This is a genomic window from Paenibacillus sp. JCM 9796, from assembly GCF_055379675.1.
In genome coordinates, this window is record NZ_AP043723.1 from 687,077 (window position 1) to 802,419 (window position 115,343).

The following is a 115,343-nucleotide window of genomic DNA, read 5'->3' on the forward strand; positions in this document are numbered from 1 at the left end:
CGTTTTTTTTTCCACAGATGATAAATCAAGACAATGAGCCCCAGAAAAACACCATAGATGCCAATCGTGATCACGATATTCCCCGGCTCCGTCATCAAATGATCCCCCACCAGAGCAAACAACAGCATCGCCGGTATTTTGCCCAGGGAGGAAGCAGCGGCATAAGCGGCAAACGAAACGCGGCTTAGGGCCGAATATATATTTACAAGGATAGAAGGAACGAACGGAATCAATCGGGTAAAGAGAATGGCCAAAAACGCATTTTGTTCGAACAACGCCGTGATTTTTCCCAGGCTGTTGTGACGGTGCAATATTCGCACGCCCCATTCTTGATATCCATAACGAATAAATAAAAACATCAGCATCGAAGCCGTTGCGGAGCCTGCCCACGTGATAACCGCTCCTAGGGCAGGGCCATATGCCGCGCCGATCACGCCCCCGACAACAGGATAGGGAATGACCGGAAATAAGGCCATCAACGTTGCGATAATTATGACTACTGCCACCTGATTAGATGGATGGAACCAAGCCAGGATGACATCCCCGTAAATGTAAATGAGATAGGCAATTCCTAAGTAGAGGATCGCCAAACCTAGTTTTTTGTACATGATAGTCTCCCAAACCGTAATAACTGCCAGTTTCGCATATCTGTTGTTATTCTAAAACGCTCCATGGTCAATTCCTTCAATCGTTCCACTCTGATCTCCCTCACTCCCCCTGCTTTTCCGTTTCTTCACGAACAGCGTCAAGATAGCCGATACCGCCAGCCCGCCGACGAACCCGCCGCCATGGGCATAGATGTCGACATTCGGAATCAGGATGGAGTAGACGAACCCGATAATGACAATCGTTCTAACCGTTTGCTTCGACTGGTAGTCGATCAGATCCTTGCGGAAAACCGACAAGTACAAGTACGCGGCATACACGCCGTAGATCGCTCCCGACGCCCCGGCCCCGACATAGGAATCCGTGTGCAGCCACGCACTGGCCAGGTTGCCGATAATCCCGCATATCAAATAGAAAACCGCATACCGCCAGGAGCCAAGCATTCGTTCAAGCGGCGCCGCGAATACGTAAAGCGCAAAACTGTTAAACAGTAAATGCTCGAACCCGATATGCAAGAAGATGGACGATACGTATCGCCACGGTTCCGGCTGCAAACCGGGAAGATCGAACATCGCTCCAAACCGGAGCAAGGTGGCGGTATCCTTCGACGACCCGTACACTTCCATGGCCGCCATGAGGAGCAAATGAATCGCGATCAGCGTCGTGGTGACCGGATACAGCCGAACGTACTGCTTCAAACTTTCTCTTCGAGCAAACAAGCTCCCTCTTCCTTTCCCTTTTAGCCGAATTCACCTGGAATCGCCCCATGCCATACCCGTTATTCACTATGTTTAACGTTGGAACAAAGAACGACTCCGTCGCCATTGTGCGAACAGAGCCGTCCTGTCAGCCTCCGATGTGTGACATTTCGACTTTCTTTTTTTTGAGTCCCGGCGTATTGGAAAGCCTTTCTTCGGAATAACGATCTTTGCGCTGGCTCCAGTAATCCCTGATAAATTCCCGGATCTGCGGATCGCTCCACCCCTCACGCAAGGGGGCGCGAAGATCGGTGCCCGCTGAAGCGAACAAACAGCTGTACAGCTGCCCCTCCGCGGAGAGCCTTGCCCGGGTACATGTAGAACAAAAGGCTTGAGTAACCGAAGAAATCAAGCCGATCTCCCGCTCCTCTCCTACATAGCGGTACCGCGAGGCCACCTCCCCATAATGATTGGGCTTAACCGGCTCGATCGGCATTTCACGATGGATTCGCGCTACAAGCTCATGGCTGGGAAGCACTTGATCGAGTCTCCATCCATTGGAATTGCCGACGTCCATATATTCAATAAAACGCAAGATATGCCCTTTCTCGCGGAAGTATTTAGCCATGGGAACAACATCCTGGTCGTTCGTTCCCTTCTGGACGACCATATTCACTTTCACTTGCAAGCCCGCCGACGCAGCGGCGTCAATTCCTTCCAGAACGCGGGATACTTTAAAACCGCGTCCGTTCATCTGCCCAAACCGATCATCATCCAGGCTATCGAGGCTCACCGTTACCCGGTGTAATCCCGCTTCCTTTAGCGATTTCGCGTGCTTCGCGAGTAAAGAGCCATTGGTCGTCATGGCAATGTCCTTGACTCCGTCGATTTCACGGATCATGCGGATGAGCGCAGGAAGTTCTTTGCGCATGAGCGGCTCCCCGCCGGTGATGCGCACTTTCTCCACACCGAGCGAAACAAATATCCGGGTAATCCGGGTCAGTTCTTCGAAGGTTAGAAGCTTTTCCTTAGGAAGGAATTTGTAATCAGGCCCAAATATTTCTTCCGGCATACAATACCGGCAACGGAAATTGCATTGATCCGTCACAGACATCCGCAGGTCACGAAGAGGGCGTTGTAGCTTGTCAACAATAGGATGTGTTGGTTCCTGCATGTGCTAATCACTCCCTCTACGATCGAAGTTAGTTCTCAAAAACAATCTGTCCGGACTCCCTGCAGCTGTACCCGCCCAAGGCTTCCATCTCCGTCTTGAACGATTCGGATTGAATGACATGCACCAGCATTTGCCCTTCCGGACTGTCGTAAAAGCGCTTGGTCATCAAGAGGTCGTACCGCTCTTCGGCTACCGGGATAAAATCAAGACCCATCGCCTGGGCCGCCGAATAAATGCCGAGACCGACATCCGCCGCTCCTCCCGCCACAGCCGCCGCTATGCTGAGGTGATTGATCGCTTCGCGATCGTATCCGTATACCGCTTCCCGGCTGAGACCTTCTTTTTTTAACAAATAATCAAATAACAGCCTCGTCCCGGCTCCCCGCTGACGATTGATGTAAGTGACGTGAGGCTTTACAAGATCTTCCATACATCTTATTCCTAAAGGATTCCCTTTAGGAAGGATCCAGCCTTGTTCGCGATAAACTAATTGAATCAATACGACATCATGCCCTTTTAAGTGCTTTTCAATATAAGGAACGTTGTAGGTTCCCGATTCCTCGTCGAACAGATGGATACCGGCCGCATGGGCCTCTCCTTTCTGGATGGCGAGAATGCCGCTCATACTTCCAACATGAGAGGATACCAGGAAACGATCCGGATGTTCTTTGCGCAGCAGCGTATGCAGGACGTCGACGGACAGGTCATGGCTACCGGTTATAACCGTCGTACGATCGATCTGCTCTTTGGGCCGATAAAGCTCGAGCTCTACCACTTCGCCTTGCTCATAGCCCATATGCCCCGCAGGAATTCGAAGCATTCCGTCCGCGCGCACCATAGACATGGTGACTCCGGCCGCGCGGGTCAAAGGATTCGCCACATACGCGCCATGAATATAACCGATCGTCATCCGAACGAAATCGTCCGCCCCAACATCGGAGACGACTCGTCTGCCGAGCTTGACGGGCAATTCGGCTCGCTTAGGCTCGATAAGACCATAATAATGGTAAACCAACGGCCGTGCAAACCATTCCAGCGAAAGATAGGCCGACACGGGGTATCCGGGTACTCCAATAACCGGCGTCCCCTCCACCACGCCCGTAATGGAAGGCTTGCCCGGCCTGGTCGCCACTCCATGAGTAAAGACTTGACCTAATTCGCCGATAACGTGAACCGTATAATCTTCCGTTCCCGCGGAAGAGCCTGCATTCAGAATGACAATATCGGCGATCCGAGCCGCTTCAAGCACTTTTTGTTTAATGACAGCGTACTCATCCTTCACGATACCGAAGTAAATCGGCTCCGCTCCCCATTCTTTCAGATACGAAGCAAAGACGGTGCCGTTAAACTCGATGATCTCCCCGTTATGTACGGTCTCGGACGGCTCGATGAGCTCGGTGCCTGTCGGAATGATCGCAACCTTCGGTCTGCGCAGGACAGGCACCTCTAAGTTGCCACCGGCCAGCAGCGCCCCCAGGTCGACCGCGCGCAGCGCATGGTGAGCCGGGACGATCATTTCACCCACGACGACGTCTTCTCCAATAGGACGAATATGCTGCCAAGGGGCTACCGGTTCCAGAATCTCAATCGTATGCTCATCCACTTGATGGATATGCTCGATCATGATGACGGCATCGAACCCGGAAGGAATCGGATCGCCTGTATCGACGATTGCATAATCAACGCCTTGTTGAAGACGGACCGGATTCTTCTCATCCGCCCCATGCGTCTTTACCGCCAGGACGGCGACTCCATCCATTGCCGAGGCATGATAATTCGGCATCGACACCTTGGCATAAACAGGCTCCGCCGTGACTCTGCCAAGGGCGTCGGTTGTCCGGACCCGCTCGATCTTCCGGTCAAACGTGATCTTCTCCACAAATTCACGCTGGGCGTCCTGCAGCGGAGTGTCTTCCAAATAAATTTTACGCATTGCTTACTCCTCCCGACACCATCTGCTTCCATGTCATCCCTATGTATTTGTCCTTAATAGGAGCTCCCGAACAGCATGACCTTCACCTGTTCCCCTTCAACAACGCCTTCTTTGTTCGCTGCGATTTCCACAATGCCGTCGCTTTCGACCATCGTTGTAACGAGTCCTGACTTGCCGAACACGGGCACGGCCCACAGCTCGTCCCCGCGCTCTTCGAGACGAACCCGGATATAGTCGCTTCGCCCCGCGGCCGAAGGAACATTACGGGAAATGCGCGCCCGGCTTCGTTTATCCGGGACCTCGTTTGATTCGCCCTGAAGCCGTCTTAGAATCGACACCACCAATAAATCGAACATGATCAGAGCCGATACAGGGTGTCCCGGCAACCCTACGACCGGTTTGCCCTGTGACTTCCCGATAATCGTCGGTTTGCCCGGCTTCGTGGCGACCCCGTGTACAAGCACCCCCGGTTCGCCTAGCGCCTCGAGCACTTGAACGGTGAAATCTCGCGTCCCGACCGAACTGCCGCCTGACAGAAGAAGAAGATCCACCTGTTCGAACAGGGCTTTAGCACGCGTTAGCAACTCCTCATACTCATCCCGCACGATGCCGCCATACACCGCTTTCGCTCCCAGTTGGGCAAGCCGGGCGCCGATCATGATGCTGTTAATATCGCGAATCTCTCCCGGGGAAAGCTCCGCTTTGTCCGGAGGCACAATCTCATCTCCAGTGGACAGAATACCCACGATCGGGATGGGGTACACCGCTATTTCCGTTACGCCAATCGCGGCCAATACGCCTACATCCTGCGGGCGGAGCCTGCTCCCCCGGGCCAGCACACGATCCCCGACCCGTACGTCATCCCCGGCGCGGATCACATTCTCTCCGGGAGCGACCTGCCGATATACATTAAGCAGGTCGCCCACCTCTTCCACGTGCTCAATCATCACGACGCTATCGGCGCCCTCCGGCAGCATCCCGCCTGTAGGCATGTATTGGGCCTGTCCCTCAACAAGCGGCAGCTCCGCCCTCTTGCCCATATGGATGTTACCCGTAATGTCAAGGAAAGCGGGCAAGGACTCGGAGGCGCCGTAGGTTGTTTTCGCCTGAACCGCATAACCGTCTACCGTAGATCTTGCGAACGGCGGAACCTGTTCCCGGGAAAACACATCCTCCGCAAGTATGCGGCCCACCGCCTCCAGGATCGAAATTCGAACGGGCTCATGAATAGGAGCGAATTGCTCTTCGATCACGGCCATCGTTTCGTCCACGGTTTTTACATTAAAAAATTTCATGCGCCCTCCCGATTCTGAAAATAATAACAAATCCACACAAATATGGTTGAAATCCATTATAATTAAGAGGTACGAAGAAGGGGGCAGAACCTATGAAGGTCAAGCTATTTGCCAATTTCCGTGATATTTGCCTGGACAAAGTCGTCGAAGTGCCTTCCCCTGACGGGAGCTCTGTCGCTCAAGTGCTTGAAGATTTAATCAAGCTTTATCCCGCCATGGAAAAGGAAGTATTCGACGGCGACCGGAAGCTTATGCCCTTCGTTCATGTGTTTATTAACGGAAAAAATATCATTCACGAAGATGGATTGAACACGCTCGTTAGCGGGGAGGACCAGTTCGCTCTATTCCCTCCGGTAGCAGGAGGATAATTCGAAGATGGCGGAACAAACGCTGGAATTCCGTGGTATTCGCTGCGAGCATCTGATGAATTATTTCAAGGAATTGGAGGCGGAACAGCAAACCTTTGCATTTCCTTATGTCTTTCATGGTCCCGGTTGGCGCGCGGACATCCTGAGGGAAGATCAGGTCCGGATTACATCCCGATTTGTTGTCAATGCGGTTTTTGTCCGTTTTGAAGCTTCATCCGAACAGGAGCTCCAGGATGTGATTGCCGCCTATCGCCGTAAAACATTTCGGGCAGGAGGGTAGAAAAAGGTGGAATCTGGATTCCACCTTTTTCCCGTTTGTGCTTTAGTTAAATAATCTCCAGCTCTTTCAGCTTTTCTTCCGGAACGACGCCGTTCACCCAGCCGCGAACCTGATAATATTCATCAAGCATAATATCCATACGGCTTACCGATCCCGCGCTGTTCCCTGTCGCGGGTTCTTCCGTGAAGCGTTTGGGCAGGTAATCGTCCTCGCGCTTATTAAACCCGGCCAGGTTGTTATAGTAACGTTCCAGATTATAGATTCTCTCCCCGATTCTCATCACATCGTCAGCGGTAACCTCCACGCCCGTCATCGTCGAGTACTGCTGCGCATAGTTGTCGGCATTCTCGGAGAAGGAAGAGAATTTACAGACGTTCATCGAATCGGAGAACGAGAGAAGATCCTGGAATACTTTAAGCAGGGCTCCTTTGCCTTCGGCCTTCAGACGGTCCGTAGGCTCGGGAATTCCCGCAATCTCGCTGGCTACGGTATAGCCGCGCAGGTGACAGGCTCCGCGATTGCTTGTCGCATAGCCCAATCCGATCCCTTGAATACCGCGAGGGTCATAAGCGGGAATCGATTGTCCCTTCACCGCCATAGCCAAATTCGGATCCCCGAACTGCGCGGCCGCACGGGTAGGCCCTTCCGCTAAGATATCCCCGATGCCTTGGCGGAAAACCATCTGTTCGATCAATTCAATCATCCGATCGGCGTCGCCCCAGTTGAGATTCTCGGAAATGAGCCCTCTCTCAGCCGCCTCCATCGTAACGGACAGGACATTCCCCAGTTCAATCGTGTCCATCCCATATTCGTTACACATGTTGATCATGAAGGAGATCGCGGCTCCATCGCTTAATCCGCAGTTCGCCCCCAGCGCCCAGCCCGATTCATATTCGAAGCTTTCCACGCGGGTCTTGTACTTGCCTTCCTTAACTTCGACTTCCTTCTTACAGGCGACCGGACAGGCGTGGCACGTATTATCGGCAACCAGCAGCGTAGCGTTGACCGTCTCCCCGCTATGCCCTTCCGCGCCGTCCCAGTTCGTATATTTGGAGTTCATGGTCGGCAAAGCCCCGACTTCATTAATGAGACTGGTGAGCACGTTCGTGCCGTATACGGATAATCCGCCCTTCTTCGGAGCGGTAAGCCCGCCTTCCATAATAGCCTTAAGACCGTTCTGATTCGCTTTCTTATAGGCTTCGTCCCGGGAAGGAACGGGCATGTTTCCTTTTTGCTCAGCCTTGATGACAATCGCCTTCAGATTTTTGTAGCCTGCGACGGCCCCTGTTCCTCCGCGTCCGGCCGCACGGTCGTTCTCGTTCATAAAGCCGGCGTAGCGCACGAGATTTTCTCCGGCCTGTCCGATCGTCATGACGCTAAGATTGTCTTTCCCATAACGGTCTTTCATCGTCTGTATGGTGGCTCGCGTTCCTTGTCCCCACACATCGCCGGCATCGCGAAGCTCGGCCTGCCCGTTCTCGATGTACAGGTAAACGGGCTTGTCGCTCTTGCCTTTGAAGATGATATTGTCTATGCCCGCCCATTTCAGCCTGGCCGCCGTCCATCCTCCCATATGGGAATCGGTTACGGTGCCGGTGAGCGGAGATTTCGTAACCACGCATAAGCGCCCGCTCATCACGGTTCTCGAACCGGACACCGGCCCCGTCATAATACAGAGCATATTGTCATCCGAAAACGCTTCCACATCAGGGCCGTTATCTAATAAATACTTCACCCCAAGACCACGGCCGCCGATAAATTTCCTGGCCAAATCCTCGTTAATCTCTCTGTAAGCAATGGTTCGGGACGTTAGATCGACAACGACTTCTCGATTTTTAAATCCGCCTAACTTCATTCAACTCGCCTCCCAAAAGGTTGTGAAACAAGTAAAAAGTTGACATTCTATTCATATTATTTCGACATATCCCAATAAATTCCTGCTTTTTCACGAGCGCCCCGCCCGTTTTAAAAAAGATTGCTATGTCAGGAACTTCGTAATACATTAATAATTGAAACTACTTCTATCTTTTGGAAACGATCTGCTAGGGAGGATGAGCCATGAGGCCGAACGGAAGGATTCAAGTGATCTCTTATCTTGTAGGTTTCCTGCTGCTGTTTGGCGTAATCGCAGGCTGTAGCAGTCCAGCGCAGGGTACCGTTGCAAGCGCCGGAGACACAAAATCGATTGTACTGGCAACAACGACCAGTACGCAAGACTCGGGTTTACTGGATGTTATTCTTCCAGTCTTTGAGAAGCAATCCGGGATTCAGGTCAAGGTCGTAGCCGTAGGTACCGGACAAGCGATCCAACTGGGGAAAGACGGGAATGCCGACGTTCTTCTCGTTCATGCCAGGAAAGACGAGGACGATTTTGTCGCTTCCGGTTACGGTGTGAACGCTTATGATGTGATGTTTAACCAGTTTCTGCTTGTCGGACCCAAGGAAGATCCTGCCGGGGTGAAGGGGATGACGTCTGCAACGGACGCTGTTAAGGCCATCGCTGCGGCAAAGGCCGCTTTCATCTCGCGCGGGGATGATTCGGGGACCCATAAGAAGGAGCTGTCCATTTGGAAAACCGCAGGGCTCAAGCCCGAAGGCCCGTGGTATTTTTCAGCCGGCCAGGGAATGGGGGCCACGCTCCAAATGGCGGATGAAAAGAACGCCTATACCCTTACGGACGAAGCGACGTACTTATCCAACAAAGGAAGTCTTGTCGTATTGAAGGAGGGCGATCCTACCCTGCTCAATCCATATGGGGTCATTCAAGTGAAATCCAGCAGTAAAGCGGAGTATGGGGAAACGTTCATTCAGTTCCTCGTCGGCCCGGATGGCCAAAAGCTTATCGGAGAGTTCGGCAAGGCCGACTACGGGAAAGGCCTGTTCGTCCCGAATGCCAAAAAAAGATAAAGGTTTAAAAGGGCGTGTCTATGATTTTTAGCTTGCAGGTCATGGAGATTATTGGGTTATCCATACAAGTTTCCACGATAGCCGTTCTATTCGGTATGCTTGTCGGCATCCCCTGCGGCGCTTTTCTAGGCCTGTATTCCTTTCCGGGAAAGCGCTTTATTGTTATTCTGCTCTTTACTTTGATGGGACTGCCTCCCGTTCTCATCGGCGTTATCGTTTATATGGCGCTGTCCAAATATGGTTTGCTCGGTTTTTTCCAGCTGTTGTTCACCCCCGAAGCTATGATTATCGCGCAGACCATCCTCGTGACCCCGATTATTACGGGACTGACGATGTCTGCGGTTCAGGCACGGGAAAGAACGTATTGGGAAACGGCCAAAAGTCTCGGCGCCACTCCCTTGCAGCTTGTATGGACGATTCTTAAGGAAGCCAGAGGCGGAATTTGGTCCGGCATTTCCACTGCATACGGGCGTGCGATATCGGAAGTCGGCGCGGTGATGCTCGTCGGCGGAAATATCGAGCATGAGACTCGCGTCATGACAACCGCTATCATTCTGGAGACCCGCAAAGGCAATTTCGATATCGCCCTGCAAATCGGTGCTGTACTGCTGCTCATCAGCTTTATTTTTAACAGCTTTCTCGTGGCGGGGGCCTTGCAAAACCTGAACGACGGGAGGAGAAAAACCTGATGAAACCGCTAGAAATTCACAATCTAACTGTTGCCTCCGGGGAGCGCGTCCTTTTGTCCATCCCCGCTGCATCTTTCGATGAAGGCGTCATGTATGGAATTGTAGGACCTAGCGGTGCCGGGAAGAGCACCTTTCTACGGGTGTTGAACCTCTTGGAAAAGCCTCGTTCAGGGAGCTTATCGATCTGGGGGCATAAGGTGAATGCAGCGGAGCTATCCCACTCGAAGGGTGTTCATTTACAAAGACAGATGGCGTTTGTCGCGCAGAAGCCCGTGATGTTCCAAACTACGGTTTTTGACAATGTGGCGTTGGGGCTCAGCTATAGAGGAGTTCCCCGAAGCAGGCGGGCACAGCTGGTGAGGAAAGCGCTCGACCTGGTCGGACTTGAGGCAGCCGCGGGCCGTAAAGCGACCTCTCTCTCGGGGGGAGAAGCCCAAAGAATTGCTCTGGCGCGGGCGCTCGTCCTGGAACCGAAGCTCCTCCTGCTGGATGAACCGACCTCGAATCTGGACCCGGCGAATGTAGCTATCATCGAACAGATCATTACTCGAATCCGCAAAGAAAGAGCTATGACGGTCCTGATGGTTACCCACCATTTGCAGCAAGCCCGGCGATTATCCGATCAATGTCTGTTCCTCCATCAAGGACAGATCATCGAACAGAACGATACGGAAGCTTTTTTCGAATCGCCCCGGCATGAAGCCCTGCAAGATTTCATTAGCGGAAAAATGGTCTACTGACGATCAACGGATGACGAACGGGCACCCTACCCCGGCCGCTCATGAAGCAGGGATAAGCATCCATGCATGCTTATCCCTGCTCCATCCCGTTTCATCGCTCATTTACCTTCAACCGGATACTGGACTAACCGGGCCGCGTTATTTAAATGATAAATTTTCATATCGCAGCTCCTTCCCTACTCTCCTCCACATACGGAATGGTTAGCGGACCAAGCGGCAGCACGGCCACCGTCATCTCCTCGCCATATTTGGCCTTCAATTGCTCCAACGTATTTTCAATGTCCCGGGTCGGCTTGAACATGGCCATCCGGACGTCTTCATCGCCCAAGGTCGAATAGACGTAAACATCCGCCCAAACTTGAATAACCGCCTGTTTTTGTACCTGCCACTGATCGAACATTTTAAAGGAACGGTCATTAATCATGTCCAGTATTTCTTGCGGAGTTTTTCTCATTTGCAAAATTTCCGCATAGTTACCGTGATTAGGCAGACCGTCCGAACATTCGGCGGCGCAAATAATCGTACCTCCTTCTTTCACGATTTTGTGGGCCGCGCTCATCCCCTTGACCGCTTGGTACAAATTTTGATCGAGCGGATAACCCGAATTGGAAGTAATCACAACATCAAACCGGCGATCGCACCTGATCATGGCATGCTCTTTCGTAAATGCGCAGCCTGCATCATGAGCTTCAAACAGTTCTCCGGCAAACACTTGCGTTATTTCTTTCCGACTGTTCAAGGTCACATTCAACATGAAGTCCGGCTTGCACATACGATTTATTTCTCTCGTCATGTCCTGCAAGGGATTGTTGACCATATTCCCCCAGGTGGACAAAGGGTCTCCGATCATCCTGGCATTGTGGAAGGTCAGAATCGTTTCAATCCCCGCAATTCCGGGGACGATGCCTTTAGGCCCCCCTGAAAACCCGGCAAAAAAGTGAGGCTCTATAAAACCTGTGACGATACGGAAATCAGCTTCTACATAAGCTTTGTTCAAATAAGCATCGCACCCGAATTCGCTGTGTCCGATCTTCACCAGCTCGTCTTGATGATGGCAGTGATGGTTAATAACGCGGATATGATCCACGACCCATTCACCCAACATCTGAACGAACTCTTCCCTTGTCTGGTCCCGATGCGTGCCTGTTCCGTTGATAATGACATAGTTATCCAGCGGAACATGCGGAAGTTCTTCAATGATCCATGGAATCAGCTTATCGTTCGGAGTCGGTCTGGTAATATCGCTAATGACAATCGCTATTTGATCCGTAGCTTTGACGAGTTCTCTTAACGGCGGTAAGCCGATAGGCTGCCTTAACGCATTCATGACGGCTTGCTTCTCGTCCTTTAAGCCTTCGAGATGGTGCGGTTCAATGATGACCGAATGATCAGGCACGTTGATGTGTAAGCTTTCTTTTCCGTATAAAATCGTCGTTTTCAAGAAAAACCCCCCCGATGCCTTTATCCATTATCACGAACGATGAAAGAGGCGCCCGCCCATTCATAAGGCGGGTCGCCAATCAGATTACAAAGTTGTCGCGCCGGTGCGGGTGATCTTCACCACATTATTGGTTAAAGCTCCGATTCCTTCAATCGTACACTCAATCGTATCCCCGTCCTTGATAAAATCAGCTCCGGCCGGCGTTCCCGACAGGATGACATCTCCAGGCTGCAGGGTCATGACTCTGCTGAGGTAAGCGATCATATGATTGATTCCGACAATCATCAGGTTGCTTCTGCTGTCCTGCAGCACTTTACCGTTAACATGCGTTTGCAGCAGCAAAGATCGGGTGTCCAGTTTCGTTTCAATCCAAGGTCCGAGCGGGGTGAAGGTATCGAACGATTTGCCTACCATCCAATGACCGTCCGGATGGAAATATTCCGGCGAAGCGACATCGTTTGCAACGGTATATCCAAAAATATAACGCTCCACATCATCTTCGGGGATATTCTTGCCTTCCTTCCCTAGGATGACGGCAATTTCCGTTTCGAATTTGACCTGCTCCAGCGTGGACGGAATGATGATTTCCTCTCCCGGACCAATGACGGTGCTGACCGGTTTAAAGAAAAAAACAGGTATGCTGGGCAACGTCTGCGGTCTCTCATGCTCGAATTCCACATAATTTTTGCCGATCCCGATAATATGTCTGGGCTGAAGAGGAGCGACAAGCTGAACGCTTTCCAAAGCATAGCTGTTCCCCGTATAATTCCATGTCTCGAATACATTTCCCACGATTTCTTGGACCGTTCCGTCCACCACTACCCCGGACCGAACGGTTGGATCTCCCGCTGCGGTAAATCGCGCAAATTTCACTGGTTTACACCTTCTTTATTTAGGATGAGGAGCTGTTCGATCAACGATTATCCCGACTAAGCAAGCAGCCGATAACCGGGCAGCGTCAGGAATTCTTCAAAATCAGGAGCGAGGGTCATCTGGCTGAACAGCTCTCTGGCCTGTTCATATTTCCCTTGCGTATATTGTTTTTCACCGACCGCACTTCGAATTTTGGCCAATTCCTCAACGACCATTTGCTCGAACAATTGTTCCGTGATCGGGCCTCCGTCTTGCAAAACCCCTCTGGGATGACGAATCCACTGCCACACTTGAGCCCTCGATATTTCTGCAGTAGCCGCGTCTTCCATCAGATTATGAATCGGAACGGCTCCAGATCCGCGCAGCCAGGCTTCTATATATTGAATGCCTACGCTGATATTGGTTCTAAGCCCCGATTCCGTGATCGGTCCTTGCGGGACCTCCAGCAAATCGGCGGCCGTCACTTCGACGTGCTCCAGCTGCTTGCCCACCTGATTCGGCGCCGGCATGATCCGATCGAACACCTCCATAGCAACCGGCACAAGACCCGGATGCGCCACCCATGTGCCGTCGTGGCCGTCGGTAGCTTCCCGCTCCTTATCGGCCCGCACTTTGTCCATAGCCGCCTGGTTGGCTTCAGGATCGTTCTTGATCGGAATTTGCGCAGCCATCCCGCCAATGCAGTGCGCATTCCGTTTATGGCAAGTTTTGATCGCAAGCAGCGAATAAGCGCGCATGAATGGAGACGTCATCGTCACAAGACTGCGATCCGGCAGGATGACGTCCGGTCTGTTGCGCAATTTTTTGATATAGCTGAAGATGTAGTCCCATCTGCCGCAGTTGAGACCCGCAATATGATCGCGCAATTCATACAGGATTTCGTCCATTTCGAAAGCGGCCAGAATCGTTTCGATCAGCACCGTTACTTTGATCGTTTGTTGAGGAATCCCGAGCCTTTCTTGAGCGAAGACGAACACTTCGTTCCACAGCCTTGCCTCTTCATGCGATTCCAGCTTCGGCAAGTAAAAATAGGGGCCGCTGTTTTTGCCAAGCAGCGTTCGGACGTTGTGAAAGAAGTACAGGCCAAAATCGAACAAACTGGCCGAAACGGGCTCCCCGTCGACGAGAACGTGTTTCTCCTCCATATGCCAGCCGCGCGGACGCGGAATCAAAACAGCCACTTTATCATTCAACCGATAAGACTTTCCTTCCGGGCTTTCATAACTGATCGTATGATTCACGGCATCCCGCATGTTGACTTGCCCCAGCATCGTGTTCTCCCACGTAGGCGAGTTGGCGTCTTCAAAATCGGCCATGAACAATTTCGCACCGGAATTCAGCGCGTTGATCACCATCTTCCGGTCGCCGGCCGGCCCCGTTATTTCAACTCTTCGATCCTGCAAGTCAGCCGGTACCGGGGCAATCGTCCACTTTCCGCTGCGGATATCTGCGGTAGATGGAAGAAAATCCGGCAAATGCCCTTCATCGATTTTTTTCTGCCGCTCGGACCGTTTGGCCAGAAGCTCTTTTCGCGTATTTCCAAACTTCCGCTGCAGCGACACGACAAACTCCAGCGCTTCGGGAGTCAGTATTTCCATAATTTCGGTTGTTTGCTTCCCTTGAATGACTACATGATCCAATTGATAGTTCTCTTTCATGTCGAATCGTCCCTTCGTTATTTGATTTATCCCTGACCGATTGCTATTTCCGAGGCGTAGGATTCCATGCATTTGGGGTATCCCGTACCGCCGTCAGGTCATGATCGTCCGGCCAAAGCGTCCAGAGCCGCCTGCGCACAAATGATATCTTGTTCCGAGGTTCCTCCTGAAACGCCGATACCGCCGATTAAGTGCGAATCGTGATAAATGGGCAAGCCGCCTCCAAGAATAATCATGTTGTCGATATGCGCTATGCCTTGCAGCTCAGGCTTATCTTTGATTTTGGAGTACCACTCGGAAGTCGGAATTCCGAAGCCAACTGCCGTGTAGGCCTTGTTATGAGCAATTTTCTGACCAATCAAAGAAGCTTTGTCCATACGAAGAAACCCTTTCGGGTTCCCTCCGTCGTCCATGACCATAATATTGACGGCTATGCCTAATTCATTCGCTTTATGCACACAAGTTTCTATCATTGTCATCGTCATCTCTTGCGTCAAAACCGGTTTTTGTCCAACAAATGCCACTGCAATTTCCCCTTTGCTATGATCTTGAATCAGGACTTGCCGTAATTTGCGGTTTTCCCCAGGTCATCTCTTCTCCAATTCGATGTCGGGGAGAGATGAATCAGGCCGCTTGTTTCCGCATGGTTCCAGGTCATTTCATAAATCCCGTTTATTTTCGTGATGAACTTTACCGTTATTTCGCTTCCGTAGGCTGGTGGAAACATGAATTTGTCAGGCAGCTTCACTAAACATTTCGGAGCAGGCGAGTCTGCGTCTATTAAACAAGCAGCATTCACTTCGTATTCATCCTGATGCCAAGCGATCTGATAAAGTCCGGAATGAGGGAACATATAATTTTCCGAGGTCTTCACTTTAAAACTAAAAAATTTGGACTGGCTTGGCGATACGCTCCCATGAATCGTATAGTAATCGCCTAAATAGTCCGGCACACGATCGACTTTACCCGATTGTATAAGCTGCCTGATTAGCGTGGAGCCAATTTTCTGACCATGACGCTCAAGCTTCTCAATCGTAACGATGTTTACTTGCCCCATGGTATGGTCCCGGAGGGAATCCATATTGCCGCGTCCATATTTTCCATATGTAAAATCAAATCCCGCAACGATATGTTTGGGGTTTAGCGGAAGAATAAAGTCGGAAACAAACTGAGCCGGAGCAAGCGATGAGAATTCTTTATCAAAACGAATGACGTACAGGGCGTCAACCTTCATTTGTTCGAATATTTTTATTTTTAATGACAACGGCGTCATGCAAGGTCTCTGGATTTCCCGGGGGTCAAGCACTTCTTTGGGATGCGGGAAAAAGGTCATGACGGCCAGCTGCATGTTTTCCTGGATAGCCAATTTTTTAGCGCTGTTTATAATATGCTGATGAGCCAGATGAACCCCGTCAAAAAATCCCAAGACCAGCACACAAGGCTGCTTGGACTGATCGCCATTCGGGTTTACGGGTGAGTCATAACAATTCACGGCCATTCTCCCTTCAAAGAGATATATAGACAAAATAACGCCGGATCGCATCACTTATCGGAAAAATGGTTGAGACAGGCCGGGCCCGAAGTTGAGAGCAGGTCGCAGATCACCCATGCCGCCTGCTCCTGCTCATCTTCGATTTCATCCGCAGCTGCTAAGAGCCTATTCTTGAGGAACTCCCTTGCGTAAATGTGCTCATTCGCTTACGAAACGCAGGTGAGAGATGGACCTGATGAGTTTTAATGCTGTTTACACCCTTAATTTCGGTCAATGCAGGCTCGACAATAGCCAAGTATGTAAAACCAATGGCCGGACATGCACTGCAGGCCCCTATGAATTCGATGGACACTTCACCATCTTCGTCGATGTCATGGATGATGAGATCGCCAGCATGTCCCCGCAGACGCGCTCTGACATCTTTAATCGAATCATTGATTTCCTTAATCGACGGAACGTGGGTAGACATAGTCTCGTTCATAGGCTTTGCTCCTCACCTTATTTGATAAGTCCGATCGCGCGCGCCTTGGCATCCAGGTCGATTCCTAATGCTTTGGCATAGTTCAAGCCAAATATTTTTTTCTTCATTTCTTCTGTGACATCCGGGTAACCGTAGCCTTCCTGAAGGTCCTCAGGCATTTTGAAGTTATCCAAAATATCAATGTAGGACTGGACGTTCGGCCACAGCCATGCGTCCGTTCCGTAACAGATGCGATCCGCGCCAACGTGAAGAAGCGCCTTGCCGAGCAGTTCGGTCATCGCCCGCGGAGCAACGAAGTATTGGTTGAACCACAGAGGCATGATCATATAAATGTTGGAAAACCGCGAAGCAATGTTGATCGCCTCGTCAATGTAAGGGTCTCCAAAATGGTGCATGGCGAAGTTCAGCTGAGGGAAATCGTACGCCGCCTGCTGCAGGTCGTTCGGACGCAGGTGCTCCACCCGCTGGGTAGGTCCGATCGGCAGCCCTTTATGAAACTGCACGGTTTTGATGCCGAGCTCGATAGCTTTCTCAAATAGCGGGTAGGCGATTTTCTCGTCGTCCGCGCTCCACCAGTTCCTGATGGTCTGAGCTTGGTAGAACTTGATACTGACAGCGCCCATTTCTTTCACTTGGCGCTCCATCTCTTCCATCGCACCGTTGAGCCCCTGGTAGAGAGGATCAACCGCGCCACAGAAGAAGTAGCGATCGGGCTTCGTTTGGGCGATTTCGTACGCTATCCGAACAGGCGCCATGCCATCCTTGAAGACTCCGAAGGCCGGAATCGGCTGCACCACCGCGAAGTCCGTATCGGACTCGTCAAACAGCTTCTTATTCGCCCATTCGTACTCCGGCGGATTCTCGATCCCTGCATACGACACCTGCTGGCCGTTGATGCCTGTGAAGTCGAGGAATCCTTTCATGGACGCCTTGCCCATTCGCGAAGCGTCATTGATCATTTGCTGCTCCCGAAAGTCCATTGCATGTACCACAGCATCGAAAACGATTGCACCGTTTCTCATATCTCTTCGCCTCCAAATTTATATGATCTTTCATCGATCAGTTCAGGCTAACAGACTTATAATTGCTTCGATCCAAGGCCATCCAGCGATACTCGGAACAGGTCGTACGTCTCAGCGATATGCTCGCGCATCAGCTTTTCCGCGAGGTCCGGCTCACGATCCCGAATCGCCGCAACGATCCGGATATGCTGATTCGCAAAACGCAGCATCTGAACCGATGAAGTATGCGGAAAGTACAGCCGACGCGAGAGACGCACCTGGTCGGCGATAGATACCGCCATCCGGGCGATGACGGGGTTACCGCACCCGCCGGTGATCTTGTCATGGAAGTCGCTTCCCAGCGAGACCATGAGTTCGGGATCGGGAGCCTCATTTTTGTTCAAAATTTGACGGTATTCATTATCCACCAGCTCCAGCTCGGACGGATCCATGTAAAGCGCAGCGAGGCGCGCCGCCATACCGTCTATCGCCATTCGGGCCACAAAAAGATCTCTGAGATCGGTCGGGCTTAATATCCGGACGTTTGCGCCCCGATTGGGTATGAGCGTGACTAAACCGTCTTGCTCCAGCTGCAACAACGCTGCGCGGACCGGAATTCGGCTTGCGCCCAGCTCCTCGGCAACGACACGCTCGATGATCGGGTCACCCGGCTGGTAATAGCCCTGCAAGATGCGTTCTTGAATCTGACGATATATCGTTTCTTGCTTACTCATGCTCATAGGTAAAACCTCACTTCAATTTCATTTCCATTCCGTATACCGTATGTCGTCCCCCCCAGCCTATATCGTTCAAGACCGTGCCTGAACCGGGTATCATAACCGGGCTCATCGTTGATTAGACGCTCTGACCACCGGCATGACTAGCCCAGCTTGAAAGGGTCGCGGCTCTGACCGGATAGCTCCACCCAAACGGACTTCACTTGCGTGTACTCCTTGATGGACTCGAGCCCGTTCTCTCTCCCGATACCGCTCATTTTGTAGCCGCCGAAAGGCGTATTGAAGGAGATGGTGCGATAGGAGTTAATCCAAATCGTGCCGGCGCGCAGGGCGTGCGCTACCCGGTGTGCCCGCTGAACGTCCTTGGTCCAGATACCGGCTCCCAAGCCGAACGGGCTATCGTTCGCCTGACGTACAATTTCTTCCTCGTCCTTGGCGGCGATCACGCTGAGCACCGGACCGAAGATTTCCTCCCGGGCCACTCTCATCTTGTTGTTTACGCCCGTAAGGATCGTCGGTTCGATGAAGAAGCCGTCTTGAAGTTCCGCTTCCGACGGGGCTTTGCCGCCGTAAACCAGCTCGGCGCCCTCTTCCAGACCGATGTTAATGTAGCTCTGCACTTTGTCGAGCTGCTCCTTGAAGGCGATCGGTCCCATCTCCGTCTCCATCTCCAGCGGGTTACCCAGCTTGATGGAGCGGGCCTTCTCAACAAGCCGCTTGACCAGCTCGTCATGGATGGATTCCTGGACAATGAGTCTCGATCCGGCGATGCACGTCTGACCGGTAGCCGCGAAAATACCGGCGACAACCCCGTTGACCACTGCATCGAGGTCCGCATCATCGAAGACGATATTCGGAGACTTGCCGCCCAGCTCGAGCGTGACCTTGGCGATATGTTCCGCAGCATCCTTCATCACCCGTTTCCCGGTCTCCGTAGAGCCTGTGAAGGCTATTTTGTCCACGCCAGGATTCCGGACAAGAGCGCTCCCCGTAGTGGCGCCGTAACCGGTTACAACATTGAATACGCCATCCGGGAAGCCCGCCTCCTGAATAAGCTTCGCAAACTCCAGCGTGGAGGCTGGCGTTTGCTCGGCGGATTTGACTACGAATGTACAGCCCGAAGCAAGCGCTGGCGCGAGTTTCCAGGTTAACAGAAAGAGCGGCGAGTTCCACGGCATAATGGCGCCGACCACGCCTAGGGGCTCTCTCCTCGTGTAAACGAAGAAATTAGGCTTGTCGGAAGGAATGGTTTCCCCCTGGATCTTATCCGCGGCGCCTGCGAAGTAGTAGAACCACTCCGACATCGCGCTGAGCTGTCCGCGCGTTTCTCTCAGGAGCTTGCCATTGTCCATACTCTCGATGGTAGCGAGCTCTTCCGTATGATCCGCAATCAGCTCGGCCAAGCGACGCATAAGCCGCGCTCTCTCCGTCCCGGTCATCTTCCCCCACGGGCCCTCGTCGAATGCCCGGCGAGCGGCATCAACCGCAGCTTCTACATCCTCTGCGTCAGCTTCAGGTACGGTGGCCCAAACTTTGCCCGTGTAAGGATTAATCGTCTCGAAGGTTTTGCCTGAGCGGGCGTCGACCCACGCTCCTCCGATAAACATCTTGTAGTCACGAACATCGACAGCCTTCGGTGCCTCGATCAGCTTCATTTTCCCCAACTCGTTCACCTCTCTCGGTTTAGTGTAAAGGGTGTGTCTTTACTTTAATTGTATACCAATTGAATACCATAATCAAGGAAATTTTGGCAATATTACCACTCCTCTTCGGGTCAAGTTTGACCGCCCTTTACTGGTCCAAGCACTGCCGCATGAGGATGAACCCGGCACGCCGCAGCATGGCCCGGACCTTCTCATGGACTTTGTGGGTCTTGGGAATAGGGCCATCCATTCATGTTCAGGAATGCCTTCGTGGTGTGACTGCCATCTTGAGTCTCGGCCAGCGACTTGGGCCCCTCGAAGCCGATTACTTTCCACCCGATATGATCTTTGTTGCCTCCGTAGACCGGATCTGAATAAAAGCCTTGTCTCGTATGAAAGACCAGCGTGTGAAAAAAGTCCAGTCCCTCATCCGAAACGGGCTGATTGGATGGAGGTGCGCCGCCTACGGTCGAGTCTTCGTCCCCGGCCTCCGCGTTTATCAGGAACGGCTGTACCGGCGGCTCGCCGGAGAGCGTAAGCAGCACCTCATCCTGCTGCTCTTCGGTCAACGCGATGAACGCTGCGCCGAATTTCTCCCGGCTTACTTCGTCCAGCTCGCGGACGCCCTCCGTGTACTTATCCTGCATGGCCTGCATGCGCGTAATCCAGGCTTCGAAGTCTTTGCCCGCCAGCTGCAGGAATCCGCTGCCGTCGGCGTTAGCATAAATGTAGTCGGTACCGGATATGTAGCGGTCAATATACCGCACCACATTCGCTTCTCGCGCGCCCGGGTCGTGATCGGTGGGAATGATGCGCGCCGTGGCGGCCTCGATGGTCAACCATTGGTGTTCGTCGAAGAACAACCGCTCGTCGGTATTGGCGTCAATCGGGAGCATCTCCCAGTTGCTTTGGCTAGTCATCGCTCCTACACATCCTTTCTTATCGTGCCTGAACGGCTACGTCCAGACCTTTGCCGTGCACCTGGGCGATATATTCCGAGCAGCGCCAAGCGTTAGCCATAATCGTAAGCGTCGGATTGACTCCCAGGTTCGGTAAGAAGCTCCCGTCAAGTACGTACAGGTTGTCGACGTCATGCGCCCGGCACCATTTGTTCAACACGGACTTCGAGGGGTCGTTCCCCATCCGGGCTGTGCCCTGCTCATGGCAGGTGTTGCCGTTAATGCCCTCCATGTACACGGGGATGGTCTTGCTCGCGCCGGCCGCTTTCAATATCTCGATGTTCTTATCGACCTGCCAGTTCCCTTGACGGATGTCATTAGGGTGAGCGGTATGCGTTATTCGTGCGACCGGGAGTCCCCAGGCATCCTTAACCTCCGGATCCAGTTCAACCCTGTTGGTCTCCCGGGGCAGATCGTTAACGAGGACGCCGATCTTCATGCTGTGGTTAAACAGCTCCCGGTCTGTGTCCTTGGCCGCCTTGCCCCAGGTCGGCCGTCCTGGAAAGGTCCAGTTCACCGGAAGGCCCAAGCCGGACGCACAGATCAGCGAACCAAGAATATGTCCCCGGCTTTGATCCGTCTCGTAAAATTCCATGGAAGCTCCATTCACATAAGATCCCGCCCAGCCGTAAAGCGGGTCGTGAATTTCCTTATCGAACAAGCCGATGGCGAAGATGTACTCATGAAAAGTTACGTTTCTCCCCACTTGACCGCTGCTGTTCGCCAGTCCGTCCGGAAATAAATTCGACTTGCTCGCAAGCAGCAAGCGTGCCGATTCAATGGCCCCGCAGGCTAGAATCACGATGCTGGCCTCCTGCTCGACCTCGCGTCCGTTCTCGTCGATATAGATGGCTCCCTTGGCGCGTCCGTCCTTGTGCAGCGTAATTTCGCGTACGTAAGTATCGGGCCGCAGTTCTAGCAGCCCCGTCGAAAGCGCTTCCGGAACAAACGTATGCAAGGTGCTCGACCTGCCACTTGTCGGGTCGCCGAACTGCTGCACGAACCCGGAGTGGTTAGAAGGCTTTCTTCCTTTGTGCTCCTTCGTAATTACCGCTTGAGGCATCGGGAATGAATTATAGCCCAGCTTGGAGCATGCCTCGTGAAACACCTTCCCGTAAGGGGACAACGGCATCGGCGGGCAAGGGTACTCTTTGCTGCGCGGTGCCTCGTACTTATTCAAGCCGCCCTTCCCGGATACGCCGAACTCCCACTCCACCTTGGTGTAATACGGCTCGAGCTCTTCGTAGGTAATAGGCCAATCGGCAAGGCTGGCGCCCGGGACATCTCCGTGCAAGGTATGAAGCATGAAATCCGACTTCGCAGCGCGCGGGAACCACCCGCTCATATGTACAGTTCCTCCGCCCACCAGGTTGGGAGTCGGCGAGAACCTGCGAACCACCGTTTGGGCGTTCTCATCGGGCCGGTAAGTACGCGGTTTTAATTTCTCGTCCGGCCAAATGTAGTTCCGGTTGAGGAATTTCAGTTCATCCCCGGAGAATTGCTCGGGCTTCAACCATGGACCGCGTTCCAACGCTACGACCTTCAGACCGGACTCGGTCAAAACCTTGGCCGCCGTTGCGCCGGTTGCTCCTGTTCCAATGATGAGGACGTCGACTGGATCTGGCTTATGAGCGTAATTCATACTTCGTACCCTCCCTAATTTATGTACAATATAAATTCTCTGGCAGGTTATCCTTTTCCTTCTTCTTTTCTGTAATCGGTTTCATCCGTTCTTGACGAATGCTGCCGAACCGGGATAGTGAATCCTGTGCTCTCGCTTTCGCCTCAACGCCGAAACCATTTAATCAGTTTATTAAGCCGTTTGGGACCTTCCCCGCCGGTAAAGAATACGGCGATGAGAATGACCAATCCCAGCACGATCAGTTGGGGCTCCGGCAGGATGCCGACCAGGTTCATGATGTTGGAAATGATGCCGATGAGGAGACCGCCTATAACGGCGCTGATCGGATTGCCGGTCCCGCCGAAGAGCGACGTCCCTCCGACTACCGCGGAAGCGATGGCATTGAGCTCATATCCCTTGGCGAGCAGCGAGCTGCCCTGCTGAAGCTGGGCGGCCAGGATGAGTCCCGCCAGACCAGAGAACAGTCCGGATATGACATAGGTGGTGATCAGATTGCGATTGACGGGCAGCCCGGAGAGACGGGCGGCTTCGGGGTTGCCGCCGATGGCGTACAGCTGGCGGCCGAAGGTTGTATATTTCATAATAAAGGCAGTGACGAGCATCACCACAATAACCAGAATGACGGAGTTCGGTATTCCCAGGAGACTTCCTGTAAATAGCTTCAGGTAGGTTGGATTGGAGACCTCAATCAGGGTGCCGACTTGAATGAGATACGCAACCCCTCGGGCGATGCTGAGCATCGCGAAGGTGGCAATGAAGGGTGTAATGCCCCCGTAAACGACAGCAATGCCGTTGATCAAACCCGCTGCAGCGCATACGGCCAAGGTTAACGCAATGACGATCGGAATCGGCAGGCCCTGCCGCAGCAGGACAGCGACCATCACCGTTCCCAGAGCGGCAATCGAACCGACCGACAAGTCAATGCCGCGTGTGACAATGACTTTGAACTGACCGATCGCCAGGATCGAAACAACAACTCCAGTCACGATGATGTTCTCGATATTGCGGCCGGTCAAAAAATAGGGCGAGGCGATCGCTCCTGCCACCACAGCCAGACCCAAGAAAATAACGAGGTAGCTTCGCTTGATGAGATCGACGATGCCGGATGAAGCGAACACCGGCCCCCGCGATACCACCGACGTCTCTTCCTTACTGGACTTATTCAGCGTCTGCATGACTGTCCCCACCTTTCACTTGTATTCTTGTATCAGTAGCATTGCGCGATGACCACATCGCCGTGAGGATCCACTTCATCGTGCAAGAACTCGCCAACGATCCGACCTCGGGCGATGACTAGAATACGATCGCACATAAGCGTTTCTGGAAGCTCCGAACTCATGAGCAGCACGGATCCTCCCTCACGCACGAACTCCCCGATCAACTTGTAGATCTCCTCTTTGGCCCCGACATCAATGCCGCGTGTAGGCTCGTCAAAGATCAATATTTTCGTTTGGCTGGCCAACCATTTGGCAAGCACCACTTTCTGCTGGTTACCGCCGCTAAGATTCACGACTTTTTGATCCGGACCCCTCATCTTTATGTTCAGCGATAGGCCCAGTTCCCGAGCGCTCTGCTCCTCCCGGTTGCGGTTAATCACCGAATAGCGGCTCACATCGGATAAACTGGCCATCGTCACATTCTCAGTTACTGACATATTCAACACAAGGCCCTCGGTTTTGCGGCTTTGCGGAAGAAGTCCGATCCCTGCGCGGATGGCCTCGCTTGGACTTCGGAGCTTCGTCGGCCGACCGTTGATCGTGATCTTTCCGCTTATCCGTTCGCGTGCGCCGAACAGGCAAGCGGCCAACTCCGACTGTCCGCTTCCCACCAAACCCGCCACGCCGAGCACCTCGCCACGGTGAAGCTTGAAGCTTATATCGTGGAGAACGGAGCCATCATGGAGGTTCTCGACGGAAAGTGCGACATGCCCGGGATCGCCTCCAAGTCCGTAACGGGGCTTCTCGCCTCCCCCCAACGATTCTCCCAAGAGCGAGCCCCCGAGGTTTCTCCCGATCATCGCCCGGACGATGTCCGCCGGCGTCGTTTGATCAACCTCGTACGTTCCCACCTTGCGGCCGTCGCGCAATACGGTGATCCGCTGACAGATTTCAAAAACCTCATCCATTCGATGAGAAATATAGATGAATGTCACACCCTGTTTCTGAAGGCTTTTCAGCACCTGGAGCAGACGTTTAACGTCCTGCGCAGGCAGGGTGGCTGTCGGTTCATCCAAAAGTATGATTGGAGGGCGACCGTGGAGCGTTTTTGCCACATGCAGCACCTTGGCGAGTTCAACGCCCTGCTGTTGGGCGGTGGTTAACGAGCTGACCGGCTGATTCACATCGATGTTGATGCCGAGCCACTCAAGCGCCTCGCGGGCCCGCTCCCGCATCGTTCGCCAATTCAGGACTCCGCCGGCGCCACGCGGTAAGTCGCTGAGAAAAATGTTTTCAGCGATCGAGAGGCCCGGTACGAGGCTGAGCTCCTGATAAATAGTGAAGATCCCCTCGCGTTGACTGTCGTGCGGATTGTTGAACCGTACAGGTCTGCCCTCCAGCTCAATCGTGCCGCTATCAGGCCTTTCCACTCCGGACACCGCACGGATGATCGTAGATTTTCCGGCGCCGTTTTGGCCGGCCAGACAGTGGATTTCACCCCGGCGAATATCCAGGTTAATACGGTGCAGCACCTGGATACCGGAGTATGACTTACAGAGCCCTCGAAGGGAGAGAGCCAACTCTTCTTGTTCGACCATTTGACGCTGCCTCCTTTCACATCTGTGAGAGTGCTCGCTTCGACGAAGGAAGCCTGACACATGATCGGCAGGCTCACCGTCGTCCAGCGAGCGTCCGGCGTTCGAAGTCATTGATCCTCTGCCTGTCGTCTTATGCCTTCTCGACCTCACCGGTAAACTGCGCTTGTTAACCGTTCGTCATATGGCTTTTCCTGCATCCTGCATGTATGTTCCCGTTCGGGATACTTTTATTGAAGTTTGGTGAGAGATTCTTTGGAATAGTAGTAGCTGATGTTGGGGTCGTAGAACTGTTTGGCGTTTTCTGGGGTGATAAGGACGTTTTCCGTGTATCTGGCTCCGCCCGGACAGCTCGTCTTGTTCCCCTTGACCGCGTCTATCGCCATCTGAACGGCCGTTGCACCTTGCAGGTACGGCGAGTTCGACACAGTCGCTTGGAGAGGACCATTCGGTTCGTCCATCATCTTCTTGGCAAGAGCCATAGCGCCATCGTAGGAGACTATAATCACTTTGTCTAGGACGCCGGCTTCCCGCAAGCCTTGCTCAATGCCGGCGTGCATAACGTCACTCATGCTGAATACCGCTTTCAAATCGGGGTTCGCCGTGGCGATTTGTTGAACCGGTACGCGAGCTTTGTCCGGCAGCCATTCGCCATAGCGGATAGGAAGGATTTCAATTTTGTGGCCCGGGTTCGCTTCGAAGTAGCCATTGAAGCCTTTGAGGAAGCCCTCTTGCCGTAATGCCGTCGTACTTTCGCCGGAGTAGCCGCCAATGACGGCCAGTTTGACCTTCTCGTCTTTACTGTATTTCTGCGCAATTTTTCTCGCTAACTCTTTACCTGCCGAGGCAGCGGTGTCCAGCTGATCTTCCGCTACGAAACAGTACGACTTCTTCTCAAGCTCTGGGCTAAGACGGGTGTTGACCGCAACGAGAGGGATGCCCTCTTTCTCCAGTTCATTGACGGTATTCGCTATACCTCGAGGATCAAGCGCATTCACTACAATGCCCTTAGCACCTCTGCTCATCATGTTCTGAATATCCGAGTTCTGTTGGACTGCATCTCCTCCAGCGTCTGTTACTAAGATCGTCACACCCTGTTTCTCGGCTTGAGCTTTGGCCCCTTCAATCAGCATCTTATACCAATCGCTTCCGGCAATGCGGTGTTGTGAGAAGCCGATGATGAGGTTATCGCCTCCCTTTGTCCCGGACTCACCCGCACTGGACGGTTGGCTGCAACCGTTGAGAGTTAACGCAATAAGCCCTAAGCCTAACACAGTACGACCCATCTTTTTCATTTGGACCACACCCCTTTATTCAGTTTTTTTGTTTCCACATTGACGGCATCGGCCAGCTTCCGTTCGATGGCAATTCTACCTAACCGGCATGTTGAGCTCCTCCATCCCGCCTTATTTTTTTCAAGCATTCTGACTTATGTAAGCGTTGTCACAATAGTATACCAAGTGAATACCATTGTCAAGGCTTAAAAACTATATGTGGAAAGATATATATTTAACTACAAATATCCCAGTTTTTATGCGATATTCTCCATCAACCGACTTCAGCACAACTCATTTCCGCCCATTAAGCAGCCGTATCCAATCGCAATTCGCCTGCAGCCCCCTAACCATTTAGCCACGATGCAACGAATTCCTGCTGATGGCTATTGATTAACTTGAGATTCTGGTTTATAATATATGTATACAAGTATACGACTAGAATTTGAGTAATGAAATTATTATAAAGACCAAAGGAATGAACGAAATGGTTCTACAAGAAGAAATCATGCTGGAAGCGCTTGAAGACTTCCCTGCCTACCTGCCTTTGCGAGAAGTTGTATATCAAACCTTAAAGAAGGCGATACTGAACGGAAATTTAAAGCCCGGACAGCTGCTGAGCGAGAATCTGATTGCTAACAAATTATCGGTGAGCCGTACCCCGGTTCGGGAAGCCCTTCGCAGCTTGGAAAACGAAAATCTGGTTTCCGTACTTTCAGGCCGTAAAGTGATTGTATCGATCCCGACGATTCAGGAAATCGAAGAAATCTATGACATACGCTTGATTGTGGAAGCGGAGGCCCTCCGCAAAATTACAGCAGACGACAGCGCAATTATCCAACAGCTGGAAAATTGCGTTACAATGGCGAAGGTCCACCTTGAAAAGGAAAACTTGCAGGAGCTTCATAAAACCAATTCGGAATTTCATCTCACCATCATTTCCGCCTTGCAAAATAACAAATTAAAGCAGTTTGTCGATTCGCTTCAGGACACCATATCCCGGTACAGCCTGTACTCCAAAACAAACTACAAGCTGGCCCAAGACCTGGAGGATGATCACTCCCAGATTCTGACTCATCTCAAGCAAGGCGATAACGAATTGGCGGTTCAAATTTTACGTCAGCATTTCACAACGACCAAGGAAATATTGAAAGCGATGTTCTAATACAGCGGGCAAATCGTCCGGTTTGAAAAAGACAACAAAGCACCTTCAGCAAGGGATCGTCGAGAAAAACTCGAGGGTCCCTTTTTGATGCGTTCTCAGATGATGAACAAAGCCCCGCCGATCGTTCTCCCCAATAATAAAGAACGGCTGCTGACCTTGGTCAGCAGCCGGATCGAAGATGATCTCCATCATAGGAGATGAACGTGATGAATAAGAGCAGCCGGCATCAAGCTAGTAAAACGCCATTTTGAGTTAGCACCTGTTTTAATTCCTGGACATCGATTGTTTTCGGAGTGAGCCCTCTCGTCGTGGCGAGAGCAGCCGCAGTTCCTGCAGCCTCGCCGATTGCCACGCAGGATGGCATTGCTCGGACGGCAGCAGCCGCTTCATGCGTAGCGGAAATACAACGGCCGGCGACCAGCAAGCCTTCCAGTTCAACAGGCAATAACGCGCGATAGGGTACATCGTAGCTATCGTCTACCTGGATCCAGGTGCTCTTCGAATCTCCGGGATTATGAATATCGATAGCATATCCACCACGCGCCACGACATCATCAAACCTTGTACCCTTCACGACATCCTCCTGCGTGAGTATATATTCGCCGATGATTCTATGGGTTTCCCTAATGCCTGCTTCGTTGGCCGTCTTGATGAGGAATGACTTTTCAAAACCAGGCACTCGTTTTCTTAAGAAATCTACAACCGACATCGTCTGGTATCGCAGCTCCACCTCTGCAGCTGTAACTTCAGACGCATTGGTCCCATCTATGAAATTAACGCGGGTAGCATTAACGGTAACTTCGCCTTCCCTTACGTTTGTAAACAAATTCAAGGTTTCTCTGCCTATGTTATATTCGCCGTTTACTTTAGCCGCAGCTATTTCCTGCCAAAATCCTGAACAAAACAGCTGTTTACGCTGGCTGCCGGCAGGAAGATCTCCTTCCGCACTGCCTATCGCGTACCATCTGAAATTGTCCCGGTTTCTCTTGATTTCTTCTTCGACCCGGTCGACATTCACGTTACCGACTCGGCAGTACACGGTGACGGGCATTTTTTCCCCGTCTTTTTCCCGGCCTTTTACCGTTTTGGCCCCCGCTTTCACAGCGACGTCGGCGTCCCCGGTGCAGTCGACAATGACTTTACTGAATAAAGTATGAGCGCCGGATTTGTTAAACACCGTAATGCCTTTCACTACGCCATCCTCAACCCATACATCCTTCAACAAGGTATGGTATAAAAAGCTCACTCCGGCATCTTTGGCCATCTTCGTTAACACAAATTTCAGGTATTCATCATCGAAAGGCGTAATCACGGGATTTTTCCCCCAGGGCGGGTTCCCTTCCTTGGGGCGGATAGGACCATGGCATGCTCCCATTTCCTTTAAGGAGTCAAGTATTTCTTTAAAAAGACCGGCTATCGTCGGTTCGCCATGAGCGTCATAATGGTTCGCATACGGCGACACTAGTGCAGAAGTTGAAGCCCCGCCCAGGTAACCATTCTTTTCGACCACAAGTACTTTGGCCCCGTTTCTAGCTGCCGCAATAGCTGCCGGCGCCCCCGCCGTTCCCCCGCCAACCACAATGACATCCCATTGATCATGCACTTGCATAACAATCCCTCCTCTGAAAGTTTTACGATATGTAGAAGTGTCGGTTGATTGCTGCTCCTCGCGGAGCACTTGTATACATGTATAACGTCTTGTATACATGTATATTAAAGCGTTATCAATGAATTGTCAATATTTATATTTACACATCTCAGCCCAAAAACATGAAGAAGCCCCATCCGAAGAGGGGCTTCTTCATGTTTTTGCGGCTCGGTCAAGCTTCATGGCGAGGCATTCCGTGATTTCTGCCCTGCCTCTTCGCATGATACATCGCCATATCCGCATTTTTTACCAATGCTTCTATCGTTTCTCCATCAAACGGGAACATGCTGATCCCAATGCTTGTTGAAATATACAGATCATGATCTTGAATACGGAAGGGCGCATTCAATGCCTCCATAATCTTCTGGCAGTAAGCTTCCGTTTCCGCTTTTGACGTATTTGGCAGTAGGATGGTGAATTCGTCACCGCCTTGACGTGAAACAATCCCTTTATCCGATACAAGATCTTGTAAGCGCTGGGACACACGCTGCAGAAGAAGATCGCCGACGGAATGACCCATCGAGTCATTAATGAATTTGAATCCATCCAAATCCAGATAAAGCACGGCAAACAATTGATTTTTTTGTTTGGCTTCGGCCATCGTCTTTTCAAGGATATGTTGAAACGATTTACGGTTGGGGAGTTCAGTTAAGGAATCGAAAAATGCCAATTTTCGAATGGTTTCCTCCGCTTTATTACGTTCGATTACCAGCCCTATTAAATAAGCGGAACGCTCGATCATTTGGAGTTCCCTGGTTTCGGGAGATTTTCGAGTCTTGTAATAGATAGCGAATGTTCCGATCACCTGATTGTCTTTATCCGTAAAGGGGACAGACCAGCAAGCCCGAAACCCGTGATCCAGCGCAATCTCGCGGAAATCCCGCCATAACGGATCATTCTCAATGTCAGATACAATAATATTTTTGTTATAATAGGCGGCGGTTCCGCAAGAACCCATGTCCGGTCCAATTCGTATGCCGTCTACAGCCCGCAAGAAAGAAGCCGGAAGACGGAGAGCCATTCCATGTTTTAATAAATCGTTTTCAAGCAGCAGAATGGAACAAACAGCCTCTGTTTGCTTCTCTACAAATTCAATAATGTGACCTAAAATATCTTGTAGCGGCCTGCCTTTGGCAACCATTTCCAGAACCACATTTTGCTCGTTCAAATGATCTTGAATTAACTTTCGTTCAGTAATGTCGCGGCCGACAACAATTAACCACTCCCGCCGACCATCCTCGGCCATAACAGGTTCTTTAATAAACTCGATAATTACGGTCGAGCCGTCGGAACGCTTGAATTTTTCTTCAAAATGAATCGTTTTGCCTCTTCTCCAGGCTTCATTGTCGGTTTCTTCGCATGTATGAAAAAACTCTTCCATATGCGGCTTAGAGCGTTGAAAATCAAGATTTGTTTTCCCCTTATACGCGTCACGGTCTAACTCAAATAACTGCAGCGCAGCATCATTCGCTTCAACCCATACCCCTTTACCGTCTTTAAAAACAATGATATCAGGCATGATTTGAATTAATGTCAGCAGGTAATCACTTGTCTTCTCTTTTATATGTTCTAACATGGGCACCATCTCAGTTCCGTGAAGGTAAAATAATTACTCACATATTCGACATGAACCATCCGCATCCTCCATGCCCGTTAAAATTTTACCATTCAAAAACCACACCGTCTTTCGTCTCCTACGTCGTTCTTTCTTTATTGCGATTGAATAATTTCACAGCTGAATAAACGAGAAGACCGGCCACAATCACGGCGGCAACCGGGAACAAATACCCCTTCGCCAGCTCCCCGACCTCGTGCCAATTGGGACCAAGCTTGTACCCAAGATAAACGTATAAACTCGTTATAGGCAGCATGGCACAAAACGTAAATAACGAGAACTTCCAGACACTCATTCTGGCCATGCCGCACGGAAGCGAAACAGCGGTCCGAACCCCCGGGATAAACCGGCCCAGAAAAGCTACGCCCGCCCCATACTTATGGAAAAATCGTTCGGCCTTATCGATCTCTTTCGTCCGTATAAAAAAGAACTTGCCAAACTTTATTATCACCGGCCTCCCCCCATACTTTCCTAATGCGTATAGAGTCAAGGGTCCTGTTACCCCTCCGACTGTCCCTGCCAGAATAGCCAGCCCCAAGTTCATATCCCCTTCATAGACCCAATAACCGACGAGGGGAAGAACCAGCTCTGCCGGAACAAACTCGAAAGTCAGCGCCAAAACGACGCCTATGTACGATAATTGTTTGAAATAGCCAATAAACTCCAATAATATCTGTTCCATTACTCACCTCATCTTGTTTCCTTAGCAATACGCGAAAAAAAATCGACGGTTTCAGGTCTCATACAAACAAGAACACAACATCATCGTGTTGTGTTCTTGTCCAAAACCGATTTAAACGCTTCCCATAAAGCATGACTTAATTCAATAGCCTTCTTTTCAATCATAGAGGTCTGCACGACCCATTCTCCGGAAACATGTTGAATACGGACGGAATGGTCATGTTTATTTAAGTAGCTTAACATTTGTCCGATCGTTAACAATGGAAGCGCTTTATGTTTCTCGACCCCGTTCAAGTAATAAATCATCTCTTCGTGGTCACCCATAGCTATATATTCGCCTTCTTGTGGAATCCAATGGTTTCGCAGGTATTCTTTTTGAACATCTGTCAGTTCTTGAAGGTGGGAAGAAGTAATTCGCTGGAGCATCATGATCCTCCTTACTTAAGCTATGATGTTATCATAAAAACAAAAAAGACCCGAATCCAGCCAGGATGCGCTATCATCTAGCGCTTATCGTCCTGGACTGCGACGGGTCTGGAGCACAAAAAGACCCGGATTCACGGGTCAACGATGCAAGTCTGCATACATACACAATTTGACCCATCTACTGCTGACGAGGTTAGCTGTCGGGCTCGGGAAAGATGGTTCCCTACATGGAATGATTCGCCCCAATTTCATTGGTTCCCCCGCTTTCCGGTTTCGTGTAAACCGGAAATTAAGCGTGATTTCATCATACAAAACTGCTATTCGCAAGTCAATAATCCAAAATCTTACAATTCATTGAGAAGTTGTTCCGGTCGCTTACTCCACGCGAGTTATTTTCGCCTGCCGACGTACAACTTCGCCATCCGTCTTGTGCAGCTGATTCAGCAATTCGATCTGAAAACTGCCCGGATTGTCGGAGCCGGCGATCTGGACCGCTCGCTCTGCGGCGACCCCATAATAAGCCAATGCCGCCACAGCAGCAGCCGCTTGATCGTTCTCCACCGCAAGGAAGGCGCCGACCACCGAAGTCAGCAAGCAGCCTGTTCCGGTCACTTGGGTCAGCAGCGGCGTACCATTGCTCACCCGATACGTCGCCTCGCCGTCGCTCACATAATCGTCACGGCCTGTGACGATGACGACACAGCTCATCGCCCGCGCCGCTTGCCGGACAAGCGCAGGCACTTCCCCGGCCGCACTGCCTGCATCGTCCACGCCTTTAATGCTCCACGATTTCCCGACGACGTTAGCCACTTCCGCAGCATTGCCTCGAAGTACCGAGATCCGCAGCTCCTTCATGAGCGAACGGGCCGTTTCCGTGCGATATGCCGTCGCCCCGGCTCCCACCGGATCGAAAACAATCGGAACGCCATGCGCGTTCGCCGATTGCCCCGCGATCCGCATGGCGTGAACGATACGGTCGTCCAGCGTGCCTATATTCAAGACGAGGGCGCCGGCGATTTGCGCCATCTCTGCAACCTCTTCGTGAGCATATGCCATAACCGGCGATGCTCCTAAGGCCAGCAGGCCGTTCGCCGTGAAATTCGTTACGACTACATTCGTAATATTGTGCACGAGCGGTTTATGGATCCGCACCTTATCAAGAATATCCGCGAAATATTGGACGTTCATTACCCCATCCCCTTCTTCCGGTTACATGATACTATCTCATATCGCGGATGGTTTGCCAAGCGCTTTATACGAGCGCACAGATATAAATAAAGAAGCCCCCGCCATACACCCGCGAGAGCTTCAAATCCCGTTAGGTTTGATCATGTTGCAGAGCTTTCCCGATAGCTTTCATTGTTGGTTATTGGGGTTCTTTCTCGTTTCCAAGCAGTCCGGCTCCTGGCAATCCGAATAATACGTAGTCACCTTCTCGGAATCGAACGTGCCAATAATTTCAGCGCAATGCTTACACAAGATTACACCCAGGTCTACGCTAATCGAGGAGTTTTCCATGCATGATCCATCCTTTCTTTCATGAAGTCGGATTAGCTCGGCAGCCAAGCTGGCATTCGCCTTTTCAATAACATGTTATTCCTGTTTATTATACACTATTCTTCTTATTTATGTCGTTATATTTAACGATAATCTCGAATAAAATATTTAATTCAGGTTGTAATTTCATTAAGTACACACGGAATAGCAGAAAAACTTCCTTTATTGCTCACAACTCGCCGAGTTTGACCTGCATTGCCGGCGCCCGCCAACACGACTATACCGGCAGCTGCCGGCCAACGCCGCTTTACCCGAACTTGGTGACGACATACGTTCCCGTATTTGTAAAGCTGCTCATTTCCTCGAATATGCCGTTCACCTCGGAAAGCGAAACTTCTCGCGTCACCATTTTCCCCGGCGTCAATTTCCCGTTGGATACGAGGGGCAGTACAGCATGATAGCGATGCGCCGGCATGCCGAAGCTCGTAATGAAAGAAAGTTCTTTCAGGATCATCTCATCGACCGGAATCGCGATGGACCCCGCATCCTGCTTCGACGTCATGCCGATTTGAAGATGCCGGCCGCGCTTGCGCAAGCTTCTGATCGCGCTAACCGCCGTCTGCGACAGCCCGAGCGCGTCTACCGACACATCCGCTCCGCCTTGTGTCATTTCGTTGACGGCTGCAATCGGATCGGTCGTCCTGCTGTTGACCGTGTAAGCGGCTCCCATTTGCTTCGCCAAATCGAGGTTGGCATCGTTGATGTCCACGCCGATCACATTCGCCCCCATAGCGGAGGCGATATTGACCGCCGATAGACCTACCCCTCCGCAGCCGTAAACAACAACCCACTCGCCGGGAAGCACCTGAACCCGGTCCACGATGCCGTGGAAAGCGGTAATAAATCGGCAGCCCAGGGCCGATGCTTCGGCAAAACTGATTTCTTCGGGCAAATGGATCATATTCCGGTCAGCGACAGGAACCGCCACATATTCGGCGTAGCCGCCCTGATACGTTAAGCCGGGCATCAAGAGCGAATCGCAAAGATGGGAATGGCCGCTTACACAATGCGGACAAGCGCCTTCGCTTCCGGAAAACGGCACCGTGACTCGATCGCCCTTCTTAAACCGGGTCACTTTGCTGCCTACCTCTTCCACAACGCCGCTAAATTCATGGCCGAGAATATTAACGGGAACGAGACCGCTTTCCCAAAAGTGATGATCGCTTCGGCATACGCCATTCGCCATAACTTTCAGCAGAACGCCATCTTCCGCCGGCTTCGGATCTTCGACTTGCCTCAGGATCAAATTTTTGGCACCTTCCAGTACAAGCGCTTTCATCATTGTTTCCTCCTCAGGTATGTTCAGGCTGCAGAACGTCCAGGCCAATCGCGGCGGGCAGCACTACGCGTTTGCTCAAGAAGCCCAGCATGACTGCCGGGCTTCCCGAATATTTTATGGCAATGCTTCTTCTTCGGTCCAACGCTTTCCGGCGCACCTGCTTCCAGTCGAATGTGCTGCCGCCTCGCACCGATAGTGAGATGAATAACTCAAATTTTATACAAGAAAAAAATACCATGGTTGTGCATTTGTGTCAATGCTTCCGTTTATTTATTCGGAAACTGCCGGACACTATTCGACGCCAACGATCGGTTTCAGTTCCCTCATATCCCGAATCACAAAATCGGGAGAAAAAGTTTTCAAGTACGCTTCTCCCTTGAGCGACCAAGAGACCGCGGCGGAAGCTACTCCCGCGCCACGGGCGGACAAAATGTCATAGTGACTGTCGCCGACCATCAAGGTATGCTCCGGGGAGGCATCCAGCAAGGCAAGCGCCTTCCGAATCGGCTCCGGGTCCGGTTTCCCTCTTTGGACGTCTTCTTCCGTAACAAGCGTATCCATATAGGGCAGCAGTCCGGTTGCTTGTAACCCCATCACGGCCGTTTTCTTTATTTTACTTGTCACAACGCCTAGCCGGATACCTGCCTCGTGCAGCGCTTCTAACGTCTCTTTCACATGAGGAAACGATTTCACTAAACGCTCGTGATGGGTCTCGTTATACGCTCGGTAAGCTTTTATATAAGGCTCTACCTCTGTTGACTTTGTATAGACCTCGAGCTGCTCTCTTAATGGCAGCCCCATGCTTTTGGCGATAAACTCCCGGCTGCAGCTTTCCGCATGGGGAGCGTCTTTCAGAACATGCATAAAGGAACGGATAATCAGCTCGTTCGTATCGACAATTGTCCCGTCCAAATCAAAAAGAACCGTTGTAAACAACGTCCTCCCACCTTCTCCATCTATTTTACGGCCCGTCCCTTATCGTAAACCCGTAGACTTTCTCACTACAAGCTCCGGCAGCAGCACAATCCGCTGTTTATGCGTCACATCGCCCTTCAATTCCTGAACAAGCAAATCGACGATCTGCCTTCCCATCTGTTCCATCGGTTGAGCTATCGTCGTTAGCGGAGGGTCCGTAATCGTGGCCAGCATCGTGTTGTCAAAGCCGATCACGGATACATCCTGAGGCACCTTCAGTCCGTGCTCGTTCGCCGCCTGGATCGTGCCGATGGCCAGAAGGTCGTTGGTCGCAAATATAGCCGTCGGCGGTTCGTCCCCGCTCAGCAGCTGCAGAGCCAGCTTTTTCCCGTTAGGAACGGTGGCCTCGCCAAGCAGAACAAGGCTTTCATCAAGCTGCAGATCATGCTCCTCCAGAGCCTGATTGAAGCCGCGAACCCTTTCCTTGGCGCACCGGATATTTTCCACAATAAGCCCCATTCTGCGATGGCCGAGTCCTATGAGATGTTTGGCAGCTTCATAGCCTCCGACAAAATCATCGATCGAAACGGAGTTGATGGATATGGTCGGAATATCCCGGGCGATCAGAGCAACAGGCATATTCGGCTTGACCAGATTTCTCGTAATCGTATGCTGGTCTTCAAAGCCCGACAGGATAATAACTCCGTCCACACGTTTTTTTTGCAGCAGTGTAAAATAGGAAGCTTCCCTGTCCGCATCGTAATCCGTGCTGCAGATCATCACGCTGAAACCGAGTTCCCTCGCGCGGTCCTCGACGCTTTTGGCGATTTCCCCAAAAAAAGGGTTGGCCAAATTCGGAATGATCAATCCGAGCGTATAGCTGAATTTTCCGGTTAAAGCCGTAGCGAGCGAATTCGGCGTATAATTATGCTTTTCGATAATCTCCAACACTTTTTTTCTCGTTTTATCACTAATTCTTCCGGTATTATTGACAACTTTCGATACCGTAGCGATGGATACTTCGGCTTCCTTAGCAATGTCGAAAATATTAATACCCATTGCACAAACCTCATTTTCTATATATTCAAGGAAAACGTTTAACTCCCTTCATTGTATTATACTTTCAAAGGTTTTGATCATGCAATGGAGGAATTCAAAGCACCCTCGTTTCTTCCTTGGAGAGAAAGGCGTCGGCAGCCGCTTGGGCAATTTCCAAGGCCCGAAGTCCGTCGATGGCCGTACACGAAGGCTTTTGTCCATGACGAAGGCAATCGATAAAATGAGTCATTTCCAGCAGAAACGCATCCTTGAATTTTGTCGCAAACTCAGGAATAATATCGTGGCTGCTTCCCTTGGGTCCCAAAATGCGCAAATCGTGATGCCTCAAGGAGCCGATCTGCAGCGTGCCTTCCGTCCCGACCACCTCGCCCCGGATGTCGTATCCGTAGCCGGCGTTCCGGCTCGATTCGACATCGCCGGCCGCGCCCGATTCGAAGTTTAGGTAGGTTAGCGCCTGATCGACATCCCCGTATTCGCCCATGAAGGCGTGAAGCTGAATGCTTCCCATAGACCTGACGGACCGCACTTCAGACCCCATTAAGTATCGGGCCATGTCAAAATCGTGGACGGCAAGATCGAGAAAGATGCCGCCGCTATGTTTAATATACGCCTCCGGCGGAGATACGGGGTCCCGGCTGACGCCTTTAAAATAGATCGGCCGGCCGATATCGCCGGCATTGATTCTTTTCTTCGCCTCGGCGTAGGCCGGATCAAAGCGCCTCATAAACCCGACTTGGCAGGTAATGCCGGTTTCTTCCACCAAGCGAACAAGCTCGCGGCCTTCTTCCACAGACTTCGCTATCGGCTTTTCCACAAAAATATGTTTGCCGTGCAAGGCCGCTGTTTTCAGAAATCGGGCATGGGTATCGGTAGGCGTCGATAGGATCACAGCGTCGATATCCGGGTCCGTAAACACATCATCCGGATTCGTAGTCCATGCCTCGACCCCGAGCTCCCTTGCCGCCCTTTCTGCCGTCTCCGCCCGGGAGGACGCCACTTTGACCAGTTTGGCGGATTTGATTTTCGTATGAAGATTTTCGGCGTGCCAATACCCCAAGCGGCCCAGCCCGATAGCCGCGCAACGAATGTCTCCCTGCATATCCACACCTGTCCCTCCACGCGTCTTACGCGCTCTTATTTTTCGTCATGACATCAAAGCATACGGCCAATACCAGAATAAGGCCTTTCACAATATACTGCCAAAAAGCTTCCATATTGAGCAGGCTCATGCCGTTATCCAGGCTTGCCATAATGAGCGCCCCCAGGATAGCGCCCACCACCTTGCCCCGGCCGCCCATCAGACTCGTTCCGCCGATAACTGCCGCGGCAATCGCGTCAAGCTCCATCATATTACCCGAGCTGGGAGCACCGGCGTTAAGCCTTGCGGATAAGACGATACCGGCGATGGCCGCTACCAAGCCGTTCAGCATAAAGACGAGCAGCACAATCTTTTTGACTTGGATACCGGAATATTTTGCCGCCTGCATATTGCCCCCGATGGCATAAATATAACGCCCGAACTTCGTGCTGCCCGCAATGAACGAGAACAGCAGAACGAGTCCCAGCATGATGAGGACGGGAATGGGATAGCCTTTGTAAGAGTGCATCGAGAGATAGAAAATGACCATCAAACCGGTAAATAAAATCAAGCGGGCGGCCAATTTGCCGGCCGGTTCCAGCTCCAGGCCGTTTTTCTTCCTGGAACCTCTCTTCTTTAACGTAAAATAAACTAGGAGAACAATCGCCATGATCGTCAAGATCAGGCCGAACAAACTATTTACATATTGATCGCCCAGCACTTTATAGCTCGGATTCATCGGCGCGATCGAAATCCCTTTCGTTATGCCGATTAGTATTCCTTTAAACACCATCATACCGCCAAGCGTGACAATAAAAGACGGAATATTCAGATAAACAGTCGCAAAGCCTTGGATGCCTCCGACGACCACGCCCAAAAGAAGCACGGCGAATAGGGTTGGAACCGTTCCCCACCCTTCCCAGGCCATTAAAGCTGCCGCAACCCCGCCGACCAATCCGACAAGAGAACCGACCGAAAGATCGATATTCCCGGTTACGATGATAAGCACCATTCCGGTAGCCAATATCGAGACCACCGACATTTGTACGGTCAGGTTGGAAATGTTGCGCGCGCTAAGGAACGTTCCGTCCGTTAATACGGAAAAGATGATCCATAAAATAATTAATCCCGCAATCATCGCATACGAACGGATATCGATTTTTTTCGTCAGCTGCCCTGCAGGAGTGCCCGGAGCTGCGGCCAGTTTATGTTCCATTTCATCTACCTCCTCCGGTTGCATAATGCATAATTTTCTCTTGCGTAGCCTCCCGATAGTCGAGCTCGCCTTCGATTCTGCCTTCACACATAACCAGGATCCGGTCGCTAATGCCGAGCACCTCTTCAAGGTCCGATGAAATCATAATGACGGTAACGCCCGCCTCTACAAGCTCGTTCATGATTTTATAAATTTCAAACTTCGCCCCAACGTCGATGCCGCGCGTGGGCTCATCGAGAATCAAAATTTCAGGCTCGGTCATCAGCCATTTGCCGATGACGACTTTTTGCTGGTTGCCCCCGCTGAGATTTTTAACCTGTGTCTCGACGCTGGATGTCTTGACGTTTAAAGCGGAGACGTATTTTTGGGAATACTGAATTTCATCATCGGGATGAAGGACGAATGCAGAAATTTTATTCAAGCTGGCTAAGGTGATATTCTCAGCTATGCTCATGTCGAGCACAAGACCGTATTTTTTCCGATCCTCGGAAACAAGCGCGATGCCGTATTCGGTCGCTTCGACGGGACTCTCGATCCTCGCTTTAACCCCATCAATCCATACCTCCCCTTCCTTCTTCCCGGGGAATGCGCCGAAAATGCCGGATACCAGCTCTGTTCTTCCCGAGCCCATCAAGCCGGATATGCCGAGAATTTCCCCCTTGTAAGCTTGAAGATTGACACGGTCGACAAGCTTCCGCCCGGGGTTCTGCTCGTCGTATACCGAGAAGTTTTTCACTTCAAGGGAAAGCTCTTTCCTCGTATGAGGCTCGCGGGGAAACATTTTATCGAGCTTTCTGCCGACCATCATATAGATTAACGATTCACGGTCAAGCTCATGAATGTCTTTCGTTCCGACATAGGTCCCATCCCGAAGAATGGAAACAGAATCGCAAATTTCAAAAATTTCGTTGAATTTATGGGAGATATAGATGCAGGTTACGCCATTTTCCTTAAGCTTCCTTATGATGTTCATCAGAATCTCGACCTCGTGCTCCGTCAATGCCGAGGTCGGCTCGTCAAGGATTAAAATTTTTGCTTTTTTCGACAGCGCCTTGGCAATTTCGACCAACTGCTGCTGTCCGACACCCAGGTTCTTCACCTTTTCATTAGGATTGATCTTTAAATCCAGCTCTTTCAACAACGCCGTCGTATTCCGGTAAAGCTCATCCCACTGAATGACGCCCATCTTTGTCGGTTCGTTGCCGAGAAAAATGTTTTCTTGCACGGAAAGCTCCTGGACGAGAGCCAGCTCCTGATGGATACATACGATGCCTGCCCGCTCGGAATCGGCCGTATGCTGAAAATGCTGCACTTCCTTGCGGATTACAATTTCCCCATCGTAAGTGCCGTATGGGTATACGCCGCTAAGAATCTTAATAATCGTCGATTTTCCAGCGCCGTTCTCTCCGCAAAGACCGTGAACCTCGCCCTCTTTAATTTGTATGTTCACTTGATTGAGCGCCTTGACGCCAGGAAACTCTTTGGTTATGCGATTCATCTCCAACATATATTCGCTCAAAGTATCACCTTCTTGACCATTCGGAGTTTAAGTTTCCAAGGATAGATCAGGAAAGAAAGGAAGCGGCGGTGCCCCGCTCCCTTTCCCACCCTCCAGCTTTTACGAAAGCGGCATAATGCTCTATTGGGCTTTAGGCCATTGATCCTTCGGCATATTTTTATAGATGTCTTCCATTTTTTGATAGCCGTCTTTAATTACCGTGTCTACCACATTCTCCTTGGTTACAAGCTGCACGTCCATGAGCAGACTTGTCACTTTTTTAGTACCGTTATCCACCGTTCCGACGTGACCGTTTTTGAAATTTCCGCTGTTCAACTCTTTGATTTTCGCTTCGTCTTTTGCCGCCAAAGCGTAGACAAGATCCATCGCGGTTTGGTTCAGAACTTGAGTAGGCTTGTACACGGTGCCGGTTTGTTTGCCTTCCACAATCCGTTGAAGGGCGGCGATGTCGGCATCTTGGCCGGAAACGCCCACTTTACCCGCCAAGCCTTGCGATTCCAGCGCTTGGACTACACCGCCTGCGGTACCGTCGTTGGAGGCAATAACGGCAACGACGTCGTTCTTCGCCTTGGTCAGGCCGTTTTCTGCAATTTTCAGCGCCTCCTCCGGGTTCCAGCCTTTCGCCCATTGCTGAACGACGATCTTAATGTCGCCCTTGTCCATATAAGGTTTGAGCACGCTTTCCTGCCCTTGTTTCAATAGATGCGCGTTATTGTCTTCCGGACCGCCGAGCACCCAAATGTAATTGCCTTTCGGATACCGGTCCGCGAGCATCTTGGCTTGCAGCTCGCCTACCTTGACGTTGTCGAACGTAATATAATAATCCAGGTCTCCGTTACGGACCAAGCGGTCATAGGCCACTACCGGCACTCCGGCCTGATGCGCCTTTTCCACAATAACGCCGGACGATTCCGAGTCTTGTGCCGAGATCAGCAGGGCGTCGATCCCTTGTGTCAGCATGCCCTCAACCTGCTGTACCTGTTTCGCGGCATCTTCTTCACAAGACTGGACAATCAGCTTGAATCCCTTCTCGTCTGCATATTTTTGCGCCATTTTCACTTCACGCTGCCATCTCTCTTGCTTCATGGTGCCGACGGAGAAACCGATGACCACTTCATCATTTTTACTTTTTGCGGCGCTGGCGCCAGGTTCACTGGAGCCTGCGTTTTGCCCGGCCGGCGCACCGGTTCCCGCCTGCTGACTGCAAGCGGTCATAAAGGCGGATAGCAGCACGATCATCATCGAAACGCTCTTCAAAACATTCTTCTTCATTCCAAAACTCCCCCTTCATATTAAGAAAGCGCTTTAATTAATAGGCGCATATCTTCTTTGATGAGTGATTCCGGTTCGTCATGCTTCGAACGCAGCGGCAATTGATCGTAATAATTTTCCAGGATGATCCAGCCGGTATAACCGATCTCCTTTAATACCTCCATGCTGCGGTAAAATCCCGAATCGCCCTCTCCGAGCAGAGACGAGCTGATTTTACCGTGTTTTCCGTCTTTCACATGGATTTCATCACCTAGCAGGGGAGCCAGCTCCTTCAGCATGGCGGGGGCGTCATATCCCCGGAACAAAGCGTAATTTTGGGTGTCGAAATAAAGCTTCAAGTTCGGCCGGTTGACGATTTCGGCCAACCGGAACATCATCTGCGCAGCCAGCAAATTTTCCGTAGCCACGGCAATGCCCCGTTGCTGAGCGTAATCGCAGGCGGAGATCAGCATCTCCGCGCTGCGAATGAGATCCTGCTCGCTCACGATATCGCTCACTTGAAAGCTCGGGATCATGACCGTAGGAATGTTCATCGCTTCCGCCGCCTCAATGGATCGCATGATGGCTTCCTTCACGATCCCGCTGTCGACGGAGTCGGGAGGCTGCGTCATGCTGTACGCATCCGTTACGCGAACGGCAATGGACGGAAAAGCGATGCCATATTGCTCGGCCAGCCCCAGATAAGCTTGTTGGACCGTTCTCCGCGATACAGGAAACCCTCTTTCGTAGCTTCCAATTTCGAGCTGGATGCCCTCAAACCCAAGTTCGGAGGCGGTCCTGCAAGCGTAAGGCCCGTCGATAGGCAGCGACCAATGGCAAATGCCCAGCTTATACGATCGGTTTACCATGATGGCGTTCCCTCCGTCACTTCGATTTCAGCCATGCGTGGTCGGGATCATCCTGGAACTTCCATGTGCGTACCGGGCCTGCCATCGTGTTCAAATAATACAGGTCATACCCCGGGGGCGCCGAGACCGGATGGTAGCCTCTCGGCACGAGCACCACGTCTCCGTCCTTCACAACCATCGTCTCATTCAGGGAGCCGTCGTCCGTATAAACGCGCTGGATCGCAAAACCGCCCTCCTGTTTAATCCGGTGGTAGTACGACTCTTCCAGATAGGTTTCGTCCGGCAAGTTATTTTGATCGTGTTTATGCGGCGGGTAGCTGGACCAATTCCCGTTCGGCGTGAACACCTCGACGACCAGCAAACTGTCCGCCTGCGCACTCTCGGGTAAAATATTGTTGACTTGCCTCTCCATATCGCCCGTCCCTCTCATTTCAACGGCGACATCTTCAGGCGATATCAATCTCGCTTCGTATGTTCCCTTGCCAGGGGCCGAACAAATCGCTATCTCCAACTCCGTATCTGCAGCAATTCTCACAGAGTCGCCCGGCGGCACATAGACCGAATAAGGAGCCATTTGCTCGAACACGCTCATCCGCTGGCCGATATGCTCCCAGGTTTTGTTCTGCGTAGCCACCGTCGCCTTCCCGCTTAATAGGACGACGCACAGCTCGTTCCCGCCGGTTTCCTTGTGCAAAGACTGGCCTTCGGCTAACGTATATACCTCGAATCCCACGTGACTCCAGCCTGCGCTTTCAGGTGTGACGACAAGCCGGTTCCCGTTGCTGCCCGGCTCTTTAGACGAGGGTACGATCAAATTGTTCAATGAGTTCAACGTCATTTCCCCTTTCGTTGTAAAACTTGCTCTACGGCATGGACAATGTTCTCCGGTCCGATATTGTATTTCTTCAGCAGCGCATCGTTGGAACCGGATTCGGAATTGCGATCCTGAACGGCTACCCGCAGCATCGGAACGGGGCAATTTTCTACCAGCACTTCCGCAACAGCGCTTCCAAGGCCTCCATAGATCGTGTGCTCCTCCGTCGTTACGATGGCGCCGGTCCGCTCGGCCGCCTCCACGATGGCCGCCTGGTCGATCGGTTTCACGGAAGGCATATGAAGCACGGTAACCCGGATGCCCCGGCTTTCCAGCGTCTGGGCGGCTTCCAGCGAACGAACCGTTTGCGTACCGGTTGAGATGATCGTCGCGTCTTCACCGTCTTTGAGTTTGATCGCTTTTCCCAGCGTAAACGAATAGGAGACTTCATCGAAAATCGTCGGCAGCGGGTCCCGGGCAAGCCGGATATAAACAGGCCCGTTGTATTGGTTGGCGAACTCCATCATTTTCTTGACCTCCACCCCGTCGGCCGGAGAAAGCACTACCATGTTAGGAATGCTGCGCATAATCGCCAGATCCTCAAGACCTTGATGGGTTTTGCCGGTACATCCGGTAAGAAGCCCGCTGTAGGCACCGATCATCTTGACATCCAGCTTGGGTTGTGCGACCGTCACCATGATTTGGTCCAAAGCGCGTTTGGTAATAAAGGCGGCGAACGAACAAACCCAAGGCTGCAGGCCCACCGTTGCGAGACCTGCCGCCACACCGACCATATTTTGCTCGGCTATCCCCATTTGGAGAAATTTGGACGGGTTGGCTTCGGCGACTTTATCCATCTTGGTCGAGGTCGCCAAATCGCCGTCCAATGCATAGACTCGCGGATCGGTTTGCGAAAGCCGGACCAGCGTATCTCCGAAGACGTCCCTCATCGCAACCGCGTTTCCCAACTGAACCGCCATCAGCGACTCCCCCCTTGTAATTGTTGCAAGGCTTTCTTCAATTCCTCGGCGTTCGGTACCTTCGCGTGCCAGACGTAGTTATTTTCCATAAAGCTGACGCCTCGGCCCTTCAACGTATGCGCAATGACGATAACCGGTTTACCTTGCACCGCTTTCGCGTCCGAGAAGGCGTCGAGCAGTTGTTCCATCGAATGGCCGTCCACCTCGCTCACATGCCAGCCGAACGCCTCCCACCGCAGTCGCGGGTCCTGGACGGGAGCCTCGCGCAAATCGCCTTCGCTGCCCTTCCAGCCATATTGCTGCAGCTTATTGTAATCCATCACGACGATCAAGTTGTCCAGCTTATACTTCGCTGCCACATCGGCCGCTTCCCATACTTGCCCTTCCTGGGCCTCGCCGTCGCCTATCACACAATACGTATAGAACGATTGGCCTTGCAGCTTGGCGCCCAGCGCCATGCCGACCGCTGCGGAAATTCCTTGGCCGAGGGAGCCGGTGGACATATCCAGGCCCGGGAGCAAATTCATGTCGGGGTGCCCTTGAAGGCGGGAATCGATTTCGTCAAAGGTCGGGAGCTCCTCGACCGGGAAGTAGCCCCTCAACGCCAGGACGGTGTATAAGGCGATGGCCGAATGCCCCTTCGACAATACGAAGCGGTCCCGGTCGCGTCCGAGGTGATCCTCGGGGTTGATATGCATCGCTTCAAAATACAGGCTGACCAAAATATCCGTAACCGAAAGCGGTCCCCCGATATGCCCTGCATTGGCATGATGGACCGTTTCCAAAATCAACTGCCTCGTCCTGGAGGCCAACCTTTCAAGCTCCTGTAAACGAAGCTGGGTTAAGGTTCCATTCATTTCGCTTCCTCCTTCAGCTGCTTGATCCACGGTTTACAACACTCTCGCGGATTGGACTTTGTCTTGCATTTGCCGATAGGCCGCTTGGACATCTTCGCTTTCCGATACTTCCGCGACGCCCAATCTCCACCACGATTCGTAGCCGGTCGTGCACGTTCCCGGCAGCACTTTGATATCGATCAAGGTCGATACCTGCTGCTGCTTCGCGTCGGCCAGTGCGCTGTGCAATTGTTCGAGCGTGCGTACCGTGTAGCCAACCGCGCCCTGGCTTCTCGCGTGGCCGGCATAATCGATCTGCACATAGTCGCCGGTCAGCCGGCCGGTTTCCCTGGAACGGTAACGGAATTCGTTGCCGAATCCTTGGCTGCCTTGGCCCCGTTGCAAATTGTGTATACATTGGAAACCGTTATTGTCGAGCAGCAGGACATTGATTTTATAGCCTTCTTGAATAGAGGTGACCAGCTCGGAGTGAAGCATCAAATAGCTGCCGTCGCCAACAAGCGCGTACACTTCCTTGTCCGGCTCCGCCATCTTAACGCCTAACGCCCCGCTCACCTCGTAACCCATACACGAGAAACCGTATTCCATGTGGTAGGTTTTAGGCACTTTGCTTCTCCACAACCGCTGCAGGTCCCCCGGCATGCTGCCGGCTGCGCAAATGATGATGTCTTGTTCATCGATGAAACGGTTGATTTCGCCCAATACACGCGTTTGCGCTAATCCGTCGGGGTTCTCGGCGCTGTAGTAACGGTCGACCTCCTCATCCCACTGCTTCTTCAAAGTCTCGATATGACCGGCCTCATAACCGCTCCGGTACCCCGCTTGCTTCAAGGCCTCCGCCAAAACCGGAAGCGCTTCCTTCGCATCGGCAACGATCCGCTTGGCATCCATTTTATACGCATCAAACTTGCTGACGTTAATGGATAAGAAATCGACGTCCGGGTTTTGGAACGCTGTTTTGGAGGAGGTTGGGAAATCCGCCAAACGCGTTCCGATCCCAATGATCAAATCGGCTTCCTTGGCCAGCAGGTTTCCCGCGAGCGAGCCGGTTACGCCAACCGCCCCGATATTCAAGGGGTGATCCCAGGGCAAGGCGCTTTTCCCCGCTTGCGTCTCCGCCACCGGAATGTGGAACGCTTCCGCAAATGCCTTTAATGATTCGGCAGCCTGGGAATAATGAACGCCTCCCCCGGCAATGATCAGCGGCTTCTTCTTGCCTCGGATCAGCTCAACGGCCCGTGCGACGGTTTCTTTATTCGGCGCTGCGCGCTCCACATCATGAACCCGTTTCCTGAAGAACGCGGCAGGGTAATCGTAGGCTTCGGTCTGTACGTCTTGCGGGAGCGCCAACGTTACCGCTCCCGTATCAACCGGATCCGTAAGCACGCGCATCGCATTCGTAAGCGCAGTTATCAGTTGTTCGGGGCGGGTTATGCGATCCCAATACTTGCTCACCGGCTTGAAGGCGTCATTGGCTGATATGGTGTAATCGCTCGGATTTTCGATTTGCTGCAATACCGGATCCGGCTGCCGGGACGCGAAAATATCGCCAGGCAGCAGCAGGACGGGAATGCGGTTTACGGTTGCCGTCCCTGCGGCCGTCACCATGTTCAGCGCTCCGGGTCCGATCGACGACGTGCAAGCGAAAATTTCCGTCCGATTGTTTTGTTTGGCAAAAGCGATTGCCGCATTGGCCATACCCTGCTCGTTTTTACCTTGGTAGTAAGTCAGACTTCCCCGATCATTCTCGAGGGCTTCCCCTATTCCCGTCACATTCCCGTGGCCGAAAATGCCGAAGACACCCTTGACGAATTTGCGTTCCGTCCCATCGACACGGATATACTGGTTATCCAGGTAATTCAGCAAGGCCTGAGCCATCGTTAATCGTATCGTTTGCATACTTGCAACACTCCTTGATATGGATTGGGGTTCAAGAAGACCCGGATTAAGCGTTGACGGTTTGGATCTGGACAAGCTTCCCGGATTTGAACGAATCCGTTGCGGCGATCGCGATCGCAAGTGCAGCCTTGCCGTCTTCTTCGGTACAATCCGGTTTCGTTCCGTTCATCAGACTTTCAATAAAATGAGCCATCTCCAGCAAATAAGCATCTTTAAACTTGCTTGGAAAATCAGGGATAATGTCGTATGTGCTGCCTTGGTGGTTCAAAATCTGGATGTTATGCTCGCGCAGCGAGCCGATTGTGATAACCCCTTCCGTACCGACGATTTCTCCCCGGATGTCGTAGCCGTAAGGCGCAATACGCATCGTTTCGATATCGCCAGCCGCTCCGTTGCTGAATTGAAGCGTTGTCAGAGCCTGGTCGACATCTCCGTATTCGGACAAGAAGGCGTGCATCAAGACATGACCCGTTGCTTGAACGGAGACGACATCCGCATTCATCAAATATCTGGCGATGTCATAGTCGTGAATGGAAATGTCCAAATAAATGCCTCCGCTGTGCTTGATGAACGAGGCCGGCGGCACATTGCCGTCCCGGCTTAAGCCTTTGAAGTAAATCGGCTGGCCGATGTCCCCCTTCGCGATTCTCTTCTTCGCTTCGTGATAGGCGGGGTCGAATCGTCTCATAAATCCGACCTGACAGACGACGTTGTTTTTACGAATCGCCTCAATCACTTCGTCCGCTTCCGCTAACGTTTGCGTGATCGGCTTTTCCACAAAAATTTGTTTTCCCTTTGCAGCCGCTTTTTTGATCATCTCCGCATGTGTGGAAGTAGGCGTCACAATGACCACCGCATCGATATCCGGATTGTTAAACGCGTCGTCCGGATCGATCGAATAGCTTTCAATCCCCAGCTCGCTCGCGACCTGCTCCGCCCGGCCTGCAATCGGATCGATGACGGTCAGCAGCCGTGCCCCCCTGATTTTTGTCGCCAAGTTTTCCGCATGCCAGTACCCTAAACGACCTAATCCCAATACAGCGCAACGAATTTGCTTCATGCTGTCCACCGCTTTCTTTTGATTTGTTTGGTTTGATGTTTATAGCTGCTCTTCCAAATTCACGGCTACGGTTACGGTTTCCAGCATCTCTTCGATGGCAAATGCCGGCCCCTCTTTGCCCATACCGCTTTCTTTGACTCCGCCGTAAGGCATTTGATCGGCGCGGAAGCTGCTCGTATCGTTAATCATGACTCCCCCGACCTCAAGCAAATAAGGAATCGTGTGCGCAAGAGAAACCGATTGGGTAAATACACCGGCCTGCAAGCCGTATTTGGAGTCATTGACCAGCCGGACGGCTTCTTCGATCGTCTCATAAGTGGCAATCGATACGACGGGAGCGAACACCTCCTCATCGACGACCTTCATGCCCTTGGTAGCGCCGGTAAGAACCGTCGGGTAATACACGTTGTTCTCTCTTCTGCCGCCGGTCCAAATCTTCGCGCCTTGTTCAACGGCCTCATTCACCCACCCTTCAATGCGGATCGCTTCTTTCTCACTGATCATAGGCCCAACGATTGTGGAAGGATCCAGCGGATCGCCGACCTTGAGGCTTGCCGTGTATCTGAGAAACGCCTCCATGAAAGTTTGTTCGATCTCTTTGTGCACGTAGATGCGTTGTACGGAGATACAAATTTGGCCTGCATGCGCAAAGGACATTCGAGCCAGCTTGGCCGCAGCCGTTTCCACATCGGCGTCTTGGTGGACAATCGTTGCGGAGTTCGACCCCAGCTCCAGCGTCACTCTTCGCATCCCGATCGTTCGATGGATATGCTTCCCGACTTCGGGAGACCCGGTAAAGGTATACTTATGGATCCGTTGATCCGCGAGTAATTGATCGCCCAAGGTGGAGCCGCTTCCCACCAAACAGCTTGCGAAACCTTTCGGCAAGCCGGCTTTCTCCAGAAGCTCGCACAGCTTCAGAGCGGAATAAGCGGTATCCGAAGCCGGTTTAATGATGACGGGATTGCCTGCCGCCAAGGCCGGAGCGACCTTGTGGACAACCAGATTTAAGGGAAAGTTGAAAGGCGTTATCGCACAAACAAGGCCTATCGGTTTTTTGATCGTGTAAATGAGCCGCTTGCCGATGTTAAGATTGGGCGCCACTTGAGCCGGAATCATCTCGCCGGTAATTTTGATCGCTTCCTCTGCCGACAACAAGAAAATCAGCGCCGACCGGTTTACCTCAGTCCTGGCATCCACAATCGGCTTACCGCCTTCGGCGGCAATCGCCTCCGCGAATTCCTCCAGATGGTCAAGCAGCAGATGATACATCTTCATCAGAACCTGAAATCTCTGGGCGGGAGCGAAGTCGGATTGCCAGAACGCCCGCTCCGCCGCTTCCAGCGCCGCATTCTTCTCCGCTTCTCCCGCCTTGCTAACTTGCGCGAATAATTCACCTGTATATTTATTGTAAATAGGATGCAGCTCGGAAGTTTCAACCCATTCACCGCCTATGAACAGCGGCTTAATTGTTTTTTGCGCCAGCATGGCGACCCTCCTTCATTCCTTTTTAATAGCATAACACTAGGGGAAAGCCTTTAACCTAAAGCTATAAATAGTTGCCTTATTTTATCCGCTTTCCGCTGCGCTTGCGCTTCTGCTGTCCCTCGCATGAGCATTCGCCGATTTGTCCGAACGGTTCCAGTACACGGTCAAACAGGCCGCGAGCAAGCCTGTCGCCGCTGAGAACAGGAAGCCGCCGGTTAAATCGGAGCCGTCGTTAAACCATCCGGCAAGGAAAGGTCCCAGGAAAATACCGAGCGAGTAGAACGCCTGATAAAATCCCATAGCGGTTCCGCGCTTCTCCTGGCTGATCCCTCGCAGCGCCAAGCTTAACAACAATGGAAAGCTCAGTCCTTGCGCAAATCCGTTGATCCCCTGGGTCAAGCACAGCAAGCCAAGATCATGAATAAACGGGGTGGCGAGCGTAAAGACGGCGCTGCCTGCAAAACCGATCGTCAAAGTCGTCCAGCTCCCCCATCGTTTCATAAACAGTCGACCCGACAGGAAGGTGGCGATTGCATGGGGAATCATAAAAGCAACGACCAGCATGCTGATGGCCTCTTCCGTTCCGCCAATCTTGAATGCCTGCAGCGGTGTAAACCCGAATATGGTAATAAACAACGTACTGTGGCAGATCGTGGAGAGCAAGGATACTTTCAACAAGTTCGGCTCTCTCACAACGGCGGTCACGTCCCAACCCACAGGTTTCTTGAAAGATTGGCGCTCCGTATCCTTAATGCCCAGAGAAAGCAGCGCGCCTAGCATAGCGAAAGCGAGTGCGACCCAAAAGGGGGCGTGCCACCCCCAACCGCTGACGAGAAATGCGCTTGCGCTCATTCCCAGAAGCTGAGCAGCCACGGTAACGAACTGTATGTTGGACATCGCTTTGGCTATGTTCCCGCTTGCAAAATAAGCCGAATACAGAACCGTAAAGACGACCCAAGTCGACGCGGATACGCCCGAGACAAGTCTGGACACTAAGATCCAGCCGAAATCCCCCATTAATAAGCCCATGCAGCTCAGCATGCTCATAACCAAACCGAGTGAAACGAACAGCTTCCTTCGGCTTAAATAATCCGACATCATGCCCAGTGGAAATCGGATAAGCAATTGGGTAATGCCGTAACTGCCCAGAATGAAGCCGATCAAGAGATGACCGGCCCCCTTCTGCTCCAGATAGGAGGATAAGATTGGCGAATACACATACTGGGAAGACCAGAACAGGAAGGTAACCGCGATAAACAGCGCATGATCTTTGACTCGGATACCATGAATTTTCTCGATGTCTACAACCTCCTTGATGGAGTTCTATGCGCATACGGCAGCCTGCGCATTCCTTCGCAGCAAGACTTTAATCGACGGTGACGAAAGCTTCCCTCTCGATCGATTCATAGCAGGCGTCAATCACTTTCATATTCTGGATGGTGTTGGCCGGCGTATAGAATGGCGTCAAGCCTTCCAGCACACATTGCGAGAAATGCTCGACTTGCAGCACATACTGATGGCCCGCGATCGTTTCATCCCTCGAGGCCCCATCGTCCGTTTCCACCGTGATCGAGGATACCCCGTCCGTTAATTGCGGTAAAAACGCCCGGTTCACCCTCACGCATCCCTTGGTGCCCACAATTTCATAATGATGCCGCTGCTTCTGATCCATTGAGGCATCGAACAAGGCCGTCATCCCGTTCTTCAACTCCATGAACCCGGCTGCCGACAGATCCACCCCGCCCGGCTTATCTTTCTTAGCCGATACAAACACCCGCTCAGGCTCGGTACCCAGCACATTCCGGATCGCGTGCACGCAGTAGCAGCCCACATCATACAAACAGCCTCCGCCCAGCTCCGGATTCGTGCGAATGTTGCTTTCCCGCCCCTCAAGGAAGAACGAGAAGCTTACCTTCATGGTCTTGAGTTCTCCGAGCTCGCCGGAAGCTATTATCTCCCGGACCCGTTGATGCTGCGGATGAAATTGGTACATGAACGCTTCCATAAAAATAACGCCGTGCCGATGACAAGCTTCGATCATATGTGCCGTCTCTTCGGCCGTTAATGCGGCAGGCTTCTCGCATAAGACGTGTTTGCCTTTCTCTGCGGCTTTGATCACCCACTCGGCGTGGAGCGAGTTCGGCAGCGGAATATAGACCGCGTCGATGTTCGGATCTTCCAGCAGCGCGTCGTACGTCTCGTACACGTTCTCAATCCGGAATCGCGCAGCGATTTCTTTCGCGCTCGGCTTTGAGCTGGCGATTGCTGTCACCTCCGCGTTGACCGCATCCCGAAAAGCCGGAAGCAATTCCTCCTGCGCGATTTTGGCCGTGCTGATAATTCCCCATCGAACCTTGTTACTCATCGTTTGACCCCTTCCGGTTTTTATGGCATTACAGGTACGTGGCCGCAGAGGAACGGAAGCGCTTTCAAAAGGGATTTGTTGCATGGCTGCCGCCTCTCCCTGTCTAAGTTGCATCCTCCTTCTCTATCGACCGGAGGTTATCGGTTATGTAAGGCTATATAAGGAAAGTGTTTAACCTGAATTCTGCCGGTTTGCGCATTTAATTCCAACTAAGCGGAGCTGCTTTACGATAAATTCCCTTAAATCCAGCCCGTATCGCCGGATATTACTCACATTCATGCGTTCTAACTATCGTCTGACCTCGCTAATTGGTCTGCATTTTAGGGAAAGCCTTTTCCTTAATCTATGGTTTTTATTTTAGCATATATGGCAATATTTATCAACTCTGAAATTCTTTGGCGCTTATTCGCACCCTGCCTATTCCCTATTCGTCATACGTCAATAAAGCACGGTGTCGCCCGCATGAATCGACGTCAACTCTTCCGTCGCTTGAACGGCGCAGGCCAGCGGCTCGGTTAGGGCCGCTTCTTCAAGCGTGACATGGTCCGGAATTTTATAAATCATATCCTCTCGGGCCATGACATATTTCGTAAAGCCGCCGTCTATACCTGAGCCTAATGATCTGCGGTCATTGCATAATATATAATTTCCCGTTGTACAGTACGCGCATATGACGCATGTAATGGCGGTGGAAGGCAGAACGGTCACCCGATCCCCCTTCCTGATATGTTTCACCTTCTCGCCTGCTTCAACAACGATCCCCGAAAATTCATGCCCGATGCTCACAGGCGGGTAACTCTTATAGGTGTCATGGTAAATATGCAGATCCGTTCCGCAAATGTTTTTACGACAGCTTTCATTTTCACCCTCCCCTGGATTCGATTTGCCAAGGTAAACCTTTACCCTCCAATGAGCTTATACTAGCATTATTTTTAGAACTGTACAACAAAATTATTAGCGCTGGACTGTTTATAAAACCAAGACGGGAGACTCCATAGAGCCCCCCGCCTTGGTCCTGCTACTTTTCAGTCCGATTGTTCGGATGTCAGCATTCCGTCATTGGCCGGTCCGTCTTCACCCGCGATTCCAAGCAATCGGGCCTTTGACAGTCGGAATAATAAAAAGTTATTTTCTCGGAATCGAACGTTGCAATCATATGCTCGCAATACTTGCACAGGATCGTTCCAAGCTCAACCCGGGAAGTTGCGTTGTCCATACATGATCCATCCTTTCTTCCATCCGCTGCACGGATTCGGAAACACGGCCGGCATAACCCGCTGCGCAACGCCTTTCGTTATAACAAGCTTTTCACGGTCTGGGCGATCCCCTGAGGGTCCATCCCGTAATATTTGTACACTTCGTTGGGCTCGCCGAGAACGGCAAACTGGTCGGGCAGGCCGATTCGCTTAAACTTGCAGGCAACGCCCGCCTCCGCAATAATCTCGGCCACGGCGCCGCCAAGGCCTCCGTTGATGCTCTGGTCCTCGACGGTCACGACGCAGCCTGTCTCCAAGGCGGCTCGGAGCACCGCATCCGTATCAAACGGCTTGATCGTGTGCATGTCGATGACTCTCGCCTTGATCCCCGATTGTTCCAGCTCTTTGGCCGCCATCAACGACCAGTATACGCTGCTGCCCGTGCCGATCAGCGTCAGATCTTTGCCTTCCTGAACGGTGATGGACTTGCCGATTTGAAATTCATAATCGTTATTCAGGTAGACGTCCGGTTCCGCGCCTCTGGCAATGCGGATAATCATGGGACCCGGATAACTCATCGATTCCCGGACCACTCTTGCGCACTGGTTGGCATCAGCGGGGCAAATAATGGTCAAATTCGGCACCGCCCTGTAGAAGGACAGGTCGGCGATCGCATTGTGGGTGGGCCCGCCGCCGGATGTGACTCCCGCGTGAGTGCCAATGAGCCTGACGGGCACATCATTGTAGGCGATATCCGCATGGATCTGGTCTGCGGCTCTCAGAGGCAGGAACGGTCCGAACACTTGCGAAAACACAATTTTGCCCGATAACGCCAATCCTGCCGATATGCCCACCTGGTTCGCTTCCGCGATCCCGACATTAAAGCAGCGGTCCGGATATTTGCTCATGAATTTGCCGACAGTCGAGGATGGAGCTACGTTATCGGAGCAAAGAAAGGCAAACTCCAACCCTTCATCGGCCATTTTCATCAACTCTGAACCATAAACCTCTCTGGCCGAAGACAAAATTTGATCAAAATTCAAACTAATTTCCACTGCCATAGCTTATCTCACCTTCCTTTTGCTTTCGATGGATTCGAGGGCTTCTTCCCACTTGGCTTTGTTCAGCGAGCCTGCATGCCACGCGACGACATTTTCCATGAAGGAAACGCCCGCGCCCTTGGTTGTCGTGGAAATAATGCAGATCGGCCTTCTCGGGGTAACGGGGTCTGCCGGAGGCAGGGACTCCAGCGCGCTGCATACCTCATACATGTCGTTGCCCTGGATTTCGATGACATCCCAGCCGAAAGCCCGCATTTTATCTCCAAGAGGATCGACGCTGACGGTATCCTTGGTCGGACCCGACATTTGCAGGTCATTCTTATCGATAATTGCTACCAGATTGCCCAGTTTAAATTGGCCGGCCGCCATGAAGGCTTCCCAGTTCGTGCCCTCCTGAAGCTCGCCGTCGCCAATAATGCAGAAGGTTCTCCAGTTGGCCTTGGACATTCTCGCGCCTAGCGCGAGGCCGGTGGCGAGGGGCATACCGTGCCCCAGCGAGCCTGTTGAGGCCTCGATGGCATCAATATATTTCCGGTTAGGGTGCATGCTGAACACCGCTGTGTCAAGCGATTCGAAATGTTCGACCATGTAGTCCATCGTGTACATTCCCATATCGGAATAGATTGTATAAAGCGCTTCGGCACAGTGGCCTTTACTCAAAATGAGCCGGTCTCTTTCTGCCCATTTCGGATTTTTCGGATCGTAGTTCATGTATTTGTAATAGAGGGCAACGGCAACGTCCACGATGGACAATTCGCCGCCCAAATGACCGGCGGTGCCGATTCTGTAAATAAAGGTACACAGATTTTTTCTGATTTCGACGGCCTTGTCTTCCAGTTTTTGAACCAGTTCCAAATCGACATTACTCATCGTTGAGATCTCCTTTGTACATCGCAGATTGATCAATCGCCAAGCTCGTTAATCTTCGTTGCATTGGATAAGCACCTTCGTATAGTTGCCGCTAACATGGGCAGCGAATGCCTCTTCCCCCTGAGCCAACGGGAAAACTTTCTGCGTAAACGGTTTCAAATCAAGCTTCGGCAGCAGCTGAACGGCACGGGGAAACGCATACGGAGCCACGAAGATACCCGAAACCGTAAGCTCGTTCCAATAGCATTTGTCGTACAGATTGAACGGCATCTCATAGTCCTTCGGGAACATCGCGATATAGAGCACGGTGCCGCCTCTTGCCGCAATGTCGCATGCCGCGTTGGCGGCTCTGGGAGAACCGGAAGCTTCAATAACCAGATCGAAGCCTCGCCCTCCGGTAATTTTCCTGGATTCCTCCCGGACATCCTGGTTTACCGGGTCGATCACATGCTCGGCTCCAAATTCCAGGGCCAAGTCCCGCCTGTTCTGGATCGGCTCGATGAGTGTCAGGGAGGTGGCGCCAAACCTCTTGATCAGTTGAAGGGTCAGCAGACCGATGGGGCCGCCGCCTGAAATGGCCACGCGATGCCCCGCCTTCATGTTCGCCTTGTCCACAATTCTTACCGCAATCGACACAGGCTCCAGAAGGCAGGCTTCCTTCAAGCTAACATCGTCAGGAATTTTCCATACCTGGGATTCATGCCAGACGATCGATTCGGACATGCCGGGTCTGTTATACTCCATCATATGTTCGCAAAACTGCTCCTGCCCGTTCAGGCAATAATAGCAGGTGCCGCAAAATCTCAAGAAGTTGCCCGCTACCCTGTCGCCGACCTTCAGCCCTTTCTTAACGGCTTTTGGCCCGAGGGCCACGATGGTGCCGGAAACCTCATGACCGAGCCCGAACGGCGGTTCCAAATCGAATATGCCTTCCACCAGGTGCGGATCGGAACCGCAGATGGAACAATAGGCGACCTTGATTTTGACATCCTCGTCCCCCATCTCCTGCTCGGGAATTTCGATGACCTGAACGCGCCCTCTTGTTGCTTCATTGGGGTCTTTCAAGCTGCCTATTTTCACTGCCGCAATCGTTTTCACAGAGGCTGATCTCCTTTTTACAATGTAGTGGCAAACCCGCCGTCGACGTTAATGGTCCAGCCGTTGATGTAATCCGAGGCGCGGCTTGCCAGGAACACAGCCGTTCCCATCAGATCGGAAGGCACACCCCAGCGCTCACTGGGAATACGGTTTGTAATTTTGTCATAGTATGCTTTATCCTCGTGCAATTCCTTATTGACGTCGGTAGCCAAAAAGCCGGGGGCGATCGCGTTCGTTTGAATATTGTACGGGCCTGCTTCATTGGCAAACACTTTCGTCAACCCTACAATGGCATGCTTGCTGGTCGTATAGGGCGGGCATTTTTTGTCGGCGGTAAAAGCGAGCGCCGAAGCAATATTGATAATCTTGCCCGATTTCTGCTTGACCATCTCCTTCACCACCCGATGGCTCAAGTAATAGACGGTATTCAAATTAATATCCATAATTTTTTGCCACGCCGCATCCGGATAGTCCAGAAACTCGCCGAACATGCTGGCGCCGGCATTGTTTACGAGAATGTCAATTTTCCCATACTGCTCCATGCAGGAATGGACTACACGCTCGATGTAAGATTTGTCGGTCAAATCCCCTTGCAGAAACGCGACCTTCCGGCCGGTTTCTTCGATAAGCCGCTTGACCTCGGATACGTCATCCGTAAAGTGAGGGATGAACAGATCCGCGCCTGCTTTGGCAAAGGCGACCGCGTACGCCATGCCAAGGTTCTGGTTGGCGCCGGTTACCATGGCGACCTTGCCTTTCAACGAAAATGCATCCAATGAAAAATCTGCGAGTCCCTGTGACATGCTGGCACCTCTCTTTGTATGAAATGAATTTATATATTGATTTTACTGATTCGTCCGGCGGATTGGGTGTGCTTTTTTTAGAAATACGTGTGCATTTTCATGTTTATGACGGGGGCCGCCTGCCCTCATCTGCACGAAACGATTCGGTTTGACAACGTTCTCATCCTAAAATTATAATGACTATATCCAGAATTTAACTACAATACGGAGGTAGGTTATGGCTTCAAAAGTCATCCTGTATGCGGAAGATCATCTAAAGAGCATGTTCCGTGATTGCAGCACTGCAAACGCAAGCGGGTTTACCATCTCGTATAGGGCCGATTCTTATGATGCTTGTGCTGAAAAAGCGGTGGAACTCGCTGCCGATGTGATCATTTTTCAAGTCACCCATCCCGTCTATAAAATCCAAAATTTTTTCCATGACTTAGCGGTATTCAATATCTCCCCTATTCTGCTCATTTTTAATGTCATATCGGAAAATGAAATCGCTTACTCCGTTACGACCCATAAAGACATTCATTATATGAATCAAATCAAACAGTTTTTCACCCATGCTTTAAGCCCGGCTTATCATTGTCGATTTAATTATATCGGGGAAGAAGAAGACTCCAACCTGATCATGGATTCGAGGATTAAGAGGCTTGAAAAGACCGAATATTTGAACGATATATTGCGGGGAGTCACGAACAGCGAGTTTTTGTATTATAAGAAAAAGGCCGGTCTGAACCTGAATAATTCCGGGTATTATTTATATCTATGGAATTTGATGGAAATCGAATATGCGGATCACGATTTGAACAAAAATATTTACTACTTCGTCGGAGAGGAATTTGTAAACGAATGTCAGGAGGTGCTCGACGAATATGGAGGCGGCGAAGCTTTCTATATTAATCCGACCCGATTGTGCATCATGATCAATGACTATGATTCCGTTAGCCAGGCCGGCAAGCAGTATAAGCTTCTTGATATTATCTCGAAGCTGAACAATGTAACCAATTGCAAAACAGCGTTCCGATATATGAGCGGTTATATCAAAAATATAGAGGATATCCGGAGCGCTTACGAATCGTTTGACCGGTTGAAAATTTACAATTTTTTCTGCAGGGACGTTAAATTAATTACCCAGGAGTACGTGAATTCCTTGCGTAAAGAAATCAACTATCACTATATTGATGACATGCTCCGTGAAATCAGGGAGCTGATCAATTACGATCTGTTCAACCCTAAATTGAGCGAGCTGATCAAGAAACTGTTCCTGACTATTATTAAGCCAAGTCTCAACTACAATCTTTACTACTATTGCCACACATCCCTGTTATCCACGTTAAGCGATAAGTACGGCGATTTATACAATAAAAAAATAACCGACAGCAATGCCCCCAGCCAACTCTACTATTCTTCAATTGAACAAAAATGCTCCGAATTTATCGAATCCCTTCATTTGCTTAAAGCGGAGCTATCCATCAAAAATACGGTTAAAAACTCCATCGTATTTCAGGCCATCGAATTTATACATCAGCACTACAGGGAAGATATCACGGTCCATTTCATTGCATCCAACTTAAATATAAGCAATTCCTATCTAAGTCAAATTTTCAAGAAGGAGCTGGGCATCAGCATCATCAAGTACATCATCACTTATCGCATACAAAAAGCCAAGGAGCTGATTGCCTCAAGCGACGAGCTGGTTTGCCATGTAGCCGCCAGAGTCGGTTTTTTTGAAGTCAAGCATTTTTCCAAAACGTTCAAAAAAGTGACCGGCTTATCCCCTATGCAGTACAAAAAACAGAATATGAAGGCCGGATATATTTAAGGATACGGCGAAAATGCCCTAGCTCACCGATAAGTTACGGAGTTAGGGCATTTCATTTCACTTATACAGCATGGGCAACCCGGGCCTTGCGAACATAATAATCCCAGCCAATCACGACCACCAGAAGAATACCTTTGAGAAGGGCTTGATAGAACGATTGCACATTGAGCAAAGCCAGAGAGTTATCCAGAATGCCTAGTATAAACAGCCCCATTACGGCCCGAGTGGCGCTTCCCTCTCCTCCGGCCAGGCTCGTTCCGCCAATCACGACACTGGAAATGACCGTTAAGGCAGCGGCTCCGCCCACAAACGGCGAGGCCGAATTCAACATGCCGGTGAGCAGAATGCCGCCCATGGAAGCAGAGACACCGGAAATAACGAAAACGCTAATCTTATAAAACGGAACAGCAATTCCCGTTAGCTCCGCCACTTTGACATCTCCGCCCACGGCATATACATTACGTCCGTACTTGGTTTTGCGAAGTACGTATTCCGAAATCACATAGAATATGACAAAGATCCAAATGAGGTTGGGAATCCAAAGCGTTGTCTCGTTGCCAAGCCAGTTTAAAATCGGATCCTGCGTCATAATCGGTTTTCCACTCGATATTTTGAGAGCCAGACCGTTGTAAAAAAACATGGCGCATAACGTGACGATAAAGGAGTTCAGGCGCATCACGCTGACTAACAGACCCGAGAGCAAGCCGATCAAGGCGCCAGCCAGCAGCGTGATCAAAATAGCGGCCATCATGCCTGTATAGGATGACATTTTCACCAGAAATATGCCTGAAAACGCCATCACTGCACCTATCGACAGGTCGAATTCCTTGATCAAAATGACAAACGTCATCGCAAACGCCATAATTCCGTAAATACTGATCTGCATAATTAAATTATTGATGTTCTGGAACGTTAGAAAATAAGGCGCACAGAAGGAGGCGATAACAAACATCCCGATTAAGATAAGCAATACTTTTTGTTCGTACACGTTTCTTAAGACGCTCATTTCTTTTACCTCCTGCGAATACCCCTGGTTTCTTTACGCTTATCCAAAATGAGAGCCGCAATAATGATGAGCCCCTTCGCCATCATCTGGTCAAAATTGCTTAACCCGACGAGAACAAAAAGATTGCTGAGTACCCCGATTAACAGTACGCCTATCATCGTGCGAATGATGTTTCCTTCGCCGCCGGCCAAGCTCGTTCCGCCTATCGCAACTGCCGCAATAACATCTAATTCGAAGCCGACTCCTGCTACGGGAGATGCGCTGACCGTTTGCGAGCTTCGAATAAAACCACCGATCGCGACTAACACGGCCGCTACAATGTATGTAATCGTCCGAATCCGATGAATAGGAATACCGGACAAACGGGCGGCTTCCGGATTGGCTCCCGTTAAATAGATAGACCGGCCTAAGGAAGTGTTTTGTAAAATCACATGCAGGATGACCGCGCAAGCGATCATCAGGATGACAGGGGAAGGGAGACCTAACACTTGCCCGTAGCCAAACCATTTAAACAGCGGATCTTCTTGCAGCATAAGCGTAAATCCTTTGGTATACATAAGAGCCAGGGCGGATAATATCGTTCCCGTACCAAAGGTTATCATAATCGAAGCTCCAAAGTCGCCTTTGATGAGACGAAGGATCGAACCATTCATGATCCCAATGATAACGGCTATGCCTATAACCGTGATAACGGACCCTACCGTACCCAGGACAGGAAGAAGCCCCACCGCAAGCACGCAGCTAAGCGATAAGATGCCGGCGATCGATAAGTCAAAAAAACCGGCAATTACAACAAACGTCATCCCGAGCGCGCCCAATCCCAGAACAGAGATTTGAGTCAGTACGTTGATGATGTTCCCTTTCGACCAAAACACAGGGGATAACAACGAGCCGATGACGAGTAACAGACACAGGGCCAGGACCGGGCCGAAATCGGCTAATCCCATTCGTTGTTTAATCCGACTGACAGAGGTCTGATTTTGCGCAGCTGTAACCGTATCCACTGTATCCATCCTTTCTCTAAATAAGCGCATGCTGCAAGATGCTCTCGGCACTCGCTTCGGACTGGAACATTTCCCCCTTAATTCTTCCTTCATGAAGAACGACCAGGCGATCGCTTAAGGCAATCAGCTCTTCCCAATCCGATGAAATGAGCACAACCGCCTTCCCCCTCCGGGTGAGTTCCCGGATAACCAGGTAGATTTCTCTCCGCGCCCCGACATCCACGCCACGGGTAGGTTCGTCCAGAATGAGAATGTCCGCATCGGAAAATAAATATTTGGCCACGACAACCTTCTGTTGATTGCCGCCGCTAAGATTCAGCGCAATTTGTTCGATCGAGGGCGTCTTGATGTTAAGCTGCGTGACGAGATCCTCGGAAGCTTGGCGTTCCGCCTTTGACTTGATAAATCCCCACTTGACGATTTTACGGATCGCCGCCATCGTGAAATTTAACCGGAGCGGGAATTTTGTAATTAACCCATGGTCCTTCCGATCTTCCGGAACCAGGGCGATCCCGAGTGCAATGGCTTTGCGCGGATTCTGGATATCGACCCGGGTCCCTTTATACCTGATTTCACCTTGATCATAGCGGTCTGCGCCAAAAATACAACGGGCAATCTCCGTTCTTCCCGAGCCGACTAACCCGGCCAACCCTACGATTTCTCCGCGTTTTACATCGAAGGAAATATCGTGCAGCTTATTTTTTAAACTTAACCCTTTGACCGATAAAATCTCTTCGCCAAGCTCGATAAACTCGCGCGCGGGATATTCTTCATTCAGATCGCGGCCCACGATTCCGCGTATGATTTGATCTTTGTCCGTATCGGCGACAAGCCTCGTCTCTACGACCTGGCCATCGCGCATAATCGTTATTCGGTTACAGATCGTAAAAATTTCTTCCAGCCGATGGGAGATGTAAATAACGGTCACTCCTTTGGCCGTTAAGGAGCTGATCGTATCGAACAGCTGGGACAATTCGGGCCCGCTCAATACGGCCGACGGTTCATCCATGATAATGAGGTCGGCTTCAAACGACAGCGCTTTCGCAATTTCGACCAGCTGCATTTGCGCCACGCTCAGGTTTCTCACGATCGTATTGGGACTCAGATTAGTACCGATCTGCTTCAACAGGGCGGCCGCTTGTTGATTGACCTGCTTCCAGTCAATGTTATGGGACTTGCCGAATAGCCGCCCCAAGAAGATGTTTTCGGCGATGGACAAGGCCGGAACAAGGCTAAGCTCCTGATGAATAATGGCGATTCCCTTCTGCTGAGCAGCCAGCGGAGAGCTAAAGCTTACCCGTTCTCCTTGAAAAAGGATCTCTCCCTCATCCGGCTGGATGACGCCCGACAATACCTTCATTAACGTGGACTTCCCGGCCCCGTTAGCGCCCAGCAAACCGTGAACCTCTCCCTTTTTGACAATTAAATTGATGTCCTGAAGAGCATTCACGCCTGGAAACGATTTGCTTATCCCTTTCATCTCTAATACATCCATGGATGAACACCTGCAATCCATTCATATTTTAATCAACCGGCTCTTTCAGGCATGTAGCCCTGACGGGCGCCCGTCAATAGGTCGGGGTGTAACCGGCTAAGTTTGCTCTCGTAAGCTTCCCTGTCGGAACATAAATCGCTTTTTCTACCGGTTTTTTCTCTATGGCAGCCAAAGCTACTTCGATCTCTTTCTGAGCGGTCCAGACTAAATCTTCCGTAACCGTTCCGTACATGTCTCCTTGCTCGAGAGCTTTGACCGCTTCTTTCGTTCCACCGAACCCGATCACTTTGACTTGGTCCGTCTTTCCCGCCTGCTTAATCGCCTGAATAGCCCCCATCGCCATGTCGTCATTATGGACGAACACACCGTTCAAATCCGGATACTTGGATAAGAAGTCCTGCATAATGGATAAAGCTTTGGCACGGTCCCACTGCGAGGTTTGAATATTCAGCACGTTGATGTTCTTACCTTGCAAGCCCTCTTTAAATCCGGCCGTACGATCCTGTACCGTAATCCCCGGCGCACCTTCAATGATCACGACATTACCGCCGGCGCTCCCCAGGGCCTCGGCCATTAACTCGCCTGCGAGCTTACCGGCGGCGATGTTGTCCGGACCTACAAACGACGTAATATAGGGATCTGCCTGCTTCGATACCGGCAGCGTCCCGATGATTACGGGGATTCCCGCATCATGAAATTGCTTTAAGCTGGGAACGATTCCCTCGGGATCTATGACGTTCACAAGAACGGCGCCAACACGCTGCGACAGCAAATTTTTAGCTTGCGTAGCCTGCGTGAAGGGATCGAATTGGGCATCCATATTGACAATCTCGGCCCCTGCTGTCTTGGCGTCTTGTTCCGCCTTGTTAATAATGACCTGTACCGGCGGGATGGATGTCGTGGACCACAAGGCGCCGATCTTTTTATTGCCCGCCTGACTATTGCCGGATGAATTTGCCGGGTTTGCCGTATTTGCCGGGTTTGATGTACCGCATCCTGCAAGGAGCAACGCAACGAGTAATACACTTGCAACGACACTAGTTATTTTTTTCATCTTTCTCCTCCAAATTATATAAGTAATAGAATCAGATAATAATACGCTTACATTTTTAAGTTTTCTAACCGCCCCGGATCATTTCCCCCCATTGGTTTATTGTTTTTACTACTTGTATTTTACTTAGATTGATTCGGGAATTGGTGTGTTTTTTTTATCAATACGTGTGCTTTTCCATTATTATTGGGCGCAGAGGCCCGGGGTAATGATCACAGATTGCCGCAACGCCAAAAGACCTACAGCATACAGCCTGTAAGTCTTGGCGCTCGCCTATATACATAGGATGCGAAGGTCCGTTTCACAAAACGGATTCCGCTAAGATTTCCGCGATATCCTTCGCCTTTACTTGCTCCTCGATGCCCTTCACCTTCGCCCCGTCGCTCATCATCGTCAGACAGTAGGGGCAGGCGCTGCTGACCGTTGTCGGGTTAACGGACATCGCCTGTTCGATTCTCGCCACGTTAATGCGTTTGCCGGCCGTCTCTTCCATCCACATCAAACCGCCGCCCGCTCCGCAGCACATCCCGTTCTCGCGGGTTCGCTCCATTTCCACCAATTCCACGCCGGGGATCGCTCTTAAGATGTCCCTCGGTTGATCGTACACCTGGTTGTACCGTCCCAAGTAACAGGAATCGTGGTAAGTAATCCGCTCCCTGACTTCGCGTTTGGGAATTAACTTTCCTTCTTTGATCAATGCATCCAGCAATTCCGTATGATGATACACTTCCGCTTCGAGCCCAAACTCCGGGTATTCGTTTTTCAACGTGTTATACGTATGCGGACAAGCCGTCACAATCTTTTTTACGTTATATTTCTTGAACGTTTCTATATTTTCCCTGCAGAGCTCCTGAAACAAAAACTCATTGCCCAGCCGGCGTGGCGTATCGCCGGAATTTTTCTCCTCTTCGCCGAGCACGGCATAATTGACCTGCGCTTTGTTGAGCAGCTGGACGAACGAACGGGTCACCTTATTGCTTCTGGCGTCATAAGAGCCCATCGAGCCGATAAAATAAACAATTTCAAAGTCGGGATTTTCGTGGACCGTGGGGACGTGCAAATCCACGAAATCGTGCTTCCATTTAAAACGGTCCTTTTGGCTGAACCCCCACGGATTGCTTTGTCTTTCAATATTTTGGAGCGCACGCTGCCCGCCCGAAGGGATGCTGCCCTGCATAAGGACAAGCTGCCGCCGCAGATCGATAATTTTGTCGACATGTTCATTCCCGACCGGACATTGATCCTCGCAATTCCGGCATGTGGTGCATTCCCATATTTCTTGCTCGCTCATGACGTCGCCGATCAAGTTGACGTCTTCGATAGATTGATCCGAAACCGACCAGCCCGCTTGCTGCAAATGCATCGTAGGCGCAATATCGGTTCCGTCGCGCTCCGGGAAAGAGCCGTGCGGACTCCCGTTGCGGAACGTATGCACGCCTTCGTAGCCCATTACAAAGCTTGGCACCCAAGGGGATTGCGACGTTAAGCGTTGGCCCTTCTCCGTTAAGTGATCGCGCATCTTGGAAATCATATGCATCGGAGAAAGAGATTTTCCGGTGTTCGACGCGGGACAAACGTTGGTGCATCGGCCGCATTCGACGCACGCATAAAAATCCAGCATTTGCTTTTGGCTAAAATCTTCAATTTTCGCTACCCCGAACGATTCGGCGTTCTCATCTTCCAGATCGATGCTTTTCAGCTTTCCGACCGGTTCGCTTCGCTTGAACCATATGTTGATCGGCGCCGCAATAATATGAAAATGCTTCGATTGCGGGACGTAGATTGCAAAGGAAAGGAGGATCAGCAGATGCATCCACCAACAGGCAAGAAACAAAACATGGTTCGCCGTTGCTGACATACCGTGAAACGGAATGGCGATCAGAGAAGACAGGGGAGCGTCCCAGGAAAATTCAACATGCCGCAGCATAGCGCGCTCCAAAGCTAGAGACAACATAACGGAAAGCATCAGAAAGAAAATGAAAAAGATGACGATACTCGGCTTCCAGCCCCGCTTAAGCCGTTTGATTCGCTCGACATACCTTCGGTATCCGGCATAGCCCGTGGCGAGCAGGATAAGAACGACCGTCGTTTCCTGCAGCAGCGAAAAAACGGAATACCCCGGAATGGGCAAAGGCTTTCCGGCTATGCCTTTATAAATCAAGTCGATGGCGCCCAATTGCACAATCAAGAAGCCATAGAAGATGATGACATGCATCCATCCGCTTTTCCGGTCTTTGAGCAGCTTCGTTTGACCGAAAATTTCAGCGGCAAACGCCTTCAACCGCTCTTTAATCGTATAGGGGACGGATGCAGGCTGGCCTAATCGTATATAACTGTAGCGGGCATAGATGACTTTGGCAGCGAAATAAAGCCCGGTTCCCGTTACTATCAAAAACAATAAAAGTTGGACCCCAGCCCACATCGCAATCTCTCCCCGTATGTAATCTATATAATCGATCACTTCAAATCAATTGGCGATTTTCTTTTTAAACTCTGCCGTCAGCAATGGAACGATCTCGAACAGATCGCCCACGATGCCGTAATCGGCAATCTGGAAAATCGGCGCCTCCGGGTCTTTATTAATCGCAACGATCACTTTCGAATTGGACATGCCGGCCACATGCTGGATCGCCCCGGAGATTCCGCATGCGATATAGAGATCGGGTGTGACGACTTTGCCCGTCTGGCCGATTTGCAAGCCGTAATCGCAGTATCCTTCATCGCATGCCCCACGGGAAGCTCCTACGGCCCCGCCCAATACGGACGCGAGCTCTTGCAGCGGCTCGAATCCATCCGGATGCTTCACGCCGCGCCCGCCGGAAACGACGATCTTGGCTTCCGCCAAATCGATCGCTCCGGTCGATTTGAGCACGATTTCGCGGATCACGGTTTGCAGATCGACAGGCTCCGCTTGAAACGGAACCGTTGCCGGCAGGGTCGGGGACGGCTCGACCTTGAAATTGTTCGGACGAATCGTAATAAACATAGCCCCGGAGGAGGTAAACCGTTTCTTCTCAAAAGCTTTCCCGGCATAAATCGGGCGGATATAAATCGGCTCCTCGCCTTCGAATTCCACCCCGGTGCAATCCGTAATCAAGCCATATCCGAACCGGGAAGCAATCCGCGGTGCGACGTCCTTCATGTTCGCCGTATGTCCGACGATGATCACATCCGGATTCGTCTCTTGAATGACTTGGACGAAAGCATGAAAATAAAGATCCGAATGATAGCGGTTGTACCGATCATCAGATAAGGTCCATACCTGATTTGCGCCATGTTGACCGAGCGCTTCCACATAGCCGTCGGCCCCGCTGCCGAATGCGGCGGCGATCAATTCGCCCTGACCTGCGATTTGTTTGCCGAGCGACAGCGCCTCTAACGATACTTGGCGCAGGACGGAGCCCTTCGACTCCGCGAACACTAACACTTTTTTATTCATCAGACGTTCTCCTCCCTAATAGATAACAGCTTTATCGAATAGGATGCTGACGAGTGCGCGCGCCGAACCGGACGAATCGCCTTCATGGACGAATTGGCACGCCTTTCGCTGAGGAGGCAAGTACCGGTCCACCGTTTCCGTCTTGGCGTTCTGATCCATACCGGCGAATGCATCGGACGGGATCGTATGTATCGCTTTTTTCTTCGATTTCATAATGTTAGGAAGCGAGGGATATCGTGGATTGTTGAGTCCTTGCTGGCATGTGAGAAGCAGCGGAAGTTGGCCTTCGATTTGATAAATGTCGCCTTCCACATCCCGCTCCAACTGCACCTGGTTTTGTTCGACGGTCAGCTTGACGACCGATGTGACATAAGGGATCTTCAATTGTTCCGCCAGACGAACCCCCACTTGCCCCGCCCCGTTATCGACCGACTGGTTTCCCGTAAGGATCATATCGATTTCCTTGTCTTTCAAATAATGGGCCAACGCTTTGGAGACGACATATTCGTCCCCCTCCACTCCGCTGATGACGACGGCCTGGTCCGCTCCCATGGCGAGTGCATGGCGAAGCGCCGTTTCCACGCGCGCGGGACCGACCGAGATGACGGTAACGTCGCCGCCGAATTGCTCGCGCAGCTTGAGCGCTTCTTCCACCGCATATTCGTCATACGGATTAATCACCCAATTGGCCTGGTCTTCCACCACTTGACCGTTTACCAGCTTGATCTTCTCTTCGGTATCGAACGTTTGCTTCAAGCAAACCCAAATGTTCAAACCGTTCCCCTCCTTTGATGGTGCTGCTTCCTGTCTATAAAAGACAAGGGCCGTTCTGGGCGGACATCAGACAGCCCTCTGCGTGCCCTTACAAGGGTGGCGGGACTCGAAGCGGCGGACGTTCGTCGTCAATCTTCAAGGGCAGCCCTACCGATTTAAAATCCGCGATCCGGCTGTGTCCAATAGATTGAATCATGCCGCTGGCTTCAAGCTGGGGCTCTTTCATCATCTCGGCCACATTGAGGACAGGCGACGCCGGAATGCCGTTCTTGACCAGCGTTTCGATCCAATAGGCCGAGCTCTCGTGCCGGGTAATATCACAGATCAAGGCTCTTAGTTCATTTCGATGGATGACGCGCTCCGCATTGGTGACAAAACGCGGGTCGGCGATCCATTCCTCCCTGCCCAGAACGCCGCAAAGCTTATGAAACAAACCATCGTTGCCGGCAGCGATAACAACCCATTTGTCCTGCGTCGGAAAGGCCTCGTAGGGGACAATCATGGCCGGTCCCGATCCCCATCTTTGGGGCGATACGCCCGATGCCCAGTAGGCCGGAATATGATAGCACATCCAAGCGATCGTCGTTTCATACAACGAACTGGTGATCCGGTGTCCTCTTCCTGTCTGCTCGCGCAGCCGCAGAGCCCCAAACACGCCTAGCGCCAGCCACATGCCGGTCGACATGTCAATGATGGAAGTCCCTACGCGAACGGGCTCCTGACCCTCATGACCCGTTACGCTCATGATTCCCGCCATCGCCTGCAGCAGCGGATCATATCCGGCCTCCATCCGTCTCGGGCCGTGGTTCCCGAATGCGGTTACTTCCCCGTAAATAAGCCGGGGGTAGCTTTCCGCCAAGCTTTCGAAGTCCAATCCTTGACGTTCCATCGCTCCCGGGCGGCTGCTGACCAGCAGCACATCCGCATCCTGGAGAAGGCCATGCAGCTGATCTATTCCTTCTTGCGTTTTGATATCGAGATAAACTTGGGCTTTATTCCGGTTTAACGCAAGAAAAGTCGGACTGGCTTCTTCCCAGAAGGGGGGACCCCAACCGCGGGTCGCATCCCCGCCCGGAGGCTCCACCTTCGTCACGGATGCCCCTAGATCGGCCAATATCATAGCGGTATAGGGACCGGCGACATTTTGCGTAAGATCAACGACGCGAATTCCATCTAAAGGCCACATATTCCCTCCTGTAATGCGTTAGTCTTCAAGCTTGATCCCACCCTGACGATCGCCGCGCAACAATCCGGAATCTAATAGGAGCGCGGCAGCCCGAGCACATGCTGGGCGACATAACTGACGACCAGGTTATTGGCAATTGGCGCGACCAGCGGCAGTCTGGCTTCACGGAACTTCCGCTCAATGTTGTATTCGGTTGCAAAACCAAATCCGCCATATGTGTTCATGGCCATATTGGCCGCCTTCCAGGATGCTTCGGAGGCCAAATATTTCGCGATATTCGCCTCCGGCCCGCGCGTGTCGCCCTGATCGAACTCCCGGGCGGCTTGGTTGCGCATCAAGGTTGCCGCTTCAATATCCATATAAGCCTGCGCGATTGGAAATTGAACGCCTTGATTTTGTCCGATCGGACGCCCGAATACCACTCTCGAGGAGGCATATTCCACCGCTTTATCGACAAAGTACAGGCCGTCTCCGATACATTCCGAAGAGATGAGAATCCGTTCCGCATTGACCCCGCTCAGCAAATATTTAAATCCTTTGCCTTCTTCGCCGATCAAATTTTCTACCGGCACTTCCGCCCCTTCGAAGAACACCTCATTCGTTTCATGATTAATCATCGTTTCGATCGGCCTGACCTGAATTTTCCCCTCCTGCTCCCGCAAGTCGAGAATAAACAAACTAAGTCCGTCCGTTTTCTTCGCCACCTTGTCTTTAGGCGTGGTGCGCGCAAGCACCATCATCAAATCGGAATGCTGCACCCGGGAGGTCCAAATTTTTTGGCCCTTGATCACATACCGGTCCCCTTTTCTTTCGGCAAACGTCGTGATGCTCGTCGTATCCGATCCGGCCGTCGGCTCGGTAATGCCGAACGCCTGCAGCCGAACTTCACCTGAGGCGATTTGGGGAAGCCACCTTTGCTTTTGCTCCTCGTTTCCGTGCGTAAGCAAAGCCCCCATCGTATACATCTGAGCATGGCCCGCCGCCGCATTGCAGCCGCTGCGGTTAATTTCCTCCAGGATAATGCCGGCTTCCATCATGCCGAGACCCGAGCCCCCGTATTGTTCGGGAATCAACGCCGACAACCATCCTTCCTTGGTCAGCTCGTCAATAAACTCTTCCGGGTACTGATGCTGCGCATCCTTGTCTCTCCAGTAAGCATCGGGGAATTTCTTGCATAAAGCGCGTATGCTTTCCCGTATGATCTGGTGTTCGCTTTCCGTCGATTTCATAGTTTTCTCCTCGTTTCAGTTGGATTTTGTTATAGACTCAGACGATATCCAGGAATACGGGCGGCCTTTTTTCGTTGTATGCCCGAATCCCTTCTTCCCGGTCCGGGTGCACAATGGTGCGGTTGTAGCACTCAAGGGCGAGTTCGATCCCTTCCTCCAGCGGAAGATCGATGCCCAAGCGAAATGCTTTCTTGGCCATTCTTACCGCCAAGGGCGAATTTTGCGCAATCGTCTGGGCTGCTTGCAGCGTCTCCTTCAACAATTCACCCGGCTCAAGCAGTTTATTGACCATTCCATATTCGAACGCTGCTTCCGCGGAGAGAGGTTTCCCTGTCAACAGCAGCTCCAGGGCAAGCCCCCGGGGAAGGAATCTTCCAATCGTCTGCGTTCCGCCCACCCCGGGGATTATGCCGCGCGTCACTTCGGGTAACCCGAACTTGGCGGATTTCGAAGCATATACAAAATCACCGCTTAATGCTAATTCGCACCCGCCTCCGAGAGCAAACCCGTTGACCGCCGTAATGACCGGCTTGTCGGATTGACGAATTTTGCGGAATACGTCTTGAAACAGCCGATGCTGTTTAAGCCACTGCTCATTGGTCATTTGATTTCGTTCTTTCAAATCCCCGCCGGTGCAGAAGGCCCTCTCGCCTGCACCCGTGAAAACAATAACCCGAACCGATGCATCCTCGTTTAATCGGTCCAGCGCATCTCTTAACGCGAACCCTAATTCGGTGTTAATCGAGTTCATGACCTCCGGGCGATGTAACGTAAGCACCGCAACAGCGCCCTGCTCCACTCTTTCCTCCAGCAAACCGTTCATCAGATCCTCCTCTTTCCCGATCGTCGGGTCCGGGCTTTACTATTCCCTTAGGGATGCGGGTGCAGCTCCATCGTTTTACCCGCCTTCAACACTTGGCTCGGCAGCTGATGACCCAGCTGCCGCTCCAAACGGCGGCTTGCGGCCAACAGCTGATCCAGATCTATGCCTGTTGCGATATTCATGTCATGAAACATATTCACCGTATCTTCGGTGCAAATATTTCCCGTTGCCCCCGGCGCAAAAGGACAACCACCAATGCCCCCTAAGGAAGCGTCAAAATGACGGATTCCCTCCACATAGGCCGCATAAACGTTGGCCAGCCCCATTCCCCGCGTATTATGAAAATGCATATGAATTTCCAGATGCGGCCATTTCGCTTTCACGTCTCGAACCGTTTCCCGGACCAGCTCGGGATTGGCCATTCCGGTCGTATCGGCGAGCGTAACCGACTCCGCTCCCAAATCCAGGTATTGAGCAATCACTTCGAGTACGCGAGACCGGGCAACCTTCCCTTCGAACGGACAACCGAACGATGTCGCGACACCGCCCCGCACCGGCACTCCCGCTTCGGCGCACAGTTTGGCAACCTCCACAAATTCGTTCAACGTTTCAAAGGTCCCACGGCGCAGATTGGAGCGGTTATGGCTCTCGCTCGCCGATACGACCAAATTGAGCTGATCGGGATTGGTCCTTAGGGCGCGCTCCGCCCCGCGATAATTGGGCACCAGCACCTCATAGCGGGTGCCCGGATTTCGCTTGATGTTCAGCATCACTTCCTCCGCATCGGCCATCTGCGGAACCGCTTTCGGATGTACGAACGCTGTAACTTCGATCGCGGTAACTCCTGCAGCCGATAAAGCGTCGATCACCTTAATTTTGACCTCGGTCGGGACGAGCTCGGGCTCAATTTGAAACCCGTCCCTCGGACATACATCCGAAATCCATACGCGATTGTCAGACACTTTCATTCCCCTTCCTGTTCACCTTTCATGAGCGGTCCCCTGACTCGCCCTTCGCTACCGCTCATCGCCGGCGATATCGTTGTTCAACTCGCCGATTCCCTCGATATAAACGCTTACTTCGTCGCCGATTTGCATAGGCCCGATGCCTGCAGGAGTTCCTGTGATGATGATGTCGCCCGGCAGCAGCGTCATGACCTGACTGATATAATGAACCAGATAAGGGACGGAAAAAATCAGGTTTTTCGTATTGGAGCTCTGTTTCACTTCACCGTTTACCGTCAGTTTGATCTCCAGGCCGGACGGATCGATACCCGGAACGATGCCGGGACCGATCGGACAAAACGTATCGAACGATTTCCCCCTCGTCCATTGACCGTCCGCAAACTGGATATCCCGGGCCGTAATATCGTTCGCGCATGTATAGCCCAGGATATAATCCGCTGCTTCGTTCTCACGAATCCGGTAAGCCTTTTTCTTGATAACCACCCCCAGCTCCGCTTCATAATCGAGACGTTTGCTTTGGGCGGGGTAGATGACCGGGTCTCCAGGTCCGACCACCGTGGTGGACGGCTTCAGAAAGAGCAGCGGCTCTTTGGGAAGATCCAGGTTGACTTCCTTCGCATGGTCGACATAATTCAAGCCGACACAAACGATTTTGGATGGCTGAACGGGAGACAGCAGCTTGACCCTGCTTAGAGGCGTCCGCGCTTCGCCGCGAGCATATTCCCCATAAATATCGCCCTGCAGCTTGGCGATTTCCCCTTCCTGCAGCCAGCCGTAACAAACTTCATCTTGAACCTGATATCGAACGATCATGTCCCTTCTACCTCCTGGAATAATAATCTTCGTTATGATTATTCATATTGCAAGTATCATGCCAACCGTTTCATGCGGGTTTTTCCAGCCTCGTACCGTTAAGCTGTGCAAATATTGAACGAAGGATGTTCATTATTTGAACTCATCTCGCCCGTCGTTAAAGTTGTTAAAAAAGTGAACATCCCTATCTGGAACTCAGCCGGGTCTCAGTTCTGTCGTCAGGGAAGAAATACGCGGCAGGCTGTCCAGGAATACAATCTTTTCCAGACTGCGTTCGACACGGTCAGGGGTGAGTACCCGCCCTGCGCAATCCCGGTATTTGCCGATTAACGCTTCATAGCTAAGGGGATGCTCCGGGCTGCCGTCGGCCATTTGCTTGCTCCTTTCCAGCACCCTCCCGTCCTTCAGCTTGACCCGAATGAGAGCAGGGGCCTCTTCCACGCTTCGGGTCCGATATTGCTCATCGATTCCAAATTCCACCTTCTCCATGAGCGCCCGAATGACCGGATCGTTCACTTTGTCATCGGTAAACGTATCCAGCCCCACCTCGCCGTCCGCCACTGCGGCCGCGAGAACAAAGGGCATGCTGAACTTTCCCTCGGTCCCTTGAAGCGGCCGGTTGTGAACCAGCATGATCGGCCCGACCGGACCGCAGCCCGCATAGATGCTCTCGATTTGGTCCGCTTGGCATCCATACTCCTTGACCAGCGACAGCATGGCGTCAATGGCCGTATGGGTAGCTGCGCACGACGGATACGGCTTGACAAAAAAACCGGGCTGCAAGAGGTCGAAGGGTTCTCCCATGCTTTCTTTCAACACCGGTTGTTTATTGGCGAAGTTGGCGAAAAAACCTGTTTTTCCTTCCAACGCTTCCGGATTGGAGGTAAAGCCGCATTGGGCCAAATAGGCGGCGTTAACTCCATTGCGGGCGGCGATTCCGGCGTGGAACGGCTTGGTCATGGAGCCGAAATTTTGCCTCAAGCCGCTAGCCGAGGACGCGGCTATCCCCAAAGCATGGATCATCTGGTCGAGACTCAAACCAAGCAAATACCCCGCTCCCGCCGCTGCGCCCAGAACGCCGACGACGCCGGTCGCGTGCCAGCCGGCCTGATAAAGCTCCGGCTCCGCCGCTGCCCCGATTTTGCAGGAAACTTCGGTTCCGATCAAATAAGCCGTTACGAGCTCCCGTCCGCCGGCATCCATGCTTTCTGCCGTTGCCATGACGGAAGGAAGAACGACGGCACTCGGGTGCCCAATCAGCCGCCAGGACGAATCGTCATAATCCAGGGCGTGGCAAAGAATCCCGTTTACAAACGCAGCTTGTAACAACGATGCAGAAACAGCGTTCCCCAGCAGGGTATAGCCTCCCCGCTCTCCCAGGCGTTCTGTATAGGTTAGCAGGCTGGAAGCGATCGGATCGGTATTTCCGGCCAATCCGACGCCAAGGGTATCCAGGATATGCTCAATCGCACGCCGGCGGTGGTTCTCCCCGATCTTCCCGACTGCTTCGCTTACTGTAAACTTCGCCATCTCATCAACCAAGCTCATATCGATCCATCCTCCACCGCCCTCCAGACCGGAGCGTATAAGAAATTTTTACAGCTTAACGCTTATCGCTTTTACTTGGGTATACGTGTGCAGCGATTCCAAGCCTTTTTCCCGGCCGATTCCGCTTTTCTTGTACCCTCCGAAAGGGGCTTCCACATCGATCGGACTGTAATCGTTAATATAAACTTGGCCGGCCTGCAGTTGTTTGGCGACACGATGCCCCCGGTGTATATTTTCCGTCCATACTGCAGCCGCCAGACCGAACTCTGTATCGTTGGCCAATCGAATCGCTTCCTCCTCGGTATCAAAGGGAATGACGACGACGACAGGGCCAAATATCTCTTCCCGGGCAATGGTCATCGTGTTTGTAACATCCGTGAAAATGGTAGGTTGCATGAAATAGCCGTCTTTCAATTTCTCTTCTTGCATGCGGCTGCCGCCGTAAACTAACCGGGCTCCTTCTTGTTTGCCGATTTCCACATACCGGAGCACGCGGTGCAGCTGCTCTTCACAAACCAAAGGACCGATCGTCGGATTATCGATGCCATACCCGATCTTTATTTGTTGGGCTTCTTCAATTAATTGTTCGACAAAGGCAGGCAGGATCGAACGCTGGACGATTAAGCGCGTACCCGCCGAACACACCTGGCCGGTATTAAATGTAAAGGCTCGCAAGGAACCTGCCGCAGCCGGATGTAAATCCGCATCATCAAACACGATATTCGGCGATTTACCGCCCAGCTCCAGGGAAACGGGAACAATCCGATCGGCGGCGGCCCGCATGACGATTTGTCCGGTTTCGACCGAGCCTGTAAAAGCGATTTTCCGTACCGCAGGATGGTTGATGAGCGGGGCGCCTGCTTCCTCGCCGTAGCCCGTGACCACATTGAAAGTGCCGGGCGGCATCCCCGCCTCTACGCAAAGCTTAGCCAGCTCCAACGTAGAAAGGCAGGCCTGCTCGGCAGGCTTCATCACGACGGAATTCCCCGCGGCAAGCGCGCTGGCCGCTCCTCTCGCCGCCTGCGTAATGGGCACGTTCCATGGCGTAATATGTCCCGTTATCCCATACGGCTCGCGATATGTATACGTCAGGTGTTCGTTGCTGGCCGGGATCACCTCGCCGAAAATTTTGTCCGCCGCCCCGCCCAAATATTCGAAATACCTGGCGCTCGTTTCTACCAAAGATGCTGAAAAAACGAGCGGTCTCCCGGTATCGATCGTTTCCATGTAAGCAAAATCTTGTTTGTATTTACGCAAAAGCTGGGCCACGCGGTTTAAAATTTGTCCGCGGGCACTCGGCTTCAAGGCGTACCAAGCCTGAAACCCTTCTTCCGAGCTGCGGACGGCGCGCTCGATATCCTCCTTGTTCCCGCGGGCAAAGCTCGCAATCTTGTTCCCGGTAGAAGGGTCCACCCCTTCAAAATATTGATGATTGGCCGGCTCCACCCATTGACCGCCAATGAAATGCCCATATGTTTCCTGCAAAGCGATTTGTCGATCCATTCGCCCTCACTCCTTATTATTTATTTACTAGAATTGTGGCTCTCGTTACTTCACGGTTTGCGGATTTCTCCAGAGCAAGCGTCGCTTCTTCCAAGGAGAATGCAGCGTCCAACAAGCCGGCAAACGGATATTTTCCTGCGTTTCTCTCTAAAAATTGCAAGGACTTATACAGATACTCCGGGTTATAGCGATTGGCAGGAATAATCTCAATGGCTTTCCGGACCAGCAAACCGGGATCAAATGCCGTCGTATGCCCCGGCGTAATATTTCCCATGACGACATATTTGCCATTCTGCTTCACAAGGTGGATGCCTTCGCTAAACGCATCGGGAACGCCGGCTACCTCCAAGCCAAAATCGGCCCCCCAGCCGCCGGTCAGCTCCTTGACGCGGTTCACTCTTGCATCCAGCGTATCGTAGGCGTTCATATCGATAAGCTCATCTGCTCCGAATTTCTTAGCCGTAACTAAACGCGAGGGCGCGCTGTCGATCACGATCACTTTAGCCCCTCTCTCCTTGGCGACGGCGCAAGCGGTTAATCCCAATCCGCCGGCCCCTTGAATAACGATGGAATCACCCGGGTTGATATGGATTTTGTCAAGGCCGAATAAGATTTGGGCGAAAGCGCAGTTCGCACTGGCCGCTTCCGCATTGGACACGCCGTCAGGCACTTTGAAAAAATATTGATCGTGGTGAACCGTGTAATAAGAGGCGAATGTTCCGCTCTGCCCCTGGTATTTATACATATGAATGCAATGATGGAGATTACCTGCCAAGCATTCTCTGCATTGATTGCAGGTTACAAAATAGACCGGCACGACGCGATCCCCTACCTGCACCGGATTGCCCGCGTTGTCCGTCTTTACGTTGTCCCCCAGCTTGGCAATCCGGCCTATCATTTCATGACCGATGACTCCGCACTTCAAGGTAGGGTGATGGCCTTTAAACACGTGCAGTTCCGAACCGCATACGTTCGTTTGAAGCACCTCCAGCAGCAAGGAGCCCGCTTCGACTTCCTCGGAAAACTCATGTTCCCGAACCTCAATTTTCATCGGTTCGGTCTGATAAACAATTTTACCCTTCATGTGCTAGCACCTCATCCTTTATGCCCCAAGGTAAAGCTGGCGGATTTTGTCGTTTTCTTTAATGTGCCGGGATTCGCCCTCCAGTGCGATTCTGCCGTTCTCCAGCACGTACGTATAATGCGATATTTCCAGCGCCAAATGGACATTCTGCTCCACAAGCAGAATCATCGTCCCTTCCTCATTGATTCTCATAATGATTTGGAAGATGTCACGAATGATATTGGGCGCGAGGCCAAGGGATGGCTCATCGAGCAGTAAAATTTTCGGATTTCCCATTAAAGCCCTGGCAATGGCAAGCATTTGCTGCTCGCCGCCGCTTAAAGTGCCGGCGTATTGGTTCAGCCGTTCCTTCAACCGCGGGAAGTAGGCAAACACCTTCTCCAGATCGGCCGCCACCTTCTTGTCCTTTCGGGTAAAAGAGCCGATGCGGAGGTTTTCTTCAACGGTCAGCAGCGGGAACAGCCTTCGGTTTTCCGGACAGTGTATCACCCCGCGCTTCACGAGATCGCTGGGCGTTTTTTTCAGCATAGATTCGCTTTCCAGGTCATAGCTTCCCTGCTTGGGCGGAATCAGACGGGAAATCATCTTCAAGGTAGTCGACTTCCCGGCGCCGTTGGCCCCGAGCAAGGAAATGATCTTTCCTTGCGGTATTTCCAGGGAAATACCCTTCAAGGCATGGACATGCCCATAGTAAACATGGATGTCATGAAGTTTTAACAAAGCTATCCACCTCCCCTAAATACGCTTCAATGACAGCCGGATCGTTCTGGACCTCCTTGGGCTGGCCTTCGGCTATTTTTTCCCCAAAGTTCATGACCGTGACATAATCGGAAACCTTCATGACCAACGACATGTCATGCTCAATCAGCAGAACGGTATAACCCATCTCCTTCTTCAATTGCACAATAAGATGGCTGATACGCTCCGTCTCCACCGGGTTCATCCCGGCTACCGGTTCGTCAAGCAGAATCATCTTCGGGTCGGCCATCATCGCCCGCCCGATGTCAACCATCTTCTGATAGCCGAAGGACAGGTTCGATACTTCTTCACCGGCAAGATGGGAAATATTGAGCAGTTCCAACACTTCATGCGCTTTTCTCACCGCATTCCGTTCACTGGCCCGATTGGCCGGTAAATTCAGAGCGATGGAGACGATATTTTTCTTCATTCTGGGATGGTAACCCGTCAGGAGGTTATCCATGACCGTCATTTTTTTGAACAACTCCACATTTTGAAAGCTTCGGGCGATCCCTTTCCGGATGACTTGATGCGGCTTGTATTTGTTCAGATCTTCCCCGTTGAATACGATCTCCCCGGACATCGGCGTATAGAATCGGCTGATGCAATTAAACACGGTCGTTTTGCCAGCCCCGTTAGGTCCGATGAGCGAGTAAATTACCCCCTTGGGCACTTCAAACGAGAGGTCGTTGATCGCTCTAATTCCCCCGAAAGTTACCGTTACATGACGGAACGTCAGCATACGCCTATTCACCTCCTGCCTGTTGCGATAACCATGAGTTACGGTCTTCCGCCACGGTTTTATTCAGCTTCCGCTTGAAAAGCCCCTTCAAGGACACAAGCCCTGCCGGCCGTAATAAAATAATTAACGCCATCGCCGAACCGATCACGATGCTGTGCATGCCAATGAGATGTTCCGTGAAATGAGGGAGCACCGAAAACAAAATCGTGCCTATGATGGCGCCGGGTATGGAGGCCAGTCCCCCAACCACGATCATCGCCAGCAAGAGGAAGGATGTGGTCACCGAAAAATCGCTCGGACTGATGTAGCCCAGCCAGTAGGCATACAACCCGCCCGCCAATCCGGTGAAGAAGGCACTGATGACGAACATGACGGTTTTATACAACGCGACATGAATGCCCATCGCCTGCGCCGCCACCTCGCTATCCCGGATGGCCACGAAAGCCCTGCCCAGACTGCTTGCGACAATGTTGCGGATGAACCAGGTGACGAGAACCGTCATGGCGACGATCACATAGAAAAATTCGATATCGGAGGATAGAAAAACGGGTCTCGATACGGCCATGCCTTGATAGCCTTTCGTTAAAGAATCCCAGTTCAGAACCAGCAACGGCACCGACAGCCCGAAGCCGAGCGTAGCCACAGCCAGAAAGTGACCGCGAAGCCGCACAGCGGGCAGGCCGATCAGCAGCCCGATTACCCCGCTGACGATGCCCGCCATCAGGAAGGATACGAAGAATGGAACTCCTCTTTCCCCTAATATGGCTACCGTATACGACCCGATCACCAGAAATCCCGCATGACCAACGGACACCTGCCCCCCGTAACCGACCAGGATGTTGAGCGATAACGAAGAAATAATATAGATGCAGGTGATGCTGAACAGCGTCAGGAAATAGTTCGAATAGCCAACGAGCAGCGGGTAGACCGCCATCAGCAGGACAACCAGCGCCAGCAAGACCTTTTTGACCCAATGGTTTCTCAGCATGTCTTCACACCTTCTTCAAGTACTGGTTTCCGCCAAATAAGCCGGTCGGTCGAATATACAGAACGACGATGATCAGCAGGAACGTGTAAACCAATTTCATCTCGGGCGATACATAAAAACTGATCAAATTGCCAAAAACGCCGATAATCAAGCCGCCGATAACCGCTCCGGGAAGGCTGATGAAACCTCCCAATACCGCTGCCGCAAACCCCATAATCAGCACGTCCGCCATCATGCTCGGTTGAAGAAAGGTGAACGGAGCGGTAAGCATTCCCGCCACCCCGCCGAGGACGGTTCCTACTCCCCAGGTCCATGTAAAGACGCTGGAAACTTTGATGCCCATCAACTCCGACGCCATGCTATCCTGTGAGGACGCGCGCATGGCGAGCCCGATTGCCGTGAAGCGAAAGAGCAGGAAAAATCCAAACATCAGGATCACCGTAACGCCAATGACGAAAACTTCGTTCATCGAGATGAACACGCCGCCCAGATCATACGGGTCTCCCGCAAAGGCCGGCGGATATGGAGCCGGGGTGTGCCCCCAGATCAAACCGGCCACCCCGTTGAACGCCAGAAACAGCCCTAGCGTCAGCACGATTTGATTCAAGGGCGGCGCCGATTGAATCGGTTTCATAAATATCCGGTGGACAACAGTGCCGAATATGCCGGCAAAAACCAAAGCTAAAATAAACGAAATCAGATACGGGAGTTCCAGCTTCGTCAAAAACATAAAACTGACAAAAGTTGTAATCATGGCCATTTCACCCTGCGCAAAATTGGCGATATCCGTGGTTTTGAAGATCAGCACAATCCCCAAAGCCGCGAGTCCATAGATGCAGCCAAAAATAAGACCGCTCACAATGAGTTGAAGCATATGCGTCCATCCCGCCTTTCATTAACCTTGCTGCCGTGTCCGGTCCGTTGAAAGACCGGACACTTCCTTTCCGTTCCGCGATGCTCTGTTTATGCTTTATTTTTCATAAGTGATCTCATTGGTTTTCGGGTTGAAGTTGATCGTTTTGGAAATCGGAATGATCTTCCCGTCGACGGCCTGTGTAATGAACATACTCGTCAGTCCGTAATGGTTATCCGGCGCGAAGGTGACGCCCGAATACATGGATCCCTTCCAGTTATCGAATGTATGCATAGCGTCGAAAAATTTATCGTAAGTGATGTCCGGTCCGGTTCGCTTCAGTCCTTCTACCATGACTTGCGCTGCGGACCATCCCCACTGGGCGAATCCATGGTAGGAGGAGCCCGGGAAGTCCTTCGAGAAACGCTCAACGTACAGCTTCATCCCCGGATCGTCCACGGCGTCCGGCATAGGAATGACCGCGGAGCTAATGGTCCCCGCCCAGACGTCGCTTCCTGCCAGTTTGAATAAATTAAGATCGTTCGCTCCAATGGAAGAAACAATAAAAGGAGTATCTTTTATCCCGTATTTATGCAGTTCTTTCTTGAAGTTGGCCACCGGGTTGGGCGGGCCGAACATGATGATGGCCTCAGGGTTGAGCTGCTTGATCTTTTGCGCTTGGGAGCTCATATCGGGATCGGATACGACAAAAGGAATTTCTCCTAAAATTTCAACACCGGGGTAATTTTTCACGGCCTCATGGCTGGCTTCCAAATTTTCTTTTCCGAAGTCGTCGTTTTGATATACGATCGCGATCCGTTTTTTACCGAGCTTATTCACGGTGTAGTCCATAAACACTTTCGTTTCTACGCGATAATTGAGAAAGGAGGAGCCGAAGTAATTTTTAACCGGCGGGTCGACGAAGCGCTTGGCTCCCGTGCTGACCATGATGACGGGCGTGCCTTTTTCCGTAAGATAAGGCTGTGCGGCCGCATTGCACGGTGTGCATGCACTGCCCAGCAAGGCAAATACCTTATCTTCTTCTACGAGTCTTTTGACAAGCTGTACAGTTTTCGCCGGCTGATACCCGTCGTCATAAGCAATCAGCTTCAGCTTGCGGCCGTGTACGCCTCCTTGTTCGTTTGTATAGTTGAAGTAGGCCTGAATCCCTTGCCGGATCAAGTCATAGACAGCGGAAACACCGCTCTGGGGCGCTAGATGACCGACAAGAATCTCTTTCTCCGAGACCCCTTGGGCCAGCTGTGCCGTTCCTCCGCTTTGCGGGCCGCCGCTCTTGGAGCTGCCGCCTGCGGGACTTCCCCCCGAACAAGCGGTTAACGTCAGCACCGCTGCCAGACCGACAGCCAAAAGCTTGGATAATGTATTCTTTTTCATCTCAGAACCTCCATTTTAATGAAATTCCCCGCTCGCTTGCCTGCCTGTTCCTCTAGTCATCAAGTCAGTCGTTCCACCTTTAAGAAAGAATTGAAAGCGCTATCAAATTGGTTAACGTCACCCCCATTCCTCTAGAAGCCCCTTTTATCAAAGCAAGTTCTTCTAATACTAATTATTAAGCAAGTAGCATGCCAACAAAAATGACCGGGATTTTTTTATTCACGACAGAATTGTTCTCATTTTAAACATATTCTGTTAAATATATGAACATACAAACGGTTATTGTTTAAATTGTGAATAGGATTCGGCTTTGTCAATAAAGTGAACAGCCAAGAAAAAAAACAGTGACCTCTCCGTGGCATGTACCGGGAAGAGATCACCGCACCATGTCATACCGTCTGCCGAACAGTTAGGCCCGCCTAGCCGTCCAGCATGAGGATATCGTCGCCTTCCTGAAGCAATTTCCATAAGGTTGTTCTGCTGATTCCTAATTTTTTGGCTAATTGAGTCTTGGTATACTCCCTTCTCTCCAGCAGCTGCTTCACTAAGCTTCGCTGCATGTCGTCCATTGTCCCAATGGTTACCGCAAGCGTATGGGAATCGGCCGGGTCAGGCTGGTCAACCTTCGGAGGATCAGCCTGTCGGACCTCGTTTCTGCCGAATTCATCCTGTAAGTTTTGGATCAGAACCGTGGACAATTCGTCCGAATTGTCCGCCATAACCATGCACCGTTCTACGATATTCTCCATCTGCCGCAGGTTTCCCGGCCAGTTGTAAGCGCACAATTGGCGAATCAGGTCTTCCCGCAGAGGCGCAACGCGCTTGCCGTATTTGAGGGCATATTTTTTCAACATGAAATTGACCAGATCCGGAATGTCCTCAATCCTGTCCCTCAACGGTGGGATAGGCAAGACTAGCACCTCCAGACGGTAATACAGGTCAGACCTGAACTTCTCTTTCTCAATCAGCTCATGGATATCGTCATTAACGGCCGCAATGACCCGTACATCTATCGGAATGTTACGTTCCCCCCCGATCCGGCGAATCTCCCGCTCCTGGATCACCCGCAGCAGCTTATCCTGAAGATCCATGGAAACTTTACCGATCTCATCCAGGAAGATAGTTCCACCGTGCGCCAGCTCGAATAAACCGGGCTTGGCCTGCTTTTGCGCGCCTGTGAACATGCCCGGCTCATATCCGAACAATTCGCTTTCAAGCAATTGATCGTTTAGCGCGGCGCAATTGACGGCGACGAAGGGTCCGTTTTTCCTCTCGGGATGTGCATTGTGAAGACTTTGCGCCATCAGTTCCTTGCCGGTGCCGCTTTCGCCGATGATTAAAGCGTTGCAATCGACATGAGCATATTTTTTCGCTTTTTGGATGAGCCGGTTCATCGGCACACTGGTATATAAGATGTCGTCAAACGTATATTTCGCCACTAGCCCCTTGGAGTACAGCTTGCGCCTGATGCGCTGCTCCGATTCTTGAATTTGAGTCGCATCCCGGAAGGTGACGACGATTCCTTTGTTCTCGCCGGTGACCATGTAGGACGCCCGATTCACCAAAAGCGTGATGCCGGATATTTCTTGAATTTCCTCCAGACTGTTCACCGGCCCGCCGAACAGCTTGCCGAACCTCGCGGATTCATGGATCTCGGTCAACTTCTTGTACAACACCTCGGAAGCCTGAACGCCAAAAAACTGCGCGGCCTTCGGATTAAACACCACAATCTGTTCATGCTCGTCGATGGCTATAATTCCTTCATGAGACAGATCGATGACGGTTTGGATAAATTCAGAGGCCTGCTTTTCCTTCGCCCTTGTATGCAAAATATCGCAAACCCTGGCTAACACCTGCTGGATCGTCGATAGACCGGGAATCACGTTGATATGGCCGATTCCCCGTTCCGCACACATTTGCTTGCCGCGCAATCCTCCGCCGATCATAATCTCCATGCCGTCATATTTAGCCCGGTCCACCTGATAGGCAAAGTCAAGCGAATTCTCAAAAAAATAATAAGAAACCTCCATGCCGATAATTTGGATGAGATGGTCCAATTTATATCTCATTTCCTCTTCCTTGGACCAGAGCAAACCTGTCCGTTTCCCAGTTTTCTTGGCTTCATGCAGCACACAGATGACATCGAACTCCGTCGACTCCGCCCTTAACAGCTTCACGGCGGGAAATTCCTTTTCCAACAGGTTGGCCGTGGCCCCTCTGCTCACCAGAATGGCATCTCCGTCCCGATGAACGAACGGTCGGACCATCTCCACCGCTTCGTCCAGCGCCGTTTCCACAATCGTCATTTCCAATTTCAGTTCTTTAGCCACTTTATGGGCCATGACCGTCATTTCATGATAGGGCGAAGTAAAAATTACCGTAGACAAACTCGATCCCTCCTTCAAGCGTAAAAGAAGAGCCGGTAACAGCCTCCCATGGAAGGAAGGAAACGGCTCTTCTTATGGATGACGGCGGCTGCCCGAAGCCAACCCTGCAACCGCTCAATACTTTTTCCGCTGGGCGGTCGACAATATGTTCAAGTCCTCCCGATACTTCGTGACGGTTCGTCGCGAAATCGTGAGCCCTTCCTTTTGCAAATACTCGGCAATTTTTTGATCCGACAGCGGGGCCGACTTATTTTCTTGTCGGATGATTTCGCGAATCCGTTCTTTCATCTGTACCGCGGATACGGATTCCCCGTCCGACTGCTTAATGGAGGAGGTAAAGAAATGCTTCAATTCATACAATCCCCATGGCGTCATGACATACTTGTTGTTGACCGAGCGGCTAACCGTCGATTCATGGATGTCCAGCATATCGGCGACTTGCTTCATGGATATGGACTGAATAAATGACGGACCTTTCCTGCAAAATTCGGATTGCCTTTCAAAAATAACGCCGGCTACTCTCAATAGCGTCATTTTTCTTTGATCGATACATTGCATCACCGATTTGGCGGCTTGCCATCTTTTCTTCAGGTAACCGGATACTTCCTTCGAATCGTTTTGTTTCATCATGTCGAGATAGTAGGTATTTAATGAAAGTTGGGGAAGGGATTGTTCTTCGATGAATAGTTGTATCGTATGTCCGGTATTCTTCAGAACAAGATCCGGAATGATATAATGAGGATTTTCATTACTGAATATCGAGCCTGGCTTTGGGTTGAGCTTGCTTATCCGGTCGATCCTTTGCTGAATGTCGGCAGCATCCGTCGCGTATTTCTTAGCCAACTGCTGGATCTTGCCTTTGGCAATGCTCATCAGATCATGCCGGACCAAATCGCGAATTAACGTATCCGTATCCCCCAGCTGGTCCAATTGAATTAGCAGGCATTCCTCCAGCGAAGAAGCAGCCAGACCATAGGGCTCCAGGCTTTGTATAATTTGCACCGCATGGTTTACCTGTTCGATCGAAACGCCCAGACGCTCGACGATCCATTCCTTTTGTTGAAGCAAGTATCCCCTCTCATCCAGACTGCCGATGACAAGCGTACATAACTCGAAGGTTACTTTGTCGAGGTTCAAATATTTCACTTGTTCCAGAAGAGCCGACTCCAGGGTGCTCTCAGTCTTGTGATTCCTATTTAACCACCATTCATTCGGGGAGAGGCTTCTATATTTCATAGATGGGCCGAACTTTGCTTTATAGGGATCGGCGTTTATTTCGATAAAAGGATTATCGGCCGTGTGCTCCCTTATATACTCGCTCAAGTCAAGCGAGGACATGTGCAAAATTTCCATCGATTGCCGCAGCTGCGGCGTGATCGACAGCTTCTGGTGCTGCGCGGACGTCAACGCTAGTTCCATCTTCCCGCCTCCTCTGTTAGCGCTTTCTTTTTTGCTAATTATAATATAACGACCCTTGGAATTGGAAGCATTAATTATTCCGGAGGGTTGTTTTCTCAAAATAGCTGTCAAAATCGAAGTGAAAGCAGGGGTGTCTTTGCACCCCTGCTTTTCAGGCGACTCGCATACTATGGCGTGTTAAGGATATGACGCACTTGCCGATCGCTCGGGCGCATATTTCCGGCAAAGGTTTTTCAAATTACTGCCTTTAAACTCCTGTTTGATCTTCTGGTAGATACAATGCGTTTTTAGGCGTTAAGCGCCCTCATATTATCCCTCAATGTTCCGTTTTCAACATATTCCGTCCTGGCCAACCCGCGTTTTTGTAAAATCGGCACAACCAACTCCACAAACTCTTCCACCGAACCGGGCAAATAGGCTGGACTTAACAGAAAGCCGTCTCCCCCCACTTCATTCATTGTCTCTTCCATCCAATCGGCAACTTGCTCTGGCGATCCAACCAACTGGGGAGTCATGACGCCACGGCCATGCAACATCCCTGCCTCGCGAATGGTTGCATTTGCAGAGCTACTGTTTTTATAAGCGTCAATCATTCCCTGAATACCTGGCACTTTTAAATCAGCAATTAATTCGTCAAGTCCGTGTTTGGACAAATCGTAGCCCAAGTGTCCGGACAAGATCGTTACCCCCGCTTCAGCCGGAACGAGAGCATTGTGTAGAGCAGCTTTGGCGCGGGCAATTTCCTCTGTCTCTCCGACAAACACTTGCAGCCCAAAACATACCCTGACATCATCCGGGTCGCGCCCAACTCTCACTGCCTCTTCTTTCAAACGATTATAATAAGCCTTCATTGCTTCGCGATCAGGTTGAAGGGTAAAAATAAGCTCGGCGTGTTTGGCGGCAGATTGGATTCCACGCGACGATTGTCCAGCCTGAAGGATGACCGGGTGTCCTTGCGGAGAACGATCAATATTCAGTGGGCCTTTGCAGCTAAACCATTTTCCTTCGTGATTAATCGGATGCACTTTTTCCGGATCGGCAAATATGTTGTTTTCCGCATCCATCACGATCGCATCCGGCTCCCAGCTGTCCCATAACTTGTAACATACCTCCATATACTCATCCACCCGATCATAGCGCTGATCGTGGGATAAATGATATTGTTCAACACTCAACCCAAGGTTTTCGGATGCATTCTTATGAAAAGCAGTGACGACATTCCAGCCGACACGTCCGCGTGACAGGTGATCCAACGTGGCCAGTTTTCGCGCAAGAATGTATGGTGGATAACCTGCCACCGAAAACGTCATGGTCAGGCCAATATGTTTGGTTACCGCACCCATAAATGACATCAATACCGACGGTTCATAACACGGTACTTGCGAGGCATAGCGCACGGCACTTTTGTAGCTGTTCTCATACTCGGAATAGATGCCTTCCGTATCGGCAAAAAATACGGCATCGAATTTGCCTCTTTCGGCGATGCGGGCAATCTCTTGCCAAATCTCCGGACGATTCCATTGAAAGGCATTCGTCATCGTCATATTCCGTGGGTGTTTCCACGTTGCGCTGCTATGATGAGTGGCAGGCGGCATCATATACTGGAGCAAATGCATTTTCTTCTTTTTCATGAGATTTTTCCTTCCAAGATGATTTCGCTATAATCCATTCTTTCTTTATTCATGAAGAGGGCTTTTTCCACAGTCGTTTTCATGTTTGTCTGAATTTTAAGATGTTCTTCATAAAAAAAGAGGATTTCAATTCAAGCGATACTTTGAATTGAAATCCTCTAGTGGTCTAGTCGGCATTTTGAATAATACTAATTCAATAAATCCTATGTGTCAAGTAGGAATAGTTCTTGAAAACCGGCCTTGTTCCCAGCCAAAGGGTTGTTTCTTGCAGAAACAGTCCTTTTTGGCGACCGGCCCCAAGTCCTGGACAATTTTTTGACAATGGATTTACAAAACAACGTCAGGATCGGGCGATGCCAAATAACACCTTCCCGTCCTGAAGCCGTGAAGACACCTCTCCCCGCGATTCAAGGTAAGTCAAACGGGCGAGCGACGACTGAATTTCCATCATGAATCGGGCGTTGTCATCCTGGTTGTTATATACGATTCGGCTCACTTCGCCCGCGGTCATTTCCTCTTCTCCGAGAATATCGATGATTTGGCGCATGCGAACATGATGACCGTCCCGGATCTCCGATACCCGCTGCTTCAAATCGGAAATTAGCCCCCCATGTCCAGGAAGGACAAGCTCTGCCGAAATCTTCTCTATCTGTTCCAAGGATCGGAAATAATCTTCAAGCGGATTTCCCCCGTCATCGGACCAAAGCGTGATCACGGGCGAAATATCGCCGAGCACATGGTCACCTGCAAGCAGGCGGCCGTTCTCGCGATCGTAAAAGCAATAATGATCGAATGCATGTCCAGGTGTCCATAACGCTTCATACATGCCGTCGCCAAGGCGGATTTCCTCTCCGTTCTCGAAGAGTCCGTCAGGTTCCATAAACCCGGCGCTCGCTTGCTGCAGCATTCGCTTGTACGGCACGGCAGGTCCGCCATGCTTCAGTAAAAACCGATACGGCTCATTCTCGCCGTCCGCATAGGCCAGCCATAGCTCATAGGCCTTGCGCATCGTCTCGTACCCGATCCGCGACATGATAACAGGAACCCCCAGGCGCTTCTGAAACCAGCCTGCCAATCCGATATGATCGGGATGCGTGTGCGTAAGCACGACCTTGTCGATCGTCAGTCCGTTCGCGAGCACGTTCTCCCATTGCTGGATCGCCGATTCGGAATGAATTCCCGTATCGACCAGGGTGTACCCGCTTTCCCCCTTCAGGAGATAACAATTGACGTCCCCGCCTTGCGGGAATGCAATGACCACTTTATCGATATGACTTGCTACTGGAATTAGCATGAACTTCCCTCGTCCCTTCCGTCTCTTCCCCGAAAATCATTCTCTGTCTATTCTATCCTCCTCGTTCCGAATAAACAATCATCATCTCTTCGAGCTTTGTTGGTTTGAAAATCCGTTACAGGATATTTATACATATTCTGGGACATTTCCGTTCATATTAACTTCGATGAAGGAACACATTCCAACGGTGGTTTGAAGGGAAGCGTTTAAACAATGGATAACGTCGTATTGGCCCGCGCTCTGTTCGGCACTTCAATGGCATTTCATATTATTTTTGCGACGCTCGGGGTTGGAATCCCCATCATGGTCTTATTCGCGGAGCTGATGTACCATATCCGGAAAGATAAATATTATGCCATTCTGGCAAAGCGCTGGACCAAAGGCTTTGCTATCATCCTGGGGGTGGCGATTCCATCGGGCACGATCGTCGGGGTCATGCTGTCCTTGCTGTTTCCCGGCTTTATGGCCATCGTGGGCCAGGTGATCGCCGTGCCTTTTCAGGTGGAAATCTGGGCTTTCCTGCTTGAAGCTTTATTCATGTCGATCTATGTGTACGCCGCGGATAGACTCTCGCCGCTGCTTCGCATCGTCAGCGTCTTTTTCGTTGCCTTGGGAGCCAGTGCGTCCGCCGTCCTCATCACAGACGCCCATGCCTGGATGAATACGCCGCGGGGATTCGATCTCGTGAACGGCGTAGTCTCGAACGTGGACCCGATCGCGGCGATCTTCAGCCCGAGCCTCTATACGACGGCGCTGCATGTCCTATCTTCCGCCTATATGACGGGAGCGTTCGTCATCGTGTCGTTGGCCGCTTATAAGCTGTTGAAACGGGGGAGATCGGCGGAAGAGCGCGAATACCATTCCCGGAGCCTGCTGCTCGGGCTGGTCGTGGGCGGGGCGCTCTCGTTGTTCACGGCGTTGAACGGGCACGCCACCGCGCAAATGCTGCACCATTACCAGCCGGAGAAGCTGGCCGCCGCGGAGGGACTGTTCGAAACAACGGACCATGCGCCGCTCGCTATATTTGGGGTGGCCGACCCGGAATCGGGAGAAGTGAAGGGCGGCATCGAAATTCCGGGGGCGCTCAGCTTCCTGGCGGGCAACAGCTTCGATACGGTCGTGAAGGGATTGAACGAATACCCCGAAGAGCTGTGGCCGCCGCTTTATATTCATACGCTGTTCAATATTATGGTCGTGATCGGCATGGTGCTCATCGGCTTGTCCTTCGGCGCCCTGGTTTGGCGTTACGTGCTGAAGCGGACGCTGCCCCGATGGGGGCTGTGGCTTCTCGCAAGCTCGGGCGCGCTATCTCTTATCGGCATCGAAACGGGCTGGATCTTCAGCTGCACCGGCCGCCAGCCGTGGACGATTTACCACATGCAGCTCACGAAGGATGCCGCCACCAAAACGGGCAACCTGGGACTGCTGTTCGCGCTATTTGTAGGCATTTACGTGATTCTGCTGTTTCTGACCGCTTTCGTCCTGCTCTACTACTTCAAGCGCCATCCGGCCTCCAAAGAGCTGAACCCGCAGATGCCGGTGCTGGACGATGAGGGGGTACGGACTCATGTCTGAACCGACACTCGCGATTATGCTCGTCTGGCTGCTGTTATTCGTATACTCCATTCTGGGCTCCATCGATTTCGGGGCCGGCTTCTGGGGGATGGTATTCGGCCGCAGCGACGCGACGAATGCGGGGGCGCTGGCGAACCGATTCTTGTCGCCGACCTGGGAAGTGACCAATACGTTTCTCGTTCTGGTGGTGGTCGCGCTGGTCGGTTTTTTCCCGAAGGCCATCGCCATGCTGGGAACCGCCCTGCTGCTGCCGGTGAGCTTGGTTCTGATCCTGCTGTTGATCCGAAGCAGCTTTATGGTATACGCTTATTCCTCCAAAAGATACGGCAAAGAGCTTAACGTCGTCTCCGGCGTGACCGGTCTTCTTATCCCCGGATTGCTTGTAGCCGTACTGCCGATTTCGCTAGGCGGCTTCATCGACATCGTGGATGGCGTGCCTTCGCTGCATTTCGGCCAGCTGCTGGCTTCCCGGACGCTTTGGACCCACCTGGGCTTCGGCTTGTCCACCGAGCTCTACCTGGCCGCGTTGTTTCTGGCCGATTACTCCAACGAATCGGGAGACAACGGGGCTTACAGGCTGTACCGCAAAGCAGCGATTTGGCTCGGTCCCTTCACGCTGTTTTTTGCGGTCATCACCACCTTTGGCATGGTGCCGGAGGCGTACTGGATCGTGGAAGCCATCGAACGCAACAGCCTGTGGTTCATCTTCTCGATTCTCGCATTCGTCTTTGGATACACGGCTTTGCTGTGGGGCCGGCCGGATGGCGGGCCGGGTGTGCCGCGAGTCGCGTTCACGGCGATTATCGTCCAGTACGCCTTCGCCAGCATCGGCTACGGCCTCTCGCATCTTCCGTACATCATCTATCCGTACTTGACGGTGGAGGAAGGGTTCACCAATCCCAGCACATTCCGGGCTCTGCTTGTCGCCTATGTCATCGGACTGCTCATTCTCGGCCCGGCTTTCTACCTGTTTTGGAAACTGTTTTTGAAGGACAAGCGTTATTTGCGCCAAGAATAGCCGGACAACCGCTTATAACGATGACGGCTATAACCGGGCCGAAGCTCACTTCGGCCCGTCTTCACCGCCAGCTGCATAAGCTATTTTTTCAAGCTTCCGCAGATCGTCGGGCGTGTCGATATCCATCCCCCATTGCTCATTAGCGAATGGAACGACGTGCAGCAGGGAACGATGTTTGATCAGGATGGATTTTCCGCCTTCATCGCCCCGGATATGTTCCAGCTCGGCAAACAAATCGGCATCGAACAAAACGGGGTGTCCGGGACGTCCTTGATACTCGGGTCGTACAATACGAATCCCCTCATGGCGATGAAGATTATAATGCCGTACGATCTCGTTGATGACGACAGGAGCTACGAGAGGCTGGTCCGCCAAAAATACGATCGCGGCATCGGCACGCCCCTTTACCGCCTGCAGGCCGGCTTGAAGCGAAGAAGCCATGCCCGATTGATAATCTTTGTTCTCGATGCCTTCGATGTCCGCGCAGTCCGCGACATGCCGAAGCAGCTCCTCCATGCGGCTGCCTCCGACTATCACTACGGGCTGCAAACCGGCCTGGATAGCCGCATCCACACTGTAACGAAAAAGAGGCTTCCCCAAAAAAGGCAGCAGCAATTTGGGCTGTCCCATTCGCCTTGACATCCCCGCCGCTAAAATAACCGCTCCGATCGCGCCCATATCCGGTATGGTTTCACTCCTTACTCGCGTTACCTTCGATTCCTGATTTGGAGCAGCTCGGCCATGACGCTTACACTGATCTCTTCAGGTCCTTCGGCGCCGATGCGCAGTCCTACCGGAGCATGAACCCAGTCCGGCATTGCATCGGGCAAGAATAGACGTTCTGTCCTTCGTCTAGGCCCGAGTACCCCTACATAATAGGGGGGCGATGAAAGCAGATGACGTAAAATATGCCGATCCCGCTGAAAGCTGTGCGTCATGATGAGCACATAGCTTTTCCCCGGTATCGGATTCGTTTGCAAATAAGCTTCCGGATGTTCGGGTATGCATCGATCCGCCGCCGGAAATACCGTCTTGTTGCAGCGGCTGCTTCTGGGATCAATGAGGGTAACATAGAAATCCAGGCTGGAGGCCAGCCGGACAATCGGTTCTACATCGGGCCCTGCTCCGAATAGATAGAGCTGCTCCCGGGGCTCATACAATTCGAACAGGAGATCGGCATCGGCATGGGCTGGCTTAACGACCTGCAGCTTTTGCCCGCTTTGCAAAAACCTCTTGAGTCCGGGGATGATTCTCCGCCTCGTTTCTTGATCCGCGTCCCCAAGTACCGTGCCGTTGTCCGCATAAAAGAGCGGCACGCTATGGCCGTTATCTTCGCCTATTATTTTTGCACTTGCGACCTTGTTACCCGAATCCAGCAGCGATTCCACTTGAGGCCATACCGGTTCATCCTGAAAGCGCGGCCTGGCTTCCCATTCGCAAGGCTCCACATACACCTGAATACTCCCATTGCAGCCCGCTCCCTGTCCCCAGGATAAATCATCCTCGGCCTTTAAATGATAAATTAACGTCTGCGGCTGCCGGGTCTGAAGCACCTCCCGGGCATGATAAGCCAAATCCTCTTCCAGACATCCGGCGCTAAGGGTCCCGTATAGACTGTCGTCTTCCCCGATCAGCATTTTAGCTCCCGCATGCCGGTAAGCCGAACCGTCCACATGAACGATCGTCGCCTGAGCAAATGTTTGTTCCTTTTTTTCTTTCATTTTTTTTAAAATCCGGTAAGCATCGTTCATGGTCACTCTACCTCCGGTTTTAATCCTGATACAGCTTCTCAAGCTCCGATAATTCCGGGAATCTCACTAGCGATTGCCGGTCTTCCCAGAACAGCATCGGAATAAGCTCGCTTGTTCCGTCCATTAAGAGCAGCCTTGCCGCATCAAATGCGGCATGAAGGGCGGCACGCGGAATCGCATACCGATTCTACTTTAGCCCATAGGCTAACGCATGCGCCCCGGCCCGGCGGCCAAACACAAGCCCGCGCAGGACAGACGTGGCCCCGGGATACTTGCCGTAATAAAGACCTGTTATTTCACCGGCGGCATATAAACCCGGAATGGCATCGTTATCGCCCGTTAATACACGTCCATCCGTGTCCGTGAACAAGCCGCCGTAGGAGAACACATTGGAACAGATGACCGGGTAGGCGATAAACGGACCTTGATCGATCGGAATCGCCCAGTTCGATTTGGGCGGTGTAATCCCGCTGGTATGTTTACCGTCCTTCCGGTCCCAGTAAAAAGGTCCAGGCTGGATCGCTTCGTTGAAGGCCCGCACCGTTTCACCGAGATTTTCCGGCGGTACCCCGATTTTCCCGGCAAGCTCCTCAATCGTGTCCGCTTCGATGGGCGGTTGTTCGGTTTGCAGCGCCCGTTCGTAATTCGGAATGGCGAACATCTTTTGGTCGGACACCATATAAGCCATTCGCCCCGGCAAGTCATAGAAGATCGTTCGCGCAACCGATTCGTATTGCTCATCCACCGTGGAGATCCCTTCGTCCAGGAAACGCCTGCCGTTCCGGTCCACCAATATGGCATACGGGTATGTCATGACGGTAGCCTCTTCCCGCTTGCTTCGCGGGTCAACAGGCTCCGCATGGAAGGAATCCCACTGACCTGCCCCTTTGGCCCCTATGGCCATCGCCATCCGGATGCATTCCCCTTTGTTGGCCAGCCCGCCTTCCGCTATGGTCGGAATTTGATGGGCGTCTCTGCCGATATATTGCGCCATCATTTCGGGATTGCCCTGGAATCCGCCGGCTGCGAGAATGACGGTTCTCGTTCCGAGCCGGTACGAGGTTCCGCCCTTAACGCGGACCATAAGCCCTTCTATCGCGCCTTCATCGTCCAGCAGCAGCTGCCAGGCGGTCGTTTCATAAATCATTTGTACGCCAAGCGCTTCGGCACGCCGCAAGAGACAATCGATAATGGCGCGCCCCCCGCCGACGGGCAGTAAACGCGGTTTGGAAGAAGTGAGAAACATCGTCGGGAGGTGGTCAAAATCGACGCCTTTTTCATGCACCCACTTGAGCGTTTCGCCAGCATGTTCAGCCAGAGTTTCGATGTATTTCTTATCCGAATAATAGCTTGAGAACGACAGCATATCCTCGACAAAGTTGTCTGCTGTCCGTTCCAGGCTCTCCATGCGCAGGAATGCTGCCGTCCAGCGGGAGTTTCCGCCCCGATGGTGATAATCGGTCCGCTCCAGTATGGCAATGCGCGCGTTTTTTCCGGTTTGCTTGGCATGTTCCGCTGCAGACAGAGCGGCAGCCGCTCCTGCGACGCCGCAGCCGACAATCACAATATCGAAGTCAACCTGTTTTTCCATGACATGACCCTCCCTTGGTTTGACCGGAATGGAAGCTGCGCCTTATGTCAAGACGCCCCGGAAACGCAAATCGTCCATTTGTGCATCGCTCAATTGCAGTAGCTGCCTGAACACATATTCGTTATCGGCGCCCAAACCGGGGGCTGGCCGTATATGTCCGCGCTGCATGCGCGAATCGATCCAGGGGAGCCCCCTGACCCATGTGCCGGTCTGGTCGCCTTGCGGAGTGAAATACCCCCGATCCAGGAGATGCGGATCCGCGACTAAGTCGTGAAAAGAGCTGCTCGCTGCAGCGGCAATTCCAATTTCCCTGAGACGCTCCGCCAGTTGATGACAATCCCAGGACCGGGTCCACCCCGCTATTGTGCGATCGATGAGCTCCGAATTTGCCAAACGTTCCGCGCCTGTGCGGTAAGACCGTGCCCACTCCGGGTTCCCCATCAAATCGGCCAATCGCTCCCACTCGTCATCATCATAGATAGCCAAAGCGATCCACCGGTCCTCGCCCGAGCAAGCGTAACAACCGTGCGGGGCGGCATGGGGCGAACCGTTGCCGACCACCGGGGGCGATTCGCCGGTCAAAGACACCTCAATCAGCGGCTCGACCAGCAGCGTCATAATCGATTCCAGCAGGGACAAGTCAATCAACGCTCCATGCCCGGACTGGTCGCGCCGCCTTAACGCAGCCAATATGGCGAGCACGCCCATAACGCCTGCAACATGATCCGTCAACGGCGGACGGACGCCCATCCCTTCGACGCTCAAGTCCGTTTCCTTGACCAATGACGTCCACCCGCTGTACGCTTGCAGCAGCGATCCGTACCCGAGAAGATCCCGCGCCTGGCCTTCCCGCCCTAAACCGGACATCGACAGCATGATGAGCCGCGGATTGATCGGACGGAGCCGTGCGTAATCAATACCCAGCTTCTCGGTAACCCCTGTCGAGAAATTCTCAACCACCACATCGCTCTTCCGAATCAGCTCTCTAACTAATTCCTGGCCCTCCGGCTCCTTAAGATTGAGGGTACAGCTAAGCTTGGAACCATTCAATGCAGGAAACCATCCGCTTCGCTTCCGATATTCCGGCCGGGTAGCTGACTCCACTTTAATGACCTCCGCCCCCATCAGGCCTAAATATTGCGTAGCAATCGGCCCTCCTACGACCCAAGTAAAATCGACCACACGGATACCTTTAAGCAGCATCGGGTTGCTTACCTCCCCTTCGATTGGAGCAATCTTGCCTTATGAAAGGAGTCGCCAATCAACGAGACCTACGTACTTTTCAACAAAAAAGGCAGCCCCGGCAAGACGACGGCAGGTCCGCTTGTTTCCGGATTCAAGGTGTGCCAAAACTTCCGAAAGTCAAGCTGCTCAATAGCAAAAGCTTCTTTAATCGTATTGACAGGGAAGCACGCCACCTTATTTTTCTGCAGCTCCTCGTGAACTTGCCGCTTCGTCATGTGACGGGTCTGTTCGCTCAAATAGGCCTGTAATTGAGACCAATGCTGCATCCTTGACGACGGGCTTGCAAATTCGGGCCTCGCAGCCCAACCGGGGCGACCCAGCCATTCCACAACCCGATCCCATTGGTGCTGTTCGCGGGGGGAACACATGACAAATCCGTCGGCGCATGGCATAATGCCTACCAAGCCTCCGGCAACCGGCGTACCTTCCGCCGCGTTCTCCACCTGCCTCGCAGCGGGCAGATGGCCCTCATTGTAGGCGGCTAATTCCTCGAATAATAAGGAAGCAACGGCCTCTTGCTCCGACAGGTCCATGAATGTCGATGGCTGGCCTCGCCCGGTTCCAAGCAGAGCGCCGATGGCCGCTACCGCGCCGATGAGCCCGGCGAATAATAGCGATTGTCCGGCCGGACCGCGTTTAGGCGGATTGTCCTCGGGAGAGCTGCTGGGAAAGGCCAGGTGATAAGCATATCCTCCAGCGTGACTGGCTATAAGATCTCCGCCGGGAGCATGGGCGTTCGGCCCTGTCAGCCCGAACGGCGTAATGGCGAGGACACTCGTGCCTCCGGCCAGCAATGCTGACGGCAGGTGTGCCATATCGGCAGCTTCATAACCTAGAATGCACAGCTCGGCTTCTTCACTCCACCGTTTGATTTCTTCTTCGTCCGCCAGCCGCCCGCTTCCGGTGCGGACTGCCTTGTTTTGGTTCAGGTAGCGGTCGAACACTTCCCGTGTGCGCCCAGGTTGACTTTGGTTGTCGCGTTGCTCTGCGCGAGCCGTCCCGATGCTTGAGAGCATCGACACTTCCGCACCCAATTCGGCCAAAATTTTACCGCAATATCGCGCCGAATCGCTCTTTCCTACCTCCAGAATCCGTACGCCCTCTAATAACGGATACATATCCGACTAACCTCCCCTGCACCGCCGGTTCCATGCTGCGTACTCGGCGTTAACGAAAAATTTGAATGCGCCGGCTGATCATCAGCAGCGCGCTGTCTTTCTCGGTTGTATAGGACGTTTCGGTTATTACAAACACAAGCGGACCGGACGATCCTTCCTTCTGGTAAATATCCCGGTACCGGCTTGTCGCCACAATCCGATCACCCGGGCGCGCAAAGGCATAAAACTCGACCTCGTTGCCCCCATTGATCAATCGCGTTAAAGGAATCGGGACGGGAGGCAGCCCCAGCCCTTCCCCGTGCGATTGACCAGCACCGTCATAGTCGGGGTCCGCATCGCTGAACACCAAGGGATCGGGCGTGCCGGGAAGTCGCCGGATCGCGTGCATAGGATAAAGCGGCGGGGCAACGACGCCGCCAAACTTCGTGGTGCTGGCATAGTCCTGATCCCAGTAGACGGGATCGTCGTCCATAATCCCCTGAGCCATTCGGCGAATTGCGCCTGTTTCCACAGGGTCCCAAGCGACAACCGGTTGCGATTCGCGTCCGATAAAGGAGCGAACCTCTGAAGTTATATAATTCATGCAACAGATCCTCCTTACGGTAATGATGCGGCTGTTGTCGTCCATGCTTCACGGCTATTCCAGCGTTCCGTCCTGCGCAGCTTGCCGGGGCGGCACGAACGGGTACGGAATCTTCCGGCCTTCCCGCATGGGCAAAACAATAACGGCCTCGCCCGTTGTAGAACGCACCCCTCTTTGATTCTCGATCCCGATGGTGCAATGAATACAGCCGAGCCCGTCTTGAACTTCTTTCCGGTCAATGCGGCCGCCCGCCGTCAATACGTCCCCGGCTACATCCCAACCGCGATATTCGTACTTGACCTTCCATATCCAGCCCAGCGGTCCAGCCCACTCCTTCAACATCTGAACGAGCATATGCTGCTTCCATGAGCCGCTGACCACGATGTCAGGCAGCCCGTCGTGCCCGGTAGCGAATGGATGATCGTAATGGATACGATGCCAGTTTTCCTGAAATGCGGACCAACGCATCATCAGCATCGTATTCATCGGGCCTCGCTGCAGCGGGGTTAATATTTGCCCTTCGTCGACATCCTCATAGTATTTTTCACTCACAGCTTTCACCTCTCCTTGTACGATTGAACCTACCGCGCTTAACCCGCCTCACCAGGCGGCAAGGGATGAAGATCAAGCGTTCTGCCCGCCTTCATGACCTGACCCGGCAGTTCGTGACCCAAGGCCCGCTCCATATCCCGGGATGCTTCCAGCAGCCTATCCAAGTCTATGCAGGTCTCCACTCCCATCTCCATGAACATGTGCACGGCGTCTTCGGTGCAAATGTTTCCAGTGGCCCCCGGAGCAAAGGGGCAGCCTCCGATCCCGCCGAGCGAGCCTTCAAAGTGGCGGACGCCTTCCAGGTAGGCCGCATACACATTAGCCAAGCCCATCCCCCTTGTGTTATGGAAGTGCATATGCAATTCCAGGTCCGGCCAACGATCCTGAATCGCGCGAATGACCTGACGTACATGGGCCGGGTTAGCCATCCCGGTCGTATCGGCCAAGACGACCCCATCCACCTCAAGCGCCACGTAATGTTCTACGACTTCCAGTACCCGTTCCAGCGGAATCCGCCCTTCAAAGGCGCAGCCGAACGTCGTGCTCATCGCCCCTTGCAGGGTGACGCCGGCCGAATGGACGAGGTGCGCCACCTGCTCGAATTCATTCAACGTTTCGAAGGTGCGGCGGCGGATATTGGCTCGATTGTGACTGTCACTCACCGAAACGACGGTTGTAATCATGTCCGGCTTGCACGCCAAAGCCCGCTCTGCGCCGCGTAAATTGGGCACAAGCACGGTATAGCGCGTTCCCGGATACCGGGTGATGCGCTTCATGACCTCCTCGGCGTCAGCCATCTGCGGCACGGCCTTGGGATGGACAAAGGAAGTAGCTTCAATGCACGGCACGCCGGCCGCGCCCAGCGCGTTAATCGTCTCAACTTTCGTTTCCGTCGATACCCGCTGGGGCTCGATTTGAAATCCGTCACGCGCCGCCACATCGGTAAACCATACCCGATTCGAATTGCTCAAGATTCGTCACTTCCCCGGTCATTTTTATTTGGTTGTTTTTGCCCACGCGATGCTTACTGTGCCGTTTCGAGGTAGTTGGTCAGTTTTTTGGAAAACTCCTGGACAATCTGGTCTGCCTTTCGCTTGATCAGCGGCTGTGCAAGCTCGCCCAGTTTGCCGGCTATCACAATATCGGCGTCGATCTGAAGGATCGAGCCGTTGCCGGCCTCATCCGGAACCAGCCTCATCGTGAATTGACCGTACACATTACCCGAGCGGGAATCGCTCATGGTAACGCCCGCTTGCATGGCCCGCTCCTCTTGATGAATCTCCAGCTCTGCGCTGCCGTTAAACCGCAGCGAAACCGGTCCGAGCTTCGTCACAATTTTCACGTCATAATGGCCTTCCGAAGTTTCATCGGCCTCCTCAACGCCCGGGATACAGTGAACCATCGCAAGCGTATCCTGCATCTTCTCCCACGTCTGCGCAGCTTCGCTCGCTACAGCGATTTTATACAAAAACTTCACGCGATCGTCTCCTCACTTGTCGGATCTCCAGCCAACGAAGCAAGCACGCGCTTCGTCCAGACAGCCGCCATGTCGCGCTTGTAAATTTCGCTTCCTCGCGCATCGTCCCATGGCTCAGCTTGCTCATGAACAACCTCAGCGACTTCGTTTAACAGGGACTTCGTTAAGGATTTGCCTACCAGGAGCCTTTCCGCATCGGGAAATCTGCACGCAACCGGTCCCGCACCGCCTACAGCAACGGATGCTTCACGGACCGTGCGGCCGTCCGCTTCATAGGCGATGCTCGCTGCGACCCCGACCGTACAGTAATCGTCCTGGCTGCGGGGCCGAAACTTTACATAACGGGAAGCCCGGGCCAATGCCTTGGCCGGAATCGCGACCTCGACCAGAATTTCGTCGGGACGAATGACCGTTTCCATCGTATCTGCAAAAAACTCGTTCAGCGCGACGATGCGTTGACCCGTCTTCGATTGGAGCTTCACGGCCGCATCCAAGGCCAGCAGCATAGGCGGCAAGTCTTGCGCCGGGTCCGCGTGGATGAGGTGGCCGCCGAGCGTGGCGGCATTCCGGACGCGGACGTTCGCAATGACTTTGGCCGTTTCGGACAAGCTTGGAAGCAACCCGGCAAGCAAGGGAGAGAGCTCCATGTCACGCAGCCGTACCATGGCCCCCAACCGGAGGCTCCCGTCTTCCTCCTGTGTAATTCCGTACAATTCCTGCACGCGTTCTAAACCGATCACGACGGAGGGCGCAAGCAGCTTTTGTTTCATAAGAATCGTCGACGCCACCCCGCCGCCCCACAAGAGGACGTCGTCGTCCGGATTCAACAACGATAAGGCTTCGTCAAGACTGCTCGGAACAGTAAGCTTAAAGGACGGCACGTTCAGCCCCCCATTTCTGCGCAGCAAGTTGAATCGCCCGTATGATCGACAAGTAGCCCGTGCACCGGCATAGGTTCCCGGCCATGTACCGGCGGATCTCCTCTTCGGTCGGATCGGGATGCTCGCGAAGCAGGCTGACGGCCGACATAACTTGCCCGGGTGTGCAGATGCCGCACTGGAGTCCTTCGCATTCGACGAATGTTTCCTGCACAATGGCCCACAGCCTCGGATCCGGCGCAGCTTCCGGAAGCGTATCCTGATCCGTGAGCATACGAAGCCCTTCCGCGGTAAACACATTCGCTTCATGGGCAAATACGGCCGGCATCAGGCAGGAGCTGATGGCTTTCCCGTTGACAAGCACCGTGCATAGTCCGCAAATTCCGATGGAGCATGCTTCCTTCGTACCGGTCAGCTGAAGCTGATTGCGCAGAAAGTCGATTAATAGCTCGCCCTCATCCACCTCGGCCGAAATACGGCGGCCGTTTACCTGCAGCTGAATCGATTGCGTCATTGTGCCTCCTCCTTCCCGCGAAGCGCGAAGTACACGCTCTCGGCGGTGATCGGCAATTGCTTCATCCGCACGCCCGCCGCATCCGCGATCGCGTTGGCAATGGCGGCCGGGACCGCTACATTGGACAATTCGCCTGCCGCCTTAATATTTTCCGCCCCAATGCCCCGTCCGCCTTCAACCAAAGACATGTGAACGGCTGGAATATCCTCTTGAGACGGCAGCTTATATTCGCCCAGACTGGCGTGGGTAACGCGGCCTTCCTCAATGACCAAGTCCTCGAGAACAGCCTCGCCGTAGCCAAAAACAACGCCGCCCTCCAACTGGATGTAATGTGACGCCTCATTGATAATGCCCGCCACGTCGTACGCTGCGATGAGATCCTCCACGACAATTTGACCGGTTCCAAGGTCAACGCGAACTCTTGCCAGGGTTACGTTGTAGGAACAGACATGTTCGATTTCACTGGCATCATGACCGACACGAAGCCAGTCGCCCTCCCTCTCCCGTGCGAACCGGGCCAAGGCGGCCCGAAGATCGGGCAGCTCATACGTGCCCGGCAAGCCGAACCGGCTTTGGAGCTCCTGCACAAGCAGCTTGGCTGCCTTGTGAAACGCCTCGCTGGCCGTGACGGTCACACGGCTTCCCCCACAACCCGTATCGTAGTTCAGTTCATGGGTCTCAGCTTGGCGAACGGTAATCAGCTCGCCCGGAAGTGATAACAGCCGGCTTAAAATATTGCGGCCGAGCGTCATTTGTCCGCCCCCTTGGTCAGGGAACGGAACATGCACAACTAATTGTCCGGAACTCGTGGGCTCCAGTCCGATTTCAGTTATACCGCCGTGTGTCGGCCTTTGATAGAAGGCATACCCGGTGCCCCGCACCCACTCTCCCTCCTTCGGAAGCGGGCGAACAGGCACGCTGTCCGCAAGCTCCTTCACGGCTGCAAGCGTCTCCCGGGAACGGACCTCCAGAAAGTGTTCGCCGGTGGGAGAAGGGTCTCCATCCTGAAGCATATTCCGCTCCCGCAGCTCCAGCGGATCGATCTGAAGCTGGCGTGCAGCCATATCGATCACACTTTCCACAGGGAAGTGCATCTGAACCGAGCCCGGCGCACGGGCATGGCCACGGGGGACGGTGTTCGTATAGGCGATCGTACTTTGAATACGGGCGACCGAAATACGGTAAGCGGAACCCGCGTCCGGAATCCCGATAAGGTTCACGTTAACCCCTGCCTTGTACCCCGCATAAGCGCCGCCGTTCAACACCGCGTCGACATCGAGCGCAGTAAATTTGCCATGCTCATCGAGACCTAGACGAACCTTAACGGAAGCCGAATGCCGGGGATTCGTTCCCATCAGGTCTTCGGCATAGGTCATTCGAAGCTTCACCGGGCGCCCTGTAGCTTTCGCAAGGGCGATCGTTAACGGAATTTCCATAGGAGAGCCTTTACCTCCAAAGTCGCCGCCGACAAAAACAGGATGAATGTGAACGTGCGACGCGTCAATCGCCAGCCAATCGGCCATTTGCTGGCGAAGCCGGTACGGTGACTTGTTCGGCGCCCAAATTTCAACCTCATCTCCAAGGACTCGGGCGATACAGGAGTGCGGTTCCAGGTACCCTTGGTGACGAGCCGCCGTTGTGAACGTTTCAGTGAAGACATACTTCGAACGGGCCAACGCCTCGGATACGTCTCCACCGTTCGACAAGCATATGCGGGATTGCAAATTCGCAGCATCGGTGTCCTTCGTGACGGCTCCCTTGTAATTCCATGGAGAGTCGTGCAGGATAGGCGCCCCCTCCTGCAGCGCCTCTCTGGCATCGTAAACGGCCGGAAGCGGTTCGTACTCCATCTCGATGAGCGCCAAGGCTTCTTCCGCAATGTCTTTTGTTGTGGCGGCGACGGCAGCGACGCGATCGCCCGCGAACAAAACCTTGTCGCTCGCAAGAACCGGGATATCCCTTACGATCCGGCCAAATGTGCCGCTTCGAATGTCTTTTGCCGTAATAACGGCAACAACACCGGGCAATCGGGCGGCTTCCTCGGTGTTAATCGATACGATACGCGCATGCGCATAGGGACTTCGCAAGACGGCCCCATAGAGCATATCCGGCAAGGTGATGTCATCCGTATACCGCGCTTCGCCACGAACCTTCTGAAAGCCGTCGACCCGATTCGATTTTTGTGTAATTGGCGGCGTTTGCGAACTCATCGCTTACCCCCTCCTCTAAGTGAGATGGACAACGTGTAACTGCGAGCGTGAGGAGCGCCCGAGCCCGAACACAGGAGCGTCAGGCGACTCCCGGGTTAATCGAGCTTGATGCCGCGCGTCTCTTTGAACACCCAAGCCCATGCGGCGAGTGCCAAAAACTCAAGCGCGCCTACCAGAACAACGGATTGATATCCCCATGCAGCCGACATGCTCGCCGCAATGAGCGGAGGGAAGAACGCCAGACCACGGCCGATCTGCAAAGCGGCCGAAACACCGGTGGAGCGCAAATCAGAAGAGAACATCTCACTAAACAGGACGCCAAACACGGTTGCGGCATTACAACCAAAGTAGAGGATGAAGAAAGGAAGGAGAATCCAGGAAGAGGTAAGGAGGTATTGCCAAGTCAAGAAAAGAATAATGCCTCCGACCGCAGCGGTGGCCGCGAGATAGCATAACGTAACACGTCTGCCCCAGCGGTCATTCGTGTAGGAAGCGACTACATTGCCCACAAGGCCGGCCAAAGCGGAGAATAAGACCCACCAGGAGGCGTGCGTGATGGACAGACCCTGTTTCGTCAGATAGGTCGGCAGAAATGTGGTGATCCCGTAGTAGGCGAAGAACTGAAGACAAGCAGCGATCAGGCACTTGAAAAACGGAACCATGAAGCTCGCTTTAAAAATTTGACTCCAGTCAACGCCGGTCTTTTCGACCTTTTTCTGCCACACTTCCGACTCCGGTGTCGTTTTGCGGATATAGATCGCAATCAGGATCGGAAGCGTTGAAAGCACCAAGGTCCAGCGCCAGCCGATCGCAGGCGCAACATAACCCCCGACAACGGCGGCGAGAGCGATGCCGAAGTAGATACCGCCATACAGCAGCCCTCCCCACCAGCCGCGTTTCTCCTTCGGCACGACTTCCGACACCAGCGTTTGGCCGACGCCATACTCGCCGCCGATGCCAAGTCCGGCAATGATGGTCCAGATGATGAGCCACTCATAGTTGAAGGTAAAAGCCCGGGCCAACGTACCTACGCAATAGACGACGATGGTCCAGAACAAAATATTTTTTCGTCCGTATTTATCCGCCAACATGCCAAATCCGATGCCGCCCACGGCCATCGCCAACAACTGAATCGAAAACACAAGCGCTGTTTGCCCCCCAGACAGGCCAAATGCCGCAGCGATAGGAACGATGAGAAAAGTCATTAGCGCGACTTCATAATAATCAAAAATCCAGCCCACCAGTGCACCTATGAATGCCGATTTGTAACCACGGCGCGCAGGGAGCGTCCCCGTACCCGTCTGAGGTTGTAAATTTGACATATCGAGCCACCTTCCCTTATGAACTCCTGGATAACTTGAGGATAAGCAGTTTCAGAAAACAAGTTGCATTTCGATTTGGCAGTTGGTGTAACGATTGTAAGCGTTTACAATAATAAATCACATTGTTTATTCGCCAATAAGATTTCCGTTCTGAAGACTGAACGCCCCCTTTAAAGTTCTTATTTGCTCTCCTGCTGATCCATGAAAGCCATGAATTACGCTCGGGGTCATCGTGTTAAGCACATAGTAAATTACACCTGTTCGAAAGTCAATATTTAATTTTCCAAAACCGAATTTCGGACTTTTTTTGAAAAAATGGACATACTGCCGCAAGCTCAGCATAAAATAAATGAATGTCCACCCTATCTTTAAGGAGTTAAAACCGTTCGTTCTTCGGGCAGGAATATTGGCGAAATGACAAGGCGGGCTGCGCTGGGCGCAGGAGATGAAGGCAGGGAGGATGGAAGAGATTCACGGTCCGGGCCTCTCCCTTCCCTTAGGTAGGGTGTTTGGCGGGAGAGGCTGCACCAAAGCCGGTAAAGCAGCGTTACTAGCCGAAACCGCAGGCTCCCTTTACCCCATTTGCTTTAGGGTGTCCGGGTTCCAGCCCACACGCTTCGATATTTCCGCTGCTGTATGCATCACGCGTTGAATGACATCGCTTACCAGGTATTCCCTAAACCGGTAGTCTGGTCCGGTAATGCTAAGGCCTGCTATAACCTCGCCCTTGTGGTTAAAAATCGGCGCAGCGATGGCAGCCGCACCATTCTCCAATTCTGAAAAGCTGATCGAATAACCGTCCTGCCTGCACTTAACGAGGACCTCGCGCAATTGTGACTTATCCGTAATGGTGCCGGAAGCAATCTGGACCGGTTGAATCGATTCCAGGTACGCGTTCACGCGGTCTTCGTCCATATTGGCAAGAATGATTCGCGGGCAGGCTCCGGCATAGAATGGCGCCCTGCGGCCGATACGCGTAAAGACACGAACCATTTGGCTGGCTCTTGCATCTACTTTTTCGACATAAATGGCTTCTTCTTCCTCAGGCACCGAAAGGTTAACGGCTTCGTCCATTTCGTCGCGAAGCTGGTTCATCAGCGGCAGAGCAACCTTCCTTAAATCCAGACGCTCGGCAACGAGATGACCGTAATGAAGAAGAGAGAGCCCGAGAACATATCTTCGGTCGCTTCGTTTAGACAAAAACCCCATATCCTCCAGAGAGCTCACCATACGCATCACCGATGTTTTAGGTAAATTCGTTATGGTTACCATTTCATTGATAGACAAGGCTTCTGAATGCTCGAATAATTGCAGAATATTCATGGATTTAATAACAACTTTGTTTTTGGTCATAGGTGCACCTCCCCGGAAAAGTCCGAATTTTGAACCTTAGAAATTAAATATTGACTTTCACACATGGATATTTTACTATGTGCTTGACAAGATGGCAACTAACCTTCAAAAATCTGCGCTGATTTTATAAGGGGGTGTTACGTCCATATCGCTCGGTTTCTCGGATGGTTTAACTTGTACCGCATCTATTCATGAAAGCGGTTTTATAACCTTGGGGAGGTTTCGGCATGAGCAAATGGGAGATCGTACCTGTAGACGTGGGGACGCTGACCGTCGATAAATCGGAGTTCACTTATATGCGTAATTGCGGTGTTCAAATGTACGTTCCGAATATCGTCTGGTTCGTAACGGATGGCGAACGCCAATTGATTGTGGATACGGGGGCTCCTGACCCGGAGTTTTCGACGAAGTATCATTTTCCATTCACGCGGTCGTCCGAGCAAGAGCCCGAGGTTGCCTTGAGGAGTAAGGGGTGTGATCCGAGTAAGGTTGAGGCGGTGATTACGACACATTTGCATTGGGACCATGTGTACAACAATCATCTTTTCGAGAACGCCCAATTTTACGTTCAAGGCAGAGAATTGCGTTATGCCATCGACCCGCTTCCGATTCATATGAAAGCCTACGAATCGATGGCGATCGGCATGTCGCCAAGCTTCATCACCGACACCAAATACAATATCCTTCACGGCGACAAACAGCTTACGGAAGGTATATTCTTGTTTACGACGCCGGGTCATACTCCGGGAAGCATGAGCGTTGCCGTTGAAACCGCGAAAGGCACCTACGTGATCGCCAGTGACACCGTCCCCTTGTTTGAAAACTGGAACTGGCCTACTGCACATATGCCCCACCTCCCCAACGGGATTCACTGGGATCTCGAAGAATACTTCCAAAGCTTCAAGAGGATTGAGGAGATTGCCGATTTTGTGTTGCCCGGGCATGACCCTCTCGTATTCAATTACAGCAAATACCCGCCGGAGGACAATGCCTCATGATATATGAGCTTCGAATTTACGACATCCACCCCGGAAAAATGCAGGCGATCAACGACAGATTCGCTCATTTCACATTAAGCATTTTTGCCAAACACGGCATGCGCGTCACCGAGTTTTGGCAAGATATCGACGATAACCGCAACCGGCTCTACTACGTGATGGAATTTTCCGATATGGAAGCGCGCAATCAAAGCTTTGAGTCTTTCTATAACGACCCCGAATGGCAAGAAGTGAAGAGCGAAACGGAAAAGGAAGGGCCGATCGTAGCGAGGGTGGAGAGCGTTTTCCTTCGGCAGGTGCCTTATTTTCCGCAGCCTTGAGAGATGTTTCATCCTTTTCCCGTCTCATGCGACAAAAGGCTGCGCTTGCAGCCTTTTCATGCAGCCGTCGATTTATTGTTCTTCGGACCCAGACAGCAAACGGAGCCGCGCAACCCGCGCAGCTCCGTTATGGTTGTTACATATTACATGAGCGCAAAGCCTAACTCCCCGCATTTTTTTTGGTGATCTCTACGATTCCGTTATCGCCATCTACTTTGACCCAATCGCCGGTTTCGATAATATCCAGCGGGTCCTGATCCAGCCCCGTAACCGTGGGCGCATGAGAAACCACCGTACCCAAGGCCGCCTTCGTCGTCATCACGTTAAAAATCATCGCTTTGGGAGCCGCCCCTACCATCCGCGCCATGTGGAAATAGGCGGACCAGCCGGACGATCCTTTCGCGCCGGGAAACACGAGCACTTTATCTTTAAAGCTTTGGCCTCTCAATTCATGCTGCAGTTCAATAATCGTACCGGTCATCGGATTAATGCCGCCCCAGCCGGATATCGTATCCTTGGTGACAAGCGCCTCTCCTTCCGCGCATCCGCCGACCACTTTTCTTCCGTGAAGAACAATTTTCGTCATCGCAATTCTCCTCCCCAATTCCCTGTTATCGCTGCCCGGACGCAATCCTCAAGCGATCCGAACCAGCATTGGATCCCCATAATCGCCGGCAGGTAGTGCGCCTGCTTCGCCGAGTCGGTGGCCACCACCTTCGTACCCGGCGGCAGTACTTGCCCAAGCGCCGGACACGTATCGCTCATCAAAAAACCTCCTGCGTCGGTAATGATCTGGGTATATCCGTTCCGGTCCGCCAATTCCCGAATCGCCCGCGGTGTGAAGATCCAAAGCTGCGTGCCGCTGTGGACCCGCTTTCCTTTCAGCAGCTTGCAAATTTCCCAGATCTGTTCGATGGACGCGTGCGGGCAGCCCAGCATAATGAAATCGACCTTCGTATCTTTGGCCGATATGTTCAACCGGTTATACGCCCGTTGTCTCTCCTCTTGGCCAAACTTGAAGCTGAACTGAGGTTTCTTCCCTCCTAAAGCCTCCTCAACCGATTGCGCTTCCGCCGTTATTTTCGGGATATGGTACAGCTCCACACCGCCCGAGGAAGCGGCGGACGCCCCAAAATGCTTGATCCGATAAGAATTCGGAACATGCCGAACCCCGCTCAGCACAGGCACCCGATCGCCCACGACTTCACCGACGTAGTAACCGAGAAGACCCCAATCGAGCATGCTCTCGACGTCCCATTCGACTTCCACCAGATCAGTCGCCAGCCGATTTTCGTCCACATGGTAGCCCCAGTAAGGGATTCGCCCTGTCAGCATCGCCGCCCCCGTGCTTTCCCGCCCTTCACAATTGGTGCGGGCGCCGAGCACCGAGTTGATGTACACGACGGCAGAAGATTCCATCCAGGCGCAGTGCTCCCCCTTCACCGGTATATTCCCGACCTGGTAGGGCGTACAGGTGCTCATCAGCTGGATGCCGATCGAAGCGTTGTATTCTTCATGCTCTTTAATGGACTTCACACGGTCAGGGGTGCCGCCCATCTGCTCCCAGTGCTGCGCATCAAAACCGGTGATCAGCTGACAGGAGTGGGTTTTGACCATCGGAATCTCAACAGCCTCCTGACTGTCCAGGTTAAACTCGGAAAATAACGCGTCGAATCCGTACTTAGCCGCATAATCCCGCATGTAGCCACTGGAAGCGACTACCGTTGTGCTCACGTTGGAGGTTTCCACTAATTTCTCCGCCCCCAAAGCCTCTCCGTAGCGTATGAGCAAATCCATCGCCTTTTGCACCGCGGGCCCGTCTCTGCCATCCAGCATCCGTTTCTCTTCGTCGGTCAATCTCATCTCACACGCTCCATTGTTTGCCGTCTATACGGAAATTCATAGTCATTTGCTTATCCGTACGATCCAGATTATCTTTCCCATGCGTTAACGGGTAGCCATTGATTGTAGACGATAATAATTTAACCTTAGCCCCGTCGAATGCGGGACTAAGGTTTATTCAGACATACGCCTGTAGTCAAAGAGCCTTTCCTTTCACCGGCCGCTGGCCGTTATAGGCATACTCCAGCAATTGCCGGATCGACTTTTCATCGATTGGACGAGGGTTATAATAAGGATTCTGCGTGGCTAATTTGGCCGCTGCATCGAGATCCTTCTCTTTCATTCCGATTTCTGCAAGCGAGGTTGGAGCATCCATCGACTTCAACAGGTCGTAGATGGAACCGGCGACATCGCTCACATCGGAGCCCAATGCCCGGGCGAGCGCTTTCATCGCTTCCGGCGCATGGCCGGCATTGTACCAAATCGCATACGGCAGAACTACCGTGTGCGTTTCCGCGTGCGGCAGATTGTAGCTGCCGCCCAGCACGTGGCACAGTTTGTGATGTAAAGCCATTCCTACCGATCCCAATACGGTTCCTCCCAACCACGTTCCGTATTGCGCTTCGGAGCGGGCGTCCTCATCGTTCGGATTCAAGCAAATTTGCGGTAAGCTGGCGCGAAGCGCCCGTATGCCGTCTTCGGCCAAGAGGGAAATAATCGGGTTGGCGTTCTCGGCGTACAAGCCCTCTGCGCAATGGGCAATGGCGTTCATTCCGCTGGTTACGGACAAGCGTACAGGCAGCGTGACGGTAAGCTTGGAATCGTAGATCACGCTTTTCGGTTTAACGATCAGATTTTTCCCCGTCTTTTTCACCCCATTCTGCGTTATTCCCCAGATCGGCGTCATTTCCGATCCGGCATAAGTCGTAGGAATGGCTAAAATAGGCAGGGAAGTTTCCAACGCAATGGCTTTGGCAAGACCGATGGAAGAACCGCCGCCGACAGCAACGAGGCTGTCGACATCGAGTGATTGCACACGGCTGAGCGCTTCCGTCACCGTTTCATACGGGATGTGCTGCACGGCTTGGGCATGAATGCCGGCGCATAAGTCGCCGAGCAAGGCGCCGACTTCACGGGCCAATTCCGCTAAGTCAGCCGTAGCAATAACGAGCGCCTTGCGGGCGCAGAGTGCTTGAAGCTCTGCGCTAACCTCGGTTAGCGTACCCGCACCGAACAGGACTCTGCCGGGCAGGCTTTCAAATTGAAAATTTTTCATTTGCCATCCTCCGCGAATACCTGTTACTTGATTTGTGGATTTGTAATCGGCTCCAGAGCAGCCACGATTTCTTCGCGGCGATGCTCGAACCAGGACGGCAGCAGTAACTTATGCCCGAGCTTATCCATAGGCTCGTTAATTTCAAAGCCGATGTCGCTGGTCGCAATCTCGCACAGAATGCCTCCGGGGGAGCGGACGTAAACGGAATGGAAGTAATCGCGGTCCTTCACTTCAGAAGCATCCGTATACCCGATTCCTTCCAGGTGCAGTTTAAGCTTCGTCGCTTCGTCGTCGTTTGCAACCGCAAAAGCCACGTGGTGAACCGTCCCTTCACCGAACGTCCAGCTGCCTTGAGGCACATCCGGCTCGTGAATGAGGAATATCGTCTTTTGCGCGCCGCCGTCGCCGATTTCAAAACGATGGTACGGTCCTTCCTCTCCCGTTTTCCGGAAGCCTAACCCGTCCACGAGAAAACGTTCCTGCTCGGGAACTTCCCGCACCGACATCGTCACACTGTGAAAGCCCCGTACCGCTTCCGCGTCGGAAACTTCATCCGTAACCCAACCGGCGCGTTTGTCGCTGTCGTCGGCGACAAATTCGAATTCCAGACCGCACGGGTGGAAGAAGCCGATCCGCTTCTGGCCGAACCGCGATTCAATGGAGCCGTGCCCGACACCGTGCTTGTCAAGATGCTTGAGCCAAAATTCCAGTGACGACTCGGGGACGGTATAAGAGGTGATCTTCACCTGACCCGACCCTTTGCGTGCCTTAATGCCTGCCTTCCTGTAAGGAAAGGTCGTCATGACGGTACCGATTTCAGCGTTGCGGTTTGCGTAATAGAGGTGATAGATGCTTTCCGCACCGTCAAACAGAACCGTCTGCTTGACCATCCGCTGGCCTACGATTTGGGTGAAGAAGTCGATATCTTCCTGCGCTCCTCCTACCCCGGAAGTGACATGATGAATACCGCTGATCAATTGAGCCATATTTCTTTTCCTCCTTAATGATAGAATGTTATCGCTTTCATTTAATCGTGTAATGGATAACCGCCTTTTTAGCATAAAACGAGCATCTAACTGGTTTCTTACACGTTTGTGCTAATTTCTTACAATTGCAGGGCCTCCGCCTGTCTAGACGTCCCATGCCAGCGGAAGGGACAGCACGCCGTGTACAATACCCGTACCCGTTCGAACCGCTGCACCGGGTTTAATCCGGAAATCCGGGATGCGCTTCAGCCATTCCTCCAGGAAGATGCGCAGCTCGGACGATGCGAGCGTGGCACCCGGACAACGGTGGATGCCTTGCCCAAAGGTGGAATGCGTCCGGGCATCGCTGCGGCGGAAATTCACTTCAAGCGGATTCTCGAAGCTTTCGGTATCCAGTCCATGCAAGCAGGCGGATAGAAAAATTTGTTCCCCTTCCTTCATCGCGACGCCCTTGTATACCATATCCTTAACGACGACCCTGGCGATATTCGGTACGCTAAAGCGTCTCAGCAGCTCTTCCACCGCATTGGGAATAAGCTCCGGATCGTCGATCAGCTGTCTCCGGTGTTCCGGATTCTCGGCCAGAAAGCGCGCAATCCAGCCCATCGTGGAGGCAACCGTATCCAAACCGCCGCCGAGCAAGCCGCGGATCAGGCCATAGGCCTCTTGATCGTTGAGTTTGCGTCCGCCGATATCGGCGTTAACGGCGCGGCTGATCAGATCCTCCCCCGGATTGGCGCGTCGTTCCACGATCAAATTGTGGATGTACAGGGCTCTTTGACGTTCGGTTTCCTCTTTGATTTCAGCGTTTCCCGGACGAACGAAAGCCGCAGTCCACTCGAGCAGCATCTCGCGATGTTCAAGCGGCAGACCGCACATCTTCAGGAAGACGATAATCGGAACCTGCAGGGCGAAATCAGCCATGAATTCGCACTCGCCCTTTGGCCGGAAGCCCTCGACCAAGGAGATCGCCAGCTCGCGGGCTTCACTCGACCAAGTCGAAATCGCTTTAGGCAGAAAAGCAGGTGCGAGAAGTCTGCGGTAAGCCATATGATCGGGCGGATCTATCTCGAGCGGAATGGCGGGCGGACGTGCAGACTTCGGGATAAATGCCGACTGCGAGGAGAAATGATCATGATCGGACAGGATATGGCGGATGTCCTCGCCGCGGGTCGCAACCCAATGGCCCTTATTGTGCGGCGTCCAAAAAATATCAGGCCCGTTATGCAGACGTTTCAAGGCCAGGAAGGGATCTTCGTCGGAGCCGGCCGGATGCAAAAAATCGAAATCGACCACTAAATCAGGTGAAACATGAGAAGGTACGGCATCGTTTACACTCATCCTATTTCACTCCTGTACGGTTATTGATCTCGCGCGACCCTTATCGGATCGTTGTAACAAAAAATCCGCTCATGGAGCGGATTTTAAGAGAAGAAGCCGGCTACTTCTTGATCCACGCCTCTTCCGGGGTCCAATCGTTCCCGTTTGTCGTCAAGTTGCCTAAATCCTGAATCTTTTGCTGCGTGGCAACTCCCGTTGTCAGACCGATCAAGGGGACGGCAAGGGCATATTCTTCAAAGAGCACTTTTTGCAGCTCCACAAGCGGTTTTTTCGAGGATTCGAAATCGGGCGCATTCCTGGAATCAGCCAGCAGCTGCTCGACCTTATCCGGATGCAAAATATTTTTACCGTACAGGGTTGCGTTTTTGCTTATTACCCGGTTCAACGTAGTTAATGTACTCGGCGCCATGGCTCTGAAAAACATAATCATCCCGTCCCACTTATCGTTAGTGAGAGCGGTCCACTTCGCCGAATCGACAGTGACCACTTGAGCGTCGATGCCTACCTTGGCCAAATAAGACTGAACGGCCGTCATGAGGTTCTCCCTGGCCGGATCTGTCGTGATCTTTGTTTTGAAGCCGTTCGGAAACCCGGCCTCCGCCAGCAGCTGCTTCGCTTTGTCCGGATCGTAGGGAAATCCTTTCACATCGGGATTGTGCGCCCACAGACCCGGTTTATACCACTGATTCGTGGAAAAACCAAGCCCTCTGCGGACCGACTTCACAATGGCTTCATTGTCGATGGCATGAATAACCGCCTGTCTAACCTTCACATTGGCGAATGGCGAGTTCGGGTTGATGGTATCGAACATAAGCCCGATGCCTACGGTTCCGAATACTTTATCGTCCGTCCAGGTCGTATATTTGCCCGACTTCTGAAGCTCTAGAAACATATCGGGATCCATCTGTGTCAACACGTCGGCGCCCCCGGTTTTAAACACATTGGCTGCCGTATTGATTTCTCTAATAAAGGTATATTCGATGGCATCCAAATACGGCTTGCCTTTTTGCCAATAGGTTTCGTTTTTCTTGAACTTGGCCGACACATCCTTCTCCCAGCTGACAAACTTGAACGGACCCGTACCGACCGGATTCAGAATAGCCCAATCCTTTCCGTTCTTGGCGACAGCAGCAGGCGATATCATCTTCACGTAGTAGGCGACGGCTTCCAGCAGCCCGCTGTCCCATGCCGCAAGATTCAACCGTACGGTGCTCGCATCGATCACATCGACCGACTGTATGCCGTTCACCTCGGGACGCTTGGCCGTTAAGTACTGTTCAATGTTCCATTTCACAGCCTCTGCGTTCAAGTCGGTATCATCATGAAATTTGATCCCCGGCTTGATTTTAATGGTAATCGTCTTATTTTGAGGATCGGATTGCCAGCTTTCCGCAAGGAACGGGAGGACGTTCCCTTCCTTATCGTAACGCCCGAGCGATTCAAGCACAGGCTGGTTATAGTAGAACGTGACGTTCGAACGCAGCTCGGCCGGATAACCCAGGTTCGTCAGCGTATCGGACATAATGATCTTCATCGTACCGCCATACTTCGACGATGCCGTTTTCGAATCATTTTGCGGTTCTTGCTTCGCCGGTTCTTGCTTGGCCGGTTCTGGGGTGCAGCCGGAGATGACCACAGAAATCAAAAGACATAGGGCAAGGGAAAGAGAGATGAAATTGGACATTCCTGATTTCTTCCTCATTAGACGCACCTTTTTCCATTTATGATTTTTGTGATTCGTGAATGCTTACTTACTTGGCGGTCCAGCCCCCATCGACCGAGATGATGGCGCCGGTAATGTAACCCGCTTTCTCCGAAGCCAGGAACAGAGCCGTATTCGCGATTTCTTCCGGCTTTCCAAGTCTCCCCAGAGGGGTGATCTTGGGCAAATATTCTTTGGCTTCAGGCTTCATATCCAGTACAGTCGTCATCATCGGCGTATCGATAGAACCGGGACAAATACAGTTGACGCGGATATTGTGCACGCCGTACGTGACAGCCCATACACGAGTCAACGAGATAATCGCGCCTTTTGACGCCGTATAGGCATCCGCTCCCGGTTGGCCTACCAGCCCGGCTGCCGACGAGTTGTTGATAACGCTTCCGGATTTTTGTTCAATCATGACCGGCAGCACATGCTTCGTAAAATAAAAGACACTGTTCAGATTAATATCGAGAATTGCCTTCCAATCGTTCGTGTCGGCCTCTACGACTGACGCCATTTTATACTTGGCGCCAAATCCGATTCCGGCATTGTTGAAGAGCACGTCGATTCGCCCGTATTTATTTTTGACTTCATTTACTAAAGAGATCACGGCCTCTTCGTCGGATACATCCAGTTTATAGAAATGAGCTTTGAAGCCGGCATCGTTAATTTCCTGCTGTACCGCTTTCCCCCCTTCTTCGTTTAAATCTGCGAAAATCACCGTGGCCCCTTCTTCCGCAAACAATTTGGCCGATGCTTTGCCTTGTCCGCTGGCGCCGCCCGTAATAATGGCTACCTTGTCTTTTAATACCATCATCAATCACGCTCCTAATGGCTTTATTTAGCCGGTTGATGCTTCCTGGCAAACCGCTACGCTCTGAAACAAGCCACGCCGTGTCCTCCGCCGACGTTCAGCAGCGGCGGCGCGGATTCGCTGCACTCTTTCGTTGCATGCGGACAACGGTTAGAGAAGCTGCACCCCGGCGGTTTGTTCATCAGACTCGGCACATCGCCCTTGATCACGATTCGCTCCCGCGTCTCCTCCACAAAGGGATCGGGAATCGGGACCGCCGCAAGCAAAGCCTGCGTGTACGGG

At 52.2% G+C, this 115,343-nt stretch carries 105 protein-coding genes and 1 riboswitch (2 of these 106 running past the window's edge); of the genes, 11 read left to right on the top strand and 94 right to left on the bottom strand.

Annotated elements, in window-relative coordinates; genetic code table 11:
- From ACZ439_RS03460 to ACZ439_RS03480, 5 genes are all read right to left on the bottom strand, one after another.
- Window positions 1-608, bottom strand: the 5' portion of a protein-coding gene (locus ACZ439_RS03460) for a TVP38/TMEM64 family protein (RefSeq protein WP_141334625.1). The gene continues 22 nt to the left of window position 1, outside the view; only the first 608 of its 630 coding nucleotides appear in the window; its start codon is at window positions 606-608; its stop codon lies off the left edge, out of view.
- A gap of 51 nt (window positions 609-659) precedes the next feature.
- Window positions 660-1,325, bottom strand: a complete 666-nt coding sequence (locus ACZ439_RS03465) for a rhomboid family intramembrane serine protease (RefSeq protein WP_054795413.1) — start codon at window positions 1,323-1,325, stop codon at window positions 660-662.
- A gap of 127 nt (window positions 1,326-1,452) precedes the next feature.
- Entirely contained in the window at window positions 1,453-2,478 is a 1,026-nt protein-coding gene (gene moaA / locus ACZ439_RS03470; protein ID WP_127606452.1) for a GTP 3',8-cyclase MoaA, read from the bottom strand.
- 28 nt (window positions 2,479-2,506) lie between these two features.
- A complete protein-coding gene (locus ACZ439_RS03475) occupies window positions 2,507-4,411 on the bottom strand; it encodes a molybdopterin biosynthesis protein (RefSeq protein WP_464620625.1) in 1,905 nt (634 codons plus the stop codon).
- Between the two features lie 53 nt (window positions 4,412-4,464).
- Complete coding sequence (locus ACZ439_RS03480) at window positions 4,465-5,706, bottom strand: molybdopterin molybdotransferase MoeA (protein ID WP_464620626.1); 1,242 nt, start codon at window positions 5,704-5,706, stop codon at window positions 4,465-4,467.
- A 92-nt stretch (window positions 5,707-5,798) separates the two neighbouring features.
- Between ACZ439_RS03480 and ACZ439_RS03485 the strand changes: the two genes are divergently transcribed.
- Together ACZ439_RS03485 and ACZ439_RS03490 are read left to right on the top strand one after the other, a co-directional pair.
- A complete protein-coding gene (locus ACZ439_RS03485) occupies window positions 5,799-6,074 on the top strand; it encodes a ubiquitin-like small modifier protein 1 (protein WP_127606458.1) in 276 nt (91 codons plus the stop codon).
- Window positions 6,075-6,081: 7 nt separating this feature from the next.
- Window positions 6,082-6,354, top strand: a complete 273-nt coding sequence (locus ACZ439_RS03490) for a MoaD-like domain-containing protein (RefSeq protein WP_054795412.1) — start codon at window positions 6,082-6,084, stop codon at window positions 6,352-6,354.
- A gap of 46 nt (window positions 6,355-6,400) precedes the next feature.
- Here the strand turns inward: ACZ439_RS03490 and ACZ439_RS03495 are convergent, their stop codons facing one another.
- On the bottom strand, window positions 6,401-8,209 hold the full coding sequence (locus tag ACZ439_RS03495; protein ID WP_054795411.1) for an aldehyde ferredoxin oxidoreductase family protein: 1,809 nt from the start codon (window positions 8,207-8,209) through the stop codon (window positions 6,401-6,403).
- A gap of 203 nt (window positions 8,210-8,412) precedes the next feature.
- On the opposite strand from ACZ439_RS03495, the gene ACZ439_RS03500 reads away from it, so the two are divergent.
- Genes ACZ439_RS03500 through ACZ439_RS03510 form a run of 3 tightly spaced genes read left to right on the top strand, consistent with a single transcriptional unit; the run spans window position 8,413 to window position 10,690 of the window.
- On the top strand, window positions 8,413-9,261 hold the full coding sequence (locus ACZ439_RS03500; protein WP_464620627.1) for an ABC transporter substrate-binding protein: 849 nt from the start codon (window positions 8,413-8,415) through the stop codon (window positions 9,259-9,261).
- A gap of 20 nt (window positions 9,262-9,281) precedes the next feature.
- Window positions 9,282-9,950, top strand: coding sequence for an ABC transporter permease (locus ACZ439_RS03505; protein WP_141334663.1), 669 nt, complete (start codon window positions 9,282-9,284; stop codon window positions 9,948-9,950).
- Window positions 9,950-10,690: an ATP-binding cassette domain-containing protein gene (locus ACZ439_RS03510; protein ID WP_464620628.1), complete on the top strand. Its 741-nt coding sequence runs from the start codon at window positions 9,950-9,952 to the stop codon at window positions 10,688-10,690. The genes ACZ439_RS03505 and ACZ439_RS03510 overlap by 1 nt, the downstream gene beginning before the upstream one ends.
- A gap of 157 nt (window positions 10,691-10,847) precedes the next feature.
- On the opposite strand, the gene larA is transcribed toward ACZ439_RS03510, so the two are convergent.
- The 14 genes from larA to ACZ439_RS03580 all read right to left on the bottom strand — a co-directional run bounded on the left by larA (window position 10,848) and on the right by ACZ439_RS03580 (window position 26,664).
- A complete protein-coding gene (larA, locus tag ACZ439_RS03515; protein WP_464620629.1) occupies window positions 10,848-12,131 on the bottom strand; it encodes a nickel-dependent lactate racemase in 1,284 nt (427 codons plus the stop codon).
- An 84-nt stretch (window positions 12,132-12,215) separates the two neighbouring features.
- Window positions 12,216-13,004 (bottom strand): fumarylacetoacetate hydrolase family protein, encoded by a 789-nt coding sequence (locus ACZ439_RS03520; protein ID WP_464620630.1) that lies wholly within the window; start codon window positions 13,002-13,004, stop codon window positions 12,216-12,218.
- 56 nt (window positions 13,005-13,060) lie between these two features.
- Entirely contained in the window at window positions 13,061-14,662 is a 1,602-nt protein-coding gene (gene aceB, locus ACZ439_RS03525) for a malate synthase A (protein ID WP_201318868.1), read from the bottom strand.
- Window positions 14,663-14,760: 98 nt separating this feature from the next.
- Window positions 14,761-15,186, bottom strand: a complete 426-nt coding sequence (locus ACZ439_RS03530) for a GlcG/HbpS family heme-binding protein (RefSeq protein ID WP_054795410.1) — start codon at window positions 15,184-15,186, stop codon at window positions 14,761-14,763.
- Between the two features lie 29 nt (window positions 15,187-15,215).
- Entirely contained in the window at window positions 15,216-16,154 is a 939-nt protein-coding gene (locus ACZ439_RS03535) for a hypothetical protein (RefSeq protein WP_464620631.1), read from the bottom strand.
- A 157-nt stretch (window positions 16,155-16,311) separates the two neighbouring features.
- Complete coding sequence (locus ACZ439_RS03540) at window positions 16,312-16,635, bottom strand: NifU family protein (protein ID WP_054798920.1); 324 nt, start codon at window positions 16,633-16,635, stop codon at window positions 16,312-16,314.
- Window positions 16,636-16,652: 17 nt separating this feature from the next.
- A complete protein-coding gene (locus ACZ439_RS03545; RefSeq protein WP_127606472.1) occupies window positions 16,653-17,657 on the bottom strand; it encodes an amidohydrolase family protein in 1,005 nt (334 codons plus the stop codon).
- Window positions 17,658-17,713: 56 nt separating this feature from the next.
- On the bottom strand, window positions 17,714-18,376 hold the full coding sequence (locus ACZ439_RS03550; protein ID WP_054795406.1) for a GntR family transcriptional regulator: 663 nt from the start codon (window positions 18,374-18,376) through the stop codon (window positions 17,714-17,716).
- A gap of 140 nt (window positions 18,377-18,516) precedes the next feature.
- The gene (locus ACZ439_RS03555) at window positions 18,517-20,028 is read right to left on the bottom strand and encodes an aldehyde dehydrogenase (RefSeq protein WP_054798927.1); all 1,512 of its coding nucleotides are present in this window, start codon (window positions 20,026-20,028) and stop codon (window positions 18,517-18,519) included.
- A gap of 200 nt (window positions 20,029-20,228) precedes the next feature.
- Window positions 20,229-20,936 (bottom strand): gluconate 2-dehydrogenase subunit 3 family protein, encoded by a 708-nt coding sequence (locus ACZ439_RS03560; protein WP_141334602.1) that lies wholly within the window; start codon window positions 20,934-20,936, stop codon window positions 20,229-20,231.
- A gap of 19 nt (window positions 20,937-20,955) precedes the next feature.
- Window positions 20,956-22,617 carry a GMC family oxidoreductase gene (locus ACZ439_RS03565; RefSeq protein WP_141334600.1) on the bottom strand — a complete coding sequence of 554 codons (1,662 nt, stop codon included), beginning with the start codon at window positions 22,615-22,617 and terminating at the stop codon, window positions 20,956-20,958.
- A 143-nt stretch (window positions 22,618-22,760) separates the two neighbouring features.
- A complete protein-coding gene (locus tag ACZ439_RS03570) occupies window positions 22,761-23,792 on the bottom strand; it encodes an ABC transporter permease (RefSeq protein ID WP_464620632.1) in 1,032 nt (343 codons plus the stop codon).
- Window positions 23,793-23,824: 32 nt separating this feature from the next.
- Entirely contained in the window at window positions 23,825-25,372 is a 1,548-nt protein-coding gene (locus ACZ439_RS03575) for a sugar ABC transporter ATP-binding protein (RefSeq protein WP_141334598.1), read from the bottom strand.
- A gap of 227 nt (window positions 25,373-25,599) precedes the next feature.
- The gene (locus tag ACZ439_RS03580; RefSeq protein ID WP_054798918.1) at window positions 25,600-26,664 is read right to left on the bottom strand and encodes a sugar ABC transporter substrate-binding protein; all 1,065 of its coding nucleotides are present in this window, start codon (window positions 26,662-26,664) and stop codon (window positions 25,600-25,602) included.
- A 466-nt stretch (window positions 26,665-27,130) separates the two neighbouring features.
- Here ACZ439_RS03580 and ACZ439_RS03585 point away from each other — a divergent pair, with 466 nt between their 5' ends.
- Window positions 27,131-27,808 (top strand): GntR family transcriptional regulator, encoded by a 678-nt coding sequence (locus ACZ439_RS03585; RefSeq protein ID WP_054795400.1) that lies wholly within the window; start codon window positions 27,131-27,133, stop codon window positions 27,806-27,808.
- Between the two features lie 226 nt (window positions 27,809-28,034).
- Here ACZ439_RS03585 and ACZ439_RS03590 read toward each other — a convergent pair whose 3' ends face one another.
- From ACZ439_RS03590 to ACZ439_RS03725, 28 genes are all read right to left on the bottom strand, one after another.
- Complete coding sequence (locus tag ACZ439_RS03590; protein ID WP_196426854.1) at window positions 28,035-29,417, bottom strand: FAD-dependent oxidoreductase; 1,383 nt, start codon at window positions 29,415-29,417, stop codon at window positions 28,035-28,037.
- Window positions 29,418-29,628: 211 nt separating this feature from the next.
- Complete coding sequence (locus ACZ439_RS03595) at window positions 29,629-31,032, bottom strand: diguanylate cyclase domain-containing protein (protein ID WP_464620633.1); 1,404 nt, start codon at window positions 31,030-31,032, stop codon at window positions 29,629-29,631.
- 118 nt (window positions 31,033-31,150) lie between these two features.
- Window positions 31,151-31,753: a DedA family protein gene (locus ACZ439_RS03600; RefSeq protein ID WP_127606488.1), complete on the bottom strand. Its 603-nt coding sequence runs from the start codon at window positions 31,751-31,753 to the stop codon at window positions 31,151-31,153.
- Window positions 31,754-31,833: 80 nt separating this feature from the next.
- Window positions 31,834-32,178 (bottom strand): hypothetical protein, encoded by a 345-nt coding sequence (locus ACZ439_RS03605; RefSeq protein ID WP_054795395.1) that lies wholly within the window; start codon window positions 32,176-32,178, stop codon window positions 31,834-31,836.
- Window positions 32,179-32,345: 167 nt separating this feature from the next.
- A riboswitch (cyclic di-AMP (ydaO/yuaA leader) is annotated at window positions 32,346-32,484 on the bottom strand.
- A 69-nt stretch (window positions 32,485-32,553) separates the two neighbouring features.
- Entirely contained in the window at window positions 32,554-33,366 is an 813-nt protein-coding gene (gene thiM / locus ACZ439_RS03610) for a hydroxyethylthiazole kinase (RefSeq protein ID WP_054798912.1), read from the bottom strand.
- 168 nt (window positions 33,367-33,534) lie between these two features.
- Complete coding sequence (locus tag ACZ439_RS03615; protein WP_230875980.1) at window positions 33,535-33,696, bottom strand: GapA-binding peptide SR1P; 162 nt, start codon at window positions 33,694-33,696, stop codon at window positions 33,535-33,537.
- 286 nt (window positions 33,697-33,982) lie between these two features.
- Entirely contained in the window at window positions 33,983-35,017 is a 1,035-nt protein-coding gene (locus ACZ439_RS03620; RefSeq protein ID WP_306439343.1) for a zinc-binding dehydrogenase, read from the bottom strand.
- A 288-nt stretch (window positions 35,018-35,305) separates the two neighbouring features.
- Window positions 35,306-35,950 carry a pyrophosphatase PpaX gene (ppaX, locus tag ACZ439_RS03625; RefSeq protein ID WP_464620634.1) on the bottom strand — a complete coding sequence of 215 codons (645 nt, stop codon included), beginning with the start codon at window positions 35,948-35,950 and terminating at the stop codon, window positions 35,306-35,308.
- Between the two features lie 39 nt (window positions 35,951-35,989).
- Complete coding sequence (locus ACZ439_RS03630; RefSeq protein WP_155614194.1) at window positions 35,990-36,988, bottom strand: LacI family DNA-binding transcriptional regulator; 999 nt, start codon at window positions 36,986-36,988, stop codon at window positions 35,990-35,992.
- Window positions 36,989-37,082: 94 nt separating this feature from the next.
- Window positions 37,083-38,087, bottom strand: a complete 1,005-nt coding sequence (gene iolG, locus ACZ439_RS03635; protein WP_054795417.1) for an inositol 2-dehydrogenase — start codon at window positions 38,085-38,087, stop codon at window positions 37,083-37,085.
- A 25-nt stretch (window positions 38,088-38,112) separates the two neighbouring features.
- Window positions 38,113-39,282, bottom strand: a complete 1,170-nt coding sequence (locus ACZ439_RS03640) for a sugar ABC transporter permease (RefSeq protein WP_464620635.1) — start codon at window positions 39,280-39,282, stop codon at window positions 38,113-38,115.
- Between the two features lies 1 nt (window position 39,283).
- Entirely contained in the window at window positions 39,284-40,801 is a 1,518-nt protein-coding gene (locus ACZ439_RS03645; RefSeq protein WP_141334588.1) for a xylose ABC transporter ATP-binding protein, read from the bottom strand.
- A gap of 120 nt (window positions 40,802-40,921) precedes the next feature.
- Window positions 40,922-42,073, bottom strand: coding sequence for a sugar ABC transporter substrate-binding protein (locus ACZ439_RS03650; RefSeq protein WP_141334587.1), 1,152 nt, complete (start codon window positions 42,071-42,073; stop codon window positions 40,922-40,924).
- 20 nt (window positions 42,074-42,093) lie between these two features.
- On the bottom strand, window positions 42,094-42,921 hold the full coding sequence (locus tag ACZ439_RS03655) for a sugar phosphate isomerase/epimerase family protein (protein WP_054795390.1): 828 nt from the start codon (window positions 42,919-42,921) through the stop codon (window positions 42,094-42,096).
- A 16-nt stretch (window positions 42,922-42,937) separates the two neighbouring features.
- Window positions 42,938-43,744: a 5-deoxy-glucuronate isomerase gene (gene iolB, locus ACZ439_RS03660; protein WP_054795416.1), complete on the bottom strand. Its 807-nt coding sequence runs from the start codon at window positions 43,742-43,744 to the stop codon at window positions 42,938-42,940.
- 11 nt (window positions 43,745-43,755) lie between these two features.
- On the bottom strand, window positions 43,756-44,715 hold the full coding sequence (locus ACZ439_RS03665; protein ID WP_054795389.1) for a transketolase family protein: 960 nt from the start codon (window positions 44,713-44,715) through the stop codon (window positions 43,756-43,758).
- Window positions 44,715-45,572, bottom strand: coding sequence for a transketolase (locus ACZ439_RS03670; protein ID WP_054798910.1), 858 nt, complete (start codon window positions 45,570-45,572; stop codon window positions 44,715-44,717). The genes ACZ439_RS03665 and ACZ439_RS03670 overlap by 1 nt, the downstream gene beginning before the upstream one ends.
- Before the next feature lie 33 nt (window positions 45,573-45,605).
- Window positions 45,606-47,471 carry a 3D-(3,5/4)-trihydroxycyclohexane-1,2-dione acylhydrolase (decyclizing) gene (iolD, locus tag ACZ439_RS03675; protein ID WP_054798909.1) on the bottom strand — a complete coding sequence of 622 codons (1,866 nt, stop codon included), beginning with the start codon at window positions 47,469-47,471 and terminating at the stop codon, window positions 45,606-45,608.
- Window positions 47,472-47,517: 46 nt separating this feature from the next.
- Window positions 47,518-48,531, bottom strand: a complete 1,014-nt coding sequence (gene iolG / locus ACZ439_RS03680) for an inositol 2-dehydrogenase (protein ID WP_127606509.1) — start codon at window positions 48,529-48,531, stop codon at window positions 47,518-47,520.
- Window positions 48,532-48,570: 39 nt separating this feature from the next.
- Window positions 48,571-50,019 carry an aldehyde dehydrogenase family protein gene (locus ACZ439_RS03685; RefSeq protein ID WP_464620636.1) on the bottom strand — a complete coding sequence of 483 codons (1,449 nt, stop codon included), beginning with the start codon at window positions 50,017-50,019 and terminating at the stop codon, window positions 48,571-48,573.
- A gap of 81 nt (window positions 50,020-50,100) precedes the next feature.
- Window positions 50,101-51,336, bottom strand: a complete 1,236-nt coding sequence (locus tag ACZ439_RS03690; RefSeq protein ID WP_464621105.1) for an MFS transporter — start codon at window positions 51,334-51,336, stop codon at window positions 50,101-50,103.
- 49 nt (window positions 51,337-51,385) lie between these two features.
- Window positions 51,386-52,384 carry a Gfo/Idh/MocA family protein gene (locus tag ACZ439_RS03695; protein ID WP_372813940.1) on the bottom strand — a complete coding sequence of 333 codons (999 nt, stop codon included), beginning with the start codon at window positions 52,382-52,384 and terminating at the stop codon, window positions 51,386-51,388.
- Between the two features lie 438 nt (window positions 52,385-52,822).
- Complete coding sequence (locus ACZ439_RS03700; protein WP_054795386.1) at window positions 52,823-53,170, bottom strand: alcohol dehydrogenase catalytic domain-containing protein; 348 nt, start codon at window positions 53,168-53,170, stop codon at window positions 52,823-52,825.
- Window positions 53,171-53,429: 259 nt separating this feature from the next.
- A complete protein-coding gene (locus ACZ439_RS03705) occupies window positions 53,430-53,600 on the bottom strand; it encodes a GapA-binding peptide SR1P (protein WP_127606519.1) in 171 nt (56 codons plus the stop codon).
- A gap of 78 nt (window positions 53,601-53,678) precedes the next feature.
- Window positions 53,679-54,641: a transketolase family protein gene (locus ACZ439_RS03710; RefSeq protein WP_127606521.1), complete on the bottom strand. Its 963-nt coding sequence runs from the start codon at window positions 54,639-54,641 to the stop codon at window positions 53,679-53,681.
- A 3-nt stretch (window positions 54,642-54,644) separates the two neighbouring features.
- Window positions 54,645-55,511 (bottom strand): transketolase, encoded by an 867-nt coding sequence (locus ACZ439_RS03715; protein ID WP_127606523.1) that lies wholly within the window; start codon window positions 55,509-55,511, stop codon window positions 54,645-54,647.
- Between the two features lie 48 nt (window positions 55,512-55,559).
- Window positions 55,560-56,609, bottom strand: coding sequence for a zinc-dependent alcohol dehydrogenase (locus tag ACZ439_RS03720; RefSeq protein WP_054795385.1), 1,050 nt, complete (start codon window positions 56,607-56,609; stop codon window positions 55,560-55,562).
- A 17-nt stretch (window positions 56,610-56,626) separates the two neighbouring features.
- On the bottom strand, window positions 56,627-57,412 hold the full coding sequence (locus ACZ439_RS03725) for an SDR family oxidoreductase (RefSeq protein WP_464620637.1): 786 nt from the start codon (window positions 57,410-57,412) through the stop codon (window positions 56,627-56,629).
- A gap of 217 nt (window positions 57,413-57,629) precedes the next feature.
- Between ACZ439_RS03725 and ACZ439_RS03730 the strand changes: the two genes are divergently transcribed.
- Entirely contained in the window at window positions 57,630-59,225 is a 1,596-nt protein-coding gene (locus ACZ439_RS03730) for a helix-turn-helix domain-containing protein (protein ID WP_127606527.1), read from the top strand.
- Window positions 59,226-59,286: 61 nt separating this feature from the next.
- Here ACZ439_RS03730 and ACZ439_RS03735 read toward each other — a convergent pair whose 3' ends face one another.
- From ACZ439_RS03735 to ACZ439_RS03850, 24 genes are all read right to left on the bottom strand, one after another.
- Window positions 59,287-60,231, bottom strand: a complete 945-nt coding sequence (locus tag ACZ439_RS03735) for an ABC transporter permease (protein ID WP_127606529.1) — start codon at window positions 60,229-60,231, stop codon at window positions 59,287-59,289.
- A 5-nt stretch (window positions 60,232-60,236) separates the two neighbouring features.
- The gene (locus tag ACZ439_RS03740; RefSeq protein ID WP_464620638.1) at window positions 60,237-61,235 is read right to left on the bottom strand and encodes an ABC transporter permease; all 999 of its coding nucleotides are present in this window, start codon (window positions 61,233-61,235) and stop codon (window positions 60,237-60,239) included.
- 16 nt (window positions 61,236-61,251) lie between these two features.
- The gene (locus ACZ439_RS03745; protein WP_372814412.1) at window positions 61,252-62,730 is read right to left on the bottom strand and encodes a sugar ABC transporter ATP-binding protein; all 1,479 of its coding nucleotides are present in this window, start codon (window positions 62,728-62,730) and stop codon (window positions 61,252-61,254) included.
- Window positions 62,731-62,803: 73 nt separating this feature from the next.
- Window positions 62,804-63,784 (bottom strand): sugar ABC transporter substrate-binding protein, encoded by a 981-nt coding sequence (locus tag ACZ439_RS03750; RefSeq protein ID WP_464620639.1) that lies wholly within the window; start codon window positions 63,782-63,784, stop codon window positions 62,804-62,806.
- A gap of 298 nt (window positions 63,785-64,082) precedes the next feature.
- Entirely contained in the window at window positions 64,083-66,203 is a 2,121-nt protein-coding gene (locus ACZ439_RS03755) for a (Fe-S)-binding protein (protein ID WP_464620640.1), read from the bottom strand.
- A 45-nt stretch (window positions 66,204-66,248) separates the two neighbouring features.
- The gene (locus ACZ439_RS03760) at window positions 66,249-67,220 is read right to left on the bottom strand and encodes an electron transfer flavoprotein subunit alpha/FixB family protein (protein WP_127606539.1); all 972 of its coding nucleotides are present in this window, start codon (window positions 67,218-67,220) and stop codon (window positions 66,249-66,251) included.
- A gap of 15 nt (window positions 67,221-67,235) precedes the next feature.
- Window positions 67,236-67,994 carry an electron transfer flavoprotein subunit beta/FixA family protein gene (locus ACZ439_RS03765; protein WP_127606541.1) on the bottom strand — a complete coding sequence of 253 codons (759 nt, stop codon included), beginning with the start codon at window positions 67,992-67,994 and terminating at the stop codon, window positions 67,236-67,238.
- An 88-nt stretch (window positions 67,995-68,082) separates the two neighbouring features.
- Window positions 68,083-69,180: a CaiB/BaiF CoA transferase family protein gene (locus ACZ439_RS03770; RefSeq protein ID WP_054795375.1), complete on the bottom strand. Its 1,098-nt coding sequence runs from the start codon at window positions 69,178-69,180 to the stop codon at window positions 68,083-68,085.
- A 71-nt stretch (window positions 69,181-69,251) separates the two neighbouring features.
- A complete protein-coding gene (locus ACZ439_RS03775; protein ID WP_127606543.1) occupies window positions 69,252-70,409 on the bottom strand; it encodes an acyl-CoA dehydrogenase family protein in 1,158 nt (385 codons plus the stop codon).
- Window positions 70,410-70,446: 37 nt separating this feature from the next.
- Entirely contained in the window at window positions 70,447-71,232 is a 786-nt protein-coding gene (locus ACZ439_RS03780; RefSeq protein ID WP_127606545.1) for an enoyl-CoA hydratase/isomerase family protein, read from the bottom strand.
- A 47-nt stretch (window positions 71,233-71,279) separates the two neighbouring features.
- Window positions 71,280-72,194 (bottom strand): hydroxymethylglutaryl-CoA lyase, encoded by a 915-nt coding sequence (locus tag ACZ439_RS03785; RefSeq protein ID WP_196426850.1) that lies wholly within the window; start codon window positions 72,192-72,194, stop codon window positions 71,280-71,282.
- 54 nt (window positions 72,195-72,248) lie between these two features.
- Window positions 72,249-73,010 (bottom strand): fumarylacetoacetate hydrolase family protein, encoded by a 762-nt coding sequence (locus tag ACZ439_RS03790; protein ID WP_430105392.1) that lies wholly within the window; start codon window positions 73,008-73,010, stop codon window positions 72,249-72,251.
- A 195-nt stretch (window positions 73,011-73,205) separates the two neighbouring features.
- Window positions 73,206-74,558 carry an MmgE/PrpD family protein gene (locus tag ACZ439_RS03795; RefSeq protein ID WP_201318879.1) on the bottom strand — a complete coding sequence of 451 codons (1,353 nt, stop codon included), beginning with the start codon at window positions 74,556-74,558 and terminating at the stop codon, window positions 73,206-73,208.
- 48 nt (window positions 74,559-74,606) lie between these two features.
- A complete protein-coding gene (locus tag ACZ439_RS03800) occupies window positions 74,607-76,061 on the bottom strand; it encodes an aldehyde dehydrogenase family protein (RefSeq protein WP_218029631.1) in 1,455 nt (484 codons plus the stop codon).
- Window positions 76,062-76,077: 16 nt separating this feature from the next.
- On the bottom strand, window positions 76,078-77,145 hold the full coding sequence (locus ACZ439_RS03805; RefSeq protein ID WP_201318881.1) for a zinc-binding dehydrogenase: 1,068 nt from the start codon (window positions 77,143-77,145) through the stop codon (window positions 76,078-76,080).
- An 18-nt stretch (window positions 77,146-77,163) separates the two neighbouring features.
- Window positions 77,164-77,865, bottom strand: coding sequence for an ABC transporter ATP-binding protein (locus tag ACZ439_RS03810; protein WP_127606555.1), 702 nt, complete (start codon window positions 77,863-77,865; stop codon window positions 77,164-77,166).
- Window positions 77,849-78,625 (bottom strand): ABC transporter ATP-binding protein, encoded by a 777-nt coding sequence (locus tag ACZ439_RS03815; protein WP_127606557.1) that lies wholly within the window; start codon window positions 78,623-78,625, stop codon window positions 77,849-77,851. Before ACZ439_RS03815 ends, ACZ439_RS03810 begins: the two co-directional genes overlap by 17 nt.
- A 4-nt stretch (window positions 78,626-78,629) precedes the next feature.
- Window positions 78,630-79,613, bottom strand: coding sequence for a branched-chain amino acid ABC transporter permease (locus ACZ439_RS03820; RefSeq protein ID WP_127606559.1), 984 nt, complete (start codon window positions 79,611-79,613; stop codon window positions 78,630-78,632).
- Window positions 79,614-79,617: 4 nt separating this feature from the next.
- The gene (locus ACZ439_RS03825) at window positions 79,618-80,487 is read right to left on the bottom strand and encodes a branched-chain amino acid ABC transporter permease (RefSeq protein ID WP_054798896.1); all 870 of its coding nucleotides are present in this window, start codon (window positions 80,485-80,487) and stop codon (window positions 79,618-79,620) included.
- A 96-nt stretch (window positions 80,488-80,583) separates the two neighbouring features.
- Complete coding sequence (locus ACZ439_RS03830; protein ID WP_127606563.1) at window positions 80,584-81,861, bottom strand: ABC transporter substrate-binding protein; 1,278 nt, start codon at window positions 81,859-81,861, stop codon at window positions 80,584-80,586.
- A gap of 419 nt (window positions 81,862-82,280) precedes the next feature.
- Window positions 82,281-84,248, bottom strand: a complete 1,968-nt coding sequence (locus tag ACZ439_RS03835) for a sigma 54-interacting transcriptional regulator (RefSeq protein WP_127606565.1) — start codon at window positions 84,246-84,248, stop codon at window positions 82,281-82,283.
- Between the two features lie 114 nt (window positions 84,249-84,362).
- Window positions 84,363-85,667, bottom strand: coding sequence for an RNA polymerase factor sigma-54 (gene rpoN, locus ACZ439_RS03840; protein WP_464620641.1), 1,305 nt, complete (start codon window positions 85,665-85,667; stop codon window positions 84,363-84,365).
- 287 nt (window positions 85,668-85,954) lie between these two features.
- On the bottom strand, window positions 85,955-87,298 hold the full coding sequence (locus tag ACZ439_RS03845) for an LLM class flavin-dependent oxidoreductase (RefSeq protein ID WP_464620642.1): 1,344 nt from the start codon (window positions 87,296-87,298) through the stop codon (window positions 85,955-85,957).
- A 340-nt stretch (window positions 87,299-87,638) separates the two neighbouring features.
- Entirely contained in the window at window positions 87,639-88,592 is a 954-nt protein-coding gene (locus ACZ439_RS03850) for an MBL fold metallo-hydrolase (protein ID WP_054795357.1), read from the bottom strand.
- Window positions 88,593-88,805: 213 nt separating this feature from the next.
- Here ACZ439_RS03850 and ACZ439_RS03855 point away from each other — a divergent pair, with 213 nt between their 5' ends.
- Together ACZ439_RS03855 and ACZ439_RS03860 are read left to right on the top strand one after the other, a co-directional pair.
- Entirely contained in the window at window positions 88,806-90,167 is a 1,362-nt protein-coding gene (locus tag ACZ439_RS03855; RefSeq protein ID WP_201318884.1) for a cytochrome ubiquinol oxidase subunit I, read from the top strand.
- Window positions 90,160-91,185, top strand: coding sequence for a cytochrome d ubiquinol oxidase subunit II (locus tag ACZ439_RS03860; protein ID WP_464620643.1), 1,026 nt, complete (start codon window positions 90,160-90,162; stop codon window positions 91,183-91,185). Before ACZ439_RS03855 ends, ACZ439_RS03860 begins: the two co-directional genes overlap by 8 nt.
- 45 nt (window positions 91,186-91,230) lie before the next feature.
- Here the strand turns inward: ACZ439_RS03860 and ACZ439_RS03865 are convergent, their stop codons facing one another.
- The 14 genes from ACZ439_RS03865 to ACZ439_RS03930 form a co-directional block, all read right to left on the bottom strand.
- Window positions 91,231-91,815, bottom strand: coding sequence for a nucleotidyltransferase family protein (locus tag ACZ439_RS03865; protein ID WP_196426848.1), 585 nt, complete (start codon window positions 91,813-91,815; stop codon window positions 91,231-91,233).
- 77 nt (window positions 91,816-91,892) lie between these two features.
- Window positions 91,893-92,936, bottom strand: coding sequence for an XdhC family protein (locus ACZ439_RS03870; RefSeq protein ID WP_155614182.1), 1,044 nt, complete (start codon window positions 92,934-92,936; stop codon window positions 91,893-91,895).
- A 187-nt stretch (window positions 92,937-93,123) separates the two neighbouring features.
- Window positions 93,124-94,527, bottom strand: a complete 1,404-nt coding sequence (locus ACZ439_RS03875) for an FAD-dependent oxidoreductase (RefSeq protein WP_127606581.1) — start codon at window positions 94,525-94,527, stop codon at window positions 93,124-93,126.
- A 42-nt stretch (window positions 94,528-94,569) separates the two neighbouring features.
- A complete protein-coding gene (locus ACZ439_RS03880) occupies window positions 94,570-95,730 on the bottom strand; it encodes a CaiB/BaiF CoA transferase family protein (RefSeq protein ID WP_054798887.1) in 1,161 nt (386 codons plus the stop codon).
- Between the two features lie 68 nt (window positions 95,731-95,798).
- Window positions 95,799-96,890 (bottom strand): CoA transferase, encoded by a 1,092-nt coding sequence (locus ACZ439_RS03885; RefSeq protein WP_464620644.1) that lies wholly within the window; start codon window positions 96,888-96,890, stop codon window positions 95,799-95,801.
- 49 nt (window positions 96,891-96,939) lie between these two features.
- Window positions 96,940-97,473 (bottom strand): FAS1-like dehydratase domain-containing protein, encoded by a 534-nt coding sequence (locus ACZ439_RS03890; protein WP_054795353.1) that lies wholly within the window; start codon window positions 97,471-97,473, stop codon window positions 96,940-96,942.
- A 54-nt stretch (window positions 97,474-97,527) separates the two neighbouring features.
- Window positions 97,528-98,025, bottom strand: a complete 498-nt coding sequence (locus ACZ439_RS03895) for a hotdog family protein (protein WP_054795352.1) — start codon at window positions 98,023-98,025, stop codon at window positions 97,528-97,530.
- A gap of 38 nt (window positions 98,026-98,063) precedes the next feature.
- Window positions 98,064-98,996, bottom strand: a complete 933-nt coding sequence (locus ACZ439_RS03900) for a hydroxymethylglutaryl-CoA lyase (protein ID WP_464620645.1) — start codon at window positions 98,994-98,996, stop codon at window positions 98,064-98,066.
- Between the two features lie 53 nt (window positions 98,997-99,049).
- A complete protein-coding gene (locus ACZ439_RS03905) occupies window positions 99,050-99,502 on the bottom strand; it encodes a CoxG family protein (protein WP_127606591.1) in 453 nt (150 codons plus the stop codon).
- On the bottom strand, window positions 99,499-100,383 hold the full coding sequence (locus ACZ439_RS03910) for an FAD binding domain-containing protein (RefSeq protein WP_201318888.1): 885 nt from the start codon (window positions 100,381-100,383) through the stop codon (window positions 99,499-99,501). Before ACZ439_RS03910 ends, ACZ439_RS03905 begins: the two co-directional genes overlap by 4 nt.
- Window positions 100,370-100,894, bottom strand: coding sequence for a (2Fe-2S)-binding protein (locus ACZ439_RS03915; RefSeq protein ID WP_054795348.1), 525 nt, complete (start codon window positions 100,892-100,894; stop codon window positions 100,370-100,372). Before ACZ439_RS03915 ends, ACZ439_RS03910 begins: the two co-directional genes overlap by 14 nt.
- Window positions 100,891-103,104, bottom strand: a complete 2,214-nt coding sequence (locus ACZ439_RS03920) for a xanthine dehydrogenase family protein molybdopterin-binding subunit (protein ID WP_464620646.1) — start codon at window positions 103,102-103,104, stop codon at window positions 100,891-100,893. Before ACZ439_RS03920 ends, ACZ439_RS03915 begins: the two co-directional genes overlap by 4 nt.
- A gap of 95 nt (window positions 103,105-103,199) precedes the next feature.
- On the bottom strand, window positions 103,200-104,426 hold the full coding sequence (locus tag ACZ439_RS03925) for an MFS transporter (RefSeq protein ID WP_127606596.1): 1,227 nt from the start codon (window positions 104,424-104,426) through the stop codon (window positions 103,200-103,202).
- A 573-nt stretch (window positions 104,427-104,999) separates the two neighbouring features.
- Window positions 105,000-105,779 (bottom strand): IclR family transcriptional regulator, encoded by a 780-nt coding sequence (locus ACZ439_RS03930; protein ID WP_127606598.1) that lies wholly within the window; start codon window positions 105,777-105,779, stop codon window positions 105,000-105,002.
- A gap of 227 nt (window positions 105,780-106,006) precedes the next feature.
- Between ACZ439_RS03930 and ACZ439_RS03935 the strand changes: the two genes are divergently transcribed.
- Together ACZ439_RS03935 and ACZ439_RS03940 are read left to right on the top strand one after the other, a co-directional pair.
- The gene (locus tag ACZ439_RS03935; RefSeq protein WP_054795343.1) at window positions 106,007-106,777 is read left to right on the top strand and encodes an N-acyl homoserine lactonase family protein; all 771 of its coding nucleotides are present in this window, start codon (window positions 106,007-106,009) and stop codon (window positions 106,775-106,777) included.
- Window positions 106,774-107,097, top strand: a complete 324-nt coding sequence (locus ACZ439_RS03940; protein ID WP_054798878.1) for an NIPSNAP family protein — start codon at window positions 106,774-106,776, stop codon at window positions 107,095-107,097. The genes ACZ439_RS03935 and ACZ439_RS03940 overlap by 4 nt, the downstream gene beginning before the upstream one ends.
- A gap of 160 nt (window positions 107,098-107,257) precedes the next feature.
- Here the strand turns inward: ACZ439_RS03940 and ACZ439_RS03945 are convergent, their stop codons facing one another.
- From ACZ439_RS03945 to ACZ439_RS03980, 8 genes are all read right to left on the bottom strand, one after another.
- Window positions 107,258-107,683, bottom strand: a complete 426-nt coding sequence (locus ACZ439_RS03945) for an aconitase X swivel domain-containing protein (protein WP_127606601.1) — start codon at window positions 107,681-107,683, stop codon at window positions 107,258-107,260.
- The gene (locus ACZ439_RS03950) at window positions 107,680-108,960 is read right to left on the bottom strand and encodes an aconitase X (RefSeq protein WP_054798876.1); all 1,281 of its coding nucleotides are present in this window, start codon (window positions 108,958-108,960) and stop codon (window positions 107,680-107,682) included. The genes ACZ439_RS03945 and ACZ439_RS03950 overlap by 4 nt, the downstream gene beginning before the upstream one ends.
- Before the next feature lie 175 nt (window positions 108,961-109,135).
- Window positions 109,136-110,215 carry a maleylacetate reductase gene (locus tag ACZ439_RS03955; protein WP_464620647.1) on the bottom strand — a complete coding sequence of 360 codons (1,080 nt, stop codon included), beginning with the start codon at window positions 110,213-110,215 and terminating at the stop codon, window positions 109,136-109,138.
- 23 nt (window positions 110,216-110,238) lie between these two features.
- Window positions 110,239-111,201, bottom strand: coding sequence for a ring-cleaving dioxygenase (locus ACZ439_RS03960; RefSeq protein WP_054795341.1), 963 nt, complete (start codon window positions 111,199-111,201; stop codon window positions 110,239-110,241).
- A 144-nt stretch (window positions 111,202-111,345) separates the two neighbouring features.
- A complete protein-coding gene (locus ACZ439_RS03965) occupies window positions 111,346-112,542 on the bottom strand; it encodes a cytochrome P450 (RefSeq protein ID WP_464620648.1) in 1,197 nt (398 codons plus the stop codon).
- Between the two features lie 100 nt (window positions 112,543-112,642).
- Window positions 112,643-114,226, bottom strand: a complete 1,584-nt coding sequence (locus ACZ439_RS03970; protein WP_181410151.1) for an ABC transporter substrate-binding protein — start codon at window positions 114,224-114,226, stop codon at window positions 112,643-112,645.
- A gap of 67 nt (window positions 114,227-114,293) precedes the next feature.
- A complete protein-coding gene (locus tag ACZ439_RS03975) occupies window positions 114,294-115,064 on the bottom strand; it encodes an SDR family NAD(P)-dependent oxidoreductase (RefSeq protein WP_230875977.1) in 771 nt (256 codons plus the stop codon).
- 53 nt (window positions 115,065-115,117) lie between these two features.
- Window positions 115,118-115,343: the end of an ABC transporter ATP-binding protein gene (locus ACZ439_RS03980; RefSeq protein WP_054795337.1), read on the bottom strand. 1,817 nt of this gene lie beyond the right edge of the window; the window shows 226 of its 2,043 coding nt (coding positions 1,818-2,043); its start codon lies beyond the right edge, outside the window — the gene reads right to left on this strand; its stop codon occupies window positions 115,118-115,120.

What these genes read in the sequence shown, in the direction of transcription:
- moaA (WP_127606452.1), bottom strand. Translation starts at nt 2,478, where the DNA reads ATGCAGGAACCAACACATCCTATTGTTGACAAGCTACAACGCCCTCTT.
- ACZ439_RS03475 (WP_464620625.1), bottom strand. Translation starts at nt 4,411, where the DNA reads ATGCGTAAAATTTATTTGGAAGACACTCCGCTGCAGGACGCCCAGCGT.
- ACZ439_RS03480 (WP_464620626.1), bottom strand. Translation starts at nt 5,706, where the DNA reads ATGAAATTTTTTAATGTAAAAACCGTGGACGAAACGATGGCCGTGATC.
- ACZ439_RS03485 (WP_127606458.1), top strand. Translation starts at nt 5,799, where the DNA reads ATGAAGGTCAAGCTATTTGCCAATTTCCGTGATATTTGCCTGGACAAA.
- ACZ439_RS03490 (WP_054795412.1), top strand. Translation starts at nt 6,082, where the DNA reads ATGGCGGAACAAACGCTGGAATTCCGTGGTATTCGCTGCGAGCATCTG.
- ACZ439_RS03495 (WP_054795411.1), bottom strand. Translation starts at nt 8,209, where the DNA reads ATGAAGTTAGGCGGATTTAAAAATCGAGAAGTCGTTGTCGATCTAACG.
- ACZ439_RS03500 (WP_464620627.1), top strand. Translation starts at nt 8,413, where the DNA reads ATGAGGCCGAACGGAAGGATTCAAGTGATCTCTTATCTTGTAGGTTTC.
- ACZ439_RS03505 (WP_141334663.1), top strand. Translation starts at nt 9,282, where the DNA reads ATGATTTTTAGCTTGCAGGTCATGGAGATTATTGGGTTATCCATACAA.
- ACZ439_RS03510 (WP_464620628.1), top strand. Translation starts at nt 9,950, where the DNA reads ATGAAACCGCTAGAAATTCACAATCTAACTGTTGCCTCCGGGGAGCGC.
- aceB (WP_201318868.1), bottom strand. Translation starts at nt 14,662, where the DNA reads ATGAAAGAGAACTATCAATTGGATCATGTAGTCATTCAAGGGAAGCAA.
- ACZ439_RS03540 (WP_054798920.1), bottom strand. Translation starts at nt 16,635, where the DNA reads ATGAACGAGACTATGTCTACCCACGTTCCGTCGATTAAGGAAATCAAT.
- ACZ439_RS03545 (WP_127606472.1), bottom strand. Translation starts at nt 17,657, where the DNA reads ATGAGAAACGGTGCAATCGTTTTCGATGCTGTGGTACATGCAATGGAC.
- ACZ439_RS03550 (WP_054795406.1), bottom strand. Translation starts at nt 18,376, where the DNA reads ATGAGCATGAGTAAGCAAGAAACGATATATCGTCAGATTCAAGAACGC.
- ACZ439_RS03555 (WP_054798927.1), bottom strand. Translation starts at nt 20,028, where the DNA reads ATGAAGCTGATCGAGGCACCGAAGGCTGTCGATGTTCGTGACTACAAG.
- ACZ439_RS03560 (WP_141334602.1), bottom strand. Translation starts at nt 20,936, where the DNA reads ATGACTAGCCAAAGCAACTGGGAGATGCTCCCGATTGACGCCAATACC.
- ACZ439_RS03565 (WP_141334600.1), bottom strand. Translation starts at nt 22,617, where the DNA reads ATGAATTACGCTCATAAGCCAGATCCAGTCGACGTCCTCATCATTGGA.
- ACZ439_RS03570 (WP_464620632.1), bottom strand. Translation starts at nt 23,792, where the DNA reads ATGCAGACGCTGAATAAGTCCAGTAAGGAAGAGACGTCGGTGGTATCG.
- ACZ439_RS03575 (WP_141334598.1), bottom strand. Translation starts at nt 25,372, where the DNA reads ATGGTCGAACAAGAAGAGTTGGCTCTCTCCCTTCGAGGGCTCTGTAAG.
- ACZ439_RS03580 (WP_054798918.1), bottom strand. Translation starts at nt 26,664, where the DNA reads ATGAAAAAGATGGGTCGTACTGTGTTAGGCTTAGGGCTTATTGCGTTA.
- ACZ439_RS03585 (WP_054795400.1), top strand. Translation starts at nt 27,131, where the DNA reads ATGGTTCTACAAGAAGAAATCATGCTGGAAGCGCTTGAAGACTTCCCT.
- ACZ439_RS03590 (WP_196426854.1), bottom strand. Translation starts at nt 29,417, where the DNA reads ATGCAAGTGCATGATCAATGGGATGTCATTGTGGTTGGCGGGGGAACG.
- ACZ439_RS03595 (WP_464620633.1), bottom strand. Translation starts at nt 31,032, where the DNA reads ATGTTAGAACATATAAAAGAGAAGACAAGTGATTACCTGCTGACATTA.
- ACZ439_RS03600 (WP_127606488.1), bottom strand. Translation starts at nt 31,753, where the DNA reads ATGGAACAGATATTATTGGAGTTTATTGGCTATTTCAAACAATTATCG.
- ACZ439_RS03605 (WP_054795395.1), bottom strand. Translation starts at nt 32,178, where the DNA reads ATGCTCCAGCGAATTACTTCTTCCCACCTTCAAGAACTGACAGATGTT.
- thiM (WP_054798912.1), bottom strand. Translation starts at nt 33,366, where the DNA reads ATGAACGTCCAATATTTCGCGGATATTCTTGATAAGGTGCGGATCCAT.
- ACZ439_RS03615 (WP_230875980.1), bottom strand. Translation starts at nt 33,696, where the DNA reads ATGGAAAACTCCTCGATTAGCGTAGACCTGGGTGTAATCTTGTGTAAG.
- ACZ439_RS03620 (WP_306439343.1), bottom strand. Translation starts at nt 35,017, where the DNA reads ATGATGAAAGCGCTTGTACTGGAAGGTGCCAAAAATTTGATCCTGAGG.
- ACZ439_RS03630 (WP_155614194.1), bottom strand. Translation starts at nt 36,988, where the DNA reads ATGGGTATTAATATTTTCGACATTGCTAAGGAAGCCGAAGTATCCATC.
- iolG (WP_054795417.1), bottom strand. Translation starts at nt 38,087, where the DNA reads ATGCAGGGAGACATTCGTTGCGCGGCTATCGGGCTGGGCCGCTTGGGG.
- ACZ439_RS03640 (WP_464620635.1), bottom strand. Translation starts at nt 39,282, where the DNA reads ATGGAACATAAACTGGCCGCAGCTCCGGGCACTCCTGCAGGGCAGCTG.
- ACZ439_RS03650 (WP_141334587.1), bottom strand. Translation starts at nt 42,073, where the DNA reads ATGAAGAAGAATGTTTTGAAGAGCGTTTCGATGATGATCGTGCTGCTA.
- ACZ439_RS03655 (WP_054795390.1), bottom strand. Translation starts at nt 42,921, where the DNA reads ATGGTAAACCGATCGTATAAGCTGGGCATTTGCCATTGGTCGCTGCCT.
- ACZ439_RS03665 (WP_054795389.1), bottom strand. Translation starts at nt 44,715, where the DNA reads ATGGCGGTTCAGTTGGGAAACGCGGTTGCGATGAGGGACGTCTTCGGA.
- ACZ439_RS03670 (WP_054798910.1), bottom strand. Translation starts at nt 45,572, where the DNA reads ATGAATGGAACCTTAACCCAGCTTCGTTTACAGGAGCTTGAAAGGTTG.
- iolD (WP_054798909.1), bottom strand. Translation starts at nt 47,471, where the DNA reads ATGCAAACGATACGATTAACGATGGCTCAGGCCTTGCTGAATTACCTG.
- iolG (WP_127606509.1), bottom strand. Translation starts at nt 48,531, where the DNA reads ATGAAGCAAATTCGTTGCGCTGTATTGGGATTAGGTCGTTTAGGGTAC.
- ACZ439_RS03685 (WP_464620636.1), bottom strand. Translation starts at nt 50,019, where the DNA reads ATGCTGGCGCAAAAAACAATTAAGCCGCTGTTCATAGGCGGTGAATGG.
- ACZ439_RS03695 (WP_372813940.1), bottom strand. Translation starts at nt 52,384, where the DNA reads ATGAGTAACAAGGTTCGATGGGGAATTATCAGCACGGCCAAAATCGCG.
- ACZ439_RS03705 (WP_127606519.1), bottom strand. Translation starts at nt 53,600, where the DNA reads ATGGACAACGCAACTTCCCGGGTTGAGCTTGGAACGATCCTGTGCAAG.
- ACZ439_RS03710 (WP_127606521.1), bottom strand. Translation starts at nt 54,641, where the DNA reads ATGGCAGTGGAAATTAGTTTGAATTTTGATCAAATTTTGTCTTCGGCC.
- ACZ439_RS03715 (WP_127606523.1), bottom strand. Translation starts at nt 55,511, where the DNA reads ATGAGTAATGTCGATTTGGAACTGGTTCAAAAACTGGAAGACAAGGCC.
- ACZ439_RS03725 (WP_464620637.1), bottom strand. Translation starts at nt 57,412, where the DNA reads ATGTCACAGGGACTCGCAGATTTTTCATTGGATGCATTTTCGTTGAAA.
- ACZ439_RS03730 (WP_127606527.1), top strand. Translation starts at nt 57,630, where the DNA reads ATGGCTTCAAAAGTCATCCTGTATGCGGAAGATCATCTAAAGAGCATG.
- ACZ439_RS03735 (WP_127606529.1), bottom strand. Translation starts at nt 60,231, where the DNA reads ATGAGCGTCTTAAGAAACGTGTACGAACAAAAAGTATTGCTTATCTTA.
- ACZ439_RS03745 (WP_372814412.1), bottom strand. Translation starts at nt 62,730, where the DNA reads ATGGATGTATTAGAGATGAAAGGGATAAGCAAATCGTTTCCAGGCGTG.
- ACZ439_RS03750 (WP_464620639.1), bottom strand. Translation starts at nt 63,784, where the DNA reads ATGAAAAAAATAACTAGTGTCGTTGCAAGTGTATTACTCGTTGCGTTG.
- ACZ439_RS03755 (WP_464620640.1), bottom strand. Translation starts at nt 66,203, where the DNA reads ATGTGGGCTGGGGTCCAACTTTTATTGTTTTTGATAGTAACGGGAACC.
- ACZ439_RS03760 (WP_127606539.1), bottom strand. Translation starts at nt 67,220, where the DNA reads ATGAATAAAAAAGTGTTAGTGTTCGCGGAGTCGAAGGGCTCCGTCCTG.
- ACZ439_RS03770 (WP_054795375.1), bottom strand. Translation starts at nt 69,180, where the DNA reads ATGTGGCCTTTAGATGGAATTCGCGTCGTTGATCTTACGCAAAATGTC.
- ACZ439_RS03775 (WP_127606543.1), bottom strand. Translation starts at nt 70,409, where the DNA reads ATGAAATCGACGGAAAGCGAACACCAGATCATACGGGAAAGCATACGC.
- ACZ439_RS03780 (WP_127606545.1), bottom strand. Translation starts at nt 71,232, where the DNA reads ATGAACGGTTTGCTGGAGGAAAGAGTGGAGCAGGGCGCTGTTGCGGTG.
- ACZ439_RS03790 (WP_430105392.1), bottom strand. Translation starts at nt 73,010, where the DNA reads ATGATCGTTCGATATCAGGTTCAAGATGAAGTTTGTTACGGCTGGCTG.
- ACZ439_RS03795 (WP_201318879.1), bottom strand. Translation starts at nt 74,558, where the DNA reads ATGAGCTTGGTTGATGAGATGGCGAAGTTTACAGTAAGCGAAGCAGTC.
- ACZ439_RS03800 (WP_218029631.1), bottom strand. Translation starts at nt 76,061, where the DNA reads ATGGATCGACAAATCGCTTTGCAGGAAACATATGGGCATTTCATTGGC.
- ACZ439_RS03805 (WP_201318881.1), bottom strand. Translation starts at nt 77,145, where the DNA reads ATGAAGGGTAAAATTGTTTATCAGACCGAACCGATGAAAATTGAGGTT.
- ACZ439_RS03815 (WP_127606557.1), bottom strand. Translation starts at nt 78,625, where the DNA reads ATGCTGACGTTCCGTCATGTAACGGTAACTTTCGGGGGAATTAGAGCG.
- ACZ439_RS03820 (WP_127606559.1), bottom strand. Translation starts at nt 79,613, where the DNA reads ATGCTGAGAAACCATTGGGTCAAAAAGGTCTTGCTGGCGCTGGTTGTC.
- ACZ439_RS03825 (WP_054798896.1), bottom strand. Translation starts at nt 80,487, where the DNA reads ATGCTTCAACTCATTGTGAGCGGTCTTATTTTTGGCTGCATCTATGGA.
- ACZ439_RS03830 (WP_127606563.1), bottom strand. Translation starts at nt 81,861, where the DNA reads ATGAAAAAGAATACATTATCCAAGCTTTTGGCTGTCGGTCTGGCAGCG.
- rpoN (WP_464620641.1), bottom strand. Translation starts at nt 85,667, where the DNA reads ATGGAACTAGCGTTGACGTCCGCGCAGCACCAGAAGCTGTCGATCACG.
- ACZ439_RS03845 (WP_464620642.1), bottom strand. Translation starts at nt 87,298, where the DNA reads ATGAAAAAGAAGAAAATGCATTTGCTCCAGTATATGATGCCGCCTGCC.
- ACZ439_RS03850 (WP_054795357.1), bottom strand. Translation starts at nt 88,592, where the DNA reads ATGCTAATTCCAGTAGCAAGTCATATCGATAAAGTGGTCATTGCATTC.
- ACZ439_RS03855 (WP_201318884.1), top strand. Translation starts at nt 88,806, where the DNA reads ATGGATAACGTCGTATTGGCCCGCGCTCTGTTCGGCACTTCAATGGCA.
- ACZ439_RS03860 (WP_464620643.1), top strand. Translation starts at nt 90,160, where the DNA reads ATGTCTGAACCGACACTCGCGATTATGCTCGTCTGGCTGCTGTTATTC.
- ACZ439_RS03865 (WP_196426848.1), bottom strand. Translation starts at nt 91,815, where the DNA reads ATGGGACAGCCCAAATTGCTGCTGCCTTTTTTGGGGAAGCCTCTTTTT.
- ACZ439_RS03870 (WP_155614182.1), bottom strand. Translation starts at nt 92,936, where the DNA reads ATGAACGATGCTTACCGGATTTTAAAAAAAATGAAAGAAAAAAAGGAA.
- ACZ439_RS03875 (WP_127606581.1), bottom strand. Translation starts at nt 94,527, where the DNA reads ATGGAAAAACAGGTTGACTTCGATATTGTGATTGTCGGCTGCGGCGTC.
- ACZ439_RS03880 (WP_054798887.1), bottom strand. Translation starts at nt 95,730, where the DNA reads ATGCTGCTTAAAGGTATCCGTGTGGTCGATTTTACTTGGGTCGTAGGA.
- ACZ439_RS03885 (WP_464620644.1), bottom strand. Translation starts at nt 96,890, where the DNA reads ATGTATCCGTTATTAGAGGGCGTACGGATTCTGGAGGTAGGAAAGAGC.
- ACZ439_RS03890 (WP_054795353.1), bottom strand. Translation starts at nt 97,473, where the DNA reads ATGAATTATATAACTTCAGAGGTTCGCTCCTTTATCGGACGCGAATCG.
- ACZ439_RS03915 (WP_054795348.1), bottom strand. Translation starts at nt 100,894, where the DNA reads ATGACGCAATCGATTCAGCTGCAGGTAAACGGCCGCCGTATTTCGGCC.
- ACZ439_RS03920 (WP_464620646.1), bottom strand. Translation starts at nt 103,104, where the DNA reads ATGAGTTCGCAAACGCCGCCAATTACACAAAAATCGAATCGGGTCGAC.
- ACZ439_RS03925 (WP_127606596.1), bottom strand. Translation starts at nt 104,426, where the DNA reads ATGTCAAATTTACAACCTCAGACGGGTACGGGGACGCTCCCTGCGCGC.
- ACZ439_RS03930 (WP_127606598.1), bottom strand. Translation starts at nt 105,779, where the DNA reads ATGACCAAAAACAAAGTTGTTATTAAATCCATGAATATTCTGCAATTA.
- ACZ439_RS03935 (WP_054795343.1), top strand. Translation starts at nt 106,007, where the DNA reads ATGAGCAAATGGGAGATCGTACCTGTAGACGTGGGGACGCTGACCGTC.
- ACZ439_RS03940 (WP_054798878.1), top strand. Translation starts at nt 106,774, where the DNA reads ATGATATATGAGCTTCGAATTTACGACATCCACCCCGGAAAAATGCAG.
- ACZ439_RS03945 (WP_127606601.1), bottom strand. Translation starts at nt 107,683, where the DNA reads ATGACGAAAATTGTTCTTCACGGAAGAAAAGTGGTCGGCGGATGCGCG.
- ACZ439_RS03950 (WP_054798876.1), bottom strand. Translation starts at nt 108,960, where the DNA reads ATGAGATTGACCGACGAAGAGAAACGGATGCTGGATGGCAGAGACGGG.
- ACZ439_RS03955 (WP_464620647.1), bottom strand. Translation starts at nt 110,215, where the DNA reads ATGAAAAATTTTCAATTTGAAAGCCTGCCCGGCAGAGTCCTGTTCGGT.
- ACZ439_RS03960 (WP_054795341.1), bottom strand. Translation starts at nt 111,201, where the DNA reads ATGGCTCAATTGATCAGCGGTATTCATCATGTCACTTCCGGGGTAGGA.
- ACZ439_RS03965 (WP_464620648.1), bottom strand. Translation starts at nt 112,542, where the DNA reads ATGAGTGTAAACGATGCCGTACCTTCTCATGTTTCACCTGATTTAGTG.
- ACZ439_RS03970 (WP_181410151.1), bottom strand. Translation starts at nt 114,226, where the DNA reads ATGTCCAATTTCATCTCTCTTTCCCTTGCCCTATGTCTTTTGATTTCT.
- ACZ439_RS03975 (WP_230875977.1), bottom strand. Translation starts at nt 115,064, where the DNA reads ATGATGGTATTAAAAGACAAGGTAGCCATTATTACGGGCGGCGCCAGC.